This is a genomic window from Pseudomonas umsongensis (genome assembly GCF_002236105.1).
Lineage (GTDB): Bacteria > Pseudomonadota > Gammaproteobacteria > Pseudomonadales > Pseudomonadaceae > Aquipseudomonas > Aquipseudomonas umsongensis.
Window position 1 is genome coordinate 1 of the sequence record NZ_NIWU01000004.1, and the last position, 115,343, is coordinate 115,343.

The 115,343-nt window shown below is 59.6% G+C and carries 96 protein-coding genes and 1 pseudogene (1 of these 97 running past the window's edge); 52 read left to right on the forward strand and 45 right to left on the reverse strand.

All coding sequences use genetic code 11. The features are described 5' to 3' along the window. The 6 genes from PSUM_RS19855 to PSUM_RS19880 all read right to left on the reverse strand — a co-directional run. Positions 1-484 (reverse strand): phospholipase D-like domain-containing protein (locus tag PSUM_RS19855; protein WP_346252976.1); only part of this gene is annotated, 484 nt, incomplete at its 3' end. Positions 485-507: 23 nt separating this feature from the next. Next, positions 508-1,788: an SEL1-like repeat protein gene (locus tag PSUM_RS19860; RefSeq protein WP_020801386.1), complete on the reverse strand. Its 1,281-nt coding sequence runs from the start codon at positions 1,786-1,788 to the stop codon at positions 508-510. Continuing rightward, positions 1,788-3,617 carry a phospholipase D-like domain-containing protein gene (locus PSUM_RS19865; protein ID WP_083350082.1) on the reverse strand — a complete coding sequence of 610 codons (1,830 nt, stop codon included), beginning with the start codon at positions 3,615-3,617 and terminating at the stop codon, positions 1,788-1,790. Before PSUM_RS19865 ends, PSUM_RS19860 begins: the two co-directional genes overlap by 1 nt. Continuing rightward, on the reverse strand, positions 3,614-6,331 hold the full coding sequence (locus PSUM_RS19870) for a type VI secretion system Vgr family protein (RefSeq protein ID WP_042955365.1): 2,718 nt from the start codon (positions 6,329-6,331) through the stop codon (positions 3,614-3,616). The genes PSUM_RS19865 and PSUM_RS19870 overlap by 4 nt, the downstream gene beginning before the upstream one ends. A gap of 429 nt (positions 6,332-6,760) precedes the next feature. Further along, positions 6,761-7,534 (reverse strand): response regulator transcription factor, encoded by a 774-nt coding sequence (locus tag PSUM_RS19875; RefSeq protein ID WP_020797535.1) that lies wholly within the window; start codon positions 7,532-7,534, stop codon positions 6,761-6,763. Between the two features lie 91 nt (positions 7,535-7,625). Beyond that, positions 7,626-8,099, reverse strand: coding sequence for an A24 family peptidase (locus PSUM_RS19880; RefSeq protein ID WP_020797536.1), 474 nt, complete (start codon positions 8,097-8,099; stop codon positions 7,626-7,628). Positions 8,100-8,173: 74 nt separating this feature from the next. Between PSUM_RS19880 and PSUM_RS19885 the strand changes: the two genes are divergently transcribed. Together PSUM_RS19885 and PSUM_RS19890 are read left to right on the forward strand one after the other, a co-directional pair. Next, the gene (locus PSUM_RS19885) at positions 8,174-8,614 is read left to right on the forward strand and encodes a TadE/TadG family type IV pilus assembly protein (RefSeq protein WP_020797537.1); all 441 of its coding nucleotides are present in this window, start codon (positions 8,174-8,176) and stop codon (positions 8,612-8,614) included. Further along, entirely contained in the window at positions 8,611-11,373 is a 2,763-nt protein-coding gene (locus PSUM_RS19890) for a PAS domain-containing sensor histidine kinase (protein WP_083350081.1), read from the forward strand. The genes PSUM_RS19885 and PSUM_RS19890 overlap by 4 nt, the downstream gene beginning before the upstream one ends. On the opposite strand, the gene PSUM_RS19895 is transcribed toward PSUM_RS19890, so the two are convergent. The 5 genes from PSUM_RS19895 to PSUM_RS19915 form a co-directional block, all read right to left on the reverse strand. Continuing rightward, on the reverse strand, positions 11,343-13,310 hold the full coding sequence (locus tag PSUM_RS19895; protein ID WP_020797540.1) for a pilus assembly protein TadG-related protein: 1,968 nt from the start codon (positions 13,308-13,310) through the stop codon (positions 11,343-11,345). The genes PSUM_RS19890 and PSUM_RS19895 overlap by 31 nt on opposite strands. Before the next feature lie 123 nt (positions 13,311-13,433). Beyond that, on the reverse strand, positions 13,434-13,994 hold the full coding sequence (locus PSUM_RS19900; protein ID WP_020797541.1) for a DUF4136 domain-containing protein: 561 nt from the start codon (positions 13,992-13,994) through the stop codon (positions 13,434-13,436). 55 nt (positions 13,995-14,049) lie between these two features. Continuing rightward, positions 14,050-14,667, reverse strand: coding sequence for a DUF4136 domain-containing protein (locus PSUM_RS19905; protein WP_020797542.1), 618 nt, complete (start codon positions 14,665-14,667; stop codon positions 14,050-14,052). Positions 14,668-14,679: 12 nt separating this feature from the next. Then, entirely contained in the window at positions 14,680-15,429 is a 750-nt protein-coding gene (locus PSUM_RS19910; protein ID WP_020797543.1) for a methyltransferase domain-containing protein, read from the reverse strand. Further along, complete coding sequence (locus PSUM_RS19915) at positions 15,429-15,731, reverse strand: MazG-like family protein (RefSeq protein ID WP_020797544.1); 303 nt, start codon at positions 15,729-15,731, stop codon at positions 15,429-15,431. Before PSUM_RS19915 ends, PSUM_RS19910 begins: the two co-directional genes overlap by 1 nt. Positions 15,732-15,905: 174 nt before the next feature. Here PSUM_RS19915 and PSUM_RS19920 point away from each other — a divergent pair, with 174 nt between their 5' ends. Together PSUM_RS19920 and PSUM_RS19925 are read left to right on the forward strand one after the other, a co-directional pair. Continuing rightward, positions 15,906-16,199 (forward strand): hypothetical protein, encoded by a 294-nt coding sequence (locus tag PSUM_RS19920; protein WP_033044798.1) that lies wholly within the window; start codon positions 15,906-15,908, stop codon positions 16,197-16,199. Between the two features lie 159 nt (positions 16,200-16,358). After that, positions 16,359-17,705 (forward strand): MATE family efflux transporter, encoded by a 1,347-nt coding sequence (locus PSUM_RS19925; protein ID WP_020797546.1) that lies wholly within the window; start codon positions 16,359-16,361, stop codon positions 17,703-17,705. Positions 17,706-17,729: 24 nt separating this feature from the next. On the opposite strand, the gene PSUM_RS19930 is transcribed toward PSUM_RS19925, so the two are convergent. The 6 genes from PSUM_RS19930 to PSUM_RS19955 all read right to left on the reverse strand — a co-directional run bounded on the left by PSUM_RS19930 (position 17,730) and on the right by PSUM_RS19955 (position 24,512). Continuing rightward, complete coding sequence (locus PSUM_RS19930) at positions 17,730-18,527, reverse strand: DUF4123 domain-containing protein (protein ID WP_083350080.1); 798 nt, start codon at positions 18,525-18,527, stop codon at positions 17,730-17,732. After that, positions 18,524-19,852 carry a type VI secretion system Vgr family protein gene (locus tag PSUM_RS19935; RefSeq protein WP_083350079.1) on the reverse strand — a complete coding sequence of 443 codons (1,329 nt, stop codon included), beginning with the start codon at positions 19,850-19,852 and terminating at the stop codon, positions 18,524-18,526. Before PSUM_RS19935 ends, PSUM_RS19930 begins: the two co-directional genes overlap by 4 nt. Before the next feature lie 231 nt (positions 19,853-20,083). Then, positions 20,084-21,997 carry an arginine decarboxylase gene (gene speA, locus PSUM_RS19940; protein ID WP_020797549.1) on the reverse strand — a complete coding sequence of 638 codons (1,914 nt, stop codon included), beginning with the start codon at positions 21,995-21,997 and terminating at the stop codon, positions 20,084-20,086. Between the two features lie 219 nt (positions 21,998-22,216). Further along, a complete protein-coding gene (locus PSUM_RS19945) occupies positions 22,217-22,588 on the reverse strand; it encodes a translation initiation factor Sui1 (RefSeq protein ID WP_007914613.1) in 372 nt (123 codons plus the stop codon). Positions 22,589-22,871: 283 nt separating this feature from the next. Continuing rightward, positions 22,872-23,441, reverse strand: a complete 570-nt coding sequence (locus PSUM_RS19950; protein ID WP_020797550.1) for an NUDIX hydrolase — start codon at positions 23,439-23,441, stop codon at positions 22,872-22,874. 3 nt (positions 23,442-23,444) lie between these two features. Continuing rightward, complete coding sequence (locus tag PSUM_RS19955) at positions 23,445-24,512, reverse strand: DUF2333 family protein (protein WP_020797552.1); 1,068 nt, start codon at positions 24,510-24,512, stop codon at positions 23,445-23,447. 411 nt (positions 24,513-24,923) lie between these two features. Here PSUM_RS19955 and PSUM_RS19960 point away from each other — a divergent pair, with 411 nt between their 5' ends. From PSUM_RS19960 to PSUM_RS20030, 14 genes and pseudogenes are all read left to right on the forward strand, one after another. Further along, entirely contained in the window at positions 24,924-26,594 is a 1,671-nt protein-coding gene (locus tag PSUM_RS19960) for a response regulator (RefSeq protein ID WP_083350078.1), read from the forward strand. 1,491 nt (positions 26,595-28,085) lie between these two features. Further along, positions 28,086-28,592, forward strand: a pseudogene (locus PSUM_RS32655) (methyl-accepting chemotaxis protein); the annotation flags it as partial. A 98-nt stretch (positions 28,593-28,690) separates the two neighbouring features. Continuing rightward, entirely contained in the window at positions 28,691-30,433 is a 1,743-nt protein-coding gene (locus PSUM_RS19970) for a protein-disulfide reductase DsbD (protein ID WP_083350077.1), read from the forward strand. Between the two features lie 132 nt (positions 30,434-30,565). Then, positions 30,566-31,018 carry a type II 3-dehydroquinate dehydratase gene (aroQ, locus tag PSUM_RS19975; protein ID WP_020797556.1) on the forward strand — a complete coding sequence of 151 codons (453 nt, stop codon included), beginning with the start codon at positions 30,566-30,568 and terminating at the stop codon, positions 31,016-31,018. A gap of 48 nt (positions 31,019-31,066) precedes the next feature. Further along, positions 31,067-31,531, forward strand: coding sequence for an acetyl-CoA carboxylase biotin carboxyl carrier protein (gene accB / locus PSUM_RS19980; protein WP_007971363.1), 465 nt, complete (start codon positions 31,067-31,069; stop codon positions 31,529-31,531). A 17-nt stretch (positions 31,532-31,548) separates the two neighbouring features. Further along, positions 31,549-32,907: an acetyl-CoA carboxylase biotin carboxylase subunit gene (accC, locus tag PSUM_RS19985; protein WP_020797557.1), complete on the forward strand. Its 1,359-nt coding sequence runs from the start codon at positions 31,549-31,551 to the stop codon at positions 32,905-32,907. Between the two features lie 286 nt (positions 32,908-33,193). Beyond that, positions 33,194-34,072, forward strand: coding sequence for a 50S ribosomal protein L11 methyltransferase (gene prmA / locus PSUM_RS19995; protein WP_020797558.1), 879 nt, complete (start codon positions 33,194-33,196; stop codon positions 34,070-34,072). 30 nt (positions 34,073-34,102) lie between these two features. Beyond that, positions 34,103-35,335 (forward strand): DUF3426 domain-containing protein, encoded by a 1,233-nt coding sequence (locus tag PSUM_RS20000; RefSeq protein WP_020797559.1) that lies wholly within the window; start codon positions 34,103-34,105, stop codon positions 35,333-35,335. 185 nt (positions 35,336-35,520) lie between these two features. Then, complete coding sequence (dusB, locus tag PSUM_RS20005) at positions 35,521-36,531, forward strand: tRNA dihydrouridine synthase DusB (RefSeq protein ID WP_020797560.1); 1,011 nt, start codon at positions 35,521-35,523, stop codon at positions 36,529-36,531. Further along, positions 36,528-36,848: a DNA-binding transcriptional regulator Fis gene (gene fis, locus PSUM_RS20010; protein WP_015093301.1), complete on the forward strand. Its 321-nt coding sequence runs from the start codon at positions 36,528-36,530 to the stop codon at positions 36,846-36,848. The genes dusB and fis overlap by 4 nt, the downstream gene beginning before the upstream one ends. Before the next feature lie 81 nt (positions 36,849-36,929). Then, positions 36,930-38,537 (forward strand): bifunctional phosphoribosylaminoimidazolecarboxamide formyltransferase/IMP cyclohydrolase, encoded by a 1,608-nt coding sequence (purH, locus tag PSUM_RS20015; protein WP_083350076.1) that lies wholly within the window; start codon positions 36,930-36,932, stop codon positions 38,535-38,537. A gap of 189 nt (positions 38,538-38,726) precedes the next feature. Further along, the gene (purD, locus tag PSUM_RS20020; protein WP_020797562.1) at positions 38,727-40,019 is read left to right on the forward strand and encodes a phosphoribosylamine--glycine ligase; all 1,293 of its coding nucleotides are present in this window, start codon (positions 38,727-38,729) and stop codon (positions 40,017-40,019) included. A gap of 99 nt (positions 40,020-40,118) precedes the next feature. Further along, positions 40,119-42,896: a hybrid sensor histidine kinase/response regulator gene (locus PSUM_RS20025; protein ID WP_083350075.1), complete on the forward strand. Its 2,778-nt coding sequence runs from the start codon at positions 40,119-40,121 to the stop codon at positions 42,894-42,896. A gap of 64 nt (positions 42,897-42,960) precedes the next feature. Continuing rightward, the gene (locus PSUM_RS20030; RefSeq protein WP_008058841.1) at positions 42,961-43,557 is read left to right on the forward strand and encodes a MarC family protein; all 597 of its coding nucleotides are present in this window, start codon (positions 42,961-42,963) and stop codon (positions 43,555-43,557) included. 26 nt (positions 43,558-43,583) lie between these two features. On the opposite strand, the gene PSUM_RS20035 is transcribed toward PSUM_RS20030, so the two are convergent. The 6 genes from PSUM_RS20035 to cobG form a co-directional block, all read right to left on the reverse strand. Beyond that, positions 43,584-44,261: a hypothetical protein gene (locus PSUM_RS20035; RefSeq protein ID WP_020797564.1), complete on the reverse strand. Its 678-nt coding sequence runs from the start codon at positions 44,259-44,261 to the stop codon at positions 43,584-43,586. A gap of 59 nt (positions 44,262-44,320) precedes the next feature. Beyond that, a complete protein-coding gene (locus tag PSUM_RS20040) occupies positions 44,321-45,148 on the reverse strand; it encodes a hypothetical protein (RefSeq protein ID WP_020797565.1) in 828 nt (275 codons plus the stop codon). A gap of 184 nt (positions 45,149-45,332) precedes the next feature. Continuing rightward, entirely contained in the window at positions 45,333-47,042 is a 1,710-nt protein-coding gene (cobJ, locus tag PSUM_RS20045; protein ID WP_020797566.1) for a precorrin-3B C(17)-methyltransferase, read from the reverse strand. Further along, entirely contained in the window at positions 47,042-47,773 is a 732-nt protein-coding gene (locus PSUM_RS20050) for a precorrin-2 C(20)-methyltransferase (RefSeq protein ID WP_033043996.1), read from the reverse strand. The genes cobJ and PSUM_RS20050 overlap by 1 nt, the downstream gene beginning before the upstream one ends. Next, positions 47,773-48,399, reverse strand: coding sequence for a precorrin-8X methylmutase (locus tag PSUM_RS20055; RefSeq protein WP_020797568.1), 627 nt, complete (start codon positions 48,397-48,399; stop codon positions 47,773-47,775). Before PSUM_RS20055 ends, PSUM_RS20050 begins: the two co-directional genes overlap by 1 nt. Continuing rightward, the gene (cobG, locus tag PSUM_RS20060) at positions 48,392-49,747 is read right to left on the reverse strand and encodes a precorrin-3B synthase (protein WP_052024685.1); all 1,356 of its coding nucleotides are present in this window, start codon (positions 49,745-49,747) and stop codon (positions 48,392-48,394) included. The genes PSUM_RS20055 and cobG overlap by 8 nt, the downstream gene beginning before the upstream one ends. A 255-nt stretch (positions 49,748-50,002) precedes the next feature. On the opposite strand from cobG, the gene PSUM_RS20065 reads away from it, so the two are divergent. The 9 genes from PSUM_RS20065 (at position 50,003) to PSUM_RS20105 (ending at position 59,304) form a co-directional block, all read left to right on the forward strand. Next, positions 50,003-50,653: a hypothetical protein gene (locus tag PSUM_RS20065; RefSeq protein WP_020797571.1), complete on the forward strand. Its 651-nt coding sequence runs from the start codon at positions 50,003-50,005 to the stop codon at positions 50,651-50,653. Between the two features lie 174 nt (positions 50,654-50,827). Next, complete coding sequence (locus tag PSUM_RS20070; RefSeq protein ID WP_020797572.1) at positions 50,828-52,039, forward strand: bifunctional cobalt-precorrin-7 (C(5))-methyltransferase/cobalt-precorrin-6B (C(15))-methyltransferase; 1,212 nt, start codon at positions 50,828-50,830, stop codon at positions 52,037-52,039. Then, positions 52,032-53,129 carry a cobalt-precorrin-5B (C(1))-methyltransferase gene (locus PSUM_RS20075; protein WP_020797573.1) on the forward strand — a complete coding sequence of 366 codons (1,098 nt, stop codon included), beginning with the start codon at positions 52,032-52,034 and terminating at the stop codon, positions 53,127-53,129. Before PSUM_RS20070 ends, PSUM_RS20075 begins: the two co-directional genes overlap by 8 nt. Next, positions 53,126-53,854, forward strand: a complete 729-nt coding sequence (locus tag PSUM_RS20080) for a cobalt-precorrin-6A reductase (protein WP_020797574.1) — start codon at positions 53,126-53,128, stop codon at positions 53,852-53,854. The genes PSUM_RS20075 and PSUM_RS20080 overlap by 4 nt, the downstream gene beginning before the upstream one ends. Positions 53,855-54,203: 349 nt before the next feature. After that, positions 54,204-54,602 (forward strand): DUF2946 domain-containing protein, encoded by a 399-nt coding sequence (locus PSUM_RS20085; protein WP_020797575.1) that lies wholly within the window; start codon positions 54,204-54,206, stop codon positions 54,600-54,602. Positions 54,603-54,649: 47 nt separating this feature from the next. Next, complete coding sequence (locus PSUM_RS20090) at positions 54,650-55,129, forward strand: copper chaperone PCu(A)C (protein WP_020797576.1); 480 nt, start codon at positions 54,650-54,652, stop codon at positions 55,127-55,129. Positions 55,130-55,150: 21 nt separating this feature from the next. Further along, positions 55,151-55,633, forward strand: a complete 483-nt coding sequence (locus PSUM_RS20095) for a DUF2946 domain-containing protein (RefSeq protein WP_083350074.1) — start codon at positions 55,151-55,153, stop codon at positions 55,631-55,633. A gap of 73 nt (positions 55,634-55,706) precedes the next feature. Further along, positions 55,707-57,824: a TonB-dependent copper receptor gene (locus PSUM_RS20100; protein WP_020797578.1), complete on the forward strand. Its 2,118-nt coding sequence runs from the start codon at positions 55,707-55,709 to the stop codon at positions 57,822-57,824. A gap of 100 nt (positions 57,825-57,924) precedes the next feature. Continuing rightward, positions 57,925-59,304: a PepSY-associated TM helix domain-containing protein gene (locus tag PSUM_RS20105; RefSeq protein WP_020797579.1), complete on the forward strand. Its 1,380-nt coding sequence runs from the start codon at positions 57,925-57,927 to the stop codon at positions 59,302-59,304. Between the two features lie 86 nt (positions 59,305-59,390). Here PSUM_RS20105 and PSUM_RS20110 read toward each other — a convergent pair whose 3' ends face one another. Then, complete coding sequence (locus tag PSUM_RS20110) at positions 59,391-62,693, reverse strand: hypothetical protein (protein WP_083350073.1); 3,303 nt, start codon at positions 62,691-62,693, stop codon at positions 59,391-59,393. Positions 62,694-62,978: 285 nt separating this feature from the next. Here PSUM_RS20110 and urtA point away from each other — a divergent pair, with 285 nt between their 5' ends. The 11 genes from urtA (at position 62,979) to ureC (ending at position 73,176) form a co-directional block, all read left to right on the forward strand. After that, positions 62,979-64,244, forward strand: coding sequence for an urea ABC transporter substrate-binding protein (gene urtA, locus PSUM_RS20115; protein WP_020797581.1), 1,266 nt, complete (start codon positions 62,979-62,981; stop codon positions 64,242-64,244). A 162-nt stretch (positions 64,245-64,406) separates the two neighbouring features. Next, positions 64,407-65,909 (forward strand): urea ABC transporter permease subunit UrtB, encoded by a 1,503-nt coding sequence (gene urtB, locus PSUM_RS20120; protein WP_020797582.1) that lies wholly within the window; start codon positions 64,407-64,409, stop codon positions 65,907-65,909. Continuing rightward, positions 65,909-66,988, forward strand: a complete 1,080-nt coding sequence (gene urtC, locus PSUM_RS20125; protein ID WP_020797583.1) for an urea ABC transporter permease subunit UrtC — start codon at positions 65,909-65,911, stop codon at positions 66,986-66,988. Before urtB ends, urtC begins: the two co-directional genes overlap by 1 nt. Beyond that, on the forward strand, positions 66,985-67,857 hold the full coding sequence (gene urtD, locus PSUM_RS20130; RefSeq protein WP_020797584.1) for an urea ABC transporter ATP-binding protein UrtD: 873 nt from the start codon (positions 66,985-66,987) through the stop codon (positions 67,855-67,857). Before urtC ends, urtD begins: the two co-directional genes overlap by 4 nt. 156 nt (positions 67,858-68,013) lie before the next feature. After that, complete coding sequence (gene urtE, locus PSUM_RS20135; RefSeq protein WP_020797585.1) at positions 68,014-68,712, forward strand: urea ABC transporter ATP-binding subunit UrtE; 699 nt, start codon at positions 68,014-68,016, stop codon at positions 68,710-68,712. A 30-nt stretch (positions 68,713-68,742) separates the two neighbouring features. After that, on the forward strand, positions 68,743-69,582 hold the full coding sequence (locus PSUM_RS20140) for an urease accessory protein UreD (RefSeq protein WP_020797586.1): 840 nt from the start codon (positions 68,743-68,745) through the stop codon (positions 69,580-69,582). A gap of 68 nt (positions 69,583-69,650) precedes the next feature. After that, positions 69,651-69,953 carry an urease subunit gamma gene (gene ureA, locus PSUM_RS20145; protein ID WP_007937143.1) on the forward strand — a complete coding sequence of 101 codons (303 nt, stop codon included), beginning with the start codon at positions 69,651-69,653 and terminating at the stop codon, positions 69,951-69,953. Between the two features lie 9 nt (positions 69,954-69,962). Further along, the gene (locus tag PSUM_RS20150) at positions 69,963-70,496 is read left to right on the forward strand and encodes a GNAT family N-acetyltransferase (protein WP_033041287.1); all 534 of its coding nucleotides are present in this window, start codon (positions 69,963-69,965) and stop codon (positions 70,494-70,496) included. A gap of 6 nt (positions 70,497-70,502) precedes the next feature. After that, a complete protein-coding gene (locus PSUM_RS20155; RefSeq protein ID WP_033041284.1) occupies positions 70,503-71,036 on the forward strand; it encodes a GNAT family N-acetyltransferase in 534 nt (177 codons plus the stop codon). Further along, positions 71,036-71,344 carry an urease subunit beta gene (locus PSUM_RS20160; protein ID WP_083350072.1) on the forward strand — a complete coding sequence of 103 codons (309 nt, stop codon included), beginning with the start codon at positions 71,036-71,038 and terminating at the stop codon, positions 71,342-71,344. Before PSUM_RS20155 ends, PSUM_RS20160 begins: the two co-directional genes overlap by 1 nt. A 131-nt stretch (positions 71,345-71,475) precedes the next feature. Then, positions 71,476-73,176 carry an urease subunit alpha gene (gene ureC, locus PSUM_RS20165; protein ID WP_083350071.1) on the forward strand — a complete coding sequence of 567 codons (1,701 nt, stop codon included), beginning with the start codon at positions 71,476-71,478 and terminating at the stop codon, positions 73,174-73,176. 47 nt (positions 73,177-73,223) lie between these two features. Here the strand turns inward: ureC and PSUM_RS20170 are convergent, their stop codons facing one another. Then, positions 73,224-76,943 (reverse strand): NEL-type E3 ubiquitin ligase domain-containing protein, encoded by a 3,720-nt coding sequence (locus PSUM_RS20170; RefSeq protein WP_331717097.1) that lies wholly within the window; start codon positions 76,941-76,943, stop codon positions 73,224-73,226. A 240-nt stretch (positions 76,944-77,183) separates the two neighbouring features. After that, positions 77,184-78,500, reverse strand: a complete 1,317-nt coding sequence (locus PSUM_RS32485; RefSeq protein WP_331717096.1) for a dermonecrotic toxin domain-containing protein — start codon at positions 78,498-78,500, stop codon at positions 77,184-77,186. 240 nt (positions 78,501-78,740) lie between these two features. Between PSUM_RS32485 and PSUM_RS20175 the strand changes: the two genes are divergently transcribed. After that, a complete protein-coding gene (locus tag PSUM_RS20175; protein WP_033040326.1) occupies positions 78,741-79,871 on the forward strand; it encodes a sensor histidine kinase in 1,131 nt (376 codons plus the stop codon). A 67-nt stretch (positions 79,872-79,938) separates the two neighbouring features. Here PSUM_RS20175 and PSUM_RS20180 read toward each other — a convergent pair whose 3' ends face one another. Together PSUM_RS20180 and PSUM_RS20185 are read right to left on the reverse strand one after the other, a co-directional pair. Beyond that, complete coding sequence (locus tag PSUM_RS20180; protein ID WP_020797593.1) at positions 79,939-80,244, reverse strand: chaperone modulator CbpM; 306 nt, start codon at positions 80,242-80,244, stop codon at positions 79,939-79,941. A gap of 23 nt (positions 80,245-80,267) precedes the next feature. After that, a complete protein-coding gene (locus PSUM_RS20185) occupies positions 80,268-81,212 on the reverse strand; it encodes a DnaJ C-terminal domain-containing protein (protein WP_033040324.1) in 945 nt (314 codons plus the stop codon). Positions 81,213-81,508: 296 nt separating this feature from the next. On the opposite strand from PSUM_RS20185, the gene PSUM_RS20190 reads away from it, so the two are divergent. Further along, positions 81,509-82,783, forward strand: coding sequence for an Hsp70 family protein (locus PSUM_RS20190; protein ID WP_020797595.1), 1,275 nt, complete (start codon positions 81,509-81,511; stop codon positions 82,781-82,783). Positions 82,784-82,906: 123 nt separating this feature from the next. Here the strand turns inward: PSUM_RS20190 and PSUM_RS20195 are convergent, their stop codons facing one another. The 4 genes from PSUM_RS20195 to PSUM_RS20210 form a co-directional block, all read right to left on the reverse strand. Beyond that, the gene (locus PSUM_RS20195; RefSeq protein ID WP_083350070.1) at positions 82,907-83,920 is read right to left on the reverse strand and encodes an AI-2E family transporter; all 1,014 of its coding nucleotides are present in this window, start codon (positions 83,918-83,920) and stop codon (positions 82,907-82,909) included. Between the two features lie 188 nt (positions 83,921-84,108). Then, positions 84,109-84,417 (reverse strand): PsiF family protein, encoded by a 309-nt coding sequence (locus PSUM_RS20200; RefSeq protein WP_020797597.1) that lies wholly within the window; start codon positions 84,415-84,417, stop codon positions 84,109-84,111. An 85-nt stretch (positions 84,418-84,502) separates the two neighbouring features. After that, the gene (locus PSUM_RS20205; RefSeq protein ID WP_083350069.1) at positions 84,503-88,930 is read right to left on the reverse strand and encodes a dermonecrotic toxin domain-containing protein; all 4,428 of its coding nucleotides are present in this window, start codon (positions 88,928-88,930) and stop codon (positions 84,503-84,505) included. Between the two features lie 204 nt (positions 88,931-89,134). Next, positions 89,135-89,917 (reverse strand): AraC family transcriptional regulator, encoded by a 783-nt coding sequence (locus PSUM_RS20210; RefSeq protein ID WP_020797599.1) that lies wholly within the window; start codon positions 89,915-89,917, stop codon positions 89,135-89,137. Between the two features lie 95 nt (positions 89,918-90,012). On the opposite strand from PSUM_RS20210, the gene PSUM_RS20215 reads away from it, so the two are divergent. Further along, positions 90,013-90,900 carry a DMT family transporter gene (locus tag PSUM_RS20215; RefSeq protein ID WP_020797600.1) on the forward strand — a complete coding sequence of 296 codons (888 nt, stop codon included), beginning with the start codon at positions 90,013-90,015 and terminating at the stop codon, positions 90,898-90,900. Between the two features lie 84 nt (positions 90,901-90,984). On the opposite strand, the gene PSUM_RS20220 is transcribed toward PSUM_RS20215, so the two are convergent. The 3 genes from PSUM_RS20220 to PSUM_RS20230 form a co-directional block, all read right to left on the reverse strand. Beyond that, entirely contained in the window at positions 90,985-91,875 is an 891-nt protein-coding gene (locus tag PSUM_RS20220; RefSeq protein ID WP_020797601.1) for an esterase/lipase family protein, read from the reverse strand. Between the two features lie 107 nt (positions 91,876-91,982). Continuing rightward, positions 91,983-92,288 carry a DMT family transporter gene (locus PSUM_RS20225; protein WP_020797602.1) on the reverse strand — a complete coding sequence of 102 codons (306 nt, stop codon included), beginning with the start codon at positions 92,286-92,288 and terminating at the stop codon, positions 91,983-91,985. Then, a complete protein-coding gene (locus PSUM_RS20230; RefSeq protein WP_020797603.1) occupies positions 92,289-92,927 on the reverse strand; it encodes an FMN-dependent NADH-azoreductase in 639 nt (212 codons plus the stop codon). 120 nt (positions 92,928-93,047) lie between these two features. Between PSUM_RS20230 and PSUM_RS20235 the strand changes: the two genes are divergently transcribed. The 3 genes from PSUM_RS20235 to PSUM_RS20245 all read left to right on the forward strand — a co-directional run bounded on the left by PSUM_RS20235 (position 93,048) and on the right by PSUM_RS20245 (position 95,755). After that, positions 93,048-93,959: a LysR substrate-binding domain-containing protein gene (locus tag PSUM_RS20235; protein WP_083350068.1), complete on the forward strand. Its 912-nt coding sequence runs from the start codon at positions 93,048-93,050 to the stop codon at positions 93,957-93,959. A 235-nt stretch (positions 93,960-94,194) separates the two neighbouring features. Beyond that, the gene (locus PSUM_RS20240; RefSeq protein ID WP_083350067.1) at positions 94,195-94,965 is read left to right on the forward strand and encodes a hypothetical protein; all 771 of its coding nucleotides are present in this window, start codon (positions 94,195-94,197) and stop codon (positions 94,963-94,965) included. A 76-nt stretch (positions 94,966-95,041) separates the two neighbouring features. Next, positions 95,042-95,755, forward strand: a complete 714-nt coding sequence (locus tag PSUM_RS20245; RefSeq protein WP_083350066.1) for a hypothetical protein — start codon at positions 95,042-95,044, stop codon at positions 95,753-95,755. A 27-nt stretch (positions 95,756-95,782) separates the two neighbouring features. On the opposite strand, the gene PSUM_RS20250 is transcribed toward PSUM_RS20245, so the two are convergent. Beyond that, positions 95,783-97,852: an AsmA family protein gene (locus PSUM_RS20250; protein WP_083350065.1), complete on the reverse strand. Its 2,070-nt coding sequence runs from the start codon at positions 97,850-97,852 to the stop codon at positions 95,783-95,785. Between the two features lie 377 nt (positions 97,853-98,229). Between PSUM_RS20250 and PSUM_RS20255 the strand changes: the two genes are divergently transcribed. The 7 genes from PSUM_RS20255 (at position 98,230) to PSUM_RS20285 (ending at position 103,400) form a co-directional block, all read left to right on the forward strand. Continuing rightward, positions 98,230-98,646: a hypothetical protein gene (locus tag PSUM_RS20255; RefSeq protein ID WP_020797608.1), complete on the forward strand. Its 417-nt coding sequence runs from the start codon at positions 98,230-98,232 to the stop codon at positions 98,644-98,646. Between the two features lie 172 nt (positions 98,647-98,818). Next, positions 98,819-99,451 (forward strand): TetR family transcriptional regulator, encoded by a 633-nt coding sequence (locus PSUM_RS20260; protein WP_020797609.1) that lies wholly within the window; start codon positions 98,819-98,821, stop codon positions 99,449-99,451. A gap of 229 nt (positions 99,452-99,680) precedes the next feature. Continuing rightward, complete coding sequence (gene ureE, locus PSUM_RS20265; RefSeq protein ID WP_020797610.1) at positions 99,681-100,181, forward strand: urease accessory protein UreE; 501 nt, start codon at positions 99,681-99,683, stop codon at positions 100,179-100,181. After that, positions 100,178-100,852, forward strand: a complete 675-nt coding sequence (locus PSUM_RS20270) for an urease accessory protein UreF (RefSeq protein ID WP_083350064.1) — start codon at positions 100,178-100,180, stop codon at positions 100,850-100,852. Before ureE ends, PSUM_RS20270 begins: the two co-directional genes overlap by 4 nt. A gap of 24 nt (positions 100,853-100,876) precedes the next feature. Continuing rightward, positions 100,877-101,491 carry an urease accessory protein UreG gene (gene ureG, locus PSUM_RS20275; protein ID WP_008058937.1) on the forward strand — a complete coding sequence of 205 codons (615 nt, stop codon included), beginning with the start codon at positions 100,877-100,879 and terminating at the stop codon, positions 101,489-101,491. Between the two features lie 29 nt (positions 101,492-101,520). Beyond that, complete coding sequence (locus PSUM_RS20280) at positions 101,521-102,093, forward strand: HupE/UreJ family protein (RefSeq protein WP_020797612.1); 573 nt, start codon at positions 101,521-101,523, stop codon at positions 102,091-102,093. 173 nt (positions 102,094-102,266) lie between these two features. Further along, positions 102,267-103,400: an AGE family epimerase/isomerase gene (locus PSUM_RS20285; RefSeq protein WP_033042199.1), complete on the forward strand. Its 1,134-nt coding sequence runs from the start codon at positions 102,267-102,269 to the stop codon at positions 103,398-103,400. 74 nt (positions 103,401-103,474) lie between these two features. Here PSUM_RS20285 and PSUM_RS20290 read toward each other — a convergent pair whose 3' ends face one another. From PSUM_RS20290 to amaB, 9 genes are all read right to left on the reverse strand, one after another. Continuing rightward, a complete protein-coding gene (locus PSUM_RS20290; RefSeq protein WP_020797614.1) occupies positions 103,475-104,380 on the reverse strand; it encodes a cation diffusion facilitator family transporter in 906 nt (301 codons plus the stop codon). 198 nt (positions 104,381-104,578) lie between these two features. Next, the gene (locus PSUM_RS20295) at positions 104,579-105,340 is read right to left on the reverse strand and encodes an SDR family oxidoreductase (RefSeq protein ID WP_083350063.1); all 762 of its coding nucleotides are present in this window, start codon (positions 105,338-105,340) and stop codon (positions 104,579-104,581) included. 837 nt (positions 105,341-106,177) lie between these two features. Then, the gene (locus PSUM_RS20305) at positions 106,178-106,894 is read right to left on the reverse strand and encodes an ABC transporter ATP-binding protein (protein ID WP_020797616.1); all 717 of its coding nucleotides are present in this window, start codon (positions 106,892-106,894) and stop codon (positions 106,178-106,180) included. Continuing rightward, complete coding sequence (locus PSUM_RS20310; RefSeq protein WP_020797617.1) at positions 106,891-107,763, reverse strand: ABC transporter ATP-binding protein; 873 nt, start codon at positions 107,761-107,763, stop codon at positions 106,891-106,893. The genes PSUM_RS20305 and PSUM_RS20310 overlap by 4 nt, the downstream gene beginning before the upstream one ends. Next, complete coding sequence (livM, locus tag PSUM_RS20315) at positions 107,760-109,043, reverse strand: high-affinity branched-chain amino acid ABC transporter permease LivM (RefSeq protein WP_083350062.1); 1,284 nt, start codon at positions 109,041-109,043, stop codon at positions 107,760-107,762. Before livM ends, PSUM_RS20310 begins: the two co-directional genes overlap by 4 nt. Before the next feature lie 3 nt (positions 109,044-109,046). Next, entirely contained in the window at positions 109,047-109,961 is a 915-nt protein-coding gene (locus PSUM_RS20320; protein ID WP_008058951.1) for an ABC transporter permease subunit, read from the reverse strand. Between the two features lie 238 nt (positions 109,962-110,199). Beyond that, positions 110,200-111,333 (reverse strand): branched-chain amino acid ABC transporter substrate-binding protein, encoded by a 1,134-nt coding sequence (locus PSUM_RS20325; protein WP_020797619.1) that lies wholly within the window; start codon positions 111,331-111,333, stop codon positions 110,200-110,202. 362 nt (positions 111,334-111,695) lie between these two features. Then, positions 111,696-112,979 (reverse strand): L-pipecolate oxidase, encoded by a 1,284-nt coding sequence (amaA, locus tag PSUM_RS20330; RefSeq protein ID WP_020797620.1) that lies wholly within the window; start codon positions 112,977-112,979, stop codon positions 111,696-111,698. Positions 112,980-113,134: 155 nt separating this feature from the next. Then, positions 113,135-114,625, reverse strand: coding sequence for an L-piperidine-6-carboxylate dehydrogenase (gene amaB, locus PSUM_RS20335; RefSeq protein ID WP_020797621.1), 1,491 nt, complete (start codon positions 114,623-114,625; stop codon positions 113,135-113,137). A 175-nt stretch (positions 114,626-114,800) separates the two neighbouring features. Between amaB and PSUM_RS20340 the strand changes: the two genes are divergently transcribed. Beyond that, positions 114,801-115,343, forward strand: partial view of a LysR family transcriptional regulator gene (locus PSUM_RS20340; RefSeq protein ID WP_020797622.1) — the 5' portion only. Its footprint extends 345 nt past the window's final position; 543 of the gene's 888 nt are visible here — the first part of the coding sequence; the start codon lies at positions 114,801-114,803; its stop codon lies beyond the right edge, outside the window.

The window sequence follows — 115,343 nt, forward strand, 5'->3', positions numbered from 1 at the left end:
ACTCATGGGCAATGTTCAGTTCACTGTCGACCTGCATGCTGCGGGTGTTGATATTGGCCGAGCCCTGGGTGGTGAACACATCGTCGATGATCATCAACTTGGAGTGGACGTACACCGGCATCCACCGCTGGCCCGCGGGCGAGTCGGGGGCGACCAGCGAGCACAGGTGCACCTTCAGGCCGGGACGTTCCTCCTGTTGAACCGTGCTGTCCTTGATCGCCCGGGTTTGCCGTTCAAGCTCGGCCTCCCACCTGGCCAGTTCCTGCTGCCCGACGCGGTCGTGAGGTTCGAAGGTCGGCCGGGGCGGTGCGTTTTGTTTCACCGCTTCGATGCGCTGTATGCGCTGGATGTTAACCGCGCCAGACCCAACGCTGTCTTCGCTGGCATTGGTGATCACGAACAAGTGCAAGGGTCCATGTATGCCCGGTTTCACCTTGGCCTTCGGTAACTCGCCGATGCACGGCGCGTCGCCAGCCAATGGCATAAATTTACGAAATTGATTTTTTATCAGAGCAGGCGCCATTCAACCGCTTGCTCAGATCGCGTGATCTTGTCGGAGAAGGGCCAGGTGCGCAGGTGGTAACGCTCGACCAGTTGCATCGGCAAGATCTCGCCCTGCTTGAAGTACCGGGTTTCGCTCCCGTCCTTTACTGAATGGAGGCGAGGAAGCCAGCCAATCTTCCAGTACCCACTCACCGGGCAGACTTGCCCGCTATAGCAGTACGGCGCAGATAAGTGAGCCTGGCTGAATGCAGGGGATCCCGGAAGACCACGGCCGGTGGCCGGGTCCAGGAGTTTGGCCTTGGACAGTTGGTTGATCAGAGCAGTGCTGGGCTTTTCTGGCGGGACATTGGCCAGGCGTTCTTCGAGCCATTGCAGCTTGCCGTCCCAGGCGGGCAACTTGGCGGGAGGCAAGGGGAGGATTTCGTTGATTTCGGGGACGTTTGGTTTGGCGTAGGAGTAGTTGCCCAGCACTTTGCTAATTTTTTCGTAGCGTTCGGACCGCTCTACATCTTCCTGTTGGGCGAGATAATCAAGTTCATCAGTAGGTGGGGGGTTACGAAAGATTTTTCCTAATTTATAAGCAGAAGTGCTGTCACCCGCAGCGACTCCAAGTTGAAAGGCTTCAAGCGCTTCGTGGTATTGTTTTTTGTTCTTGAGATTTATTCCCAGTTCAATCGCCGCTTCGCCATGGCCTTGCTCAGCAGCACAGCGGCGCATTTGCCGTGCAATGTCCGGAGCCATATCGCTCGACGCCAATTTGTCTCCCACATAGTATTGTGCCTGGGCGTTGCCGTGATCAGCAGCCTTACGGTAGTAGCGTAGGGCCATTTCCGGATCCTGCTTCAGCCCCGCCGAACCTTGTTGCAGGAAGATCCCGACGAAGTAATAACCCGTAGCCACTCCTTCGCTGATCAATCGTTCGCTCAAACGCAAATGCTCGTCGCCCCGAAGCTGGAAATGGCCGCGCATGGCACCGTTCTGCAGGTTGATATTGGCCTTGTAATGACCGTTTTCGGCGGCAATGCGGTACAGCCTTTCGATCTCCAAATCGACGCTTTTGTCTTCTTTGAGCTGATTGTTTTTTTGCAGCCAACGCGCGTACTGGAACAGCACGTCGGCCTCGGTTGACGGCGAGGGAAATTGCTCGTGCACACAGGTAAACGCCAGATCGGCTTTGATCTCGTTTAGTGATTTCACCTGAGGGTCCTTCTTCATATAGGTAAAAGTGCTGCGGCTGTCGCATGCCGTCAGCAGCAGAATTGACAACAGGACAATGCGGCGCATCAGTCGATGTCCTTGAGGGTGGCTTTGTCGTAATAAAATTCGACCAGGGACGCGTACGGTGTCCCCATCACCTTTTCCTTTTGGCGATCTTTGTTTTCCTTGATGATGTGTTGCCAAGCCTTGAACGCCGCCCCCGGATCATCCTGCGCCCCCATCCCCCCCGTATGCATCTCCCACAGCCTTCGCCTCAACCCCCGCGTCACACTCGCCCACTCATGGGCAATGTTCAGTTCACTGTCGACCTGCATGCTGCGGGTGTTGATATTGGCCGAGCCCTGGGTGGTGAACACATCGTCGATGATCATCAACTTGGAGTGGACGTACACCGGCATCCACCGTTGGCCCGCGGGCGAGTCGGGGGCGACCAGCGAACACAGGTGCACCTTCAGGCCGGGACGTTCCTCCTGTTGAACCGTGCTGTCCTTGATCGCCCGGGCTTGCCATTCAAGCTCAGCCTCCCACCTGGCCAGTTCCTGCTGCCCGACGCGGTCGTGAGGTTCGAAGGTCGGCCGGGGCGGTGCGTTTTGTTTCACCGCTTCGATGCGCTGTAACTTGGTGACTCCGGGAATGAGCTCACCCCGGCCGAGGCTCTGGAGCATGCGCTGGGTGTTAACCGCGCCAGACCCAACGCTGTCTTCGCTGGCATTGGTGATCACGAACAAGTGCAACGGACCGTGTATGCCGGGGTCGCGCCCGGCTTTGGTCTGGCCCGCTGCCACAGCCTTGATCAGCTCGGCCAGAGGGGGCCAGCGAAAGTACTGGTTTTCGATGTAGATGAACTGGGTCGCGTTGTTGACGGCTTGCAGGTAGAGCTGCTCGATGTCGCGCTTGCCCTCCTGGGCCTGGGTGCGGAGGATCTGCGCGATTTGTCGGGTGGCGTCCAGGATACATTGCAGTTGCGGTCCGACCTGCATGGACTGCCGTGAGGCAATCAGGTCCTCGCCGGTTTCCTTGCGCCAGGCCTTGGCGAAATTGTTGTGCAGGGCTTCCAGGATCGGCCCACTGACGCGGCTGGAAATGTCCTGACGCGGGGTCATGCCGCGCGGGCCTTGATGGGGGAGTGGTTTGCGCTCCTCGGAACGGTTCAGCGCCGAATGGGCATTGGTGTCCCAGTACTCATCGAGCATGTTGTGGCCCATGACGAAACCGACGGCACAATCCGGCAGTTCGAAGTCGACCAGCACGGTTTTTTGATGATGCGTGGGGGTCGCTTTCAGGAAGAAGCGCGTAGCCCCACTGACCTGCGGATCGAGACTCGCGCGTCGCACTTGATGGGCGATTTCCGCTCGTTCGTTAACATCGAAACCACGACTGACAAACACTGGCCGCTTGAGTCCACCACGTTCCACCGCCTGGTCACCCTGGACCGCAAATTCGGCAAACCATTGGCGGTCATAGTCGTATTGCGCCTGGGTGGAGCTCTGCAAGGCCCGGTCGTTGACGGGGAACGTGCCTTTGCCGGGCAAGTTGGCTTCACCCGACAGGCCGGCAGCATTGAAAGGCGCCTCCCAACCCAGTATCCGCACCTTGACGTCCGCTTGCGCCTTGGCCTTGAGTAGCTCACCGATGCTCGGCGCCTTGGGATCTCGATCTCGATCGCGAATGAAATACATCGACGGCTGGAAGCCCCAGCAGATGATGTCGACCGTTTTCGTGGCGTTGAAAATAGCCTCGTAAACCGCCTTGAAGGTGTCTTCACCATTGATCAACGGTTCATAGGTCGCCATGGCGGGCGGATATTCGGTGTCCTGTACATACCAGGGCGGGGTGCAGGTCACCTCTTGGCTGTGCTGGAATGCAACCGGTGAGACGAACTCATAGCGGCTCATGACGTCTTCCCTGTCTGATCGTTGATTGCATGTAGCGCCGCGTCGTACAGCGCGCGATGATCGGTGTGCGAGCTGGGTTGGCTCATCTCTGAATCGGCCTGCGCGGTGTGGTTGTGCAAGCCGCGATTGGCCATATGGGCCTGATCGGCATTGCGGTATTCGCCAGGCACTGGGATGTGATGGGTCACGCCGTTGGCCATGACTAACCGGTAGCTGCGGGTCACGACCTGATGATCGATCGACAGTTGCCCGGTCTTGTCCAGCACGCCTCGCTGGAGCACGGCACCGTCGGCGTAGAGGGTATAGGGCATGCCCGCCCAGCCCTCGCGGATGGCATTGGGGGCTTGTCCTACATTGAATCTCAGCCTTTGTCTGGACAGGCTTTGCGGGTAATCCGGATGCACGGCGGTCATGCTGGCCGGGCCGCTGTACTCGACGTACACCGCCTTGACGTTGTGATCGCCCAATGTTCCCGATTCGATGCCGTTCGCATCGAGGGTGTAGTAGCTGCCTCCTCCGTTCAGGGTGATTTTCTTTTTCGCGGTGATATGGACTTCGTCTTCGGTGCTGGTGATGTTCAGGCCATGCCGCGCTATCAGTTCCAGGGTGTCGTTCTGTGCCTGAATTTTTACGGCGCCCTGATTGGCGATCAGCTTGATCCCCAGCTTGCGCACGAACAGGCTCAAACCCTGACCCACACCCATGAACAGGCGCTTGACCACACTGAAGTTGGCGTCGCCGCCAGCGTTGAGCATCATGTTCTCCTGCGCCGCCAGTTGCAGGTGCTGGCCGCTGGTGAGGGCAATGCCTTGGGGCGCGCTGAGCAGGATCACCTGCGCCTTGAGCGCGTCGATCTGTTCACGCAATAGCGACATTTGGGCCTGCACATCGGCGGGATCGGCGTTCGCCGCTTGGGCATCTTGCGAGAGTTTTTGCAGTTGTTCGCCGGCTTGTTGCAAGCGTTCCACTGCCGGGCTCATGTCGAGGACCGAGCCTTGCGCCTTGGGCTGTCCGTCGGCGCTGATGAACAACCCTTTGCCTCCACGAATACTCCCCCAATCATCCGTCCTTAGCTCAAACCCTTCCCCGCGTTTTTTCTTCGTGGCATCTACCAAATGCCCCAGGTTCAGCTGGCTCTTGCCGCCATACTCGGTGCTGAGCTTGACGTGCTCCTCCCCGCGCAGGTCTTCCATGCGCAGCTTGTTGTTCGCCGGTGTACGCAGCACGTTGCGGGTGTGGTCGCGCCTGCGCAGGGTCACGTGGTCCGGGTGTTCGCTGTCGTGCAGGGCGTGGGCGATGTAGGGACGGTCGGGGTCGCCCTGTTCGAAGGCGATGGCCACTTCGGTGCCGCAGATCAGCGGCAGGTGCAGGCCGTGGGTGTCGCCGGCGTAAGCGCGCGCCTGGCGCAGCCACATGCTTTCTTCGCCGAGCTTCCACGGGTCGCGGTCGAACAGGAAGTTGACCTTGTAGCGACCTCGCAGATCGATTTCTGCGTATTTGTCGTGGGCTTCGCCGCTGGTGACCCGGGCCGGGACGGTGCCGGCGATTTGTGGTTTGGGCAGCAGTGGCGGGCGAAAGCACAGGGTTTCCGAATAGGGCATGGCTTCAAAGCGGCACTCGAAGCTGGCATCGCGGGCGGCACGGGTACGCACGGCGATGATCGCGCACCGCGGGGTAAAGGCCTGCGGTGCTCCGCCGCCAGTGATGGTCAGCACCTGGCCCGGTGCGAGGGTGGCGCTGCTGCTGATGCCGCTCAGGCGGGTCTGGTCGTTGAGGTAGCGCTCGTGGCGCAGACGTGCGTAGAAGTAGCCGCTTTCGGTTGCCAGGTCTTCGTGCAGATCGTAGGCGCCGCCGAGTACGCGGTAGGGCTCGGCGTAGTGGTAGGCCTCGCCGTAGGTGATTTTCGCCCCGCGGGTCTGGTCGACGTCGGCGTCGAGGTGGGCCCTGGCGTCCAGGGGGTGATAGGCGCGGACGTTGACGTGTTTTTCCACCACCTGGTGATGGGTTTGCAGGTCCCACACGCGGTCCGCATCGCTGCTGAGCCCGGCGGGCGGGAAGCGCGGCAGTTCGACGTCGAACTGGTAGCCGCGCTGCCCGTCGCAGAACTCCACGACGTCGATGTGCAGGCGTTGGTCGCTGGTGACGCGGTACCAGATGCCCACTTCGGCCAGCAGGCGGCTGATGAAGGCCAGGTCGCTTTCGCCGTACTGCATCACCTGTTCGCGCCGGGGGTATTCACGCACCAGGCGGAACAGGAAGTCCTGGCCTCGGAGGTCGTGACGGCTGCGCAGGATACTTTCGACGATTTCCGGTACTGACTTATCCTGGTAGATGCGGTATTGCCGGCCGCGTTCAAGCAAGGCCAAACGCGGTTGCAGGGTGAGTTCGTAGCGGGCTTCGTCACGGGAGGCGGACAGGCGCTTGAGGCCGGTGATCACGCCGTGCAGCGTGCGCAACGGTTTGACCTCGGGCACTTTCCAGGGCATCGGCGCGACGTTCAATGGCGCGGCGTGCAAGCTGAAAGAGGCGTCCTTGCGCAGCAGCTGTTCAGCTTCGAGATCGAGCTCGGCGCTGGTGAACTCTATCTCGTAGGTGAAGGGTTGGCTGAGGCGTTCTTCGCCGCGAAAGGCAAGGACATCGAGGCGGGTCTCGAGGTTGCGGACCCAGAGTTTATGGCGGCTGTGGTTGAAGAAAATGCGCGGTTGGGTGCTCATGGTCAGTCCTTCCTGGTCTGCGGGGGGAGCGGTCAGGAAGGGTTTGGCGTTCACCCGGGTCCTGTGGGGTGAAAGCTTTGGCGAATTGGAAGGAAGCTGGAAATAGGACGATTCTAAGAATGGTGTAGGCCGTTTCTCTATTTGAACAAGGCACTAACCGTGTCGGATAACCCTGTAGGAGCGAGCATGCTCCGGGCGGTGTTCCGACGATGGTCGATAACGATGACGCGGGAAACCAGACGCCCCGCGGTGCCCTCAGGTTTTTCGCGGGCAAGCCCGCTCCCACAGGGGATCCAGTACATCCGCTAGAATCGGATTGGCTGGCAGGCCGTCTTCGCGAGCAGGCTCGCTCCCACAGGTGGACCCAGTACGTCCGCCAGATGCAGGTCGGCTGGCGGGCTGGATATGTACACCAGCCTAAAGCGCAGATCAGCTCGTCGACGCCCGATGCCGCAGCCCTGAATGATTCGGCGTCATCGCCAACGCCAATTGCGTGCGGTTATGCATATGCGTCAACCGCAGCACCTGCGACACGTACAACTTCACCGTGTTCTCGGTAATGCCCAACTCGCAGGCAATCTGATAATTGGTTTTCCCCTTGCCCACCAACCGCGCCACCTCCAGTTGGCGCGGCGACAGCTGATTGAAGATGGCCGGGATCTCGGTTCGCTCGGTATCGCTGGCATCCCCTCCCGAGGCATTCGGTGTACGCCGAACCCGGTCCAGGTCCTGGTACAGATCATCAAGCGACTCGGACAGGTATTGCAGCTTCTGGTTCAGATGCCCCAACTGCAGCGTCTTATGCCGCTCCTGCAGTGCCACTTCCTGGCGCTGTACGCCTTCGAGCAATTCACCCAGGTCAATCGGCTTCTGGTAGTAATCGGCAACGCCGGCGCGCAATGCCTTGATCACATCCTGCTTGTCCGCCTGCCCGGTGAGCATGATGGCTTCGAAGGCCCGGTGTTTACCACTCAGGCGTTGCAGTTCCTGGACCATTTGAATGCCGTCCAGGCCAGGCATGTGCAAATCGCAGAGGACCAGGCCAATGTCCATGTCTTGTTGGAAACGTTCGATCGCCTGATGGCCGGATTCGCAGGGAACGCAGCGGTAGCCGTTGCTCTCAAGAAATTCGCAAAGTTCTGTGACGATCAAGGACTGATCGTCGACCACGAGGACTTTTATTGCCGAAGTACGCTTGTTCACGTGCAACTCCCTGCAAGGCCAAGGACTGACCGTCCTATTACTGAAACCCCTGTATGAAAGTAGTCGCTCTTTCGCCGCTGTACAAAACGGATCACATGCCGAGCCAGGCGAATGTCAGCACCAGCCCCACCAACAAGAAAGGGGCAAAGGGCTGTTTCCTTGACAGACCGGGCTCCAGATAACACAGGCGACTTCTAAGCCCTTGACTGATATGAAGCCAGACTCTTGGCGCCAGCAGTATCCAACACACACTGGCCAGGCCGGCACCGATAAACACGCCCAGCACGTGCCGACCATCGGTCGCCAGCCCCAGGGCGGTCATGAGCTTGACGTCCCCACCACCGAGGCGACGCATCGCATAGCCGGGCAAGGTGAAGGCCATGGCCAGCAACGCAGCCCAGCCACCCTGCGTGGCTGGGGCGCCGATCCAGGTGGTTCCGCTCCATAGCAGATACGCCAGCGCCAGCGCCCCCACGCCCAGGGTCAGGCGGTTGGCGATGTGCCGTTGCTGGGCATCTTGCGCTGCGCATAGCGTCAGCCAGATCAGTAGGACAAAGCTCTGCATCCGGTAAAAAACGTCCGTTATGGCGGAATGATTCTATGCTGACATTACCTCGTGATGTCAGGGTAGTCGCACTCATGAAAAGCAACCTCCCACGTAAGCAAAAAGGTGCCGTAGCGATTGAATTTGCCTTGGTGTTCGTGATCTTTTTTGCCGTGTTCTACGCGATTGTCACGTATAGCCTGCCGCTGTTGCTGATGCAGTCGTTCAACCAGTCGACCGCCGAAGCCGTGCGCCGTAGCGTGGCCCTGGACCCGAACACGCCCGGCTATGAGGCTGCGCTGAAAAACGTCGTCAAGCTGGAACTGACCCGGCAGTTGGCCTGGATTCCCGCCGGGCTGAATTTCGATGTCGCCACCGACACGACCACTACTTATACGGGCGGCGTGTTGAAGGTGGCCATCCACTATCCCTCGCAAAAGTTAAACGCGGTGATTCCGTTTCTGAACCTGCCGGGGATTGGCCCCATACCGAATTTGCCGGCGACGCTCACCGCCAGTTCGAGCCTGCAATTTTGAGTGCCGGGGATAAACTCTTCGGGCGCCTGCTCAATCGCCACCCGCCGGCACACCAGGAAATCGTGGAGCCCCCAAGCGTACTCAGTGTCGGCCTACAGATACAGCTCGACGCCCAGGGTCGGGTGTTGCACCTGAGCGGCCCACTGCGGCATCTGCTGGCCCAGCAGGCCCCGGCGGCACAGCTTGCACATCTGCTGGATTTTCTCTTGCCCCATTGCAGCCTCGCCATCGAGGGCCCTCCCGCCGATTGGCGGGGTCAGCTTCTGGACCTGGACTTCTACAGCCTCAGCGGCTCGCCCCTGCACCTGCGTGGCTGGGTCCAGCCAATGGCCGACACTTGGTTGCTGCAGTTGCTGGACATCGGCGACTTGCTGCTTGAACGCCGACAAGCGCGCCTGCGCGAGCAGTGCCAGTTGCTCGCGGCGCAAATCGGTGAACAGTTGCGCCTGTGCAGCCTGATGCGCTTGCCCGACGTGCTGGTGGACCAACTGCAATCGCTGGCCCAACGCTTTCACATCCCCTGTATCGCCCTGGCGCTGCTCGATGAGCAGGAGGGCTGGCAGATTCACCAGCACTATGCCGGCTTTGACACGCCCAGCCTGTGGCACAACGGCCAGCGCCTGGGCACCGGCCTCGACAGTCTGGACGGCTCCACGCCGCATCACCTGAACCTGGCCGAGCACCCGCGCCTGCAAGGCACCTTTGGCAACACCGAGGGTTTCGCCGTGCCCTATCACGACGCTCAAGGCGTGGTGGCCTGGTTGCTCTGTGGCTGTTACACGGCCCATCAACAGGCCCCGGACGTCAGCGAGCGCGACTGGCTGCAGTTTGCCGCCGCCCTCGCCGGCCCCTTGCTTGCGCGCTTGCGCGAACATCGCCATCACCTGCAGCTGGAGCGCCTGGAGTCGTTGCAGGCGCTGCTCGGCACCGGCTGGTGGGAAATGTTCAACGACAGCGAGGTGCAATTGGCCCCCTCCCTGGCCCGTGCCCTGCACCTTGAACAGGAACGTTTGCCACTGCAGGACTGGCTCGTCCAAGTGCACCCCGCCGATCGCGAACAATTGCACAGCCGCCTGCAGGACTTGCGACTCGAAGGCGCGCCCCTGCTGTTGTGCGTGCGCCTGCACCGTGACGACGGCGACACTCCACCGACCTGGTATCGCTTGCAAGGCCAGGCCTTGGGCGTCGGCAACCAACGGCGCCTGGTAGGATTCATGCTCGACATCAGCGACATCAAGAACCAGGAGCAACTCGCCGCTGCCGCGCATGCCCGGCTGGACAATCTGATCGCCAGTTCACCTGCGGTGATTTATGTGCAGCGCTATGTCGAAGGTGCGCTGCAACCGACCTTTTTCAGCGACAGCCTGCAACCCTTGCTGGGCTGGACGCTCGCTGACTGTACCGGAGCGGCGTTGGTCGATCGCGTTCACCCCGAGGATCGCGAGCGTTATTTCGAACGCACCCGCCTGCTGTTGCGCGAAGGCTCGGTACGTGCACGTTATCGGCTGCGCGACAGTCGCGGCAATTACCACTGGCTGCTCGACGAAGCCAGGTTGCTGCGCGATGACCTGGGTTTGCCGGTGGAAGCCGTCGGCCTGTGGCTGGACGTCACCGATGCGACGCTGGCGGCCGAACACGTCAAGCAGAGCGAGGAGCGTTATCGGATGTTGGTGGAGGACTCACCGGCCATGATCTGCCGTTACCGTCCGGACCTGACCCTGTCCTTCGGCAACCGGCCGCTGGCGACCTACCTGGAATGTTCGCCCGAGGGTTTGCCGGGGGTTAACCTGGGCAGCTGGATGTCGGCGCAGCAGCGCGAGTCCTTCCTCCAGCGCCTGAGTCAATTGAGCCCGGAATTTCCGGTGAGCACGGCGGAAATCAATCTGCAATTACCCGGCCGGGAACACGCCTGGTGGGTCTGGTCGGATCGCGGAGTGTTCGACGAGCAAGGCCGCTTGCTGGAGGTGCAGGCCGTGGGTCGCGACAACACCGAAGTCCGGCGCGCCCAGCAACAGCTGACCCAAAGCGCGAAAATGGCCACATTGGGCGAGATGGCCACCGGCCTGGCCCATGAAATCAACCAGCCGCTGAACGTGATGCGCATGGCGATCATTAATGTGCTCAAGCGCTTGGGCAATGGCGATCTACAGATCGATTACCTGACCGACAAGCTCAACCGCATCGACGCTCAGGTCCAGCGTGCGGCGCGAGTGGTGGATCACATGCGCGTGTTCGGCCGCCGCTCGGATATCGAACAGCAGCCGTTCAACCCGGCCCAGGCTATCGACGGCACCTTGTCGCTACTGGCCGAGGGGATGCGCGGCAAAGGGGTGGAACTGCGGGTCAGCGAGTGCGCTTTTGCGGTCCAGGTACGCGGGTATGTCGATCAGCTGGAACAAGTGTTGATCAACTTGATGGTCAACGCCCGGGATGCACTGCTCGGCAAGCGTGAGGCCGACGGTCAATTCAAGCCGTGGATAGCGGTGTATACCGAACGCGATGAACATGCGGTGCGGCTGTGGGTTGAAGACAACGGGGGCGGCATCGATCCGCGCCTGCTGGAGCGGATTTTCGAGCCTTTCTTCACCACCAAGCCAGTGGGCGTCGGCACTGGGCTGGGGTTGTCTGTGAGCTACGGCATCGTGCAGAACATGGGGGGAACACTCAGCGTCAGAAACTCGGCCGAGGGCGCGCGATTTTGCATCGAGCTGCCGATCGTGCACGATGCTCAGATCACCAGCGATGCGCGGCCGGCGTGACAGCTGAGGTTGGCGCCGACTTCGACCTTGTTCAAGTCGATGCCCAGGCTCGCCAGTAGCGTGTTGATCAGGGTATCCAGCAGCGGGCTGAGTACGGTGTTGATCGCATTGACCAGCGCGGTGGTGACGTCGTTCAAGAGGCTGCCCAGGCCACCGATGATGCTGCCCGACAGCCCATACATGTTCACGCCGAGGTCGCTGACGGTGGTGCTCAGGCTGTTGACGATGTTGTTGGTGGTGTAGGCGTAGAAAAACGGTGGCTGGTTGATTTCCGGCAGGTTGGCGGCAGCTGGTGCGGAATACACGTGGGGTATGTTGGCGTTCTGCGCTACCGCGGTATTGACGTGGATGCCGATGCCACCGCTCGGCCGAGGGTTGTAGCAGACCGCCGGTAAAAACAGCAGCCGGTTGCAGGTTTGCACGCCGACATAAATGACTTGTAGCGGGTTGACGATATTGGTCGGCGGGACCGTGGCGGAACCAAACACATCCTCCGGGGTGATCTGTCCGATTTTCAGCCCGATCAGCTTGGTCGTGGTGCTGGTGGTCAGGCTTTTATTCGTCGAGCTCATGCAGCTGTAAGCCGTGACATAACTCCAGGCACCGCCCGCTTCCAGAGCAACATCGAGCCGTATCGGCGGAGGCAGAAGCTTGACTTCCGTCGTGTCACACGGTGCACCCAAGCCGCACGTCAGCAACTTGTGCAGTTGCAGGCCCAGCAAGTCTTTCAGAAAGTCGGTCAGCGACGTAGCAAGGTCAAGTACGGCATTGACCAATGGCGTGATGGCGTCCAGTACCGGCAGGTCAATGGACAACAACGTCTTGACCTGGGCGGTTCGAACATAAATGCGGTCAGGCCCCAAGGGCGCCTGGGCCGCCTTTTTCGGATTGCCCACGGCCGACAATTGCGGTGGCTGCATCACCTGCACCCGCGCAGTGATCTGCGCCAGGCCCGCGAGGTTGATCGGCAGGGTCGCCACCAGGCCGTTCTGCTTGTTGGCCAACTGCACGACGCCTTCAATCAGGTCGAAAGCCTTGAGGTTCACTGCCAGGGCCGAGATGTCACTGCCACTTTCGACGTGCAGCAAGTCGCCCAGCACCACGCTGGTCGCACCGGCAGCCAATTTCAGCGCCTTCAGGCTGACGATCGTGGCACTCGCTGCCAGAGTGCCATTGGGGTCCAGGACATTGATGGCGGCCTGGATCAACTGGCTGACGGTGATGCTGTTGGACAGCACCTGGTCGTAGCCTACGGCGGTCAGGCCGAGGTCGACTTTCAGGCGATTGAGGTAGCTGAGCAGGCTGATGTTGCTGTTGACCAAGCCATTCCAGCCTGCGGCATTGATCGTCACGTTGCCTCCCAGCAAGCCACCGAACAGCAAACTGGTAATGGCTGCCTTGCTGGTATCGAATGTCAGCACAGTGCTGCGGATGGTCAGCGCTGCCAGCGGCGGCGGGAGTGCAGCGACCGCTGTGGCCTTCAGGTTCAGGGTCGAGCCAGCAGGGGCACCGCCAAACAGAGCACCAATGCCGCCCGCAAAACTTTGCGGCACGACGTGGCTGGCGATGACCTGGATCGCTTCACTTTTGCCAGGGTCGACGGAAAATATCCGCAGGCTGTTGGCATCCAGGGTCAGCGCACCGCAGCTAACCGCCAGTGCACGCCCGTCGCTGGGCACAGTGAAGCCATTGCGCTGGGCACTGGCGGTGGCATAGCTGGTCGCGGTTGCACCCGTGGAACAATCCCCACCCCGCGTGGCGGCTTCAAGCGCGGCCATGTCGGCGATGCGCTGCAGGTTGCGCTTTTCCAGGTAGAGCCGGCCGCTGTCGATCACCAGCAACATGAACGCCAAGGCCAGCGCCAAGGTAACGGCCGCCATCAAGCCAATGGCCCCTGTTTGTCGGGCAGGGCCGCGAAACTGCATGCGGGGCGACATCGCGCACTCCTTTGCCGGCGCACGGCCGAACGTAACCTCCGTGGGTGTAAGGCAGTGTAGACAAGGGATGGCGTGACTGCTGGCAACTCGCCACCGCCTGTAGGGGGTGTTAATTGGGTGTTTTCACCGGCGGGGTGGGTAGTTGGCCAGAATCCTCGTGACCGTTTCGTGTATCGCATTACTGCGGTCTGTCGGATTCGGCGTGCGGCTGAGCATCTGTTCGTCACTGCCGCGCCAGACCAGCTTGCCGTCCTTGCCGTCGAGCAGGTCGATCTGGATCGTCGCGACCTTGTAGGACACCAGGCGGGTTTCGTTGTACATCGGAGCGCCATAGTAGCCGTACCAAGGGTAACCCCAACCGCCGCCGTAGTTGGTCGTCACCTGTTGCTGGCGATCCTCGACTATCAGGTAAGCCTGCACATTCACATCCCCCCTGGCGCCGGCGCCCGCCTGACGCAGGCCACGTTGCTCGAGCTGATCGGCCACCGAATCGCGCACACGCTGTTCGGTCAGGTCGCTCTTGATCCTGGGGTCATCGGGACGGTATTGCAGCGCCGGTTCTTTCCAGCTCCAGCTGTGATACGCGGCAAAATCGCGGCTGGCATCGAAGTCATGATTGACCTGGTTGGCGGCGCAGGCACTGAGCAGCACGGCCACTGCCAGTAAAGCGAGACGGCGGAACATGGCGATTCTCCGGTAGAAGACATGAACCTGCGAAATGCTTCTGGACTACAGGAAGCTAACTAGGAGGATACGCCGACATTGCCTTTTCTACAGCCTCCCGTATGGCATCGACACGCTCGCCCTCGCTGCCCCGGTTGCTGGTTTCAGCGCTCGAACTCCAAACCGGTTCACCGTTTTGCGCGTCGTACAGGTCAACGTGAACCACCACGACCTGTTCCTCATAAGTGCGCACAATCGGCATGCTGCCGTACATGCCGTAACCCGGGCCATAACCATAGCGGTTATAGCCGCCGTAACCGCCGTAGTAGCCGTAATCGTCCTGGACCTGACGCAAGCGTGTTTCCAAACGCAGGTCTGCGCTGACGAACAGATCCGCCGGCCGGTTGTCACGCAGGGGCCGCAGGCCGCGTTGATCCAGCGCACTGCTGACGGCATCGGCGACCTGCGCCGAGTCCGCCCACGCGGTGCCCGGCGGCATTTGCCCGTTGAGCCAGGCCCAGCTGCGATAACGCCCGTAGTCTCGCGGTGGCGCCGGGTAGGCGCTGCGATCAAAGGTACTGGCCGCCTGAGGTGGCGCTGGCGGCAAAGGCCTGGAACTTGCCACGTACGGATTGCTGCCCTGGCAGGCCGCCAGGCCCAGACAGATCAACAGCAACCCTGCACGACTTTTCATTTCGAACTCCGATCAGACCGGCCGACAGATCCAGTGCAAGTAACGCCCTAGCCCGGCAAAGGCTGGATGGCGCCGATGGGCCAGCTCCATTTCGAGCAGGTCCGACAGCTCGGCGCGGGCCTGGAACTCCACCGGCATGTAATCGTGAAAAACCCGAACGCCACTCTGGCTTTCGACCTGCCACAGCCCCTCAAGTTGCGCTGCCAACTCTCGTGGGTCCAGGGGCTGTTGCGGAGTCAGGCTCTGCTTCTCGCCGGCCATGTCATTCTTGCGCATCTTGCGGAAATGGCCCTTGAGCAAGTTGCGATAGATCAGTGCGTCGCGGTTGTAGAAGGCCAGGGATAGCCAACCATCGGCCTTGGTCAACTGGTGCAGTACCGGCAGGATGGCGTGCGGTTCGGCCAGCCATTCAAGCACGGCATGACACAACACCAGGTCGTAGCGTTCGGTGAGCTGACCGGGCAGTTCCTGCCAGGGCGCCTGGATAAAGGTCGCATTCTGTTCCGCATCGGCAAAGCGCTGGCGGGCGCCCTCGAGCATCGGTTCGGCGGGCTCGGCCAGGGTCACCTGATGACCACGCTGGGCCAGCCACAACGACATGTGGCCGAGACCCGCGCCAATATCCAGGACCCGCAGTGGCCGATCCGGCAGGGCTTCGGCCAGATCGGCCTGCAGCACCGCCAGGCGAATCGCGCCTTTGGCGCCGCCGTAGATTTTTTCGGCGAAACGCGTCGCCAGTTGATCGAAATGACGGTCGCTCATCAGCCGAACCTCCGCTCGCTGTCCGCCAGCTTGCTGCGTACAACGTCATTCATGTCCAGCCCCAGTTCGCTGCACAGCAACAACAGGTAGAGCACGATATCGCCGATTTCCTGCCCGGCATGGGCCAGCTTGTCAGCCGGCAGCTGCCGTGACTGGTCTTCGCTCAGCCACTGGAAAATCTCCACCAGCTCGGACATTTCGACACTCGCGGCCATGGCCAGGTTTTTCGGGCTGTGAAATTGCCGCCAGTCATTGCGATCACGGATAGCGTGCAGGCGTTCGGTCAGTTCAACAAGGTTCATCGGGCTCTCCTGAAGACGTATAGCTTCGGGGGGATGACGGGGGAAGGCAAGTGCCTGGCAGCATTGTCGGTCTTTGCACCATAATCATTCGATGGCGTGATTCGTGGCGCCTGTGAAAATTCGCGGCAAGTCGAACCGTCGCTCCGCAGCTCCTACAGACAGGACGTTCATTTCATGCAGGTAGAAGGTTTTTTCGAATGGCTTGGCCAGGTCCTCGGCTCAATCATCCGCTTCATCGTTGATGGCCTCAGCGGTCTGTTCCAACTGGTGAGTCGCGCGAGCAGCCATTTTGTCGAAGGCTTGTCCGAGGCACTGGGCATGGACACGTCGATCATCAGTATCATCACCCTGGTCGTCGGGTTGGTGTTGTTATGGTCGGCCATTCGCGCGTTCATGAACGCCGCGTTTATCATGGGGATCATCTGGTTGATGCTGGGGTTGTGGTTGCTCAGCTGGATCATGCACTGACCCCACCCCCCCTGTGGGAGCGAGCCTGCTCGCGAAGATGGCGCGACATTCGACATTGATGTAGTTCAAAGACCGCCTTCGCGAGCAGGCTCGCCCCTGCAATGGATCGCGGCAGATTCCAAATGTGTCGCTACAATGCCTGCTCCCCAAGGAGCCTGCATGTCCAACCTGATCGCCGACTGGCGCGACCGCCCAACCCATCGTCGGGTCTGGGCGCTGGCTGCGCCGATGATTCTCTCGAACATTTCCGTACCGCTGGTGGCGCTGGTCGACAGCACCGTCATTGGCCATCTGCCTCACGCCCATCAACTCGGGGCCGTGGCGGTCGGGGCCAGCCTCTATACCTTCCTCGCCTGGGCGATGGGTTTTCTGCGCATGGGCTCCACCGGGTTTGCCGCCCAGGCCGCAGGGCGCGGGGATGGCGCGGCGCTGCGGCAGATTCTGTTGCAGGGCCTGCTGCTGGCCATGGGGCTGGCGGTGGTGCTGGGTGCCTTGGGCGTGCCGTTGAGCGGGGTTGCGTTGCACTTCATGCAACCGTCGGCGGAACTGGACCAGATGACCCGCGAGTTTTTCCACACTCGCTTGTTCGGCCTGCCGGCGGCACTGGCCAGCTATGCGCTGGTCGGCTGGTTTCTCGGCACGCAGAACGCCCGCGCGCCACTGGCGATCCTGTTGAGCACCAATCTGGTCAACATTGCCCTTAACCTGTGGTTTGTCCTTGGCCTGGAATGGGGGGTGGTGGGCGCGGCCCGGGCTTCGGTGATCGCCGAATGGACCGGCGCGCTGATCGGCCTGATGATGACGCGCCAGGCCCTGCGCGCTTATCCCGGCCATATCGTCTGGGCCACCCTGGCACTCTGGCAGAGTTGGCGACCGCTGTTGGCGGTCAACCGAGACATTTTCATCCGCAGCCTGGCGCTACAGTCGGTGTTTTTCCTGATCACCGTGCAAGGCGCCCGGCTGGGCGATGCGACCGTTGCCGCCAACGCCCTGCTGCTCAACGGCTTGCTGCTGACCGCCCACGCACTCGACGGACTGGCACATGCCGTGGAAGCCCTGTGCGGACACGCCATCGGCGCGCGCGACCGCAATGCCCTGCGCCGCTCCCTGGTGGTGGCCTGCGGTTGGTCCTTGTTGGCGAGCCTGGGCTTTGCCGGCTTGTTCCTGTTTGCCGGACACCTGTTCATCCAGATGCAAACCGACATAACCAGCGTGCGCGACACTGCTTTCCTGTACCTGCCCTATCTTGCAGTGCTACCGCTGATCGCCGTCTGGAGCTACCTGCTCGATGGGTTATTCATCGGCGCCACCCGTGCCAGGGAAATGCGCAACGGCATGCTGCTGACAGTGGTACTGCTGCTGCCGTTCGCCTGGGCGCTGCAGGGTTATGGCAATCATGGCTTGTGGATAACCTTTCTGCTGTTCATGTTGCTGCGCAGCCTGACGCTCGGCTTGATTGCCTGGCGCCTGCGCCAGAACGATGGCTGGTTCGCCCGCGCTCACTGAGCCAGTGGCATCTACAGCATCGGCTCAGGTTGAGCCGTCCTGCCATAGCTTGCGGACACTATCGAGGCGCTCCTGTTGGGTACCGCCCGATAATGGCTGCACCAGCCAGGCGTCGGGATATTGCAGGCGCAGCCATATCCAGCCGTCGAGCACCGGGCGCTCGCTGAAACCCAATGCCAGCCCCTCTTCCAGATGGTCCCACAGACGTGTGAAATCCGCGCCCGTGGATCGATTCCAGCGCCAGGCATGGTGTTCCAGCAGGCACGTCTGCAGTTTTTCCCGCTGCCGTGGGCTCAGATCCTCATCGACCTCCAGAGGGCGCACATCAAGCCCCGGGTTGAGCAACTGCTGCCAGCCCTGACAGCCGAGCGCGCGGTCTGCCCAGGTTCCGCCGAACCAGCGCAATTGACTGATAGGCCCTAACCAGCGACTGAGTTCCTCGGCATCGCAGGCATCAAAAAAATAACTGGCGGTGTTCGGGTTGAAGTAACTCAACAAGGCGCGGTGATGCAGGTTGAACGAGACGCTGAGCATGCGCCGCAGATGCGCCAGCAATGTCGACGCCGTCGCCTCGCTGAACATCAGCAACCCAGGCCAGCGCTGCCCATCGACGCGGTACAGATCGGCCAGGGCCGGGCAGCTCTGCAGATCGATGAGTACCGGCCCCTGCTCCTGCAGTGCCTGCCACTCGGTGTCTTCGAACAACCAGAACCTACCGGCCTGAGCAAACGTTTCCTGCAGGGTCACGCCCACCTGCGGTGCGCCCGGCATGTCCAGTAACAACCATTGCGGGTTCGCAACGGTTGCCTGTACCGCGCTCATGCCGCACCGCTCTGGCCAAGGCGCGGCGCCGTGCGACAGATGCAGAGCGTCTGGGCGCAATGATTGAAACTGCCACCACCGGGCAACAGGCACAGCAACATCAGGGGCTCGCCCGAACACAACCACTGTTGCACTCCGTCGAGCGGGCAATCTTCGAGAACAGATGTGGCAGGATCCTGCACCTCGTTTACGTCGACACTGGCGGGGCCGTGCAGAAACCCGGTGATCAACGGTCGATCCGGATCACCTTCGGTGAAGCTCACCACCACCTCCGTGCCTTCAGCCAACCGTGGGCTGGCCGCAACGTTCAGTGGCGCAGCCAATGGCAGCCAGCAGTGGCTGGATGCCGCGCCCTCCCCCTGGTAAACCCAGTCAAACTGCACCGCCACAGGCCTGGATGGATCAGGTTGCGGCTCATCGACATCGACCACCCATGCCCGTTGCAGGCTGTGCATCCTGGGCTTCAGCGCCACCTGTGGCGTTTCAAGGGGCAACACCCACTGCTCCGCCCGCAGCGTATTGCTATAGGTCTGGCTCGCCGCCTGTTCGCCTTGATGCTCGATATGGGTCACCAACCATGGTTGATTCCATTCGGGAACCGGGTGCCCGGACAGCGGCATGAGCTGGCCGCTGCGCAGCGTCGTCAGGTCAGAACCACACTCCACGCGCTGCGCCGCGCCATCGGTACAGCGCATGACCTCGAAACGACGAACTGCCGGTTGCCCGCCCATCGCACGGAAGACCGCCGCCTCAGCGACCTGAAAATTCCCTGGCCCCTCGCCGATCACCACGCAATGTCCATCCGCCCGGTGTTCGAAGTGATAGTGCAACCGCTCATGGGCGCAAAGGCGCTGAAGAAACTGCAGGTCCGATTCCCGGTACTGCGTGCAGAAATCACGGGGTGGGTAATCGCCAGCCAATTCGAGGCGTCGATCCTGATCGACAATGCCGTGCTCCCTGAGCACCTGATCAAGTATCTGCGGCACTGAGCGACCGCTGAAAATGCGCTGGCTGTAGCGCCGGGCCAGACAGGCGAGTTTCGGCCCCAGCCGAACCTGACAGAGCCTGACCCCCAAACCATGTTCACGCTGGACCAGTTCGTGCAGCTGCCCATGGATGACGTTTCCCTCCGGCCCGAATAGCAAGGAGGCCGAACGGTACAGCAAGCCGGCGAGATCGAGCGTCGGGTCTTCGATCAGCAGGTCCACGTCGAACACGAAAGGCTCGCTGATGGATTCTCTACCGGCAAAGGACAGAACCTCGAAGGCATTGGACAGACCTGCTACGTCCAGACGAAATGACGATTCGTTGGCTGGATCGACCATGGGCATTTCTCTACAGGAGGGACAGCCGGGGATTCTCGCCGAGAGAGATGGCCGAGTAGAGAGGCGAAGTACAACTTAGGAAAAGACCTACGCGAAAAGAGGACGAAATCCCTTGGATGGCCGACACGCGATCTTTTTCGCAGGAAAAAAGAGAAATGCCCCACCGGGTTATCTGAAATTTCCTAAGCAAAAGGTAAATTTTCAGACAACCCGGTGAGCGCAGTACTTACCTCAGGAAGACAGGTAAGAGGAACGGGTCAGGCCCAGACGCAAGGCATCGAGGAACTGGGTGCGCTCGCTGGCACTGATGCGGGCACTGGCGCACTTGTCGCGGTAGTGGGTCATCAGTTCTTCTGGCGACAAGTGCACGTAGCGCAGCATGTCTTCGATGGTGTCGTGGGTCTCGATACCGGCGTGGTACACGCTGCCGTCAGCGTTCTGGTAGATGTTCACCGAGTCGGTGTCACCGAACAGGTTGTGCATGTCGCCGAGGATTTCCTGGTAGGCGCCAACCAGGAACACACCCAACAGGTAGTCCTCGCCTTCGTTCAGGGCATGCACCGGCAAGCTGGTTTCGATGCTCTGCTCGTCGACGTATTGGTTGATCTTGCCGTCGGAGTCGCAGGTCAGGTCCTGCAGTACGGCGCGACGCAGTGGCTCTTCGTCCAGGCGATGCAGCGGGATGATCGGCAGTACCTGGTCGATGGCCCAGGTGTCCGGCAGGCTCTGGAACACCGAGAAGTTGCAGATGTACTTGTCGGCCAGCTTGTCGTTGAGCTCGTCGAGCACCTGACGGTGGGAACGCTGACGCGCCTTCAACGAGTTGTGCAGGCGACGGCACACGGCGAAGTAGCACTGCTCGGCCAGGGCTTTTTCGGCCAGGGTCAGCTTGCCGTCGGCGTACTGGGCGGCGACATCGCTCATGTAGTGCGTGGCGCGCCAGTAGGTTTCGGTGACCATCTCGATGTCGGTCGGGCCCAGCAGGTCCACCAGCCACTGCACGGTTTCCGGCAGTGCTTCCTTGTTCTCGATCTGTGGCACGTCGTCGTTGTGCTTCTCGACGTCCGTCACCTGGATCACCAGCATGGCATGGTGGGCAGTCAGGGAACGGCCGCTTTCGGAGAAAATGTTCGGGTGCGGCAGGCTCTGCGCATCGCAGAATTCCTTGAGCATGCCGACCACGACACCGGCGTAATCGTCCATGTCGTAGTTGATCGAGCTGGCGTTACGCGAGTGCGTACCGTCGTAGTCCACGCCCAGGCCACCACCCACGTCGATGTGATCCACCGGCAGGCCGAGGTTACGCAATTCGCCGTAGTAACGAATCGCTTCCTTGAAACCATGTTGGTAGTCGGCCAGGTTGGCGATCTGCGAGCCCATGTGGAAATGCAGCAGGCGGATGCCCTGGTCCAGGCCCGCGGCGCGGAAACGCTCGACCACCGACAGCAATTGCGCCGCCGACAGGCCGAACTTGGATTTCTCGCCACCGGTGTCTGCCCACTTGGACGAGGCCAGGGACGACAGGCGCACGCGCAGGCCAACCTGTGGCTTGACCTTGAGCGAGGCGGCTTCTTCGATCACCAGGCCGACTTCGGATTCTTTCTCGATCACGATGAACACGTTGTGGCCGAGCTTCTGGCCCATCAGCGCCAGACGGATGAACTCGCGGTCCTTGTAGCCGTTGCAAACGATGGTGCCACCCTTCGGCGCCAGCGCCAGCACTGCCAACAGCTCAGGCTTGGAGCCGGCTTCCAGGCCGATGGAGACGTTCTGGGTGGCGATGATGTTCTCGATCACCGCTTCCTGCTGGTTGACCTTGATAGGGTACAGCGCGGTGTACTTGCTCTGGTATTCCAGGCGCTCGATGTTGGCGTCGAACGCACCGGTGAGCTGACGCACGCGGTCTTGCAGGATGTCCGGGAACCGAACCAGCAATGGCAAGGACAAGCCGCTCTTGCGCAACTGGTCGACTTGCTCGAACAGATCGATTGGTGAACTGCTCGGACCGTTGGGACGAACTTCGACGCGACCGGCGTCATTGATCGCGAAATACCCGGCCCCCCAATGGCGAATCCCGTAAACACTGCGGCTGTCCGCAACTGTCCATTGGCTGCCATCGTCTTTGCGTGTGCGTCTTACGGACATTGAAGTCCCCTATAAAGAAGTCATAGTGCGTCGCCTGGTGTCAGGCCGGCGCAGTCTAAAGAATGAAAATGACGGTTCGTCAACGAAGGGATAGACCTCGCCGACCGCAGTGAGTTTAGAAACCGGTCATGAACAGGCTCTGTGAAAACCATGGTGACGACGCCAGGCCTGCAGTCAGGCAGGTCTGGATCAAGCCGCGGGTGGTTTTCACAGAGGCTGCTAGCCGCCGGACTTCTTTGCCTTGAATCCGTGCTTGATCAGCTCTGCCAAGAGTAGCTCGACATGATCGCCCTGGATTTCAATGATCCCGTCTTTCAACGCTCCACCGGTACCACAGCGTTTTTTCAACGTGGTCGCCAGTTCCTTGAGTGCGTCTTCGGCCAAGGGCACGCCGGTGATGGTGGTCACCGTCTTGCCGCCACGGCCCTTGCTTTCGCGGCGCACGCGAGCAATGCCGTCGCCGGCCGGGATAACGGTCTGTTTGCAGATGCAGGCGTCTACCGGTTTACTGCATTCCGGGCAATGACGACCTGCGTCGGTGGAAAATACCAAGCCACCAAGGGCGGCGAAGGATGCGGCTTTTTTGGCCACCGGCAATCCTCTTGGGAGGACAAAGACTGGTCGCGGCAACCTGGGCAGGTGCCATCGACCGCGAAGCCCCACTCAGGCAGGGGCAGCGCTACTGAAACGGTAAGCTTCCTTGTAGGAGCTGACGAGTGCAACGAGGCTGCGATCTTTTGATGTTGAATTAAAAGCAACGTCAAAAGATCGCAGCCTGCGGCAGCTCCTACAAACAGCAATACCGGTTCAGTTTGAAAAGGTCGCGCAGTGTAACGGCAAAAACGCCGATTGCTAAGAGCCAATCGGCGCCAATTTATGCCTCTTTTGCGACGTCTTCGCCACGGGCACGGAGATAGCGTTTCAACGCCGCCAAAGAGTCCGGGCAGTAAGGCTTTTGCTCGATATCCCGTAGCACCTGCTCGATGGGCATGAAGCACGCTTCCAGCACCTCTTCCGGCTGCAGGATCAGCGGGCCGTCCCACACTGCCGAAAATGCCGAACACCAGAGGCGATTGCCAGTGTCCTCGAAGAAAAAATGGTCATGAACGGTCAACTCCACCCCGCTCACCCCCAGCTCCTCTTCCAGTTCCCGGGCGGCCGACTCGGCATAGGTTTCACTGGCGAGCACCATGCCGCCCGCCGCCACGTCCCAATAACCGGGATAGATCGCCTTGCTCAGGGTGCGCCGGTGCACGCAAAGCTCTCCGGCGGAGTTGAACAACATGATGTAGGTACCGCGCCCGATAAGCCCGCGCTCGCGCAAGTCGGACCGGACCAGGGCGCCGAGCAGATTGTCCTGCTCGTCGACCCAGGCGATCTCTTCGGCATCCGAGGCCGCTCGATGGGCGGCCTCGCGCAGGTTATCGATGGAGCTATCGGCCATGGCTCAGCCCTGATTCAGCAATTGACGCAAATCGATGACCGCCGCGTTAGCCCGCGAGATGTAGTTGGCCATCACCAGCGAGTGGTTGGCCAGCACGCCGAAACCGCTGCCATTGAGGATCATCGGGCTCCAGACCGCTTCCTGCGACGCTTCCAGTTCACGAATGATCTGGCGCACGCTGACCGTGGCGTTCTTCTTGGCCAGCACATCGGCGAAGTCCACTTCAATGGCACGCAGCAAATGCGACAAAGCCCAGGCCTGGCCGCGGGCTTCGTAGAACACGTTGTCGATCTGCAGCCACGGGGTTTCGACGATCTCTTCATCAACCTGCGGCACCTGCCCAGGGGCCACCACTTCGGTCTTCAGCGCAGTGTTGAGCTTGACCCGGCCAACACTGGCCGACAGGCGTTGCGACAGCGAACCCAGGCGGGTACCGACATCACCCAGCCAGTTGTTCAGGTTATCGGCACGGGCATAGAACAGTGCGCTCTTCTGGTTCGGATCGGACAGGCGAGTCTGATAGCGAGTCAGGGAGTTGATGCCTTCCTGGAACTCAGACTCACTGGATGGCAGCACCCAGCTTTTATTGTCGAAGTTGAAGCGCGGCTCGGCCTTGGCCAAGTCGGCGTCTTCGGTGGACTGCGATTGCGAACGGGCAAAGTCTTTGCGCAGCGCCCGGCTCAGATCGCGCACCTGCACCAGCACGCCGTATTCCCAGCTTGGCATGTTGTCCATCCACAGGCCTGGCGGCAGGCGGTCGTTGGAAATATAGCCGCCTGGTTTGTTCAGCAGGGTCCCGGCGACACTCTTGAGGGTTTCCACCGTGGTGTAGCCGACCACCATCTGCTTGCCGTCTCTTTCAGCGGCCAACTGCGCATTCTGCTGCACCGGAAACAGGGCAGGTTCCGCGCTCCAGTACCAACCCAGAGCAATCGTCACCAGCAGGTAGATGCCAATCAACGTGGCCAGCGCCCGGCTGAACACCAGGCCGCCCAAATAACTGCGGGTGGCCGACTTCGGTTCAGCGGCACGTTCAGGCGCGCTACCGGCGCGGTTCTTCCAGTCCAGCATGGCGATATCCTTTCAATTACTTGAGTTCATCGATTCGACCACAACCATACAACAACGTGCCTTTTCACGGCACCCGCCGTTGGCTTTACAGCGAAATTTATCTCACTACGACTAAGGGAATCCCCTAGCTCGCCAAGACTGGAAATTTGTCCGGCTTCCAGCAACGAACTATCGATCATTGCAGCCCTGCGTGCTGGCCCCCAAGGACCTCAGGATCGGACTCGAGGCTCGCCAGCCCCCGCATTGCAGGGACCTTCGCAAGAACCGGCAGGCAATTGACGACTGATTGGTCGGAAACTGAATGGGTGGGTGTCACAGATTATTAACGTACAACACTCATGTAATGGAAAAGAGATGCTAGCATAGAGCCACCAGTCGTCCTCAGCGTACCCCCTAACCAGTAGTCAGGATATGACCGAGCCAGAAGACCCCAGCCGCGAGCGCCTCAAGCATCACTTTGCCCAGCGGGTAATTCATCAAGCACGTCAGATTCTTGAGATATGGCAACGCCTGCAACGCAATGAATGGTCGACCCAGGAGCTGGCGGAACTGAGCGAGGCCAACCTGCGACTGTTACGCTTCGCTGAACGCTTCGAACAACCGGAGCATTCGCAACTGGCGCGTCACATCGGCTTGTCGCTGGAGGCTGTCGACGCCAATCGCGGTCGCCTCAGCAGCAGCCTGATCAGCGACCTCAATCGACTGATGCAACGCCTGTCGCGCACCGGCCTGCGCCATGGTGATCAGCTGGACCAAACGTTCCTGCCGCCCTTGCGCAAACCCGTCTATGTAATGCTGCAGGATCATGACCGTGCCGAGCGACTGGCCAAGCAGCTGGAGTTTTTCGGGCTCAGTGCCCAGTCCCTGGAGAGCGTGCCGGCATTCCGCTCATCAATGGTCGAGCGCCTACCAGCCGCCATCGTCATGGACGTTGACTTCAGCGGCCCTGGCGTCGGCCTGAAATTGGCGGCCGAAGCCCAGGAAGGTCTCGACCAGCGTTTGCCGCTGCTGTTTTTCAGCCTGCATGAAACCGACACCCCGACCCGCCTCGCCGCTGTGCGCGCCGGCGGCCAGGAGTTCCTCACCGGCACCCTTGAAGCGTCGAGCCTGCTGGAAAAAATTGAAGTACTGACCTGCGTCGCCCAGTACGAGCCCTATAAAGTGCTGATCATCGACGACTCGCGCGCCCAAGCCTTGCACACTGAGCGCCTGCTCAACAGCGCCGGGATCATCACCCGGACACTGATCGAGCCGATCCAGGCCATGGCCGAACTGGCGGACTTTCAACCGGACCTGATCATCCTCGACATGTACATGCCGGCCTGCACCGGTACGGAACTGGCCAAGGTGATCCGCCATAACGACCGCTATGTCAGCGTACCGATCATTTACCTGTCGGCCGAGGACGACCTGGACAAGCAACTCGATGCCATGAGCGAGGGCGGCGACGACTTCCTGACCAAACCCATCAAGCCCCGGCACCTGATCACCACCGTGCGTAACCGGGCGGCACGGGCACGCAACCTCAAGGCGCGGATGGTGCGCGACAGCCTCACCGGCCTGTACAACCACACGCACATCCTGCAATTGCTCGAAGACTGCAGCTTTCGCGCTCGCCGCGAGGGCAAGCCGCTGAGCTTTGCGATGCTCGACATCGACCACTTCAAACGCGTCAACGACAGCCACGGCCATCCCATGGGCGATCGGGTGATCAAGAGCCTCGCGCTGTTCCTCAAACAGCGCTTGCGCAAGACCGACTTCATTGGCCGTTACGGTGGCGAAGAGTTCGCCATTGTCATGCCCGATACCGACCTTGAAGCTGCCGTCAAAGTGCTCGATGACATCCGCAAGCGTTTTGCCGAGATTCATTATCCCGCGCAACCACAGGACCTTTGGTGCACGTTCAGCGCCGGCGTGGTGGACCTCGGCGAACACTCCGACAGCCTGTTGATGGCCAGCCAGGCGGACGAGGCGCTGTACCGTGCCAAAGGCGCGGGGCGCAACCGGGTGCAGGCCTCCCGGACATCAAAGCAAAGTGCCACCTTTTCATCGGAACAGACCGAGACAGTCATAACCCTGTAACAGAAACGCAATAACTTCAGGCACTTACCATTCTGCCGTTGGTAGTCCTTGATGCGCCTGAAACTGCTAACCAATCTCAATACCCTTCTTTTAGTTGCCGTCTGCGTAGCGCTTGGCGCCACACTCTGGTGGTCGCAAAAAGCCCTCGAACGCCCCTATCTATTAATGGAGCGCTACCTGGGCTTGTCCCAGCAATTCCAGAGTGACGTGGCGCGCAACATCGAGGATTACCTCGCCAGTGGCGATGCGCTGCGCTTGAGCAGCGCCAGCCAGGCCATCGACAAACTGCACAAGGAACTCGGCGAATTTCCACCGGCCCTGGCTGAAACCTTGCAGCCGAGCCTGACGAACCTGGATGAATTCAGCAAAACCGATCTGCTGGCCGCCGGCAAGCTCGCCGCTGACCCACAGGCCCTGCTCCTGCAAGCCGAACGCGAGTTGGGGGCCAGCCTTGATCAACTCAGCCAGTACGCCAGTGGCAACGCGAGCTACCTGACTCCGCTGCTCAGCGCCTCCCAGCACTTGGGCAAACTGTCACTGGCCCGGGACAAATTGGTCAGCAGCGGCCGCAGCGAACTGGCCGCCGATGTCGAGCGCGAAATCACCAACATCCGCGCACAGGCCGAACAGCTGGATGCCCTGCCGTTATTGGGCGTGGCGGCCAGCAGTGAATCGAACACCGATGATTTCGCCGCGATGATGGGCTTGGAGAACACCGAGAAAGCCGCCGCCGAAGACGCCGGCGTGGGGATCAAGCGTGAGCTCAACAGCCTGCTCGGCCGCTACCCTGCGGAACTTTCGCGCACCCGCGAGCAAATCCACAAACGCGCCGAACTCAGTGCCGCGACGCACCTGAAAATCGCCGCCGTGCAACAAGCCATCGCCGGGCTGGAGCCGGTGGTACGCGCCCAACACGGGGAGATCCAGAGTGAGGTGCGATTGATACAAGGGGTAATGATCGGCTTGATCCTGTTGATCGCCCTGCTGATCGACACCCTGCAACGACGCCTGGCCCGGACCCTGACCAACCTCGCACCAGCCTTGTCGACCTGGGCGGAAGGCGACTTCAGCCGGGACATCCAACTGGGTAACACCAATCGCGAACTGCATGACATCGAAGCCTCGCTCAACCGCTTGCGCGCCTACCTGGTGGACCTGGTGGGGACCATTCGTCGCAACGCCGAACAGGTCGCCGGCAGCAGTCGAACCCTGGCGGAACTGAGCAATGACCTGCACAGCGGCGCCGAACACCAGGCCGGCGACACGGCAATGATTCGAGACTCCCTTGGCGAACTGGAGGCGACCATCCAGCAAGTCGCCGGCGACGCCAGCCAGGCCGCCGAGGCCAGTCGCCATGCTGGCCAGGCGGTCGAACATGGCCAGAAAGTCATTGGCCTGAGTCTTACCGGCCTGCATGCCCTGGTAGGAGAAGTGCAAGGCAATGCGCAGATGATCGAGCACCTGGCTGAAGAGTCCGCGACCATCGGTGGCGTGCTGACGGTGATCCGCTCGATTGCCGACCAGACGAATCTGCTGGCGTTGAACGCCGCCATCGAAGCGGCCCGGGCCGGTGAGATGGGCCGTGGCTTTGCTGTAGTGGCCGAAGAAGTGCGCTCGCTGGCACAACGCACCGCTGGGGCCACGGCCGAAATCCAGAGCCTGATCGCCGGCCTGCAAACCGCGGCGCGCCAATCGGTCGAAGGCATGCGCGCGCAGGTCGAGCATGCCGAAGCCACCGCCAACCAGGCGCAGGCGGCGGACGGTGCGCTGGATAGAATCGTCGGGGCAATCCAGACCATTTCCGATACCGCGGTACGCATCGCCGATGTCACTGCCCAGCAGAGCGGTGCCGTCAGTGAAATCCGCGATCACAGCGAGCGTATTCACCAGTTGGGTGGGGACAATTTGCTGCGTATCGGCCAGGGGCGTGAGCAGGGGGAGAATTTGATGGTGTTGGGTGGGCGCTTGCACACTGCCGTTCAGGCCTTCCGCGTCTGACTGCCCCCTCCTGATCGTTCCCATGCTCTGCGTGGGAACGATCACCTTGTCTCGCGCACTCGGCTATCATCCCCCCAATTCCGATACGCGAGATCGTCATGCGCCGTTTGCTTTACCTGCTGCTTTTAGTACTCGCCCTGCCTGCCACCGCCGGCGGTTTGCTGGAGAGTCGCCCCAGTTCGACCCTGGGCTCGATCAATAACAGTGCCGATTTCTTGCCGGTGCGCGAAGCCTTTCAGTTGAGCCTGGTAGAAAGCACGCCGCAATCGATCAAACTGCGCTTCGTCGCCACCGAGGGTTATTACCTTTACCGGCATCGTTACCAGTTCCGCGCCGACCCGGCCGATGTCACCCTCGGCCCGGCGCAATTGCCCAAGGGCGAACAAAAGCACGATGAGTACTTCGGCGATGTCGAGGTTTACCGTGGCGTACTCGATGTAGAACTGCCGCGCACCGATCAACGCGCCTTCACGTTGATCGTGACCTACCAGGGCTGCGCCGACAAAGGCCTGTGCTATCCACCGGAAACCGAGCGCCTGGGCATCGACGGCAACGGCCCGACGACAACCCACGCCTGGAACTGGCGCGAGCTGGCGCTATTTTTCCTGGCGGGCCTGGGACTGACTTTTACCCCGTGCGTGCTGCCAATGCTGCCAATCCTTTCCGGCGTGGTGTTGCGTGGCCAAGTCGGCGGCTGGCGTGGTTTCAACCTGTCGTTGGCCTATGTGCTGCCGATGGCCGCCTGTTTTGCATTGTTGGGCGCGCTCATGGGCTTGTTCGGCGCCCAACTGAATCTGCAGGCACGCTTGCAATCGGCCTGGGTGCTGGTGCCGTTCGCAATGTTTTTTGCGCTGTTTGCCCTGGCGATGTTTGGCGTTTTCGAACTCAAGTTGCCGCACGCCATCAGCAGTCGACTGGACCGTATTGCCGGCCGCACCGAAGGCGGTTCGCTGTGGGGCGCCGCGGTATTGGGCGTGGTTTCCAGCCTGTTGGTTTCGCCCTGTGTCTCCGCGCCGTTGGCCGGTGCGCTGCTGTATATCAGCGCCAGCGGCGATGCGCTGGGCGGCGGCCTGAAACTGTTCATGCTCGGCCTGGGCATGGGCGCACCGCTTTTGCTGGTGGCCACCGGTGGTGCCACCTGGTTGCCGAAAAGCGGACCGTGGCTGATCTACGTGAAAAACGCGATTGGCGTGTTGTTGCTGGGCCTGGCGATTGCCCTGCTCAGCCGAGTGCTGCCGGGGCAAATCACCTTGCTGCTGATCGGCCTGCTGGCCGCTGGCGTCGGGTTGTTCCTCGGGGCACTGGAGTTCGTCTACAAACCGCCGCGAAAACGCCTGGGCCAATTGCTCGGAATGTTCCTGCTGTTTTATGCGCTGGCCTGTTGGTACGGCGGTTTTAGCGGCCAGATCGATCCGTTCAACCCAATCGGCCAGTCATCCGTGGTGGTTGGCGAGGTGTCTACGCAAAAAAATAGCGCCTGGCAAACCGTCACCACCGCGACAGACCTCGACCGGGTGCTCGCCGAAGCCCGGGCGTCCGGCACGCCGGTACTGCTCGACTGGTACGCCGACTGGTGCATCAGCTGCAAAGTCATCGAACACCAGGTGCTTGACGATGCGATCGTCATCGAACGCCTGAAGGGTTATCGGCTGATCCGCTTTGACATCACGGCCAGCAACGCCGAACAACGCGCCCTCCTCGACCGCTACCAACTGTTCGGCCCTCCAGCCTTGATGTTTTTCGGCAAGGACGGTGTCGAACGTGTCGATGTGCGGGTTATCGGCGAGATCACTGCCAGGGATTTCGCCGATCGTGTCGCCAAGGCGAATGACCGGATTTAATCAGGCAGTCATATATCTCGCGCAAACATCGGTCATCGTGCTGCCTATTGCAGAGAACTGGACAGTCACAAAGGCTTTGCGGCATAGTCGCCGGGTTCTGACAAATGCACACGGATAACCAAGGAACAGCCGATGGCGACGCTACTTGTATTGCACGGACCCAACCTGAACCTGCTCGGCACCCGCGAACCGGGCACCTATGGCGCTACCACGCTGGCGCAGATCAACCAGGACCTGGAGCGCCGCGCCCGCGAAGCCGGCCATCATTTGCTGCACCTGCAAAGCAATGCCGAGTACGAATTGATCGACCGCATCCATGCCGCCCGCAGCGAAGGCGTGGACTTCATTCTGATCAATCCAGCAGCTTTTACGCATACAAGTGTCGCATTACGTGACGCGCTGCTGGCGGTGAGCATCCCATTCATCGAAGTGCATTTGTCTAACGTGCACAAACGCGAACCTTTCCGCCATCACTCTTACTTCTCCGACGTAGCGGTGGGAGTGATCTGCGGCCTTGGCGCCAGCGGTTACCGACTGGCCCTGGAGGCCGCCCTAGAGCAGCTTGAAAGACCGGCAACAGCTTGAACAACAAGCGTTAAGCGCCCCTGACCGACCCTTGGGAGTTGATGATTCATGGATATCCGTAAAGTTAAGAAACTGATCGAATTGCTGGAAGAGTCCGGCATCGACGAGCTCGAGATCAAGGAAGGCGAAGAGTCCGTACGCATCAGCCGTCATAGCAAGACCCCGGCCCAGCAGTACTACGCGCCGGCTCCTATGCCTGCTCCGGCTGCCGCGCCTGTCGCTGCCGCCGCTCCGGCTGCTGCTGCCGCACCTGCGGCTGCCGCCGCGCCAGCACTGAACGGCACTGTTGCCCGTTCGCCGATGGTCGGTACGTTCTACCGCAAGTCTTCGCCAACCTCGCCGTCCTTCGTGGAAGTCGGCCAGACCGTGAAGAAAGGCGACACCCTGTGCATCGTTGAAGCCATGAAGATGATGAACCACATCGAAGCTGAAACCAGCGGTGTGATCGAATCCATCCTCGTCGAAGACGGCCAGCCGGTTGAGTACGACCAACCGCTGTTCACCATCGTTTGAACCGCGGAGCGCCTTTGATGACTGCGAAGTTGGAAAAAGTTCTGATCGCCAACCGCGGTGAGATTGCACTGCGGATTCTGCGCGCCTGCAAAGAGATGGGCATCAAGACCGTCGCCGTTTATTCCAAGGCGGACAAGGAACTGATGCACCTGGGCCTGGCAGACGAATCCGTCTGCATCGGTCCGGCATCGGCGGCCCACTCTTACCTGCACATCCCGGCCATCATCGCCGCGGCCGAAGTGACTGGCGCCACCGCCATTCACCCGGGCTACGGTTTCCTTGCAGAAAACGCTGATTTTGCTGAGCAGGTCGAGAACTCCGGCTTCGCCTTCATCGGCCCGAAAGCTGAAACCATCCGCCTGATGGGCGACAAGGTTTCGGCCAAGCACGCGATGATCGCCGCCGGCGTTCCAACCGTTCCGGGCTCCGACGGCCCGCTGCCGGAAGACGAAGAAACCGCCCTGCGCATTGGTCGCGAAGTCGGTTATCCGGTGATCATCAAGGCCGCCGGCGGCGGCGGTGGTCGCGGCATGCGCGTGGTACACAAGGAAGAAGACCTGATTTCCTCGGCGAAACTGACCCGCTCCGAAGCGGGCGCAGCGTTCGGCAACCCGATGGTCTACCTGGAAAAGTTCCTGACTAACCCCCGTCACGTGGAAGTTCAGGTTCTGTCCGACGGCCAGGGCCAGGCTATCCATCTGGGCGACCGCGACTGCTCGCTGCAACGCCGTCACCAGAAGGTGCTTGAAGAGGCGCCGGCACCGGGCATCGACGAACAGGCTCGCCAGGAAGTTCTCGCCCGCTGCGTCAAGGCGTGCATCGACATCGGTTACCGTGGTGCAGGCACTTTCGAGTTCCTGTACGAGAACGGCCGCTTCTACTTCATCGAGATGAACACTCGTGTCCAGGTAGAGCACCCGGTTTCGGAAATGGTCACTGGCATCGACATCGTCAAGGAGATGCTCAGCATCGCCGCCGGCAACAAGCTGTCGTTCACCCAGGATGACGTGGTCATCCGCGGTCACGCGCTGGAATGCCGGATCAACGCCGAAGACCCGAAGACCTTCATGCCAAGCCCTGGCACGGTCAAGCATTTCCACGCACCAGGCGGCAATGGCGTTCGCGTCGATTCGCACCTGTACAGTGGTTATGCCGTTCCGCCGAACTACGATTCGTTGATCGGCAAGCTGATCACCTACGGCGCAACCCGTGACGAAGCCATGGCGCGCATGCGCAATGCGCTGGACGAGATCGTGGTCGACGGGATCAAGACCAACATCCCGCTGCACCGCGACCTGACCCGCGATGCTGGTTTCTGCGAAGGGGGCGTGAACATTCACTACCTCGAGCACAAGCTGGCTGGCGAGAAGCACTAAGCTTCGACCCGATCAACAAAGCCGCCTTCGGGCGGCTTTGTTGTTTCTGGACATTTCATCCGAACCACAACACATTCCCTGTTGGAGCGAGCCTGCTCGCGAAGAGGCCAGCACATTCAACATCAATGCTGACTGGCATGCCGTCTTCGCGAGCAGGCTCGCTCCCACAGGGCATGCATTGATGCTTGGGACCAAGCCACTCCCACAAAACCTCCGCGCTCGCGTAAACTTGCGCGCTTCTCGCAGACCGCTAGGCTGCAATCAATATTTTTCAAAGGTGCCCGCCATGCCTTGGCTGCAAGTCCGTCTCGCCATCAGCCCAGAACAAGCCGAAACCTACGAAGACGCGTTCCTTGAAGTGGGCGCCGTGTCGGTGACTTTCATGGACGCCGAAGACCAGCCGATCTTCGAGCCCGAACTCAACACCACGCCGCTGTGGTCCCACACTCACCTGCTGGCGCTGTTCGAAGGCGGCACCGAGCCAGGCCCGGTCCTGGCCCACCTTGAGTTGCTGACTGGCAGCCCGCTGCCCGAGCATCACAGCGAAGTCATCGAAGATCAGGACTGGGAGCGCAGCTGGATGGATAACTTCCAGCCCATGCGTTTCGGTCAGCGCCTGTGGATCGTGCCGAGCTGGCACGCAGCTCCCGAGCCAGACGCCGTGAACCTGTTGCTGGATCCGGGCCTGGCCTTCGGCACCGGCACTCACCCGACCACCGCCTTGTGCCTGGAATGGCTCGACGGTCAGGACCTCAAAGACTGCAACGTGCTGGACTTCGGCTGCGGTTCGGGGATTCTGGCGATTGCCGCGCTGCTGCTGGGCGCCAAGCAGGCCGTGGGCACCGATATCGACGTGCAGGCGCTGGAAGCCTCTCGTGACAACGCCGGGCGCAACGGCATCGCAGACGAGCTGTTCCCGCTGTACCTGCCTGAAGATCTGCCGCAGGTTCAGGCCGATGTGCTGGTGGCCAATATTCTGGCCGGACCGCTGGTTTCGCTGGCGCCGCAGTTGTCGGGCCTGGTCCGGCAGGGCGGTCGCCTGGCGCTTTCGGGCATTCTTGCCGAGCAAGGCGATGAAGTGGCCGCAGCCTATGCCAAGGATTTCGATCTGGACCCGATCGCCAATCGCGATGGCTGGGTGCGCATCACTGGCCGTCGGCGCTAGAATGGACGCCTGCATCTACCGGATCGCCGCATGACCGACAGCTTCGTCACCCAGTGCCCGCATTGCCAAACCAGCTTCCGCGTCAACCATGCCCAGTTGAGCGTGGCGCGCGGGGTTGTTCGTTGTGGCTCATGCTTGCAGGTGTTCAACGCCGCCAAGCAACTGCTGGAGCAGGCCGGCAAGGAAGCACCCGCGCCGACGCCAGCCCCATTGGAAACCGTCGAACCGCCGCCGCAGCGCGCCATCAGCCAGAAACAATGGAGCGCTGCCGAGCTGGATCTGGACAGTCTCGACCTGGACGAAGAACTCGCCCGGCTTGAACAGCGGGAAATCCAGCCGACCACCGAGTTCGGCCGACACCGCGAAGACACGCTCAGCGCTCGCCGCGATAGCGCCGAGCACGACGAAGCCCCATGGCCCGACAGCCTGTTCAGCGAATCGGCTGCCGATCGCGCCCAAGCGGCCGACACGCTTGACGCGCTTGACGTGCTTGATACACCGCAGCCACCGAACGAACCGTCGCGTACTGAACCGTCGCTATCACTGGAACCGGTGGATCTGGACGACGAACCGCAGCCCCCGCAGCTGCGCCTGAACGATCCGCTCGTCGCCCCGGTACATCACGAACGCATGACGGCGACCGCAGAGATCGATGACGACCTGCCTTCGATCGAGCCGCCGCGCAAGCGTCGCGAACGCAGCGAACCAGGGGTTCGTGCCGAAGTACTGCAGGACCTGACCGACGATCCGCTGCAACTGGATTGGCAGAAACGTCGCTCACCATGGGGTCGTCGACTGTTTTGGCTGTTGTTGATCCTGCTGGGGGCCGGCGCACTCGCAGGCCAATACGTCGCCTACCATTTCGACGAACTGGCGCGCCAGGACCAGTACCGCCCCTGGTTCCAGCAACTGTGCCCGCAAATCGGCTGCACGGTGCCCTCCAAGGTCGACATCGCGAAAATCAAGAGCAGCAACCTGGTGGTCCGCAGCCATCCTGAGTTCAGCGGCGCCCTGGTGGTCGATGCGATCATCTATAACCGCGCACCATTCTCGCAGCCTTTCCCGCTGCTGGAGCTACGCTTTGCCGATCTCAACGGCCACCTGATTGCCAGCCGCCGCTTCAAACCCGGCGAATACCTCAATGGCGATCTTGAAGGCAAGGTGGAAATGCCTCCGCAAACGCCAATCCACATCGCCCTCGACATCCTCGATCCTGGTGCCAAGGCGGTAAATTACAGCCTGAGTTTCCACTCGCCCGAGTGAAACGCTTCACTGACCGACAATTGACGACGACTTCCTGTCTTTGCCCGCCCGGACCAAACCGCTGGCAATAACAGAATAACTGTTCAGATTTTGTTCAATTCAGCCTTTATCCAGTCATCGAGAGCGGGTATCATGCCAACCCTTTTTCGAACTCTCATGATCCGGCCCCACACCAGGGAAGTCCTATGTCGGCGGTACGCATCGGTCCATATACATTACACAACGGCTTGATTCTCGCCCCGATGGCGGGCGTCACCGACCAACCCTTTCGCCAGCTGTGCAAGCGATTGGGCGCGGGGCTGGTCGTCTCGGAGATGGTCACCAGCGACATGAGTCTGTGGAACACCCGCAAGTCGCGCATGCGCATGATCCATGCAGGTGATCCCGAGCCACGCTCGGTGCAGATCGCCGGTGGTGACGCACAGATGCTGGCGGATGCCGCCCGGGCGAACGTCGAGCTGGGCGCACAGATTATTGATATCAACATGGGTTGTCCGGCCAAGAAAGTCTGCAACAAGGCAGCAGGCTCGGCACTGTTGAAAGATGAAGCATTGGTAACCGAGATCCTGCAGGCCGTGGTGGCCGCGGTCGATGTGCCGGTTACCCTGAAGATCCGGACCGGTTGGGACCGGGACAACAAGAACGGCCTGACGGTGGCGAAGATCGCTGAACAGGCAGGCATTACGGCCCTGGCGGTGCATGGACGCACCCGTGCCGACCTGTATACCGGTGAAGCCGAGTACGACACCATTGCCGCGATCAAGCAGGCGGTGTCGATGCCGGTCTTCGCCAATGGCGATATCGATTCGCCAGAAAAGGCCCGGTACGTGCTCGACGCGACGGGCGCCGATGGCCTGTTGGTAGGCCGGGCTGCCCAGGGGCGGCCATGGATTTTTCGCGAGATCGACCATTTCCTGCGTACCGGCGAGAAGCTCCCGGCGCTGGACCTGATCGAGGTGGAACGCATCCTGCTAGAGCATCTGGCTGCGCTGCACGCCTTCTATGGAGACGTGATGGGCGTACGCATTGCTCGAAAGCATGTGGGCTGGTATCTCGCAACCTTGCCGGGCGCCAGGGAGTTTCGCGCCCACTTCAATCGTTTGGATGGTACGGAAGCACAATGCGCCAACGTTCGGGAGTTCTTTGCCGGGCGTTACAAGAGCCTGACAGGGGACGGAGAGTGGGTGGCCGCATGACGATGATGACCGAGACTTTAGTGAGTGGAACAACGCCCGTGAGCGACAACGTGAATTTGAAACAGCACCTCAATACACCAAGCGAAGAAGGCCAGACCCTTCGCGGGAGTGTCGAGAAGGCGCTGCACAATTATTTCGCCCACCTTGAGGGCGCTGCCGTCACGGATGTGTACAACCTGGTGCTCTCCGAAGTCGAGGCTCCCCTGCTCGAGTGCGTGATGAACTACGTCAAGGGCAACCAGACCAAGGCCAGCGAAATGCTCGGACTGAACCGGGGCACGCTGCGCAAGAAACTCAAGCAGTACGATTTGCTGTAAGCATTCAATCAAACCAGAAAGGCGCCCGCGTAAGACCGGTCGCCTTTTTTGCTGACTCCTTTGCTTTTGATGGAAATTGAGATGACCGACCAGACTACCCGCCTGCCGATCCGCCGCGCCTTGATCAGTGTTTCCGACAAGACCGGGATCCTCGAATTTGCCAAGGAGCTTGAAGCCCTGGGTGTCGAGATCCTTTCCACCGGCGGGACGTTCAAGCTGCTGCAGGACAACGGCGTTGCCGCAGTGGAAGTCGCGGATTACACCGGCTTCGCCGAAATGATGGACGGCCGGGTGAAAACCCTGCACCCGAAAATCCACGGCGGGATCCTCGGTCGTCGCGGTATCGACGACGCCATCATGAACGAGCACGGCATCAAGCCGATCGACCTGGTAGCGGTCAACCTGTACCCATTCGAAGCAACGATCTCCAAACCAGGTTGCGACCTGCCGACTGCCATCGAGAACATCGACATCGGCGGCCCGACCATGGTTCGTTCGGCAGCCAAGAACCACAAGGACGTGGCCATCGTGGTCAACGCCAGCGATTACACCAGCGTCCTGGAAAACCTCAAGGCCGGCGGCCTGACCTACGCCCAGCGTTTCGACCTGATGCTCAAGGCCTTCGAACATACCGCCGCCTACGACGGCATGATCGCCAACTACATGGGCACCGTGAACCAGGCTGCTGAGACCCTCAGCACGGAAGGTCGCAGCGAATTCCCGCGCACCTTCAACAGCCAGTTCATCAAGGCCCAGGAAATGCGCTACGGCGAGAACCCGCACCAGAGCGCGGCGTTCTACGTTGAAGCCAAGCCTGCCGAAGTCGGCATCGCCACCGCGACCCAGCTGCAAGGCAAAGAGCTGTCCTACAACAACGTGGCCGATACCGATGCCGCGCTGGAGTGCGTGAAGAGCTTCGTCAAGCCAGCCTGCGTGATCGTCAAGCACGCCAACCCGTGCGGCGTGGCCGTCAGCCCGGACGCCGAAGGCGGCATCCGCAAGGCTTACGACCTGGCCTACGCTACTGACACCGAATCGGCATTCGGCGGCATCATTGCCTTCAACCGCGAACTGGACGCCGAGACCGCCAAGGCCATCGTCGAGCGTCAGTTCGTCGAAGTGATCATTGCCCCGAGCGTCAGCGAAGAAGCCCGCGCCATCGTCGCCGCCAAGGCCAACGTGCGCCTGCTGGCCTGTGGCGAGTGGTCGGCCGATCGCGCTGCTGCCTGGGACTACAAGCGCGTCAACGGTGGCCTGCTGGTGCAGAGCCGCGACATCGGCATGATCAGCGCCGATGACCTGAAGGTCGTGACCAAGCGTGCGCCGACCGAACAGGAAATCCATGACCTGATCTTTGCCTGGAAAGTTGCCAAGTACGTCAAGTCCAACGCCATCGTCTACGCCAAGAACCGTCAGACCATCGGTGTCGGCGCTGGCCAGATGAGCCGTGTGAACTCTGCGCGCATTGCTGCGATCAAGGCTGAACATGCTGGCTTGCAGGTAGCTGGCTCGGTAATGGCTTCCGATGCATTTTTCCCGTTCCGCGACGGCCTGGACAATGCGGCCAAGGTCGGTATCACGGCGGTGATCCAGCCAGGTGGCTCGATGCGTGATGCTGAAGTGATTGCTGCGGCGGATGAAGCCGGCATCGCCATGGTGTTCACCGGCATGCGCCACTTCCGTCACTAATCAGACAACGGCCGCACTGAAACCGGCATCTGCTGCGTTGGAGGCTATCTTGATGATGCTCATTGCCAAAAGGCAACTCCGCTCATCAAGGTAGCCTCCGCCTTGCATCTACCGGTTTCATTGCGACCTCCTACAGCGTAAAGCGCTTTAGGTTCTAAAACAGAATTAGCGTCATCCGAGGTTTTTGAAATGAATGTTTTGATCATTGGCAGCGGTGGCCGTGAACACGCCCTAGCCTGGAAAGTCGCTCAGGATCCTCGAGTGCAGAAGGTGTTCGTGGCACCGGGCAACGCCGGTACTGCCATCGAAGCCAAATGCGAGAACGTCGCCATTGACGTACTGGCCCTTGAGCAACTGGCGGACTTTGCCGAGAAAAACGTTTCCCTGACCATCGTTGGCCCGGAAGTACCGCTGGTCGCAGGTGTTGTGGATCTGTTCCGCAGCCGCGGCCTGGACTGCTTCGGTCCGACCGCAGGCGCTGCTCAGCTTGAAGGTTCGAAAGCCTTCACAAAGGACTTCCTGGCTCGTCACAAGATCCCGACCGCCGACTACCAGAACTTCACCGAGATCGAGCCAGCCCTGGCTTATCTGCGTGAAAAAGGTGCGCCGATCGTGATCAAGGCCGATGGCCTGGCTGCCGGCAAAGGCGTGATCGTCGCCATGACCCTGGCCGAAGCCGAAGACGCCGTGCGTGACATGCTGGCAGGCAATGCCTTCGGCGACGCCGGTTCGCGCGTGGTGATCGAAGAGTTCCTCGACGGCGAGGAAGCCAGCTTCATCGTCATGGTCGACGGCAAGAACGTCCTGCCGATGGCCACCAGCCAGGACCACAAGCGCGTCGGCGACGGCGACACTGGTCCGAACACGGGCGGCATGGGTGCCTACTCCCCTGCCCCGGTTGTCACCAGCGAAGTACACAAGCGCGTCATGGACCTGGTGATCTGGCCGACCGTGCGCGGCATGGCCGAGGAAGGCAATGTCTACACCGGTTTCCTGTATGCGGGCTTGATGATCGACAAGGCCGGCAACCCGAAGGTCATCGAATTCAACTGCCGTTTCGGTGACCCGGAGACCCAACCCGTCATGCTGCGCTTGCAGTCGAGCCTGGTATTGCTGGTCGAAGCAGCCTTGGCGCAGGCGCTGGACAAGGTCGAAGCGCAATGGGATCCACGTCCGAGCGTCGGCATCGTCCTGGCCGCTGGCGGCTATCCTGGTGACTACGCCAAGGGTGTGGCCATCAATGGCCTGGATGCGGCGGCGGCACTGGACGGCAAAGTCTTTCACGCCGGTACCGCGCTCAAGGACGGTCAAGTCGTGACCGCTGGTGGCCGGGTGCTTTGCGCCACGGCCATGGGCGCCAGCGTCGATGAGGCGCAACAACAGGCTTACAAACTGGCGGCCAAAATCGATTGGGAAGGCTGTTTTTATCGCAAGGACATTGGCTACCGCGCCATTGCCCGCGAGCGCGGCGAACAGGAATAAGGCAACAATTGCGACAGGCAGGGGCTTACCCCCCTTGCCTGGCTATTCCGGCGCCGCGCATAGTTATATTCTGGCATTAACCTACGAAGGGATTTCGCCGTGCGCTGGCTCAGGATTGCCATAAGTCTAACCGTCACGTTGCTGACCTTGCTCTGCATGCTCCCGGCCCAAGCCGCGCAAGGCAGTGGTTGGGCGGTATTGCTCGACGAACAGGGTGACCTGCAGCTGAGCGACATCCGCTCCGCCCGCTACACCAACCAATTCAGCCCCATCGAACTCGACCACCTTATGGCGGCCGAGCCCGACGGTGCGCTGTGGCTGCGTTTCCGGCTCGCACCGGGCAAGCATGAACAATTGCTGCGGGTGTTCGCGCCCGATCTGTTGCACTTCAACATGTATGTGCTGGACGGCGACAAGCTGATTGACCAGTCACATACAGGCAACGAACAACCCCTGGCGGACCGTCCCTTGCCCAGCAGCGACTTCATGCTGCCGCTGCCGCAAAGCGACAAGCCCCTGGACGTCTACCTGCGACTGGTTTCCGAACACCAGTTGCGACCCTACATCACCTTGCAATCGGCGGTCATTACCGCAGCCAACCAGAACCAGACGCTGATCTATGGATTGCTACTGGGCTGCATCGGCATGCTGATCCTGCACAACCTCCTCCGCTATGCCTATACGCGTTCGACCAGCAGTGTCTGGTTGGCGGTTTGCGAAGCCTTGTTGGGGCTCAGCCTGGTGCTGTTGCTGAACCTGGCGGGACCCTGGATCACGGACTGGCAGGCCGTGCAGACGCCCGGCGCCTACCTCGCCTTGCTGCTGACGGCCCCCAGCGGCCTGATATTCGCTTATCGCTTCTTCAAGCCCCTCGGACCGCATCCGCTGAACAAGCTGATCGTGGGCGACATCCTGTTCATCATGATCTGCAGCCTGCTGCTGCTGTTCGTCAACACGCTGCCACTGAACATCATCACCTACGCCCTGGTCGCCCTGGCGGGCCTGACCATGCTGTTTGTCAGCACCTATCACTGGCAAAAAGGCTATCGCCCGGCGCGACTGTTCGTGGCGGCCATGGTGGTGTTCAACCTGGGCACCCTGATCATCCTGCCCGCCTTGCTGGGGCTGACCCTGATCGAACCCCATGACCTGATCACCACCCTGCTGGTGTTCATCTGCATCAGTGGCCTGTTGATGAGCATCGCCCTGAGCGAACGCCAGCGCAGCATCACCGAAGCGCGTTTCAGCATCAGTCGTGACCTGGCGGCCAGCAACGCCGAGATCAATGCCAAGGCCGAGTTCCTGGCGAAAATCAGCCACGAGATCCGCACCCCGATGAATGGTGTGCTGGGCATGACCGAGTTGCTGCTGGGCACGCCACTGTCGGTCAAGCAGCGCGACTATGTGCAGACCATCCATAGCGCAGGCAACGAACTGCTGACGTTGATCAACGAAATTCTCGACATTTCCAAACTCGAGTCCGGTCAGATCGAACTGGACGATGTGCAGTTCGACCTCAACGCACTGATCGAAGACTGCCTGAGCATCTTCCGCGCCAAGGCCGAGCAGCAGAACGTCGAACTGATCAGCTTCATTCAGCCACAAGTACCGCGCGTCATCAGCGGTGATCCGACGCGCCTGCGCCAGACATTGCTGAGCCTGCTGGAAAACGCGCTGAAGAAAACCGACGAAGGCGAGATCCTGATCGTCGTCGCCCTCGACGAACGCAGCAGCCATCCACGCTTGCGCATCGCCGTGCAGGACAGCGGCGAACCGATGGACGTCGAAGAGCGCGACGCGCTGATGCAGGCTGAACTGCACAGCAAGCATTTCCTCTCTACCAACCACCTGGGCGGTAATCTGGGGCTGGTGATCGCCCGTCAGTTGATCCGCTTGATGCAAGGTGAATTCGGCATCAAGAGTGGTAACAGCCAGGGGAGTACCTTGTGGCTGACCTTGCCCCTGGACCCGGACCGACTGGAGCATCCAACCTGCGACCTCGATGGCCCCCTGCAGGGTGCACGGGTGTTGGTGGTGGATGACAACGACACCTGCCGCAAAGTGCTGGTGCAGCAATGCAGCGCCTGGGGCCTGAACGTGAGCGCGGCACCGTCGGGCAAGGAGGCATTGGCGCTGTTGCGCACCAAGGCGCACCTGCGTGACTACTTCGATGTGGTCCTGCTGGATCAGAACATGCCTGGCATGACCGGCATGCAACTGGCCGCCAAGATCAAGGAAGACCCGAGCCTGAACCATGACATCCTGCTGATCATGCTGACCGGCATCAGCAATGCGCCGAGCAAGATCATCGCGCGCAATTCGGGGATCAAACGCATCCTTGCCAAACCGGTGGCCGGCTATACGCTCAAGACGACCCTGGCCGATGAACTGACCCAGCGCAACAAAGGGCTGGCGGTGCCGCAACACCTGCCATCCGGTCCGCCTCTGCCGATCAAGGTACCCAGCGATTTCCGCATTCTGGTCGCTGAAGACAACAGCATTTCGACCAAGGTCATCCGCGGCATGCTGGGCAAGCTCAATCTGCAACCGGACACCGCCAGCAACGGCGAAGAAGCCTTGGTGGCCATGAAGGCGCATCGCTACGACCTGGTCCTGATGGATTGCGAAATGCCGATCCTCGACGGTTTTTCGGCGACCCAGCAACTGCGCGCCTGGGAAGTAGGCAATCAAAGATCCCGCACCCCGGTAGTAGCGTTGACCGCGCACATCCTCGCTGAGCATAAGGAGCGTGCACGCCAGGCTGGCATGGATGGGCATATGGCCAAACCAGTTGAGCTCTCGCAGTTGCGCGAATTGATCGAACACTGGGTTGCCCAGCGCGATCAGCAGAACCGCGCGACGACGCCTACGTCCTGAGCCGACAGACTCCACGGCGCCTGTTAGACTCCCCTCGACTTCCTCCCACCAGTGAGCCTGCCCCATGCTCCACGTGTTGTTCAGCGTTTACCTGAAGATGTTGGTGCTCTATAGCCCATTCTTCGTGTTGTCCTGCTTCATCAGCCTGACCCGCGGTTATTCGCGCAAGGAACAACGCCGACTGGCGTGGAAGGTGGCCATCGCCACGCTGGTCTCCAGCGTCCTGCTGTATCTGTTCGGACGCGTGATTTTCAGCGTATTCGGCATCACCGTGGATGCCTTCCGGATCGGCGCCGGCAGCGTGCTGTTCATCTCGGCGCTGGGGATGGCGCAAGGCAAGTCGGCGGTGCAGACCGATAATGTGCAGCAGGACGTGACCATCGTCCCCTTGACCATTCCGCTGACCGTCGGCCCCGGCACCATTGGCGCCCTGCTGGTGATGGGCGTTAGTCAGCCGCACTGGGACGATAAGCTCACGGCTATCGTCAGTATTGCCCTGGCCAGCTTCACCGTCGGCGTGGTGCTGTACCTGTCCAACCGTATCGAACGCATTCTAGGCGACCAGGGCTTGCAGATCGTCAGCCGGCTGATGGGCTTGTTCGTGTGTGCGTTGGCGGCGCAGATCATCTTTACCGGGGTGAAGGGGTATTTGGTGCCCTGATTGCACAAGGCACCTGCCAGGACCTGCTAAATCGTCAGGCTCGCGATCTCGAGATGTTCCGACTGCCGCCGTGCACCTAACCACTGCACGGTATCCGCCCTGTACTCGCCATAGATGCCTGCATTGAAACGAGCGGTGTAAAAATAGGCATTCACCGCGCCATGCAGATCACTGAAAGCAAACTCACGCCCCGTGAATAGCCTGCCGACTGATCCGCGGGTATCAAAAAAAACCGAAGCGCTATTCAAGGACCCACGTTCATTGACCACACCAATGCACGCCCTGATGCGCTTCATCCCCTTCACATTCAGCGCTGCCTGTTGGCGGAAGATCTGCTCCAGGTTCATTTTGTCCGGCAACGCGGCGACCTTATCCAGCACTGCCAGTAAAACAGTCGCCTGCTCACTATCCAGATTGTTTTCAAAGACCGTCGCAAACGCCTCTCTCAACGAGAACGTCTTTTCGGCCATGGATGTAAACGTACCGGTCGTCACATTTTGCCGATCGTAGACCCAGCCACACTCATACAAGATACTTTTGTAAGCCTCGAACCAATCCAGGCCGTTCGGCTCGTCAGGAAATTCTTCATCGGCAGCAAGCTGAGTAAAAAGCAAAGCATCAATCACATCTTGTTTTGTGGCGAACGACAATTCTTTTGATAAAGCCAGCATGCAACATCCATTGATGTAAATCGAATAGTCCATATGTCTATATCCATCGTGCAAACCAGAGGCAAACGCCTCTGGCCAAGGCTGGCTATCTTTTACTTCCTGTGCCGCGCAAATCGTTTGCTGCGCATCTCTTTGCGCCGCAAGCCAAGGACAGACTCAATATCATCTTTTACTTCAGCATAGGCAAAAGGATTAAAGGTGAGATAATTCGAACCCTGGTAAATATCAACATTAGTGACTTTGAGATCAAAGAAAAGGACCTCACCACCGAACGTATTGCTTTCATGATTAATAGACGAAAAAGAAACAATAATGAGACCATTATTCGCTTGCTCACACGGCAATATGGCCAGCTTCACACCTTTTGCTGTCACTACATCGTAATTGAATAACTTGACTGTATCAGGTTCCTTTTCCAAAGCCGTCAAGGTGGAGTCTGCCACGGCACTCAACACCGTTGCACCGGGAATGGCGGCTACTGCCGCAGCAATCCCTGCCTGGACAATGGACGTGACGACATTTTTCATCGTCCCCGAGCCAGACTGCTTTTTGTATTCCAGGCTCGCATGGATGGGAACAGAACATCCCATGTCCAACATGCAATTGATAAATGCTCGATGCCAGGCCGCAGGGTTCGGATCATTTTTAGTTTCGTGATCAGCTTCCAGCTTCGAAAAACTGATGAGGTTTTCGATAATCATCATGTTCTCGAGCGAAATACCATCGCCGTAACCGATGAGAGAATTACCTAAAACCAAAGCATCCAGTTCCTTGGTAGGACTCGACGCCGCCAAATCAGCGGAACCCACCAGACCTCTTGCACGGGGAGCGTTAACCAACAGTGCCTTGGCCCTGGCAATACGCGCCTTTCCCAAATCCGTGCAACCCTTGAGAGCGCTTGTATCTTCAAAACTTTCCATATTCAACATTCCTTTAAGTTCGTCTACAGCCCTCCTGGGCGTATTAACGAATCTAACCCACCCCCTCACCGAGCAACAAACCCAATTAAATGACCATATATGTAAAGCCGGCACCACCCCGCGAACAGACGGATTATTCGAGCGAAACGACCCGAATAATCCGACCTATATGACCGCGACTTGTCTAGTTGATATCGACCAACTTGTCACCGTAGCTACGTGGCGTGTACACCCACAACGATCCCTGAGGCCGAGCAAATACGCGAGTCGTGGATGAGCCAATCAACACCATGGTTCGCATGTCGACTTGATCCGGCGTCAATTGACCGAGTGTCGTGACCCGCAACGTCTGCCCCGGGCGCCCTACATCGCGTCCCAACACGACGGGTGTGTCAGCAGCACGATGCAGCGCGACGATTTCCAGTGCACGCCCCAACTGCCAAGGCCGGGAACGTGAGATCGGGTTATAGAAAGCCATCGCCAGGTCGGCTTGCGCCGCAAGGTCCAGGCGCTTCTCGATGATGTCCCAAGGCTTGAGGTTGTCCGAAAGCGACAGTACGCAGAAATCATGCCCCAACGGGGCGCCTGCCTGGGCAGCCGTTGCCAGCGATGCCGAAACGCCCGGAAGGATTTCCAGATCAACGTTGTGCCACGCTGGATCGCGGGACTCATGCAGAGCCTCGAGTACCGCTGCGGCCATGGCAAAGACACCGGGGTCCCCGGAAGATACGACCACTACGCAGCGACCCTGCGCCGCAAGCTCAAAGGCGTGGCGGGCACGCTGCATTTCTTCACGGTTGTCGGTGCAGTGCAGGACCTGATCCGCACGGAACGGTCCCGCCATGCGCACATAGGTTTCATAACCGAGAACGTCATTGGCGCGGGCCAGTTCCGCCTTGACCGCAGGCACCATCAGATCGGCGGCGCCGGGGCCGAGACCGATCACCGCCAGGCGACCGCGAGGACGGCCAATCGACGAGGGGTCCAAAGGCTGCTTGGCAACTGCGATGGCAACGGCCTCATCGCCAAACACGGAAACAGGCTGTTCGATGGCGTTACGCATCAGGTTACTGGCCGCGCCAACATCATCGACAAAACGTAGCGGCACACCCAACTCAAGCGCCGCTTCACGCAGTGTTGGACTCGACATTTCACTATCGGCAGCCAGCAGGCAGGCCAACGACTGCACGGCGATTTTTGCCTGATGCAAAGCCTCGCGAACTGTACCGGGAACATCAACCACGCCAGCACCGACCGCGACCAACACGTTGCGTGGATAAATCAGCAGCTCATTGGCAGCCGGCGTACGCTCGGCATGACCGACGTGAACGGCCAGCCGCGCTTGCGGGTTTTCCGGTAACTGCGCCTGCACTAACCAAGGCGCGGCCCCTTCGATTCGCACCGACTCACCGGCGAGCAAATCGGAAACGAAGCGTTTGCCCAGCTCAAGATCACCCAAGGCATAACCGCTGGGTGGATTCAGCAGGCAGGTACCAAAACGCAATTCGCCACTGGTGGTGATCGCCGCTGAAACGTCCAGTGCCGCAGCAACCTCCCGCGCCAACACGTTCACGCCAGCCAAACCACCGAGCAGCGGCACCACGGCGCTCCCGTCTTCGGCGACGGCGAGCACGGGTGGCTCGGCCCCCTTCTCCATTAGCAACGGCGCCAGGGTGCGAATGACGATACCGGCTGCGCACAGGGCGATGATCGGCGTGTCTTGTTGATAAAGCTCACGCAATGTCGCACCGAACTCGCGGTAAGTGCGATCGGCACCGACGACGCGTTCGTCCAGGCCGTGGATCAAGGCGCCGGGGTACAGCCGTTGAATGCTGCGCGCGGTGGCGAGGCTGCCATTGCCGAGAATGACAATGGCCGGAGCTGGACGAGTCATCAGCCTTGCCACCTTTCACCGGGAACGATGATCAGCGAGAAGTACGGCGACGACATAGGCTCGACCTGATCCAGCGGCACGATCTTCTGGTTGGCCATGGTCGCACGCTCCACATACAGCGCTCGCTCGGCCAATCCGAGTTCTTCCAGCACCTGACGGACTTTCGGGAAGTTACGGCCCAGTTTCATGATCACTGCCGCATCGGCGTCAGCCAGGCGACGCTTGAGATCCTCGTGAGGCAGCACGCCGGACAGCACCGACAGGCTCTGGTTGCGATACACCAACGGCGCGCCCAGTACCGAAGCACCGCCGAGCATGGAGCAGACACCCGGCACCACTTCGGCCTCATACCGTTGCGCCAGCCGATCGTGCAGGTACATGTAGGAGCCGTAGAAAAACGGATCGCCCTCGCAGATCACTGCCACGTCACGACCCGCATCGAGATGCGCGGCCAGCTCTTCACCGGCCGCATCGTAGAAATCGCTGATCACTTGCTCGTAGGACAGTGGTGCCGGCAACGCTTCGGTGGTCACCGGGTACACCAGTGGCAACAAGGTTTGGGCGTCCTGCAAATGCGCTTCGATGATGCCGAAAGCGTTGCCCTTCTTACCCTTGGCGACGAAGTACGCCACTACCGGCGATTCGCGCAGCAGGCGCAGCGCCTTGACCGTAATCAGTTCCGGGTCACCCGGCCCCACGCCAAGGCCGATCAAACGTCCAGGTTGCTGCATCATTCGATCTCCGTGGCGAGGGCGTTGACGGCGGCGGCGGCCATGGCGCTACCGCCCAGCCGACCTTGCATGATAACGAACGGCACGCCACGACTGTCGGCGGCCAGTGCTGCCTTGGATTCGGCGGCGCCAACGAAGCCCACGGGGAAACCAAGGATCAACGCCGGTTTGGGCGCACCGGCGTCGAGCATTTCAAGCAGGTAAAACAGCGCTGTCGGCGCGTTACCGATCACCACGACACTGCCTTCCAGATGAGGACGCCACAGTTCCAGTGCCGCGGCGGAACGGGTGTTGCCCAGTTCACGCGCCAGCTGTGGAACGCTTTCATCTCGCAGGGTGCAGATGACCGGGTTGTTCGCTGGCAAACGCGCACGGGTTATGCCCTCGGACACCATCCGCGCATCACACAGAATCGGCGCGCCGGCGGCCAGCGCATCGCGCCCGGCCTTGCCCGCGCCCGTGGAAAACTGCAGGCCATCGATAGCATCGACCATGCCGCAAGCATGTATCACACGGACTGCGAGTTTTTCCAGATCGGCCGGAATGCGTTCGAGGTTGGCCTCGGCCCGGATGATCGCGAAGGAATTGCGATAGATCTCCTGACCGTCGCGGATGTAATCAAGCATCAAGGGGGCTCCGTGAGCGGGCATCGAGCAAGGCCGCGACCGCTTCAATAGTAAGATTGCGAGCGTGCAGCGCGCCGAAACCCGGCTGCGCGGCATCGCGAAAATAGAGGTCGTAGTGACCAGGGCGCGTCGCCAACAATGTGACGGGCGCCGTGTGCGCGCACGCGCAGGAGCGCGAACAGCCAGACAAGTGAACCTGCGCCTGTGCGGATTGATCACGCAGCCGTTCGGCCAGTTGCCGCGCGTCGTCCTTGGTATCCGCCAAGCCTTTGCCGCAACCGGCCGATCCGGTGCAGGCCACCAGATGGGCCAGGGTCTGATCGGCGTCGACCAGATAACCCAATGCCTGCAATTGTTGACGCAGGGCTGGTGAATCTTCATGGCGAATATTTGGCAGCAACAGGCTTTGCCAAGGGGTCAGGCGCAGGCTGGCATCTCCAAACGCCTCGGCCAGATGAGCCGCCCCCTTGAGCATCGTCGGGTCCAGTCGCCCCAGCGCAGGCACCGCGCCGACATAGACAAGGCCTTCCTGACGCTGCGGATGACTGCCGATGTGCAAACGCGCAGTTGCAGTCGAGCGCTGCCATGGCTCCATGGCAAACAAGGGCACGCGCCCGGCCAGCCGTTGCAACAGTGAATCCAGCGAATGCTCAGTCAGCAGATGTCGCATCCGCGTCTGATCCGGCCGTGCAAGTTCGAGAAACAACTCCAACACCGCCATCACCAACGCATGTCCGTCACGCAGCAATACCGCTGCCAACGGCGCATCGGTGGGGCACCCCGCCAGACCGAAGGCCAGCACAGGCTCGCCATTTCGATCAGCCGCACTCAGCCAGAGGTCATGGGGATGCTCGAGCATTGCCAAGGCTTCACCACCATCCAGTTGCACGGCGAACTTGGCCGATAACTCATGGAAGCGCGCATGGGTTTGCAAGCTGTCGAGAATGTCTCGGGCCAAGGGCCTGCTGTCGATCAGCATGTGCCGGTCAATGCCGGCGCTTGGGCTGAGCATCAGATTGCGCACATCATCGCCAGCGACGTTGACCGGCCCCAACCCGACAGCCAGCAGCCTCTCGATCAACGCGGTGGACTGCTGGCCAATTCCGCGAATTTGCAGATTGGCGCGGTTGGTCGCCTCTATCACGCCACCGGCATAGCGTTCGGCGGCATCAGCCACCGCCACGGCCTGATCTGCACGAATAGCCCCGCCGGCAAGTTTGATCCGACAAATACCGCCATCCAGCGCCTGCACGACACGCAACAAACCGGGACAGGCCGATGGGCGCAAGGGACTGGATGTCTGAGGTGAATTCACGGGGATGACCGGCAACGGGACGAAGGGGCGCATTATGCCTGCTTTGTCCGGCGGGATGAAAAAGCTCAAGTGGATTGACGACGAAGCGCGCTCGCCCAAAGGTCAACGGTCGCTCGCCTGAAGTCTGAAACGCCCACCGGCACTTGCGTTTCAAAGACAACTGCGCAGTGTATTTAACAGCCAGTAGCAGTTCTTCAAGCCAACGTTATTTTAGCCGCAGGCAGGCTGCTGTACTTTCTCCACCAGGAAGACCACTTCCTCCACTAAAATTTTATTCAAGGACTGAATATGAACAGTAGGAACTTCTCCGGCGTATTGACCGGTCCCACTCTGCTTTCAAGCATTGAGGACATATCACTTGCGGATCATGACGACCTGACCCACTGCACACAGATCGCCACCCAATCCGCCGACACGGCCTGCAGTCGCTTTGTCGATTCGACAAAGTGGCTGAATGAATATATGACGACGCTGAGTTTCCTGGGGTGGTCTGTCTTCCAGGATGCAATCTTTACCCGCACCCGTCACGATGTCTTGAGAAACGTTGCGGATTTCCTGGTCGAGAGCGCCGGGAAGATGCCCGACAGCCGACAAGGTAACGCGATGATCGACACGCTCGACGCCCTGAAACCCGACAAACCCGCGTTGCTCTCTCTGGACCAGGAGAGTCTCCGGGGTCGACACTTTCAGGTTATTCCCGTCCGCTATGACGCCAAGGGCTGTCTGGAAATAGCGGTTTTCAATCTTGAATTGGTAGCGTCTACCAATGAAAGTAACTTCCTGTACGTCGAATCGGAAAAGCGCTCCGCCACGATCATCCAGCAACGAGCCTATCTCAAACTGGATAAAAGAATACTTGGAACAAAAAGAACGCTTATTGATAAAAAGCGTCGCGAGATCAAAATGAAGAGATTCGATCTGCTAAAAAACAACCCTTAAGCGAAGCAGATTAAATCCCCATCATTTTGCAGGGCAGCCATCGCCCTTGAACGCGATTTCATCGACGACGACGGGCGAATGCAATCGACACCGCGTTATGATGCCCCACCGCGCCGGTCGAGATGGACCTGGCCGCGGAGATGATTGGGCTTTGGTCGATAGAAGAGGAATGGCATGCCCCCTTGGCTGACAGTGGTAGGCATCGGTGAAGACGGCTTCAAGGGCTTGGGCAAGAACGCTCGGCACGCCCTGCTGGGCGCTTCGCGGATCATTGGCGGCCAGCGGCAACTGGATTTGCTGCCGGTGTGTATTCGTGGTGAACGGCAAGTGTGGCCCAGCCCGTTTTCGCTGGCGCCGGTGCTGGAGCGGTACGGTGAGCCCGTTTGCGTGCTGGCCAGCGGTGACCCCATGTTCTTTGGTGTTGGCGCCAGCCTCGCTCGGCAACTACCCAGCAGTGAAATGCTGGTCTTGCCCGCGCCATCTTCTTGCTCACTTGCCGCCGCGCGGATGGGCTGGCCGTTGCAGGATGTGGTGACGCTGTCGGTGGTCGCTCGCCCCATCGCGGCGCTTAATGCTCAGTTGTCCAGTGGCGTTCGTCTGCTGGTGCTGAGCAATGACGGCCAAAGTCCCGCCGCGATCGCGGCATTGTTGCGCGAACGCGGGTTCGGGCCGAGCCGCCTGAGCGTGCTGGAACATTTGGGTGGTGAGGCCGAGCGACGCATCGACGGTGCGGCCAACGACTGGGCCGACCCGGTTGTCGCCGACCTGAACCTGATCGCCATAGAATGCATCGCCCAAGCAAACGCGCCGCGTCTGTCGCGACTGGCCGGCTTGCCGGACTCCGCCTTCAGGCACGACGGCCAACTGACCAAACGCGATGTGCGCGCCATCACACTCGCTCGACTGGCACCGGTTCCCGGTGAGCTGTTATGGGATGTCGGTGCCGGCAGCGGCTCCATTGGCATTGAATGGATGCGCGCTCATCCCGGTTGCCGGGCGCTGGCCATCGAGGCCGACGAAGGTCGGCAGCTGTTGATCGAGCACAACCGCGACGCACTCGGTGTGCCCGGCCTGCAATTGATTCGCGGCAGTGCACCGCAGGCGCTGGTGGGACTCGAGCGTCCGGACGCGGTGTTCATCGGCGGCGGCGTCACCCGCGAAGGCGTCCTCGACGCTTGCTGGGCAGCGCTCAAGCCTGGCGGCCGCCTGATTGCCAATGCGGTCACGCTGCAAAGTGAAATGACCCTGATGGCCTGGCGCGAACAGCACGGGGGCGAGGTGACGCGTATTCATATCGCCCAGGCGCAGCCCCTGGGAGACTTCGACACCTGGCGCCAGGCGTTGCCGATTACCTTGCTGGACGTGGTCAAACCCTTCGATGCGTGACGAAACCGCCGAACAACCCGCACCACTGCGCAGCGGCCTGACCACGGGCAGCTGCGCGACCGCGACCAGCCTGGCAGCGGCTCGCCTGCTGCTCGGTGGCACTTCGTCGGATGCCGTGCACATCGTGCTGCCAAAGGGTAGGCAGGTGCAGATGCGCCTGGAGTTCTGCCGCCTGATCGACGGTGGCGCCGAGGCAGGAACGATCAAGGATGCCGGAGACGATCCCGACGTAACCCACGGTGCGTTGCTCTACTCTCAGGTGTGCCTGCGCAGCGAACCGGGTATCGGTTTCAATGCCGGGCGTGGTGTTGGTACGGTCACCCGCCCGGGGCTGGTGCTGGGCGTTGGCGAGCCGGCGATCAATCCCGTACCACGCAAGATGATCAGCGATCACCTGACGCTGCTTGCCAACGAATTCGGCTACCGCGGCGGTTTCGAGGTCACGGTGAATGTCGAGAATGGTGAGGCCCTGGCGCTGAAAACCATGAACCCGCGCCTGGGCATTCTCGGCGGCCTGTCGATCCTCGGCACCAGCGGTATTGTCCGGCCGTTTTCCTGCGCGGCCTATATCGCCTCGATCCACCAGGGCATCGACGTGGCCAAGACCAACGGCTACCTGCACATCGCCGCGTGCACCGGCAACGCCAGCGAAGACACCATGCGCCGGGTCTACAACCTGCCGGAAATCGCCCTGATCGAAATGGGCGATTTCGTCGGTGCCGTGCTCAAGCACCTGCGCAAGGTTCCGGTCGAAAAACTCAGCCTGTGCGGCGGCTTCGGCAAGATCAGCAAACTGGCGGCCGGGCACATGGACCTGCACAGTCGGCATTCGAGCATCGATCTGCCGCAACTGGCCGAATGGGCCGCCGCGGTCGGCGCCGATACGGCGCTGCAGCAAGGCATCCGTGAAGCCAATACCAGTCAACAGGCCCTGGCGATGGCCAGCGCCGCCGGCATCGCCCTCGGCGATGCCGTGTGCCAACACGCCCTGGACTTTGCCCGCAGCGTGGTGCCGGCGCAGGTTCAGGTCGAAGTGTTTGCCATCGATCGCCAGGGCGGAATTGTTGGCCATGCAGGAGCTTTTCAATGAAGCGCATTCTGTTGCTGGGCGGCGTGACCGAGGCGCTGGCCATTGCCCGAACCCTCGGCCCGCAACACATCTATAGCCTGGCGGGTGTCGGTCGAGTGCCGACGGACCTGACCTGCCAGGTTCGGGTCGGCGGCTATGGCGGTGCCGAAGGGCTGGCGCAATTCATACGCGATGAAGGGATTGATCTGCTGCTCGACGCTACCCATCCCTACGCCGCCCGGATCAGTCAAAACGCCGCGACAGCGGCTCGGTTGAGCGGCATCGCCTGCTGGGCGCTGCGACGTCCGGCGTGGCAACCGCAGGCCGGCGATGACTGGCGCGAAGTCAGTGATTGGGCCGAGTTGATCGACGCGCTGAAACCCTTCCGTCGACCGCTGTTCACCCTGGGTCGCGAGCCCTTGCAACACCTGGACGAAATCCCGCCGGAGCAATTCTGGACCTTGCGCGCGCTGGACGTTTACCCCGGCAACGAACGTTGCGAAGTGATCGGTGCACGCGGACCGTTCCTGATCGACGAGGAACGCGCCTTGTTCGAACGTCGGCAGATCGACGTGCTGATCAGCAAGAACAGCGGCAGCACCGCCACTGAGCCGAAGCTGGAGGTGGCGCGCGAGCGGGGGGTACCGGTGCTGGTGTTGAAGCGGCCGGTGTTGCCGGTGGTAGAGCGCGAGTTTGAGTCGGTGGCCGAGGTGTTGCGAGCAATGACAGAACAGGTTTTTATCTGAGAATTGTGAACGCCTTAGTACGTCTTCGCGGGCAAGCCCGCTCCCACAGGTTTTCTGTCTGGAATTGATTATGTGTCCGATGCCGATAACTGTGGGAGCGGGCTTGCCCGCGATGGCGTCATTGATAGCGATGCAAAAGTTAAAGTCTACAAATCCACCAGCATTTACTTACACCCATTTAAAAGACGACTGACAAGTTTAAGTGACACTGGCATTTCGCTATTCGCAGCTATCATGATGGATATGAGAACTTCGTGCTGCGACACCACACCGCACGCGGTGTTTTTACTTATCGGCCCTGATCAGGCTAAATAGCCGCGCCTGATCGTCCACCCACCGGATTTGTCCCATGTCCCGACAACGGCTCGCAATTGCCTGGATCGCCTGCTTCGCAGTGCTGTTCAACATGCTCGCCATGCCGATGTCCGGAGCGATGGCGCAGACGGCGAAGGCGCCAGCCGAACAAGTGTTTTGGGGCAGTTTCTGCTCGTCCAGCGGCACCCGGATGGTGGCGATCTCCTTGGGAGATATCGAGCAAAAAGCCCCACAAAGCGACGATCATTCCAACATGCAACATTGCTGGTGCTGCAGCGGCTCCGCGCCATTGGTGGCGTTGCCCGGACATGAGCCACGGTTGTATTACACGCAGTTCGAAGCGAATCGAAGCCTGCCTCCCGCCGCATTCAATACCCCGACACCCCGCCAGCAATGGCCCAGCCTCAATCCCCGTGCCTCGCCTCTGGTGTGATGACATCTCGCAATTGATCTGCGTTTTGAATCACCTGGAGAACTGCCATGTTGAACAGACTTATCGTTCTGGCCGCGTTGCTGCTGCCTGCCTGCTTTGCCAATGCCCACGAATACACGCTCGGCGATCTGCAGATCGCTCATCCCTGGTCGCAGGAATTGCCGCCCAATGCGCCGACCGTCGCGGCCTATTTCGTGATCCACAACGCAGGCAAGACCGCCGACCGCCTGCTCAGTGTCGACTCGCCGATCTCGGGTGAAGCGCAATTACATGAGCATGTGATGCAAAACGACCTGATGAAAATGCAGCCGGTACCGAGCGTGGAAATCCCTGCGGGTGGCGATGTCACCTTTGCACCGATGGCCTACCACGTCATGTTGCTGGGGCTGAAAGACCGAAGCCTGCTTAGCGATGGCAAGCGCTTCCCGCTGACCCTGCACTTCGAGAAGTCCGGTGACGTGACGGTCGAAGTAGCGGTGCAGAAGCAGGCGCCCGAGGCCACGCAAAAGCACGCTCACGCTCAATAATCCGCTGAGCTGAGGCCGCCCATGCGCCCGCCAGGCACCAGGTCATCCGCCCACCGTCGTCAGCCCTTGAGACTGACGCGCGGCAGCTGGATCAGCCTGTTCGCCATGTTGATGATCTTTATCGGTCCACTGATTTCTCAGTCGATGCCGATGGATCAGCGTACCTCCATGCCCCTGGACATGAGCATGAACATGTCGATGGACATGAGCATGAACATGTCGATGGACATGAGCATGAACATGTCGGCGATGGATCACGCCGATCACGCCGCTCAACCGACGGCCGAGCATTGCCCGCCAGCGTCCGGGCACCACGCAATCTGGGAAAAATGCGGCTATTGCAGCCTGCTGTTCAATTGCCCGGCGCTCACCGGTGGCGTTGCATTCACAGCGTTCGATACCCCGCCCGCCAACACGTACACCCCGCCATCTCCTCGCCAGGGCCATGCCCGGCAAGCCTTCTTCCCCGGCGCCCGCACCCGCGCTCCGCCCGTCATCGCGTAAACAACCCACCTCTGGTTTCACACGGTCCTCCAGGAGCGACCGTGTCGTTTACGACTGTTCGATGGAAATTGTCATGTCCAGGTTTGCTGCTGTCCCCTGCTTGAGCACTGCCCAAGCCACCCTTGCCCTGAACGAATCCAGCCTTCGCTTCAGGCACGCCACCGCCCTCCTGTGCGGTGCCTTGCTCGCGCCTTCCGCGCTGGCCGATGAACACGCAGGTCATAGTGAAGAATTGACCCCGACGGTTATCACCGCGATTGCCCCGAACTCGCCACTGACCATCGTCACCAACCCCAGGGAGCCGCGCCAACCCGTGCCGGCCAGCGACGGGTCGGACTATCTGAAAACCATTCCGGGCTTCGCCCAGGTGCGCAATGGCGGTACCAACGGCGACCCGGTGTTGCGCGGCATGTTTGGCTCACGCCTGAACATCCTCACCAACGGCGGCATGATGCTCGGCGCGTGCCCCGGCCGAATGGACGCTCCGACCTCTTACATTTCCCCGCAAACCTACGACACACTGACCGTCATCAAAGGTCCGCAGACCGTGCTTTGGGGACCGGGGGCTTCGGCCGGCACCATCCTCTTCGACCGCGAGCCGGAAAGCTTCGGCGAACTCGGCACGCGGGTGAACGCCAGTGTGCTGGCCGGCTCCAATGGCCGTTTTGACAAGCTGGTGGACGCAGCCGCCGGCGGGCCACTGGGTTATGTGCGGGTGATCGGTAACACCGCCCAGGCCGACGACTACAAGGATGGCAACAACGACACCGTGGCATCGCGTTATGACAAGTGGAACGGCGACGTTGCGCTCGGCTGGACACCGGACGCCGATACCCTGCTGGAGTTGACCGCCGGCAAGGGTGACGGCGAGGCACGTTACGCAGGACGCGGCATGGACGGTTCGCAGTTCAAGCGCGAGAGCCTCGGCCTGCGCTTCGAGAAGTCCAACATCAGCGACGTGCTGGAACAGCTCGAGGCGCAGGTCTACTACAACTATGCCGACCACGTGATGGACAACTACACCCTGCGCACACCATCCGGCACCGGGATGATGGCCGGCCCCATGGCCTCCAATGTGGACCGGCGCACCCTCGGCGCGCGAGTCAAGGCCACCTGGCGTTGGGCCGATGTGCAGTTGGTCAGTGGCATTGATGCGCAGACCAACGAGCACCGCCAACGCAGCGCCATGGGCATCGACACCTACAAGGACCAGCCGTACACCAAGGACGCCGACTTTCACAATTACGGAGTGTTCAGCGAACTGACCTGGTACGCCGCCGAGCGTGACCGGCTCATCACCGGCGCCCGCCTGGACCGCGCTTCGGCCAAGGATTACCGGCAAACCATCGGCTCGGGGATGATGACTCGCCCCAACCCAACCGCCGACGACACGCGTGCCGATACGCTGCCCAGTGGCTTCATGCGCTACGAACACGACCTGGCCGACAGCCCGACCACACTGTATGCGGGCCTGGGCCACACCCAGCGCTTCCCGGACTACTGGGAACTGTTTTCGCCCAATTCCGGCCCCGCCGGATCGGTGAATGCCTTCGATTCGATCAAGCCCGAGAAAACCACCCAGCTCGACTTCGGCCTGCAATACAAAGCTGAAGATCTCGAAGCCTGGGCCTCGGCCTACATCGGCCAGGTGCGCGACTACATCCTGTTCAACTACACGCCAGCCATGATGGGCATGACCTCTCAAGCACAGAACATCGATGCGCGAATCATGGGTGGCGAACTGGGTGCCGCCTACCCACTCAACGAGCACTGGAAAGCCGACGCCACCCTGGCCTACGCCTGGGGCAAGAACAGCAGCGATGGCAGCGCCTTGCCACAAATGCCGCCGCTGGACGCCCGCTTCGGCTTGACCTACAGCGAAGACAACTGGAGCACCGGCGCACTGTGGAGAGTGGTTGCCGCGCAAAACCGTATCGACCAGAACAAAGGCAACGTGGTCGGCAAGGACTTCGACAAGACCCCGGGTTTTGCCGTGTTCTCGCTCAACGGTGCCTATCGGATCAACCAGCATTGGAAGGTCAGCAGCGGCGTCGACAACCTGTTCGGCAAGGCCTACGCCGAACATTTGAACCTGGCCGGCAACGCCGGTTTCGGTTACCCGGCCAATGATCCGCAAGCCATCAAGGAACCGGGGCGCACGCTCTGGACCAGGATTGATATGAGTTTCTAACAACAAAAGTCAAAAGATCGCAGGCTCCTGCAGGAGCTGTCGAGTGAAACGAGGCTGCGATCTTTTACAGACAATTGATTCGCCAAGCGGAGCACAACCGATGAAACAGCCCAAAGTGAATTTCTACAACCTGGCCTGGCGCTGGCACTTCTATGCCGGATTGTTCGTTGCGCCATTCATGGTGATGCTGGCCCTGACCGGCACCATTTACCTGTTCAAACCGCAACTCGACTCACTGATGTACAGCAGCCTGCTCAACGTCCCTGCCGGACACCACACGGTGCCGGCCGATGACCTGCTCAACCGGGTCAAGGCCGCCTATCCACAAGGCACGATCAAACAATACCTGCCGCCGGTAACCCCCCAGCGCAGTGCCCAGTTTGTCGTGCTCAACGGTGGTAACGAGCTGAATGTGTTCGTCGACCCGTATCACGGTGACATTCTCGGCGAGCAAGATGCCAAGAAGAACCTGCAGGCGGTCGCGCGAGCGATTCACGGCGAACTGATGATCGGCACCGTGGGTGACCGACTGGTGGAACTGGCCGCTGGTTGGGGGGTGGTGCTGGTGGTTTCCGGGGTGTTTCTGTGGTGGCCCCGTGGTCAGGCCGCAGGCATTCTCTGGCCTCGCCTGAACAGTCGAGGCCGGGTGTTGTGGCGTGACCTGCATGCCGTCACCGGCTTCTGGGGCGCCTCGTTGTTGCTGGTGATGCTGCTCAGCGGCATGACCTGGACCGGCTTCTGGGGCCAGCAATACGCCGCCGTGTGGAATGTCTTTCCGGCGGCGATGTGGGACAACGTGCCAAAGTCCGACGTCGAAGCGCGCAGCCTCAACAGCGCCACCCGCCAGACTGTGCCGTGGGCCATGGAAAATACGCCGATGCCGATGTCCGGCGATCATGCCGAACACATGGCCCACGGCGCAGCGCCAACCGGTCCCGCCGCGCCGACCATCAGCCTGCAGGATGTGCAGAACATCGCCGTGCAACGCAAGGTCGAGCCCGGCTACAGCATCACCTTCCCGACCACGGCCACTGGCGTATTCACCATCGCTGTGTTCGCCGATGACCCACGCAATGACGCCACCCTTCACATCGATCAGTACACTGGCGACGTCCTCGCCGACGTACGCTACGAGCAATACGGCGTCGTCGCCCGCGCCACGGAAATCGGCGTGATGCTGCACGAAGGCAAGATGTTCGGCACGCTCAACCAGATCATTATCCTGCTGATCTGCCTGATGATCTTGCTCAGCGCGGTCAGCGGCGTGGTGATCTGGTGGAAACGCCGTCCGCAAGGCAAGTTCGGTGTCCCACCGCTGCGCCACGACCTGCCGAAATGGAAAACCGCGATGGTGATCATGTTCGCCCTGGCGGTGGCGTTCCCGTTGGTGGGGATCTCGCTGGTGGTGGTATGGCTGCTCGATCGGCTGCTGTTGTCGCGCCTGACCCGGCAAACTGAAACCGCCTCACCGTCATCCTGAGTCAGGCGAGATGCGCGGGGGCCCCGCGCATCTCACTGGCAATTGCGAATTTCCTTGCCAGCCGCACCACGACTGTAGACTCGAGATTACAGCTCATCCCGAGTCGGCTTATCGGAAACGTCGGGCACCTGTTGACGAGCGACTCTCCAGTCCTGTCCCAGTCTGCCCGCCTGATTCCAGTCAGCTGCCGTCTTGAGCACCCTCAGCCCACCAACAACCGCCAACTTCAGAACAAAATCTTCGGATGACGTAAAATGTCCGGTGAGTAAAAACCGGCCTTCTTCCGAGGAGTGGGTGGGGTCGTATTTGAGTAGCGCACCATGACGCGTCGAGTAGTAGAACGCGTCAATATCAAACCCTTTGGCTTTCATGGCATGGGTGTGTTCATAGACCGACGCGGCCGATGCATAGTCCACCTCCAGCGGGGCGGTGGGGATGGCGGGCGACAAGGACATCTCGTGGCCCGCCATCAGCGTGTAACCCTCAGGAAACTGCGGCGCTTTATTCCTGGGCGAAGTCGACGGGTCGTTCGCGGTGCGGAAGATACGGTGCAGCGCACCATAGGAGGAAGGTGTGTCCACAACGGGCTCCACGCCGACGTACGAACGGGTTGCGGTTTTGCCGAGCACGGCGCTGGTCAGCGCCGCGGGCTGCCCACCGACACCCGCCGCCCGATGCTGTGCATGACGAGCCGCATCGTCGGGATGGTGAAACACGGGTCCCAAAGGCAGGACGGGATTGAGTGCCCACCGTTCAGCGTCGGAAACAGCAGGCATCCGTGGAACCCAGTCGGCACCCACCACTCCCGGGCAAGACCAGTAGGGGCTTGTCACCAGGACCTCCAGTCGTCCGGCCACCGCCATGCGCCGAATGTAACCGGTCAGGCTGAACTTGCCCTGCTCGATGTCGCGCCAGTCCTCCTGCGCCTGTGCAGATGACGCGAACGGATTGTCCTTGAATTCGACCTGCCCAAACTTATCCAGTGTCATAGCCGAATCGAAGGCGCTCATCTTGAACTGTAACAAGGCACCGTCGGCGCAGGAGAAGTAAATCGACCGGTAGCCCTGGGCTGAGTTCGCAACAACACGTGCCTGACTCACATCGATTGGTGAAAAGAAGTGCCGATAATCATCGTCCGACAGATTCTGAGGCGCTTGCGCACCACACATGTACAAGCCGCTGGTGACGAAGCGGTAAGGTAACGCACCCGGAAAGACACGTTGGTAGTCGAACGTTGCGTTTCGTGCCTCAATGGGCAAGGTTGCCATGAAAGAACCGTCGCGGGCATTCCTGAGCAAGAATCCAAAACTCAGTGCGGCACGACTGCCGGCCCGCTCATGGGCACAGCGCGCGGCATCCTGCTCGCGAATATGCAACGGGCTGTAAGCGGGTTCCGACACCGCATTCCTGCGATTGCTCGGGCGGATAGCCGTTGCAAATGGCGTAAATTCTATGACCGCACGCGCATAGCCCCACAAGCGACTCCCCACGACCACTTGCAGATAACCGGACTTGGCCAGTTTTTTTACCCAGTCCGTCGGTGACAACCGGCCCAGATGGATCTGCTCCTTGATCCAGGCTCCATCCAGGTCGCTAGCCGGTTTACCCGAGGCACTCAATATCGCGCCCAGGTCGGCGCGGATTCGCTCCCACGCTCCGACTCGAAAACGGATGGTCGATCCGTCAGGTGCAAACAAGTACTCGTCGAGTGTTTGTTCCTTACGAGTAAATGCCGTGTAAACCACATCGACAGACAGCATGTTGAGATAAAGCTCTCTATCAGCGCTCGCCAATACCACAGGCAGCGCCCGCAGCACCCGTGAGCGATACCGCGCAACAATACTGCAGCCTGCCGGAAACTGGCCGGCAGTGACCGCTTCATCGGGAAACACCCACTTGATATCAAAGTCTTCCTGAGGAATGTCGATCGGATCGGTGGCTACGAAAAAACCGTCGGCGCGCTTGAGGATCAGGCCGCCAAACGCCCCTGTCTTGCCTTGCGGAACTTGCGAGCGAGCATGCAGCGCAGCGTCATCGGCCGAAAAGAAAACCGGACTCAAGGCTCGACGTTCCACGAACAGAGCTGGCGCCCAGAGGGCGTCGATCAGACCTTTCCTGTCCCAGCACTGACTGGTGCGCATCACCTGCAAGGTACCGCTGTTAGCGGCTACCCTGACAAAACCGGTCGACGTGAGCTTGCCATTGGCCAGGTGGGTTTGAATGTCTTCCAGGCCCAGGTTCGGGGCGTCGTTTTCGAACAGCTTGGAGCCCTTGCGTTGGACATACTTCAGCAGTGCCCCGTCCTGGGTAGAAATATAGAGAGGAATGGGCACAAACCCCTCCATCACCGGACGTCTTTTTGAGTTGTAAACAACAATAAAAAGATCTCGTGGCACGATGAAGTGCTGGGCCAACCAGCGCCTGGATTCGTCTCGCGCATGCTTGACGCGCTGACGCGAGTAAAAATAGGAATGCGGTATAAATGACTCGGGGTAGATAGTCCCCAGGGTTCTGGATTCGCTGAACAAACTGCGCAACGAATAAAGCTTGTCTCGCACACCACCAACCGGGACCAGTTCGGAGGCGACGTATTCCTCCTTGCCCTGTTGCTTGAGGATGAACCCGAACCAGGTCTGTTCCTCGTCGTGGTGCCCCGTGTCCCTGGAATAGCGATCAAGTGCCGCCTCATCGGCTGACGGGAACACCGCCCCAAAAGACACCCGCTCCGGCACGGTTCGCTCCCAGGGGCCCGGAATGCGCTCCCCGGTGATTTTTCCCCGTGGTCGCCAGCTGCCGTTGCTGATGAGGACCTGCAGATTGCCGACAGCTGCCAACTCCAAAACCAGTTGTTCCGGTTTGACCGCCCCCGAGGCGAGAGCCTTGGCAAAAGCCTCCGGTTTTTCGTCCGTTCCGAGCATCTGCAGCAGCTTCAACTCGTGCGGGCTATCGGGCGTGAAACTGATCAAACTGTCTTCGGCTCCCGAAAGATAAACCGGATAACTGGCGCTCAGGATGTTGTGCAACTCATGGACGCTGAATATCAGCAAGCTCGTCGCTGCATCTTCGACAGACCATTTCAGCTGCGCAACCTTGCCTGCGTCGAGCGTCGAAAGCGCAGGGTGAGAATAGAAACGACTGTGCAAGACGTGATTGTCGGGGATCACCTGGTGATGGGAAACGATACTGACCTGATGCTCGGCCGGTTCGGTTATGACAAATCGTAGATCGCTTCGCTGAAGGATATAGCCGAGATACCCGCTGTCGCGGCGGTGACCGACTCGCTCATGGGCATAACGGGCGGCATCGTCCGCCGACAGGAACTCCCTGGCCAGTACATGCAGCGCAGATCCCGCACCTCCCGAGTAGTGCTGTTGTGATTGTTCATCCATGAAGTGGTGCTCCTTTGATTCACTGATAGAGCCCCACTCTTGCACCGGAAAACAGTGCCCGGGCGGTACATAGTTACTACCAGCAACGTTCGGCACCAGTTGGGCGCATCGCCATGCCCCACCTGCACTGTTGTGCTCGCTCACGGTGCAGGCGGCGCATTCGCCGAACGGTTTTCCCCTTCAGGTAAAGCACTTCGGGCGTTAGGCACAGCCCTTGCTAAAGACCCTTCAGTAGTCCGCATCTGCCAACCAAGAAAAATATCCAACGTTCATGGAGATCGCACAATGAAGCGTCGCAGTTTGATCAAGGCTTTCACACTCACGGCAAGCATTGCCGCGATGGGCATGACCTGGACTGTCCAGGCCGCCGAGACCATCAAGGTCGGTATCCTGCATTCGTTGTCCGGCACCATGGCGATCTCGGAAACATCGCTCAAGGACATGGCACTGATGACCATCGACGAGATCAACGCCAAGGGCGGCGTGAACGGCAAGATGCTTGAAGCGGTGGTGGTGGACCCGGCGTCGAACTGGCCTCTGTTCGCGGAAAAGGGCCGACAGCTGCTGACCCAGGACAAGGTCGCCGTGGTATTCGGTTGCTGGACCTCGGTGTCGCGCAAATCGGTGTTGCCGGTGTTCGAAGAGCTCAATGGCCTGCTGTTCTATCCGGTGCAATACGAAGGTGAAGAGATGTCGCCGAACGTGTTCTACACCGGTGCCGCGCCAAACCAGCAGGCGATCCCGGCCGTCGAATACCTGATGAGCGAGGAAGGTGGCAGTGCCAAGCGCTACTTCCTGCTCGGTACCGACTACGTCTACCCGCGGACCACCAACAAGATCCTGCGTTCGTTCCTGCACTCCAAAGGCGTGGCCGACAAGGACATCGAAGAGGTCTACACGCCGTTCGGTCACAGCGACTACCAGACCATCGTCGCTAACATCAAGAAATTCTCGGCTGGTGGCAAGACAGCGGTCATCTCGACGGTCAATGGCGATTCCAACGTGCCGTTCTACAAGGAACTGGCGAACCAGGGACTGAAAGCCACTGACGTGCCGGTCGTGGCCTTCTCGGTGGGCGAAGAAGAACTGCGCGGCATCGACACCAAGCCACTGGTGGGCAACCTCGCAGCATGGAATTACTTTGAGTCGGTGGAGAACCCGGCGAACAAGAAATTCGTCGCCGACTGGAAAGCCTATGCGAAGAAACACAACCTGCCAGGCGCCGATAAAGCCGTGACCAACGACCCGATGGAAGCCACCTACGTCGGCATCCACATGTGGGCGCAGGCCGCCGAAAAAGCCAAGTCCACCGACGTCGACAAGGTTCGCGAAGCGCTGGCCGGCCAGACCTTTGCCGCGCCGTCCGGCTACACCCTGACCATGGACAAGACCAACCACCACCTGCACAAGCCGGTGATGATCGGCGAGATCCAGGCCGACGGTCAGTTCAACGTGGTATGGCAGACAGAAGGGCCGATCCGCGCCCAGCCGTGGAGCCCGTTCATCCCGGGCAACGACAAGAAGCCGGAGTATGCGGTGAAGAGCAACTGAGCCAATGGATGCCGGGCCTGACCGTACAGCTCAGGCCCGACACAGTTCCCTGTGGGAGCGAGCCTGCTCGCGAAGAGGCCCTGACAGTCGACATTGATGGTGAATGTCAGACCGCTTTCGCGAGCAGGCTCGCTCCCACATTGACCGAGTAAGGCTAACGATATGCCCACTGCCCTTTACCGCTTCATCCTCGCCATCGCACTTCTGTTGCCGATGGCCACTTTCGCGGGCGATGCCGAAGACTTCGTCGTCGCCAACCCCATGCAACAGGCAAAACTGCTGGAAGCCTGGGCCGCGCAGCCCGATCCGGTGCGTATCGAGTTGATCCACGCCCTGCAACAAGGGGTGTTGACCATCGATGGTCAACCGAAAACATTGCGTCTGAATAACCGCCTGCGGGGTCTGATCGACACCGCCCTTGCCAGCCATCAATTGCTCGCCGCCGATGCCAAAACTCGTCTGGTTGCCGCACAGCAATTGCAGAAAAGCGCCAAACCCGCGCAGCTGAAATTCCTCGACCAGCAACTCGTTGGCGAAAAAGATGAAGGCGTTCACGCCGCACTTAGCCTGGCGCTGGCCAACCTGCAACTGGTGGACACCGACCCGACGGTGCGCCTCGCGGCCGTAAGACTGCTCGGCGAAACCGGCGACCCATTGGCCCGCACCCGCCTCGAAGGATTGCTTGAGTCCGGCGTCGAAACCGATGCCAACGTGCGCACCGCTGCTGAAACCAGCCTCGCCCAGGTCAAGCGCAAACTGCTGATTGGCGAACTGCTGGGCCAGGCGTTCAGCGGCATGTCCCTGGGCTCGATCCTGTTGCTCGCCGCGCTCGGCCTGGCGATCACCTTCGGCCTGCTGGGTGTGATCAATATGGCCCACGGCGAAATGCTGATGCTTGGCGCCTACTCGACCTACGTCGTGCAGTTGATGTTCCAACGTTACGCACCGCAGGCCATCGAGTTCTATCCGCTGATCGCGCTGCCGGTGGCGTTCTTCGTCACCGCCGCCATCGGCATGGCGCTGGAGCGCACGGTCATTCGCCACCTCTACGGCCGCCCGCTGGAAACCCTGCTCGCCACCTGGGGCATCAGCCTGATGCTGATCCAGTTGGTGCGCCTGGTGTTCGGCGCGCAAAACGTCGAGGTGGCCAACCCGGCGTGGTTATCCGGCGGGATTCAAGTGCTGCCCAATCTTGTGCTGCCGTACAACCGAATCGTGATCATCGCGTTCGCGTTGTTTGTGGTGGTACTCACCTGGCTGCTGCTGAACAAGACGCGCCTGGGTTTGAACGTGCGTGCGGTCACCCAGAATCGCAACATGGCGGCCTGCTGCGGTGTGCCCACCGGGCGCGTGGACATGCTCGCCTTCGGCCTCGGCTCGGGCATTGCCGGACTCGGCGGCGTGGCGCTGAGCCAGATCGGAAACGTCGGGCCGGACCTCGGCCAGAGCTACATCATCGACTCGTTCCTGGTGGTGGTGCTCGGCGGTGTCGGGCAACTGGCAGGCAGCGTGTTGGCCGCGTTTGGCCTGGGGATCGCCAACAAGATTCTTGAACCGCAAATCGGTGCCGTGCTCGGCAAGATCCTCATCCTCGCGCTGATCATTCTGTTCATCCAGAAACGTCCGCAAGGCCTCTTCGCACTGAAAGGACGGGTGATCGACTGATGAACCAGCCCCTGATGCTTACCGCCAGCCAAAAGGCCGGTCCCAAAGTCACGATTGCCGTCGGTGCGGTAATCCTTGTTTTACTGTTGGCGTTGCCATTGCTGTCGTTGTTGTCGCCGGACAGCGTCTTCCATGTCTCGGCCTACACACTGACGTTGGTTGGCAAGATTCTTTGCTACGCCATCGTCGCCCTCGCACTCGATCTGGTCTGGGGTTATGCCGGCCTGTTGTCCCTCGGCCATGGCCTGTTCTTCGCCCTTGGCGGTTACGCCATGGGCATGTACCTGATGCGCCAGGCCTCGGGCGATGGCTTGCCGGCCTTCATGACGTTCCTGTCGTGGTCCGAATTGCCCTGGTACTGGACCGGCACCGAAAGCTTCCTCTGGGCCATGTGCCTGGTGGTGCTGGCCCCGGGATTGCTGGCGTTGGTGTTCGGTTTCTTCGCCTTTCGCTCGCGAATCAAGGGCGTGTATTTCTCGATCATGACCCAGGCCCTGACCTTCGCCGGCATGCTCCTGTTTTTCCGCAACGAAACCGGTTTTGGCGGCAACAACGGCTTCACCAACTTCCGCACCATTCTTGGCTTTGGCATCACGGAACCTGGCACCCGTGCGGTGCTGTTTTTCGCCACGGTGCTGTTGCTGGTGGCGAGCCTGTACATCGGTTGGCGCCTGGCGCAGAGCAAGTTTGGCCGAGTGCTGACCGCACTGCGCGACGCGGAAAATCGCTTGATGTTCTGCGGCTACGACCCGCGCGGGTTCAAGTTGTTCGTGTGGGTGTTGAGCGCGGTGTTGTGCGGCCTCGCCGGTGCGTTGTACGTGCCGCAGGTGGGCATCATCAACCCGAGTGAAATGTCGCCGACCAACTCGATCGAAGCGGCGGTCTGGGTAGCCCTCGGCGGTCGCGGCACCTTGATCGGCCCCTTGCTGGGCGCGGGCGTGGTCAATGGCATGAAGAGCTGGTTCACCGTGGCCTTCCCGGAATACTGGCTGTTTTTCCTTGGCGCGCTGTTCATCATCGTCACCCTGTACCTGCCCAAGGGCGTGATCGGTTTGCTGAAGAAAAGAGGTGAACAATGAGAGTCACTGCAAGCGCTGAATTCATGCTCGAACCGGCATTTTTTCCGCCTCTGGAACCGAATAGGGACGCTGGCAGCAGCCGTGATGCCATCGGCATCGGCCAGCGTGCCGGCAAAGGCCTGAACACCCGCCACGGCACGATCCTGACCCTGGAAGACATCAGCGTCAGTTTCGATGGCTTCAAGGCGTTGAACGATTTGAACCTGTACATCGGGGTCGGCGAGTTGCGCTGCATCATCGGCCCCAATGGCGCGGGCAAGACCACGCTCATGGATGTGATCACCGGCAAGACCCGCCCCACCCACGGCAAGGCCTGGTTCGGCGAAACCCTGGACCTGACGCAAATGAGCGAAGTACAGATTGCCCAGGCCGGCATCGGCCGCAAATTCCAGAAACCGACCGTGTTCGAAGCCTTGAGTGTGTTCGAGAACCTGGAGCTGGCGCAGAAAACCGATAAATCGGTGTGGGCCAGTCTGCGGGCGCGCTTGAGCGGTGAGCAGAAAGACCGTATCGCCGAGGTGCTCGACACCATTCGCCTGACCGCATCGGTCAATCGCCCCGCCGGTTTGCTGTCCCACGGCCAGAAGCAGTTCCTGGAAATCGGCATGTTGTTGATGCAAGACCCGCAATTGCTGCTGCTCGACGAGCCGGTGGCCGGCATGACCGACGCCGAAACCGAATTCACCGCCGAATTGTTCAAGACCCTGGCCGGCAAGCATTCGCTGATGGTGGTGGAACACGACATGGGCTTCGTCGGCTCGATCGCCGACCACGTCACCGTGTTGCACCAGGGCAGCGTGCTGGCCGAAGGGTCGCTGGAACAGGTGCAGGAAAACGAACGGGTGATCGACGTGTATCTCGGTCGCTAGGCTTGATCGTTCCCACGCTCCGCGTGGGAATGCCGCCCGGGACGCTCCGCGTCCCACTGACAATGCAGGGCTCAACTCCTGCGCTAGGGTGACGCGAAGCGTCACGGTATGCATTCCCACGCAGAGCGTGGGAACGATCACCGGGAGAATTCGAACATGCTGCAAGTCGACAAGCTGCACCAGTACTACGGCGGTAGCCACATCCTGCGCGGCCTGACGTTTGACGTGAAGGTCGGTGAAGTCACCTGCCTGCTCGGCCGTAACGGCGTGGGCAAGACTACCCTGCTCAAATGCCTGATGGGGTTGTTGCCGGCCAAGGAAGGCGCGGTCAATTGGGAGTGTAAGCCGATCACCACGTTCAAGCCGCACCAGCGGGTGCATGCCGGCATCGCCTACGTACCGCAGGGACGGGAAATCTTCGGCCGCCTTACCGTGGAGGAAAATCTGCTGATGGGTCTGTCGCGCTTCCCCGGTTCCGAAGCCAGGGAAGTACCGGCATTCATCTACGAGTTGTTTCCGGTGCTGTTGCAGATGAAGCACCGGCGTGGTGGTGATTTGTCCGGTGGTCAACAACAGCAGCTTGCAATCGGCAGAGCCCTGGCCAGCCGACCTCGCCTGCTGATCCTCGACGAACCCACCGAAGGCATCCAGCCGTCGGTGATCAAGGAGATCGGTGCCGTGATCAAGAAACTCGCGGCTCGCGGCGACATGGCGATTTTGCTGGTAGAGCAGTTCTACGATTTCGCGGCCGAATTGGCCGATCACTACCTGGTGATGTCCCGTGGCGAGATCGTGCAGCAGGGCCGTGGAGAAAACATGGAAGCCGAGGGTGTACGCGGCCTGGTTACGATCTAATCTGTGGCGTCTCGACGATAATCAGAAAATATGAATTTACCTCTTCCTGCTGCCCTGTTTACCCCGAGCTGGCATGCCGAGCTGGAACTGGGTTACGCCCGATTCGGCGATAGCACGCGCCCGGTCCAGCGACGACACAAAGGCCCGCTGCGGGTGCAGAAGCACCTGTATGCAGAAGGGCCCGGGGTGTGCCAGCACATCATCGTGCATCCGCCGGGCGGGATTGCCGGCGGTGACCGGCTGGACATCAGTGCCAGCGTCGGCCACGCGGCGTGGGCACAGATCACCAGTCCCGGCGCCGCCAAGTGGTATCGCGCAGCAGCGCCGGCGTATCAGAAACTCGACCTGAAAGTGGCCCAAGGGGCGACACTGGAGTGGCTGCCGCAAGAGACGATCATCTTCAGCGATGCCCGCGCCGAGCTCAGCACATCCATTGATCTGCAAGGCGATGCCCGGCTGTTCTACTGGGACGTGGTGGCGCTGGGTCGCCCGGCCAGTGGTGAGCGCTTCGATCTCGGTCATTTCCAGGCACAACTGGATATCCGCCGCGACGGCGAGTTGCTCTGGCATGAACGCCAGCGCATCGTTGGCGGTGACGGGTTGCTCGATTCGCCGATCGGGTTGGATGGACAGCCGGTGTTTGCCACCTTGCTGGTGACCGGGGAGGTCGACAGTGAGTTACTGGAACGATGCCGTTCGCTGAGCAATGACGTACGCGGAGATTTGACCCAGTTGCCGGGGCTTCTGGTTGCCCGTTGCCTGGCAAGCGAAGCACTGCTGGCACGAGGCTGGCTGATTGATCTGTGGCGATTATTGCGCCCTGCATTGCTTGAGCGAGAAGCCATCCCACCCAGAATATGGAGCACCTGAACACCGCTCCTACAGGTTATGTATTCACATGATCCGAACTTTTTATCTGCCCAGATGGATTCCCAACCATGGACCTGACCCCACGTGAAAAAGACAAGCTGCTGATCTTCACCGCCGGCCTCGTCGCCGAGCGGCGTTTGGCCCGCGGCGTGAAACTCAACTACCCGGAAGCCATGGCCTACATCTCCGCCGCGTTGCTCGAAGGCGCCCGCGACGGCCAGACCGTGGCCGAGCTGATGCACTACGGCACCACCCTGCTCAGCCGCGAACAAGTGATGGAAGGCATCCCGGAAATGATCCCGGAGATCCAGGTCGAAGCGACCTTTCCCGACGGCACCAAACTGGTCACCGTCCATCAACCGATCGCTTGAGGCTTCACCATGACCTACACCATTCGCGATGCCGTGCATGCCGACCTGCCGGCCATCCGTGACATCTACAACGATGCGGTGCTCAACACCACGGCGATCTGGAACGAACAGGCGGTCGACCTCGGCAACCGCCAGGCCTGGTTCAGCGCCCGGCAATCCCAGGGGTATCCGATCCTGGTGATCGTCGACAGCGAGAACAACGTGTTGGGCTACGCTTCGTTTGGTGACTGGCGACCGTTCGATGGTTTCCGACATACCGTCGAGCATTCGGTCTACGTGCGTAGCGACCAGCGCGGCAACGGCCTTGGGCCGCAACTGATGGATGCCCTGGTCGAGCGCGCCAGGGCCTGCGGCAAACACGTGATGGTCGCGGCCATCGAAAGCGGCAACGCCGCCTCGATTCGCCTGCATGAGCGCATCGGATTCGTGACCACCGGGCAGATGCCTCAGGTGGGCACCAAGTTCGGTCGCTGGCTGGACCTGACCTTCATGCAACTGACCCTCAATCCTGGCGCGCAGCCTCCGGCCGCCAACAAGGAGTGATACCCGATGAACCCCGCTCAACTGCGACGCGTCAACGTTGAAAGCTTTGCGCACTATCGCCAGGGATTGATTGACCTGCTGCTCGACGCTGTCGGATATGGCGCCAGCGTCGGCTTCATGGCCGACCTCGATACTACGCAGGCCCGCGCGTATTTCGATGAAGTTCAGGAGAACCTGAACAAGGGCAACGTGTTGTTGTGGGTAGTGGTCAAGGACGAACAAGTGCAGGCCAGCGTACAGTTGACCCTATGCCAGAAGGCCAATGGCCTGAACCGCGCCGAGGTGCAGAAATTGCTGGTGCGCGAGCATGCGCGTCGTCGAGGCCTGGGCCAGCAATTGATGACGGCTGTGGAACAGGCTGCCCTGCAACACAAACGCGGCATGCTCTACCTCGATACCGAGGCTGGTTCCCCGGCTGAAGACTTCTACAAGGCATTGGGCTACACCCGCGCCGGTGAAATCCCCGACTACGCCTGCGACCCGAGCGGCTGCTACAAACCCACCGCCCTCTACTACAAGATTCTCCAGGGAGCCCATTGATGATTCCCGGTCAATATCAGATCCAGCCCGGCGATATCGAACTCAACGTTGGCCGCCGCACAATCAGTTTGAAGGTGGCCAACAGCGGCGACCGGCCGATCCAGGTCGGTTCGCACTACCATTTTTTCGAAACCAACGATGCCCTGACCTTCGACCGCGCCGCCAGTCGCGGCATGCGCCTGAACATCCCCGCCGGCACCGCCGTGCGTTTCGAACCGGGGCAGAGCCGCGAGGTCGAGCTTGTCGACCTGGCCGGGCACCGCCGGGTGTTCGGCTTTGCCGGACGGATCATGGGGAACCTCGACTGACTGCTCGTTCCCACGGTCCCCGTGGGAATGCATCCCGTGACGCTCCGCGTCACATAACGGCGGACGCAGCGCGTCCATGGCGGCATTCCCACGCAGAGCGTGGGAACGATGAATTTGTGCAAGGAACTGTGATGAAAATTTCCCGTCAAGCCTACGCCGACATGTACGGCCCCACTGTCGGCGACAAGGTTCGCCTGGCCGACACCGAGCTGTGGATCGAAGTGGAAAAGGACTTCACCAGCTATGGCGAAGAAGTGAAATTCGGCGGCGGCAAGGTTATCCGTGACGGCCAGGGCCAGAGCCAATTATTGGCCGCCGAAGTGGTCGACACCCTGATCACCAATGCGCTGATCATCGACCACTGGGGCATCGTCAAGGCCGATGTCGGCCTCAAGGACGGTCGCATTGCAGCCATCGGCAAGGCCGGCAACCCGGACGTGCAACCCAACGTGACTATCGCCATCGGTGCCAGCACCGAAGTCATTGCCGGTGAAGGCATGATCCTTACCGCTGGCGGCATCGACACCCACATCCACTTCATCTGCCCGCAGCAGATAGAAGAAGCGCTGATGAGCGGTGTCACCACCATGATCGGCGGCGGCACCGGGCCGGCCACCGGCACCAATGCCACGACCTGCACTTCCGGGCCATGGCACCTGGCGCGCATGCTCCAGGCCGCCGACGCCTTCCCGATGAACATCGGCTTGACCGGCAAGGGCAACGCCAGCCTGCCCGAGCCGTTGATCGAACAGGTCAAGGCCGGCGCCATTGGCCTCAAGCTCCACGAAGACTGGGGCACCACCCCGGCGAGCATCGACAACTGCCTCACCGTCGCCGACCAGTACGACGTACAAGTGGCCATTCATACCGACACCCTCAACGAATCGGGCTTCGTCGAAACCACCCTGGCCGCCTTTAAGGGCCGCACCATCCACACCTACCACACCGAGGGCGCGGGTGGCGGTCATGCCCCGGACATCATCAAGGCCTGCGGCTCCGCCAACGTGTTGCCGAGTTCGACCAACCCGACCCGACCGTTCACCCGAAACACCATCGACGAACACCTCGACATGTTGATGGTCTGCCACCACCTGGACCCGAGCATTGCCGAAGACGTAGCCTTCGCCGAAAGCCGAATCCGCCGCGAAACCATCGCTGCCGAGGACATCCTTCACGATCTCGGCGCATTCTCGATGATCAGCTCCGACAGCCAGGCCATGGGCCGCGTCGGCGAGGTGATCACGCGCACCTGGCAAACCGCCGACAAGATGAAAAAGCAGCGCGGCCCGCTGCCCCAGGACGGCGAAGCCAACGACAACTTCCGCGCCAAACGCTACATCGCCAAGTACACCATCAACCCCGCAATCACCCATGGCATCAGCCATGAAGTGGGCTCGATCGAAGTGGGCAAGTGGGCCGACCTGGTGCTTTGGCGACCCGCGTTCTTCGGGGTCAAACCAACGTTGATCCTCAAGGGTGGCGCCATCGCGGCCAGCCTGATGGGCGATGCCAACGCGTCAATACCAACGCCACAACCGGTGCATTACCGCCCGATGTTCGCCAGCTACGGAGGTTCGCTGCATGCCACCAGCCTGACGTTTATCAGCCAGGCGGCCCATGAAGCCGGTCTTCCTGAAGCCCTGGGCTTGAAGAAAAAAATCGCTGTAGTCAAAGGTTGCCGCGAGGTGCAGAAAACCGACCTGATCCACAACGACTATCTGCCCGACATCGAGGTCGACCCGCAGACGTATCAGGTCAAGGCTGACGGTGTCTTGCTTTGGTGTGAACCGGCGGATGTGCTGCCGATGGCCCAGCGTTATTTTCTCTTCTGACCGGCACGCCGGCACGAAGATCGTCAGTCTTCGTGCCGGGCTGACAATCAGGGCTGCACGGTGAAGGGGATTTCCACCCGCTGCAGTTTTGCCCGGTCCATGGCCTGCTGGGTCAATGTCTTGAGCAATGTCTGTTTGCGGGCATTGAGCAGATTCATCTCGGTTTCATACGCTTGGGCGGTCATGACGCGACCGGGGGCGAACTCGCTTTCGGGTTTGCCAAGCTCCGCGGCGAGCACCCTGATCTCTTCCTTCAACTGCGCCTTTTCTTCCACGGAAAGTGACTCGGTCGCCCGTCTGTCCAGCGCCATGTAAAACTCTGTCGTCGCATCGAGCCTACGCCTGATCGCCTTGAACTCACCACGATGGGAGCCCTGAATGTAAGACTCCCAGAAAGGCTGCTCGCTGATCGAATCGCGTAGCAGATCGCCCTCTTCCAACGCCAGCACACGTTTATAGGCCTCGTCGATCATCTGCGTGGTAACGCCCGAATCCGCCCTGAACTGTAAGTCTCGCGATTGCCACGGCAAATCCAGCTTCTTGGCGAGGTCCGTCATATACGCCAGGTGAGTCTCGACTTCATCGATAGTCCCCGTGACATCCCCTTGCGCATTGATCCGTCTTAACTCCTCACCATTCTCCAGTCGCCGGGCAATTTTTTTATGGGCGATCCGACTCAACTCATCCAGACGGGATTTACCCTTGGCCAGCGACACCAGTTCGGCTTCGACCAGGCTCGGGTTAGCCAATTCGTAGGCTTCGTGAATCAGTACTTCAAGGCCCATGGCATTGAATAGCGATGCCCCGGCATCGACACAGTTGACCGGTTCACGTGCCAATTTGAAAATCTCGTTGCGCAGTTCGCTGTTCTGTTCCATGGCCTCCAGCATTCGCCAGACTTTGGCAGTCAAATCCACCCTGAAGGCGCGGTCATTTATAAAGTGGCTGGATTGGGTGAGCAGTCTTAGGTTATCGAAAAACGGCATTGAACCGATCTCGTCTTCCACCTCATTCCATATGGGTTGTAACTCAACCCATTGCGCTCGCCTCAAGCCTTCCTCCCATTGAAGGGAGTCGCGCACGCCACGGGGCGGGTAAGGCCGATCCGGGTCCAGACCCACGGAGTGAATGTATTCCCTGAGCTGATTCAGGTTTGCTTGCGATATCCACTGCGGCTCACGGTTAAGTATCGTTCTGGCCAGCAACTCCGCTTCCATGGAACCGGGTAACACCTGAGGCACAAGGGTGATGACATTGTCCTGCAGGCTCAGATAGAAGTGCCGTAAACGGAGTATTGAAAACAGGCCAGCGGGCCAGGTATTGATCCCGGTGTTCGCCAGAATCAATGTGTGCAACATGCGCATGCGGCCGATGTTTGGCACCTGGCCCAGAGGATTGCGTCGCAGATCCACGGATTCGAGCAGGATGAGGTTGCTCAACTCGTCTGCGGTCTCCACAGTCAATTCGATCTGATTGTTGCCCAGGTACAGCTCGGTCAGAGTGCGCATCCGGCCGATCGCGGTTGGCAGCCGGGTCAGCGCATTGTTGTTCATGTTCAGGGCTCGCAGCCTCGGGAAATGCTCGAGAAACGCAGCATTGGCATCAGTCATTTCGGTATCAGGCAACTTCAGCTCGGTGACATGCTCGAAATTGGCTTCAAGCTTGGGCATTGTTTCCAAGTGCCGCCCCATGGGGATGTTGCTGAGGTCAAGGACCCAACCTCGCGGGTTTCCATGGACATCGAGGTCGCGGGGACCGCTGCGTTGCCAGCAGTTTCTGACGGCCCTGTACACACTATTACGCGACTGCCATTGTGCAACGCCTTCCGCACTCAGGCTGAACGAGTCGAGTGGCGAATCCAGCCAGCGCCGAAAGCTGCGGTTGAGTTGGTTGAACTCGGCTTCGAGGGCCACCACCCGTTCCTCGGGCGTGCTCCCGCTGTCGCTGTGTTCGAGAAATGTTTGAATATCGCCTTCGCCCCAGCCGGGGCGAAGCGACTGGATGCGCTCCTGCGCGGTCAGTTGCCCGGTGACCCGACGAAACTGTTGGGAAAAACCTTCCATGCCGCCCCGCAGCTTCATGGTTGCGGGATCGAACTTCGGTTTGCGCAAAGGATTGTCCGCCAGGATCGCCCTGAACCTGTCGTGGCTCAGCGGGAATCGCTGAACGGATTGCCTGAGCGTTCGCCATTGATTGATCTGGTAGCCCAGCGCATCGCGCTCTGCATCGGGCAAGGCATGCAGGACAGCGGCAAAAAGATTATCGGGGCCATGGAGCTCATGGTCGTCTTCATCGCGCGCCTCATACAAGCCGTCCTCGTTCTTGACCAGCACCTTGCGGATGGCGGCGTCAGCCGCTCCGATGCTGTCCTCCAGCGTGCCTGCCAGGGCATCGTTGCGCACTTCGATGCGCACGTCTTCTGACCAGCCTGGAAGCGATTCAAGCGATTGCAGAAGCAGTCTCTCAGTATCCGGGCTGTGCAGCTCATCGAGAAAAAGCCCCTCATAAGCGCGGTTCAGCCGCACCTCCAGCAACGCCGCCCGGGCCTGCTGCTTGAGACGCAAAGGTACGCGCTTGCGTTCGGCCATTACCGACAGCTCTTCTGGCGTGGCGCCCGCCAGCAGCTCCCTGGCGACGCTGGTCGGCAGCTCCTGGAACGCGTCCTGTAGCAAGGCCACGTTAGCCTCCGCTTCAACTTCTGCATTTTTATAGAATGACTTGAAGAGGCGCTTTTTCTGCTGCTCTGCAAGGATGGCCAGGCGCTCCTGCAAAGCGTCGATTCGCACCTGTCTGTCACTGCCGATACTGCGGCCGAGCATCTGCTGGATTTCCTGTTCGTCGAAGCTGTCCACCACGCGCTCGGATAACTTGCCGGCTTTCAGTTCAGCAAAGGTCACCTTCACCCGGTTTGCAGCCAAGGCGCTCTGATTGCCGTGCACGATGGAGTCGCCCCATAACTGCGGCCCGCGGAAAAGCTCGATGGCCTTGGACTCGGGCCATCGCCGCAACTCCGTCATCAAGGGAGGCAAGTGATCCGCCCACTCCTGCGCCACCTGATTGAGCCGAATCTGATCCACCAGTTTGCCCACATCGGCATAAGCCTTGAAGCGCCTGAAGGTGTCGGCCAGTAACGCTGGTGGCGGCTGTGTATCCACTTGCAGCTTACGCAGCACATCTTCCTTGACGCCGCTGGCGATTCGGATTTGCTCCAGTGTTTCATCGGAGAACGCATCGGCCCGAGGGCCCAGGCGCCGCATCAGGCGGGCCTTGTCCCACTCGATGGGACGGTCGAGCTCGGTGTGCCAGGCACCCGCACCGTTATGCTCCATCCTTGGCTCATAGGCCGTCGTCCGGGCCGGATGCTTGAGTCGTGGCTGGCCGGTCTGCGGATTTTCCTTTACCTCAAAATGCTTGCCTCCCAACGGCAGGATGTCCTGGTCATTATGTCGATGGAGGCCTCGTTCGTTGGCTTTCGAATCCATGGACAACGTCACTTTGTGGTCATAGGGTGCCAGATCAGGATTCCACAGACGGGTTGTGCCATCGGGCAGCTCGATCTGTTTCAGCTGGTCGAGAAAAGGAGACGCCTTGACCGCCACCGGCTTGCCGCCTGGTAGCACGTGACCGGCCCCCATCAGCGCCAGTTGGGCGAAATTGATCAGTACCCCGGTCAAATGAGACGAGGCCTCTTCCTTGTCGCCTTTGGTCCAGTCTTCGATGCCCTCCAGGGTCTCAAGCATCATTTGGCCAACCATCACCGCCAGCACGGCTTCCCCTAACCCCGGAACCAACATGGCGCCGAAGTTGAAAACGTTCCAGCCAATGTCCAGGTAACTGGTCAGGCGTTTCCAGCGCGCAGCAGCGTCTTCATCGCCAGTGGGCACGGCGATCTGTCGCGCATCGGCAATCGCCTTGTCGCTGCGCCAGAGACAGGATCGCTGCCAGAAATCGCCCTCGATCACGTTGGTGATCGGTTCGGCATCAGGATTCTCGACAGCGGTCTCGCGCTACCACGGGCCCATGTCCAGAGGCCCACGCGGTGTCCACTTGAACGTGGTAAAGCGCTCGTTGATGCGTGCAAAGAAGCGCCCCTTGTCCTTGTGAGGCACGAACCGGCTGAAGAATTGTTGGTAGTGCGCAGAGCGCAACTGGCTCGTCAGCTCCTTCATGAAGTCGGTGAACGATGCGTATTGCTTGAGGGGGTGATCCGGATCGTCGGGGATGTAGGCGATCAGGGTCCCGTCCAGCCGACTTTGTTCATGGATATCGTTGCGGCGAACCATTTCCTCGACCACACCCGTCGGGCCATTGGCAAAAAAGGCCTGAAGAATCTTGAACAGATCAAATTCCTGCCCCGGCAAAACCGCGAGGTGGCGGGACCACTCCACCAGGTGTTGCAGCTGTTCGGGCAGCAGTTGGTCAATTGCTTCTTTTATTGCCAAGGGGTCGCTCATCGCACTAAACAGCACGATGCCTGTCAACCGCGTGCCTAACAGTGAGAGTCGGTGTGCCTTTAAAGGACGGTTTCTATACAGGATGTTTTCCTGGCCATCGCGCACTTCTCCCAACTTGCCGTAGGCATAGGAATCCAGGTCGCTTTTTAACAACGCAATGAGCATGGTCTCACTGAAGGTAGCCCTCTCATGGGCCATGAAACCCCGCTCAAGTCTTGAGCGCGCAGTAACGTCAGCGGGTTCCAGAAGAGACTTTATGTGTAGCTGATACTGTTTGCCGATATCGAGCTTGCGACATAACGCGGCAAATTTTTCGACCGTTAATTCATGACGCTGCAGCTCTCCTTCAGCGTCCTTGACAAAAACACCTGATCCGTCGCGAAACGCACCGGCCACCGCTTCGGATTCCTCGAAGTTATGCAGCGCGGCTTCCAGCAGTGATGAATGCCGGATCCGACTGGCCTGGGTATCGATGCCAAACCCCAATGTGGCGGGAACGTACAGCCGCAATGAGGTCGTGGCGACGTCCAGCTCGAAGTTGAATTCATCCTTGATGGCCTGGACAAGTAGCGGTTTCGCAAAAGCGTTGATGTCCGTTTGCACGTTATCGACCCTGTCAGAGACAGTATCTTGTAAACGACAGCGCTCCTTGATGAGTTCTTGTAAATATTGACGATCAATGGGTCGAGCCTGAATATACCAATCCGGAAAATTAGGCTTTAACTCAGTTATCGATTCCAGCCTCGAAACGGGAGCGCTTTTAATCAGGCCTGGAATATTTTCCGCGAAATAAACCGAATGATTGCTATCGATTGAACCCTCAACTTTCGTAAAAGAATTCGATATGGCTTCTACCGGTACCACAGTCATTTTGCATTTCCCTATGCGATGAACAGAATACTCAGCTTATCCAACCCCCCTAATAACAAAAGCTTAAAAAACTGCTGGGAACTGCCCGAAAACCCGGAATCAACATTGAACTTGAGAACCGTAAAATATACTTAAGTACCACCCCCGGCCCTCAGGAGGTGATCCGAATTCCCAGCGGTAGTTTTTACCCCGGCCCTAAAAAGGCTAAGATCGTCAAATTATCCAGGCAGGAATCCGGTCATGCACCTCCCCGAATTCATCAGGCAACACGCAGACCGTATCGTCGATGAATGGGAGGAGTTCGCCAGAACCATCACCCCAGCCGCCGAAAACATGGATCGAACGGCCTTGCGCGACCATGCCAAGGAGATCCTGCTGGCAGCGGCTCGGGACATGAGCAAACCTCAGACCGCCAGCGAACAACTCGCCAAGGCCAAGGGCGAGGGCCCGGAGAAAACCCCAAGCCTGGACGAAGCGGGCGCCAGTCATGGTGAATTACGCCATACGGTGGGTTTCGATCTGGTGCAGATGACCAGCGAGTTCCGCCACTTGCGTGCCTGCGTGATTCGTCTCTGGGTCGACAGCCTGGAGTCGCCGGACCTGGCCTACTTCCAGGACATGATCCGCTTCAATGAAGCCATCGATGAAGCGCTCGCAGAATCCACCGCGGCCTATGCCGAGCAGATGAGTCGCTCAAGAGATATTTTCCTGGCGATACTCGGCCACGACCTGCGCGCACCGCTGCAAGCGATGAGCATGTCGACTGAATTGCTGATGCGTAAAACAACGCTGGAAGGCGATGCGTTGGCCTGCGCGAACAACATCAAGCGCAGCGCTCGACACATGGCGGTGATGGTTAGCGACTTGCTGGAACTGGTGCGCTGTCGCCTGGGTAAGAGCCTGCCGATCGAACCGAAACCCATGGACCTTGCCGATGCCGCACACGCGGCGATTGCCGAAGCCTGCGCCGGCAACCCGGAGTGCGATCCGACGGTCAGGGTAGAGGGAGATACGCGAGGCGTCTGGGATGCCGGACGGCTGGGTCAGTTACTGCAAAACCTGATCGGCAACGCTTTGCAGCATGGCCTCAACAAACGCGATGTGACAGTTACTCTCCACGGAGAACCCGACACGGTTCGCCTGACGGTCCATAACTACGGAACGCCGATTTCCGCGAATGCTATCGGCACGATCTTCGATCCACTGGTGCGCAGCGCAGATGAAGAACTGGGCCAGCCATCGACCAGCCTTGGCTTGGGGTTGTTTATCGTCAAGGAAGTGGTGGATGCCCATGCAGGGACGATCGATGTGAGCTCTAACGAAACCGATGGCACGCTGTTTACCGTAGTGTTGCCACGCAATTCCCTGTAGCTGCCGCAGGCTGCGATCTTTTGATCTTCGTGGATCAAGATCAAAAGATCGCAGCCAGCGGCATCTCCTATTCCACCAACAACCGCCCCAACCGCTGCTTGAGCATCCGGTTCTCGGCCCGCAGCTGTTGGACCTCTTCCAGCAGGTCCAGCGCAAGGGCGACACCTTCCCATTCCAGCTCCAGATCGCGCCGCAGCTTGGCGGCGCGCTTGGCCAGGGTCAGTTCGTAATCGGTGAAGCGCCAGTCCTTGGGCTGCCCTCCCTGAGGTTCGAGGATGCCGTGTTCGACGATTTCGATCACGTAGACGTCCGACAGGTCGGTCGCCTCACAGAATTCTGCCAAGTCCAGTTGAACGGTCAGGGGGCTGCTCATGATGGGCTACTCCGTCGCTGGGTTCAGAAATTTTCTCGTGGGTTGAAGGCGGCTTTTTTTGCCAGTTCCTGCCACAGCGCCTTGACTTCATCGTCTGCGGCCTTGGGCATTACGGCCTTGAACTGGATGAACAGATAACCGCGTTCACCCGCCTTGTTCATCAGGCCATGGCCCTTGGCACGCATGCGTTGGCCGTTCTGGCTGCCGGCAGGGACCTTGAGGTTGATCTTGCCGGTCAGGGTTGGCACGGCGACTTCGGTGCCCAATGCCAGTTCCCACGGTGCCAGCGGCAGCGTGATGATCAGGTTCTCGCCTTCGACGTCGAATTTCGGGTGTGGCGCAAAACGAATGATCAGGTACAGGTCGCCATTGGCGCCGCCGCCAACACCAGGAGCACCCTGGCCCTTCAGGCGAATGCGCTCGCCATCGGCCACGCCCGCCGGGATCTTCACGTTCAGGCTTTTGCTGGTGTTGCTCACATGCTGGCCAGCCGCGTTGTACTGCGGCACCTGAAAGGTGACCTTCTTCGACTCGGTCGACAGGGTTTCTTCCAGAAAAACTCCCAGTTCCATTTCCACGTCTTGCCCTCGACGTCCGGTGCTGCGACGCGAATGTTCGCCGCCGCCGAAACCGGGGCCGCGATTACCGAAGATCGAACTGAAGAAGTCCGAGAAATCGCCAGTGTCCTGGCCACCGCCAAAGCCGCCACGGCTCTGCCAGCCCGGTGGTCCCTGGAATGGTTGGCCATGCTGGCCATAACGGCGCAATTCGTCGTATTCGGCGCGTTTGTCAGCACTTTTCAGCGCTTCATAGGCTTCAGAGGCGTCCTTGAACTTGGCCTCGGCGTCCTTTTCCTTGCTGACGTCAGGGTGGTATTTGCGCGCCAGCTTGCGATAGGCGGCCTTGATCGCCTTGTCGTCTGCCGTCGGCTCCACACCGAGAATCTTGTAATAGTCTTTGAAGTCCATCGCGGGAATCACCATCCGTTATCGAAATCGCGCCACCTGCCACAGCATGCGCCTGTTTGCAGCATAGACGTTGACCGATCTCAAGGTTGTGACCGGGCAGCGCGTAAGAAGTTTATCGGCAGCAGGCGGTGCGACTTTCGAGCGCTACGCGGCTACCGGCTTGATGCAGGGTAGTTTGGGGGTCACGGGCCATCTTTCAAGACATTGTTTCCAGGAATTAGCAGATAGTCGGCCTTCGAATCTGTCGCGCACTGACATACACTGCGCGGCCGTTTTTTAACCGGAACCGCAAAGACATGAACAACGCATCTCCAGCCCGTGCCGTGGGCATCGACTTTGGCACGTCCAACTCCACCGTCGGTTGGCTGCGCCCCGGCATGGAAACGCTGATTGCGCTGGAGGATGACAAGATCACCTTGCCCTCAGTGGTCTTCTTCAACATCGAAGAGCGTCGCCCGGTGTACGGCCGGTTGGCGCTGCACGAGTACCTGGAAGGTTACGAAGGCCGGTTGATGCGCTCGCTCAAGAGCCTGCTGGGCTCCAAGCTGATCAAGCACGACACCAGTGTCCTTGGCACGGCGATGCCGTTCAAGGACCTGCTGGGCCTGTTCATCGGTCAGCTCAAGAGCCGTGCCGAAGCCGCCGCCGGTCGGGAATTCGAAGAAGTGGTGCTGGGCCGTCCGGTGTTTTTTGTCGATGATGACCCGATGGCCGACAAAGAGGCCGAAGACACCCTGGTGGATGTGGCGCGCAAGATCGGCTTTAAGGAAGTCTCGTTCCAGTTTGAACCGATTGCCGCCGCGTTCGACTACGAGTCGACCATCGAAAAGGAAGAGCTGGTACTGATCGTCGACATCGGCGGTGGTACCTCCGACTTCTCGCTGGTGCGCCTGTCACCGCAGCGTCGGGGTGTGGATAACCGCCAGGATGACATTCTCGCCACGGGCGGCGTGCACATCGGCGGGACCGACTTCGACAAGCAGTTGAGCTTGCAGGGCCTGATGCCGCTGTTCGGCTATGGCAGCCGGATGAAGAGCGGCGCCTACATGCCGACCAGCCATCACATGAACCTGGCGACCTGGCACACCATCAACTCGGTGTATTCGCAGAAGTCGCAACTGGCCCTGGGCAGCATGCGCTACGACATCGAGGACACCGGTGGTATCGACCGCCTGTTCAAGCTGATCGAACAGCGCGCCGGGCACTGGCTGGCCATGGAGGTTGAAGAAACCAAGATCCAATTGACCCACGCCGACCACCGCCACGTGCCGCTGGACCGTATCGAAGCCGGCTTGAGCGTGGAGCTGAGCCGTGCACTGTTCGAATCGGCCATCGATAACCTGCTGGAGCGCGTGCGCAATAGCGTCACCCAGTTGCTGACCCAGGCCGACGTGCGGGTCGATCAGGTGGACACGGTGTTCTTCACAGGGGGTTCGAGTGGTATTCCAGCCCTGCGCAACAGCGTTTCGGCGATGTTGCCGAATGCGCGGCATGTGGAAGGGAATATCTTTGGCAGCATCGGCAGTGGTCTGGCGATTGAAGCGGCGAAGCGTTACGGGTCGATGGACTGATCCGAAAACCTGTGGCGAGGGGATTCATCCCCGTTGGGGCGCATAGCGCCCCCAAAAACCAGAAAAGCGGCGACTGCTACGCAGCCGAACGGGGATGAATCCCCTCGCCACAATTTGATCTGCTCAAACCATCCCCACCTGCTTCAACTCACTCTTCAGGTACGCGTAATAAATCGGCCCTGCCACCACCCCCGGCAGGCCGAACGCGGCTTCGAACACCAGCATTGCCAGGAGCAACTCCCACGACTTGGCACTGATCTGCCCGCCAACGATCCGCGCGTTGAGAAAATACTCAAGCTTGTGGATGACAATCAGATAGCCCAGCGCGGCCATCGCCACCCAGATCGACAGCGACAGGCCGACAATGGTGATCAGGGTGTTCGACATCAGGTTGCCGATTACTGGCAATAGGCCGAGCAAGAAGGTCAGTACGATCAGGGTCTTGGTCAGGGGCAGCTTGATACCGAACATCGGCAACACCACTGCCAGGAATATTCCGGTAAAGAACGTGTTGAGCAGGGAAATCTTGATCTGGGCGAACACGATATTGCGAAACGCCTGGACCAGTAAGTGCAGGCGGTCAAACAGGGCCGCGGCCAGCGGTTTACGCTTGGTCAGGTCCGGAATTCGCTGCAAGGCGATGATCGCGCCCAGCACCATGCCGATCAGCAGCGTCACGAACATGTGCGCCGCGTCCTTGCCTACCAGCTGCAAGTCACTGAGGTGTTTACTGATCCACTCGCCGATTGCCACGCGAAACTCGGCGGCACTGGCCGGCAGGTAAGCATCGATGAAAGGTGGCAACTGACCGCGAGCGCGGTCGACCACGCCCATGAACTTGTCGAGGGATGCACCGGGGTTTTCCGCTTCGTGCAGCAGAAAGCTGATGGCACCGGCAAAGATCAGCGCCAACGCACTGACTATCGAAGTCCCCAACAATGCCACCGCCAGCCAGCGCGCACGTCGCCCTTCGATCAGCCGCTGCAATTGCGGGGTGAGCATGTTGACCAGTTCGAACACCAGCAACCCGGCCAGCAGGCTGGGCAGCAACCGTAGCGGAATCACCAACAGCAGTCCGCCGAAAATGATGACCCAGCTGATGACCAGCAAAACTTGACGCTGAGAAAACGTTGGCATACAGCCTCAAAACGAACGGCGTAAAAGGATTGGCAGTCTGCCAGCGATCCGGTGCCAGCACTAGGGATTGTGCATACCCGTATGGCCCGCGTAGATGCAACCTTAGGGCTGGTTTGCCGGCGATGGTGTCCTGCCTGCCGGACCACGCTGTACGTTTCGCCGGCGAGCCTGGCTCGTACAGGGCGTTTCTATTTTTTCTTCAGGCAATCACTCATGAACGCCTTGCGTTCATCCCCCTTGAGGGCCTTGGTCGCGGCATCGGCATTGCAGGTTTTCATTTTCTCCTGCTGAGGCGTCAAGGCCTTGCCGGCATCATCGGCCGCGGGAGTCGCCTTAAGGCAGTTGCTCATGAAGGCTTTGCGCTCATCGCCCTTGAGGCTCTTGGCGGTAGCGTCGGCATTACAGGTGGTCATCTTGTTCTGTTGGTCAGTGGCGGCGAAGCCTTGGGAACACAGCAGCAAACCGATCATCAAAAAAGGGACACGCAACATCTTCATGGCGTTCGCTCCTTGTTGCCGCGCCGAGCGGCGCGGCCTCAAGGGCAGTGTAGACAAGAGCTGTTACACCTTCATCCGCCAGTGCTCAATCAGCGTCCGCCTGCTCAGGCAGAAGACCTTCAAATGCGTTCAAGTAGCGGCTATACGCATCAACCCGATTTTCAATAACCGACGCGGGCAATCGCTCGAACGTAACCGGAGTACCGCCTTCCACACGGTAAGTTAGACCCAACTCCGTCACTGACGTCCACTGGGCATACGCTCCTGACTGGTAGAGCTTGTTGATTTTTATCTGCCTGAACGTGTTCGGCTCGGAAACAGCGGGTAATGGCGTCGGGCCTGGCGGGACGTTATTGATAAACGCGTATTCGGCGACGGCCGGACCTGGCGCCAGTGTTTGCACCGGCGGCATTTCAAACTCGAAGCTGCCCTTGCTGGCCAGATGCGCCGCAGGGAATTCCGGCCAGGAATCGGCGACGACCAGTCCTTCGGGATTACTCAAATCATCGCCTATTACCACATATTGATGGTCAAGCTCGGTGGCCTTGACAATGTGAATGCTCGACGTCCGGGGCTGGCTGGCGAGTATCGAAAAGGTCACTTTGGAGTTTTCCGAGCAGTTGCCGCCCTTGATTTCAATGGCTTTACGCGCCGCTTCAGCGATAGTCAGCTTCGCGGTAAAACCGCCTTCCTCCAGGTTCATCTCCCTGAGCCCCTTGATCTTGGCAATCGCCGAACCGCCCTTCTCCCACATGCTCGGCAATTGATTGCCGGAGAGAGGAATGAGCTCCTTGACGCGGCAGATTGCCTGTTGCGCCAATTTCAAGTCGTCCATGGTTCGCGATGAAACCTGGATAGGCTCATCGGACGCCACCAGGTTTTTCGAAAGCTGATCGCCATAGCGTCGCAAATCAGCCAGTTCCGGGGTTAGCGTTACAGCGTCTTGCTGAACCGAACGCAACAGTGCCTGATAGTCATTGGCCCGTCCGGTGCGTTCCAGATTTCTCGCATTCATGGCCAGGTTGCGCCTGGTTTCTGGCAACGGGATCAGGCCATCCCTGGTGAACATCTGCTCGATCAATGGCGTGAACTGCTCGTCTGTCATGAGCTTCTCAAGATCCGGCAAGGCTTCGATGCTCTGCACGACGCGGGCATTGGCTTGTGCGTCCCCGGCTGCATTGGCCTCGAATAATGCCTGCCAAAGTGATTGAAAGTACTCATCAGGAAAGGTGTCGTTCATCAACTTCACACCACGCAAGTAGTCATACCTTTCGTACCCCGAAACGGAAGGGTGAAATGCTCCCACAACGAGGTCCGGATAGAGATCCGCGATCCCCTGCAATGTGGCGGCCTCGCCTTCGCCAGTCGGAGCGCCGCCACGCAGGCGCATGACCCGGGGATCGAAAGTGAAGGGGTCAAGAGCGGGGAGTTCTGAAAGTACTTTGCCTAGTCGATACGGCTTCAACGCCCGGTTGCTAATCGCCTCTTTCAGTTGCCACCCTTTTCCGATGCCAATGTTCAGTGCGTTGCGCTCGGCATTCGGTAGTGCTTGCAGAATCGACAGATAAAAGTCGGAAGCAGAATTCAAGGTGTTGCCTTCAGCGTCATAAGCTTGAAAGCTCTGGTCTTCGCGTTCAACGAGGGTACGTCGAATCGTGGCGTCTTCCTTGCCGATGCTGTCGAGCAACGCTCCCCCAAAATCGAACTGGCAAACGTCGATTCGCACATCAGGATTCCAGCCGGGCAGGTTTTTCAGTGAGTGCAAGACCAGCCTGCGGGTATCGGGGTTGTCGACCGAATCCAGATACAACCCTTCATAGGCGCGGGCGTTGCGCACATCCCGAAGTGCCCATTGCGCGAGGCTTTTTAGCCTGTCGGACAGCTTGCCTTGCGCGATGTCCTGCAACTCCGAGCGAGTGGCAATCGCCAGCAACTCTTGCGCAACGGTGCCCGGCAGACCTGGCACTCGGTCCTGGATATTTCGAACCGAGGCATTCTTGGCGCTTCGGGCATTTTCAAGCTGACGGTATCGTGTGTCGAATAAGGATGTTTGCCTGTTTTTCGCCCGTTTCGCCAGTACGAGCCTCAGCTGTCGAGCATTCGCGTCGATGGTGGTTTCCGATGCGCCTGACGCCTGACCCATCAGCAATTTTGTATCAGCCTGATCAAGATGGGATAACAGCGTTTTGAGCAAATTGCCTTCGATCAAACGATCTTTTCGTATCCGCAGGGGTGCAGCATCGGCACGACCTATAACCCTTAGTACCTCGCCATCAGTCCCCGTCAGTTCGATTGCCCGACCGGGCCACACGCCGTCCAGCAGCTCAAACTGAAAGGCAAGGTCGGCTCGCAGATAGTCCTGCGGGTGATCACTGCCAATTTGTTGGATAAATGTCTGGATATCACGGTCGATCTGGAAACGCGTCACGGTATCGCTCAACAAGGGTAAAGCGCGTTCCTTGTCGACATACATTCGGCGGATTGTATTGACGTCACTGCGACTGACCGTGCGAATGTCATTGTGTGCGTCCCCTAACACTTGCATTGACTGGCCGAGTCGGGCCATCAAGGTATCGTCATCCCACAAGCGAGGCTGCTCACCCTCAACGATGAAGGCACATTCTCCATTGCTCTCGACCACGGGTTGATAGGCGTCCGGCCGAGTTGGATGCTGGACTCGATGCTTGCCGGTTTTCGCGTCTTTTTTGAGTTCGAAGTAGCGCTTACCAAGATTGAGAATGGGCTTGCCTTCGTGCCGATGCAGCCCGTATAGATCGGGCTTTGAATCGGCAGCCAGCGCCAGATTGCGCTGATAGGGACCAAGGTCCTGCCCCCACAGCCGCTTGTCCCCGTTGGCCAAAGTGACCGGTTTAGCCCCCTCGATGAACGGCGAGAGCTTGGGCAGTACCACCCCTGAAACAAGCTGCATACCGGCGCCGAACGTACCCAGCTGAATCAAACTTTCAACGAAGCCGATCAGGTGCTCGGCACCTTCCAGATAAATCCCCTCCGCCAGATCGACGACGCCTTCGATCACTTCGCTCGCCAGTTGATAAACCATGTAGGCCATCATGACTTCGCCCAGAAATGGGACAAATGGAGTTACCACCAGCAACGCGGCATTGAAGATGTCAGCCAACATCTTTGTCAGGTTATCGAACCAGGCCCCCCGCTCCTTGCGATCGGCGTCGGCAGTGGAAATCACCATCTCCCGTGCGTCGTTGAGGATTTTGTTTTGCTGCATCTGGTAGAGATACACCCACAGGTTGCCATTAAAGCGGGTTTCGGTATCTTCCTGAAATTTCAGCGTGCCAAAATGAAGGCGCGGGTTTTCCACGGGAGTTTCACGCCAGACAGGCCGATCCACGCCCCATTCTTTTTCATGCTGCTTGATCTCGACCAGGCGACTGTTGAGCTCGGCAAAGAAATGCCCGCGTTGCTGATGGGCGACGAAGCGGCTGAAGAACTGCTGGTAACTGCATCGGGAGGGAAGGCCTTCAGGCGTAGACGTGGGGCCAGCGTCGCGCAACTGGCGGGTCAGTTCGAGCGCGAACTCTTCGGTCGAAGCATATTCTTTCAAGGGATGCTCAGGGTCGTGAGGCACATAGGCAATGAGTCGCCTCTCGGCAACCGGGGCATCCAGGTCACCGGCGATCAGCACGATGCCGTACATTCGGGTGTCCAGTATTGTCAGGTGATAGTAACGAACCGGGAGGCCTTGCAGCTTCATGCCTTGAAGCCCTTCAAGCATGCCCATCACCACCCGATAGCCGTTGGCCGAAATATCTTTGCGCATCAAGGCCAGGTCTGTGGCGGCGCTCAGTGCGCTCTTCTGGCTTTTGGTGATTTTGTGCTGCAACACTCCCTGCGCCAGCCCATCGCTGGGGCGCAAATAATTTTCAAGATGTTTTTGGTATTGCGCGCCAATATCCAGTTCCCGACACAGGGTCTTGAACTGCTCAATAGACATCCGGTTTCTGATGTCGAGTATTTCGAAACGACCCAGTTCATCAGGCTTTGAAATAAACTGCGAGTCAGGAAGAAGCACTTCATGCCGGGCAAAGTTATGTAAAGCCGCATCCAGCATTGAGACTGTTCGAGAGCCGGCCCCACGCACAATGCTATTGGCCCACAGGGGCACACTTGCCGGAGCGAACAACTTCAGATAAGTACCTCTGACATCGACATCAATTCCATATTGCCTTTTCAAGGCCTGAATCAGCAAAGGTTCGGCAAAGTCGTAAACATCCTGTAATTCAGCCAGCATTCTGTCGACATCATTTTGCGCGTTCCAACTTGTCGTCATCGACTTTTTCAAACTTGCGTGTAATACCGCAGGGGCCTCCTTGATCCACTGAGGAATACCGGAAAGCCCCATCTTCAGCGCACCAACTCTTTTCAAGGGGGCGCCGGCCAGCCATTTTGGCAGAGCCCTCTTTATAAATTCATGATGAATACTTTTTTCTTGTTTGATGGGTTCTGCCGGTCCGCGAACCAGAACTGAATGCTCCATGCCTGATCACTCCAATGCCCCTGTAAATTCAAGCTGGAGAATACCGCGATGCCTAAAAGCTTCGGTGAGCGCATTTCAGACAAAACGTGTAGAACACCCCACAACAACGTCAATGCCAATTAAAAGCTAACAAATACTTGAACATGCAAACACACCTGAAAAACTTGCAAACATAATCTGCAAGTAGAACCATACCTCAGACAATCAAAACCCTCGGTGTCTGCGATAATGTTCCGGCGTACAACCTGCCTGGCGCTGAAACATCGCGATAAATGCCGAACCGGTGCTGTAACCCATGTCGAATGCGATTTCCTGAATGCTGCGGTGGCTGTCCAGCGCTTCGATCGACGCCAGAAATCGCAACCGCTGGCGCCACTCGCCAAAACTCATGCCCAACTCCCGGATAAATTGCCGCGCCAGGGTGCGTTCGCTGACATGTATGGTCGTGGCCCAATGCGCTAACGGCCGGTTGTCCCCCGGTCCCGCCTGCAAGGCTTCCAGAATTCCGAGCAAGCCAGGGCTGCTGGCGTAGGGTAAGTAGCGCTCGTGCACCGGCGCCTGTCGCAGTTGATCCACCAACACCTGGGCCAGACGTTGGTCCGCTTCGTGCTCAGGGATCTTCACATCGCGGGCGGCAAAGTCCTTGAGGATCGCTTTGAGAATATCGCTGATCGCCAGGGTGCAGGCTTGCGCAGGCAGGTCACGACACACCGACGCAGCCAGGCAGACCGCACGGTAGTTGATCGGCTGATGGCTGTAGAAGCTGTGCTCGGTCTGCGGGGGCACCCATACCGCGTATTGCGGCGGTGACATGAAGCGACTGCCGCCGATTTCCATGTGCAGCACGCCATGGGCCGAATACTCCAGCGTGCCCCACGGATGGCGGTGAGCCGAGGCATAGCGATGAGCATCAAAGTCGGCGTAGCGGAAATACACCGGGGCAGGCAGCTCACTGAACTCCAGTAGATCGATGGGTTTACGGGTCATGCTGTCCGTCATGAAGGGCGGGTTGTCTGGATCGAAGTATAGGCCTGTATCCAGACAATGGATAATTACCCCTCATTAACGTTCTGGTTTTTCCCATGCAATACGCTTACCCCCTGCTGGCCATTTTCATTTGGGCTGGCAATACCGTGATCACCAAAATGTCGGCCGGGGCGATCTATCCCGCCGAGATCGGTTTTTACCGCTGGCTCCTCGCCGGATTATTGTTCACACCCTTCATGCTCAAACCGGCTATTGCCCACTGGCCGTCGATTCGCCCGAACCTGGGCAAGATCTTTGTCCTCGGCGTGCTCGGCATGGCTGTGTACCAAAGCCTGGCGTACTTCGCCGCGAGCCTGACCTCCGCGACCAACATGGGCATCATCCTGTCATTGATGCCTCTGATGTCGCTGGCCATGGCGATCATCAGCCTTGGCCAGCGCCTGACCATCGGCGCACTGGCGGGTGCGGTGTTGTCGTTTGCCGGCGTGCTGGTGGTCGTCTCGTCCGGCAGCCTGGGTGTGCTGCTGGAACATGGGGTGAACCTGGGGGACGCGATGATGCTGATCGCCACCCTGGCCTACGCGATCTACAGCACGTTGCTGAAAAAATGGCAGCTGCGCTTGCCGCCATTGGTGTTGCTGTATTTGCAGGTACTGGTCGCTGTGGTGGTGTTGTTTCCGCTGTTTCTCGCCTCACCGAAAATCGGCCCGACCCTGCACAATATTCCACTGGTGCTTTACGCCTGCTTGCTGGCCTCGATGGTCGCACCGCTGGCGTGGATGCAAGCCGTGGTGCGTTTGGGCCCGAGCCGGACCACGCTGTTCTTCAATTTGTTGCCGTTGATTACCGCGCTGATTGCGGCAGTGGTGCTGCATGAACAGTTGGCGACGTACCACTTGGTGGGCGGGATATTGACGTTGGGCGGGGTGATTCTTTCCGAGCGCTGGACCACCGTATTAGGCCGCAAGGTCCGTGTTGCCTGAGGAAAAAAGATCGCAGCCTGCGGCAGCTCCTACACTTGGAATGCATTCCCTGTAGGAGCTGCCGCAGGCTGCGATCTTTTGATCTTAAAGGCCAGCAGCTTTTAGCCGAGCCGCATGTTCGACAAACAACCGGATCGGCTCCGCCCCCTTCCCCACCAGTCCCAACGACTGGTTGACGATGTCGAAATGGTCCAGCGGGTACTCGTCGCCAATCACGGTCCCGAGGTGCGAGCTGTAACGCCCGACCATCCCGTCGCAATGCCCGGCCTCGCGTACGAAGGTTCTGGCAAACAACCGGCAACTGCGGTTGGTGCCATCGAACAGGTTAAGCCCGCGATTGGTCTTGCCCGGCTGCAAAGTGCCGGACCAGGAGTAGTAACGCACACCGTTCACCTCTTCCGGTCCGTGGCCGCCCCAGGTATCTGGCAGCCCCTGTGGAAAACGTTGATTGAACCGTGCCACGCCTGCAGTTGTGAGCGAATGATGGGACGCAAGGATATCCACCGGCAACTTCGGTCCACGATAGCCGGTTTCCAGCAGGCTCATCAGCGTCGCAACGCACCGTACCAGAAAGATCACCAGACGCCCCCCGACGCTGTCATGGGGATAGTGTTTGTGCAGATAGTCGGCCAATTCCGAACCATGATTAGGCCCCGCCACCGAGGTCACCGAAGCCACCAGATCCGGGCGTTTGGCTGCCGCGTAGCGCGCGGTCAACGAGCCCTGGCTGTGACCTAGCAGATTTACCTTTTCAGTTCCGGTCTCACGCAGAATCTCTTCAATGCGCGCCAACAGTTGCTCGCCGCGCACTTCGCTGGAGTTGAGGGGCGAGACCTGCACCGCAAACACCACCGCACCACCACGACGTAACGCCTTGGCGATCCCGTACCAATACGGATAGAGCACCAAACGGATAAACCCGAGCATTCCCGGGACCAGCACCAGCGGGTAACGCGTGGCCGAATCTTGCGACATGGGCGAACATCCTTGTGATCGGTGAGGTGACGCCTGGCGACTGCAAGACTTCCGCCAAGCTTCGCCAGCGAACATGACAAACCGACGACCAGTCTAGGTCATCCGCCCTACTTCAGCCCCACCACACCGGCCACGATCAGCCCGACCGACAGTAGCTTGACCATGGTCAGGCTTTCACCGAGCAAGATAAAGCCGAGAAACACCGTGCCCAGCGAACCGATGGCGGTCCAGATCGGGTAGGCGATGCTCACCGGCAATTCGCGCATGGCCAGGGTCAGGAAATAAATCCCGCCCACTGCCGCCACGATGGTCATCAGCGATGGCCAAAGCCGGGTAAAGCCCTCGGCGTACTTCATGCCCATGGCGAAAGTGACTTCGAACCCGGCGGCGATCAGCAAAAACAACCAGGCCACTTAGAACTCCCTGGCCAGGGCCAGCAAGCGCTGCTCTGCTTCGGCGGCAGAGACTTCGAACGTGCGCGCCTCGGACTCCTCGCCTTCGGCAGCGATCACGGTGACATCGGTGATGCCGATGAAACCCAACGCCGTGCGTAGAAGCGTATCTGCATGGTTCATCGCCTCCAGCTCGCCGCCCGGGCCGAAGCCAAATCCGCCGCGACTGGTCACGATCAAGGCCTTTTTGCCCTGCACCAGTGGTTCGTACTGCGCGATTCCGTTATCCAGGGAGTGATTGAAGGTCAGCCCCAACCGCACGATCTGGTCGATCCAGGCTTTCAGGCCGCTGGGCACGCTGAAATTGTGCATGGGCGTGGAAATCACCAACACATCGTGCCCGAGCAACTCGTCGACCAGCGTATCGCTAAACGCCAGATCCGCTTGCATCGACAAGGGACGTGCGTCGGGTTCGGGGTAGAACGCGGCGGCCACGAATGCCTCGTTGACAGGTGGAATCAACGCTCGCCCGACCTCGCGGCGGGTCAGTTTCGATTGCGGGTGACGGGCCTGCCAGGCCGACAGAAAGACTTCCGCCAAACGCCGGGAGTGCGAACGCTCACCTCGTGGGCTGGCATGAATCGCAAGAACTGTACTCATCTGACTCTCCTTGGGACTAAACTCAAACTGCTCGTGGTTTGCAGCTTGGCGCTCACAGCCGCCCTGCTTCAACTGAACAAAAATCAGTCTGGATGAATCTATTTCATCCATGGAGTTTCCATGTTTGCTTCGTTGCCACTGACCGCCCTGCGCGCTTTCGAGTCTGCCTCTCGACTGCTGAGTTTCAAGGCTGCCGCCGAAGAATTGTCGGTGACTCCGACCGCGGTATCCCATCAGATCCGCTCGCTGGAAACCTGGCTCGGTGTGCAGTTGTTCGAACGCCTACCGCGCCAGGTACGCCTGACCGAAGGCGGCGAGCGCTTGTTTCACAGCCTGCACGGCGCGTTCCTGGAAGTGGCGCAAAGCGTCGACACCCTGCGCCCGCATCGCAGCGGCACGAACCTGACCCTCTCCACCACCGCCGCCTTTGCGGCCTTGTGGCTGGTGCCTCGCCTGGGCCGTTTCTATGCCCGGCACCCGAACATCAGCCTGCGCCTGGACACCCATTGCGAGGTCATCGACTTGCATCAGGACGCCAGTGTCGACCTGGTAGTGCGCTACAGCCTCGATGACTATCCGAACCTGTACGGCCTTTGCCTGTTCGACGAGTCGTTCGGTGTTTACGGCTCGCCCGGGCAAGTGGCATTGGCTGCCCGCCAAACGCCAACGCTGATCAGCGTGCACTGGCACAACTCCAAGCTCTACGCCCATGGCTGGCAAGCCTGGTGTGCGCAGTCTGGCGAAGCCTGGCTGGAGGGGCAGCCAACCGTGCGCGAATACGATGAAGAGCACTACGCCCTGCAAGCGGCCATTGCCGGCCAGGGCCTGGTGCTGGCGAGCAATATCCTGGTGTCAGAAAGCGTCGCCAATGGATTGCTGGTGGCCTATCGGGGTGAAATCCAGGTCGATGGCGCCGGCTACAGCGCATTGTGCGTACCAGGACGAGAGCGACATCCGCCGGTTCGGGCTTTTTTTGCGTGGTTGCGGGAAGAGGCAACAGTATCCGGATTTGCCTTCTCGCAAGTAACGTGAGACGGCGCTGCAATATTCCAACGACTTGATATTCTGCAGCTTCCTTAGCAAACAACTCCATACAAACAATTAACCCACACCTACTGATAATTCTCAGAACGCACCACGCCGCCCTCTTTCGAAATCGACCAACAACCAGAAGTTACAATCACTCGATAGACTTCAGCGAGAACAAAGTTATTATAAGAACCACAACCCATCGGTTGTCCAAATAACCAAAAGTAAAGGAATACTTATGCACATTGAAGAGCGACTCCAATTCATCGACTCACTGGCACCCCTGCCAGTTATGACAACTCGATCCTTCGCCAACGTTCCTGAGCAGTACAACGCCCAACCTCACGATATAAACAAACCAACCGCCAGTGTCATGCCTGATACAATCGACGCTTTTTTACCAGGCGTGTCAGAGCAGATGATCGACGACGTCAACCTCTGCAAATTAGTCATGCAGAATGCTGCTGACAAACTATTCCCCAAAGAAGAACAGCTTTTCGAGTGGTACAAGTGTTATGTGGATGGCCTGAGCAAGCTGGGCTGGGTCATTCAAAACAAAAACATGCAGGAGGTCCGCATCACTAAAATCGGCCTCACGATGGACCAGGTTGCCCTGGAGATTGTTGCAGGCTTGATTGGTCCTAATCCAGCAGGGATCTTGGCAAACGTCGCAAAAAAAGCGATAGAAGAGGTAAAGAAAAGCCCCAAGGCAATTGAGATATTTGATAAAAACAAAAAACTCGGAGGACAGGCAAAATTCGACATTGCGCCGGTTTGGATGGACAACATCGGGCAGGCGAACATGATCCTTAACTGCATTTCCCTGGATGCACGGGAAAGCACCCATGGCATCCTGTTCTGGAAGACCACCAGGCAATCCACCACCATAAAATCAGGTGCCGTGCGCACTTACCTGAACAATAAGACTTTCTCGGGCCTCAGAGAGACCCTGTATAAAAAGTACCTCAAGGATGCAGAAAAATTCATTATTGACCTGCCTGACTTTTAATAATCAATGACATTTAAATCGGCAAGAAATTGCCGATTTAAATAATTGTTCGCACGCCACCCAAACGGAACAAAACATGAACAAAGACAACTATGACGCCTACCTGAGCAACGGCAGCCTTATATTATTTTGCGGCAAACACACCGACTGCTTCAAAAACGATGTATTACACTCCACCTTGTACGCCAATCTCACAGCGACAATCACTAGCAACGACCATGAACTGTGGTGGCAGACTTACACTCGAAACCTAAACAGAATGGAATACCCTCTAAACAGCCGGGAGGTCCGCCAACTTGAATTCAATAATAGCCACCTTCTAAATATCGTCATTGAGAGTACGGGAAGCGCCCTCCCGGAGAAGGAACAGCAAGCACTATCCAGCGTCTTTTCATATCTGAGAAAACAACCGGAAGACTCATCAGCCATCAAGGCAATTATCACTAGACTTCAGGCTAATGCTTACAATGGAGCTGAAGGCATTGCTGGCGCCAGGACCGAAAACCAATCGATCTCAACAGCAACGGTGCTAACGATCGTGCGCAACGATAAAGCCCTGCTGACCCTGCAAATCTCCTTCAAGACCAAGGGAGGGATCACACCGGGGATCCTGAATGAACCTGTGCTCACGACAATAAAGGATGGAAAAAACAATATTCGCCTGTTACGCAGCTCACTGAACGAACTTAAATACGACCTGATCAGAGAGACCGTTATTACTAAACTGGGCAAAAAACCGCAAACAGACTTGCTTCACCTCACCCCCTCTGCCCTCCCAGAATTGCAATGATTCAGGCGAGCCTGAAGTTGCCTTGGCTCAGTTCTTTACTGTTTTAGGCGCCTTACCCGACTTCATCTGCTCGAGCAACGGCGCGCACTGATTCGGTTCTCCGCCGCTCGGCGCCACCAAGGCCAATAATCCCGCCGCCGGTGCGGCGATCACACCCAGTGCAACCATTCCAGCCCCTCGCAACATCAAGGGTACGGCTTTCACCCCGGCGTCGGGCTTGATGAATTTGCCCCGCACATACAGCGGCGAACGCAACGAGATCAGCCGCCAGCCCTTGGATTCCGGCGTGATGGTCAGGTCCAACTGCTCTGTGGCCATGTTTGCCGTGCCATCAATGTAGATAATCGCGTTCTCGGTATCGAAGACGAACAGCTGCGTAGTGGCCAGGCCAGCCTTTATGTCGAAGTCGGCGGCGGCGCAGTTGATCTTCACTTCCTTGTCGCCAAAGATCTTGCCGACCACATAGTTGCCAACATTCAGACCCGCCAGTTCCATCAGCTCGCGACTGATAGCGCCATCGTTGATCAGCATTTTCAACTTGCCGTTAGCGCTGCCCAGCAACTTGGCCACTGAATTGCCGCGCCCGGTAATATCCGCATCGCCGTTGAGCTCACCGAAGCTGGTTTTCATCGGCTCGAACGTCGGGAACAACTGCTTGAGCTTGAAGCCTCGAGCGGTCAGTTTTGCCCGGCCTTCCAGCGGTTCGGTGTGACCATTCAGGCGAATCTGTGCATCCAGCTTGCCACCGGCCACGCCAAATCGCAGCGGCTCAAGACTGAGCACGCCATCGGTGAGCACCAAGTGCGTGTAGAGATCGTTGAACGGTAACTTTTCGCTATGGACGATGCGCTTTCCAGTGAATTCGACATCCGCATCCATGTCGCGCCAGCGATCGGTCTTGAACTCCTCGACCGGCAGCACCTTGTCCGCCGGTTGCTTGCTCTCGCCGCCGCGGGCTTTCTGCTTGGCATTGGAATCGGCGCCGATCAAAGGGGCCAGGTCGGCGAACAACAATTGATCGGATAACAGCGAGCCGCTGAGTTTAGGACGGGGCTGGCCAGCGACATAAGCCAGGCTGCCATGGATGTCGCTCGAGCCGATCGTGCCGTTGAACGCTTCATAACGAAATACTGCACCGCCCGGCTCATGCAGCTTGGCAATCAGATGGCCGTCGGTGGCATACGGCGGCGTATCCGGCAGGGTCACACCGGTCAGGGGATAAAGATTGCCCAGGCTGGTGCCGGCCAGTTTCAGGCGTAAATCCAGGGCGCCCAGATTCATCGGATCGGTCAACGTGCCCGCCAACTCTACGCTGGTATCGCCGATCTTCGCTTGCGCCTGAAGCGGAAACGGCCGGGCCGCGTCCTGCAGCGCCAGCAGCCCACCGATTTTGCCCTGCCCCGTGAGTTTCTGAGCGTGGTACTGGCCTTTGACCTTTAGCGCAAACGCGTAATCCTGCGGCGCACTGCCCTGCCCGGAGGCCGTTTTCGCCGCTTTGTCGACAACGATTTCGCTGAAGGGGATCGGCTTGCCCAGCGGGTCGATCAGCAGGTCCAGTTGAGTCTTCAGGTTCTGGTCGTCAAGAGTGACATGTCCTTTGTCGAAGCCGATCGCCCCAATATCCACTACCCAGGACGAGGGCTCGGCGTTCGGGTCTTTCGGATCGAACTTGAACGTCCAGTTGGCACGACCGTCGGCCAGGCGCTGCAACGCGGCATTGGGTTCGGTGAGGTCGATGCGCGGGATCACCACACGCTGCGCCAACAAGGCCAGGGGTGAAATGCGCAATTCGACGCGCTTGAGGCTGGCCATCTGCGGCGCCTTCGACCAGTCCGGGTTGCCCAGGCTCAGATCCTCGGCCACCACATGCGGCCAGGGCACCCAGGCACGCCAGCCGCCCTCGTCGCGCTCGCGCTGCCAAACCACCGCCAGATTGCCGTTGATCGCGAATGGACGGTGCAGTTCTTCGGATACTTTGGCGTTCAGGGACGGTTTGATCCGGTTCCAGTCGAAGAACACGATGACCAGCACCAGCACGGCCAGCAGGACAACAAGGCTGGTCACGGCCCAGGCGAGAATTTTACGAGTGCGCGTCATTGCACAGGGCTCCTGATACGACTGAGCATCACGATCGCGATGCTCAGGAGAAACGCAGGGCCAGAACCGGCCCGTCATGGAATCTACGACTGGCAAATGGCCCGCAGGTTTAATTGAAAATCCGATTTTGCCGCCGTTGACGATTGAGCATGGCGCCCCTCCTCCCGGACAGCGTTACCGGGGCCGCACTTTTGCGTGGCGCGGTTGAGTCGAAAATACCCACCCCGGTGCGCCGCAAAGGCCCGGTTTAGAAGGGCTGTAGAGAACAATCAATTCCGTTGATTATTAACATTGCGTTTATGAACTTTTATATCGACTTATCAAGAGTAGCATTACCTTCGTACCCAATTTATCGCACTCCTACGGAGCACCCCATCATGAAACGCCAACTTCTGCTTAGCCTTACACTTTCAATGCTGGCCAGCACCGCTTTTGCGCTGCCGGCCGCTGACCAGGCCACTCCGCAAGTGAAAGACACTCACTCGGTGTTCAGCCAAACCGTTGCCGCTGATGGCTCCGACCGTACCCCAGGTCAAACCGTCGCTGCTGATGGCTCCGACCGCACTCCGGGTCAAACCATCGCCGCTGATGGCTCCGACCGCACCCCAGGGCAAACCGTCGCCGAAGGTGGTAACGATCGCCTGAGAGAAAAAGGCCTGATCGCTGAAGACGGCTACGACCAGACTCCACAAGGCCAAACGGTTGCCGCTGACGGTTCCGACCGCACTCCAGGTCAAACCATTGCTGAAGGCGGTGGTGACCGTGTTATCGAACGCAACAGCGCTATGAGCTAAGCCCATGGCGGCCTTGAAAAAAAGCCCAATCAACAGATTGGGCTTTTGATTTTCTGGTCATTGCCTTTTGTAGAATTCGCACCGCCCCGCCTGATCCCGCCTATGTCGTTCGACGCCGGCAAAGCCGATTTGCTAGAGTGCGCCGCAGTCCTATTCAGAAAACGTCATTGCGATGCTGCCCCGCGCCGAACAGAAACAACAAACCCGCAACGCCTTGATGGACGCGGCCCGCCATTTGATGGAGGGCGGCCGAGGATTTGGCAGCCTGAGCCTGCGGGAAGTCGCGAAAACCGCCGGAATCGTCCCCACCGGCTTTTATCGGCATTTCGCCGACATGGATGAACTCGGCCTGGTGTTGGTGAGCGAGGTCGGCCAGACCTTCCGTGAAACCATTCGCCTGGTGCGGCACAACGAGTTTGTCATGGGCGGCATTATCGACGCGTCCGTGCGGATATTTCTCGATGTGGTGTCGGCCAACCGTTCGCAATTCCTGTTTCTCGCCAGAGAACAGTACGGCGGTTCGTTGCCGGTACGCCTGGCCATTGGTCGCTTGCGCGAGAACATCAGTTCGGACCTGGCTGCCGACCTGTCCTTGATGCCGAAACTGCAACACCTGGACATGGCCGGCTTGAGCGTCATGGCCGATCTGATCGTCAAGAGCGTGTTCGCCACATTGCCGGACATCATCGACCCGCCAGCCGATGCGCTGCCTGAACACTTGACGCCGCAAGCAAAGATCACCCAGCAGCTGCGGTTCATCTTTATCGGCCTCAAGCATTGGCAGGGGCTTGGAAGTACCGAGTAACGCTTAAGAAGATCGCAGGCTTGGGCAGCGCCTACACTGCGCCGCGCCACTGTGCCATCTCTGTTCGCCACAAATTGGTGCAGTTTGAATAATCTGCGCACCAATTTCAGTCAAGATCCTGAGCACCTCGAAACTTTTCCTACGCTGCCTACAGGTATTTCCTACACGCCCCCAGATTGGCAAGCCCCTTGCTCTAGCCTGAGCATTGTCCATTGCTGGAAGCTTTCCGATGCTGGTGATTCATCGCAGAATCGACCCTCAACCCGACTGGGCCGCCGAATTGCACCTGACCTTCGAGGCCAGGAGCAAAAGCCGCTTGCGCTGTTTCAGTGCCGAAGGTGAGGACGTCGGTTTGTTTTTGGAGCGCGGTCAACCACCCTTGTATGACGGCGAATGTCTGCAAGCCGAAGACGGCCGCGTGGTACGCGTCTGTGCCCGTCCCGAACAATTGCTGCACGTCACCTGCACCAATGCCTACGAATTGACGCGTGCCGCCTATCACCTGGGTAATCGCCATGTCGCCCTGCAAGTGGGCGACGGCTGGTTGCGCTTGCTCGACGACTACGTGCTCAAGGCCATGCTCGAACAACTTGGCGCGCAAGCCGAACCCATCGAAGCGGCCTTTCAACCTGAACACGGCGCCTACGGCGGCGGCCATCACCATTCCCGCCACGGCGACGAAGACTTCAACTATCCGCCAAAACTGCATCAGTTCGGCGTGCGCCCATGAACCCTGCATGGGCCCTGCTGCGCCTGGCCAGTCCGCAATTGCCGATTGGCGGCTACAGCTATTCCCAAGGCCTGGAAATGGCGGTGGACAACGGCCAAGTGCACAATCCCGACAGCGCGCGGCGCTGGATCAGCGATCAGTTGCTGCTCAATCTCGCCCGCTTCGAGGCGCCGCTACTGCTCGCCCATTGCGTGGCCGCGGTCGAGGAGAATTGGAGCGAACTGCTGCAGCGCTGCGAAGAACACCGTGCCAGCCGGGAAACCCGCGAACTGCATCAGGAGAGCCGGCAAATGGGCTACTCCTTGCAGCAGTTACTCAACGGCCTGCCTGAACTCGATGCACCGGCCCGCGCCTTCCTTGAACAACGACCAGAACCACACCTGGCCCTGGGCTGGGCGCTGGCCGCTCGCGCCTGGCGGATCAGCCCGCAGGATGCACTGGCCGCGTGGCTCTGGAGCTGGCTGGAAAACCAACTGGCGGTATTGATGAAAACCTTGCCACTGGGCCAACAGGCTGCGCAGCGCTTGACCAGTGAACTGCTGCCGCTGCTGCAACAGGCCCAGCAGGATTCTACCCGAATCAACCCCGAACACTTTGGCAGTGCCGCGTTTGGCCTGTCCCTGGCGTGCATGGCCCACGAGCGCCAGTACAGCCGTCTGTTCCGTTCCTAAGGACCCCTTATTCTGGAGAATCACATGAACACACAACCCTTGCGCGTCGGCATCGGCGGCCCGGTCGGCTCCGGTAAAACCGCCCTGACCCTGGCCCTGTGCCTGGCCCTGCGCGAACGCTACAACCTGGCAGTGGTGACCAACGACATCTATACCCGCGAAGACGCTGATTTCCTGGTGCGCAACGAAGCGCTGGCGCCGGAACGCATCATCGGCGTGGAGACCGGCGGCTGCCCGCACACGGCGATCCGCGAAGACGCCTCGATCAATCTTGAAGCCGTGGATCAATTAAACCGCCGTTTTCCGGGCCTGGACCTGATCCTGGTGGAATCCGGTGGCGACAATCTCTCGGCCACCTTCAGCCCGGAACTGTCCGACCTGACCATCTACGTGATTGACGTGTCCGCTGGCGACAAGTTGCCGCGCAAAGGCGGACCGGGGATCTGCAAATCCGATCTGCTGGTGATCAACAAAATTGACCTGGCGCCCCTGGTGGGAGCGTCGCTGACGCTGATGGACAGCGATACCACGCGTATGCGCAACGGCAAGCCGTTCGTGTTCAGCAACCAGAAAACCGGCCAGGGACTGGACGCGATCATCGCCTTCATCGAACGCCAGGGCCTGCTGACGGCAGCCTGATCAAGACTTATCAACAAGGAAGCTTCTCGATGACACTCAAACGCATTCTGGGCGCAATGACCCTGCTGTTGACACCGACCATTGCGTTGGCCCACCCAGGGCACGGGGACAATGGCTTGGTCGCGGGCATCAGCCACCCGCTCGGTGGACTCGATCATCTGCTGGCAATGCTCGCGGTCGGCCTGTGGGCGGCTCAGCACAAAGGTGCGGCGCGTTGGGCGCTGCCGTGCACCTTCATTGTCACCCTGCTGATCGGCGGTCTGCTGGGTTTTGCAGGGCTGGAACTGCCGGCGCTGGAAGGTGGCATTGCCGCGTCTGTGTTGGCGCTGGGCCTGGCGGTGGCCTTGGCGGTGCGTCCACCGTTGAGCCTGGCAATGGCCGCAACGGCGTTGTTTGCGCTGTTCCATGGCGTGGCGCATGGCCTGGAGTTGCCGGACATGACGAGCCCTTGGGGATATGCCACGGGATTTGTCGCGGCGACCGCGGTGTTGCATGCGGCAGGTTATGCGTTGGTACGGGTGTTGCCGCAAGCTGCTGCGCCTTTAGTGAGACTGGCGGGGGCGGCTTCGGCGGCGACTGGCGTGTGGTTGTTGGCGAGCTAAATCTCTATTGCCCGTGATGGCGTCTTCGCGAGCAGGCTCGCTCCCACATTTGCCCTGTGTACACAGTTTCATTGTGGGAGCGAGCCTGCTCGCGAAAGCGGCCTGAGAGACAACACAGCTCTAAGGCCTGCTAACATGTCGCGCAATCAACCCTGCCGTGACGACGCCAGCCAATGCCGCCTGTTTCCCGCTCCGCCTCCCAGCCTGAACTGACCGCCCTGTTTGCCTCGGTGCAACAGCACTTCCAGGACGTGATCGTGCCGCTTTGGCAAGGTCCCGGCTGGAATGCCGAGTTGGCGCTGCCCTATGAGGCGCTGGACGCCGAACACCACCCGTTGCCTCCCCAACGCTACCGGGCCATGGCCTGCGCGCGGCAGCTGTATCTATTTGCCAGCCTGATCGGCCAGGTGCCAGGCGCTCAAGAGCGCGCGGCAGCGCTGTTCCGTTCCTTGCAGCGGCACTTCCACGATGCCGAGCATGGCGGCTGGTTCTACAGCATCGACCCGCAGGGCGCGCCACTGGATCAGCGTAAAGATCTCTACACCCACGCATTCATTCTGTTCGCCTGCGCCCACTACTGGGACAAAGTCCGCGAGCCGCTGGTGGAATCGGTGCTCAACGCGGCCCTGGAAGTGATCGCGCAACGTTTCTCCAGCGGCGACGGCCTCTACGAAGCGAGCCTCGATCGTGACTGGTCATCGTTGAACAGCGGACCGCTGCAAAATCCGTTGATGCACCTGGCTGAAGCCTTCCTTGCCACGCTGTCGGTGCGTGAAGACCTCGCTGTGCAACAGGCGCTCGTGGACTTATGCACAGGGATGCAGCGGCGGTTTATCGAGCCGCAACACGGCGTGTTGATGGAAAAACCGCTGGAGGCTGTGGATAACTGGTTCGAACCCGGGCATCAGTTCGAGTGGTATTTCCTGCTCGAGTCGTCCGACCTGCTGCGTGGTTCTCCACTACATGCTTCGCTGGAGCGCGCTTTTGCCTTCACCGAACAACTGGGCGTCGACCCACACACCGGTGCCGTGCGGGCCATGCTGGACCTGGGTCCGGATGGCGGCTCACGGGACGCGACTCAACGGATCTGGGCCCAGGCCGAATACCTGCGCGCCTTGACCCTGCGACCAGGCAGTGAGGCTTCGGTGCTGCGTCAATTGCAGGCGTTGCAGCAGCGCTCGCTGCACGCGGGCGGCTGGTATGAATGCCGCGACGAACACGGTGAAGTGAGCCGGCGGGACATGCCATCGACTACCCCTTATCACTTGGCGACCTGTTATCGCGGGTTGGCTGAGTATCTTGGTTGACTGAACGGTCGCTTTCGCCGGCAAGTCGGATCGACGCATCGCTCGCGCCTACATTGCGAGGAATCCACCGGATTTCACGCAATCCACTTGCGATCCCCGGTAAAACTGATGGTCAGCCACCTCGCCGCATCAGGTTTGCCGAGCTTCGCGGAGATCTCCTCTCGTAGCGCATCCAGTTGCACCACGCTGCGCAGCGGATAATTTGTCGGCAACACGATGTGAATCTCGATAAAACACGCCCGACCGTGCTTCTGCACGTAGGAAATATAGTCGTCGAAACCATGCTCGATCTTCGCCTCTTCCATCACCTGGCGCACCTTGTCGTCCAGTTGATCCGGGGCGATTCCCAGCACATCGCGTAACGCCGGGCCGATGATCTTGAACGCCGGAGGGAGCATGCCCAGGGCCAGCAGAATCAGAATCATCGGGTCGACATACAACGCCCATTTTTCGTAGCCCTGGGTCTTTAGCAACAGCGCAATAAGAAAGCTCACCAACAGGCCGGCCGAGAGCATCGCGTCCACCAGCCAACTGATGTTGTCGAACTGGATCAGCGATGACTTGAGCGTGCGATTTCGATGGCGAACGTAGAAAAAGTAAATGAGCTCGACGACGGTGAATACCGCCGCGTAGAAGATCACCAAGCCAAGCTCGACATCGCGTCCACCACTGATGATGCCGAACACTCCGTTGAGAAAGGCATAAATGGCCACCAGCAACAGGAAACTGCCTTCGATCACCAGCACCATGGGTTCCAGGTGCCAGGAGCCGAACTGGAAGCGTTGATTGCTTTCCTTGGCGATCAGCCTGGCGGTGATCAGCATCAGGACCTTGATGAAGGTTGCAACCAGCGAAAAGAATCCATCGAACAGGATGGATTGGGCACCCGAGGCAAACCCGGTGATGATCCCGGCGAATGTCACCACCAGCATCAGGAAGGTCGATTGCTTGAGCAGCGCCTGCTCGCCTCGATTGCTCACAAGGTCTCCTCGAAAACCTTGAACCGCAGGGCGCGGCGAGGTTGTTGGATGAGGAGTCTAGCTGATGTCTTGTATTGCCAGTTCCGGCCCTTTCGCGGGCAAGCCCGCTCCCACAGTGGATCAAGGTGCACACAAGTTTTGTGGACGACACAAAATCCTGTGGGAGCGGGCTTGCCCGCGAAAAGCCGTGACTCGGTCTTAAGACTTACGCTCAATCGCAAACCCGGCCCAGGTCTGGCTCACCGGCATCAGCTCGACGCTGTTGATGTTGATGTGCGCCGGGGCATTGAGGACCCAGAAAATGGTCTCGGCAATGTCTTGCGGCTGGATCGGGTCGGCACCCGCATAGGTGGCGTTGTAACGCTCCTGGTCACCGGCAAAGCGCACCAGAGAGAACTCGCTTTCGCACAGGCCCGGTTCGATGTTGCTGACCCGCACGCCGGTGCCCTGGAGGTCACAGCGCAGGTTCAGGGAGAACTGTTTGACGAACGCCTTGCTCGCGCCATACACATGGCTGCCCGGGTAGGGGTAGTTGCCGGCAATGGAGCCGAGGTTGACGATACCGGCGCCGCGACCATGAGCGATCAGGCGTGGCAGCAGCAGGCGGGTGCTGTACATCAGGCCTTTGACGTTGGTATCGACCATGGTGTCCCAATCGTCCAGGTCGCATTTGGGCGCCGGATCGACCCCCAAGGCCAGGCCAGCATTGTTGATAAGTCCACGCAGCTTGGCGAAGGATGGCGGCAGGTTCGCAATGGCTTCTTCCATGGCCTTGCGGTCACGCACATCAAGCACCAGCCCGTGCACCTCGGTCTGCTTCGACAGTTCGGCGCACAGGGCGTTAAGGCGCTCTTCACGACGCCCTGTCAGCACCAGTTTCCAGCCGGCCTCGGCAAAACGACGGGCACAGGCTTCACCGAAACCGGAAGTCGCGCCGGTAATAAACAGGGTGTTGGACATGGTGTTCTCCTTGCTACGGCTGATCGGCAGCCATTGGAATAGAAAATCAGCAGGCAGCATGCCCGGCCTTGCGCACAGCGGCAACCGGCGCGCTATCTGTACAAAAAACGAACAAAACTTGCAACGCCTTGCCGGCCGTGGCTTGCAGCCATATGCACGCACCTTATCCACAGCCCCATCCACACATTCCGGGGGCAAGTGGAAAAGCTGAAAGCCGCTATCCACAAGGCTTTGCGGGCCGATTTGAAACTTTTTTGCTTGACCCCAATCGGCCTGCTGTGTAGCCCAGGGTCATTTTCCCGACCGCGCGGTCAATCCAGCGATGGCGCCAAGCCAGTAACTACGGCCCTCAGCCAAGTCTTTCCAGAGTTTAACCACAGACTTATCCACAGGCTTGTTCACTGCATTCAGGCGCTCTTTTCACCCTAAGAAAAAGGTTGACAACGCTGCCTTGAAGACAAGAAAAAGCGCCTGATCAAAAAACAACCATCGCGCTGCAAGCCACGGATTCAAAGGCGCTCAGCCAGCTACTCCCACGTTATTCACAGCCAGTTCCACAGCAAACGGGGACAAGTCAAAACCATGATAAAACAACAATTTGCAGCGGCTTTATGTCGCGCTTTCAGAGGTCGACAATTTTGTTTTCCACAATTTCACTTTACCTCACACCACCGCTCTTGTAGGAGCTGCCGCAGGCTGCGATCTTTTGATCTTGATTCTTAAAAAACAAGATCAAAAGGTCGCAGCCTCGTTTCACTCGACAGCTCCTACCAGCTTTTACAGGGGCGAAAAAAAACGCCCTGATCTCGTCAGGGCGTTTTCATTGGACGCTAAGGTTTAGTGCCCGCCAAGATAAGCGTTGCGCACATCTTCGTTGACCAACAACTCCTTCCCTGTACCGCTCATGCGAATCTCGCCGTTGACCATCACATAGGCTCGGTCCGACAGGCGCAGCGCGTGGTTGGCGTTCTGCTCGACCAGGAAAATGGTCATGCCGGTCTTGGCCAGCTCCCGCAGCGTCGCGAAGATCTGCTTGACCACAATGGGCGCCAACCCAAGGCTCGGCTCATCGAGCAACAGCAATTTCGGCCGGCTCATCAGGGCTCGTGCGATGGCCAGCATCTGCTGCTCGCCACCCGACATGGTCATCGCCCGCTGGGTGCGTCGCTCCTCAAGGCGCGGGAACAGCTTGAACATGCGTTGCATGTCTTCCTTGGCGTACTTGTCGCCGATGGGGATGGTGCCCATCAACAGGTTTTCCTCGACGGTCATGTCGGGGAACACCCGCCGTCCTTCCGGCGACTGGGCAATGCCGTTGGAGGCGATGTAGTGCGACGACTTGTGGGTGATGTCCACGCCCTGGTAAAGGATCTGTCCGTCCGCCGCGCGTGGCTGACCGAAGATCGACATCAGCAGGGTCGACTTGCCGGCGCCGTTGGAGCCAATCAGGCTGACGGTCTCCCCTTCGTTTATGTGCAGCGAGACATTCTTCAGGGCCTGGATGGGCCCGTAGAACACGTCCAGGTCCTTGAGTTCGAGGATGGGTTTGCTCATACCACCTCCTCTTCATCGGCACCCAGGTAGGCGGCAATCACTTTCGGGTCGTTGCGAATCGCATCGGGACCGCCCTCGGCGATCACGACGCCGTGGTCCAGCACCACAATGTGGTCGGAAATACTCATTACCATGCCCATGTCGTGTTCGATCAGCACTACGGTCAGATCATGCTCGTCGCGCAGCAGCCGGATCATCGCGCTCAGCGCTTCGGTTTCCTGAGGGTTGAGGCCGGCGGCCGGTTCGTCGAGGCAGATGATCTGCGGACGGGTGCACATGGCCCGGGCGATTTCCAGACGACGTTGCTGGCCGTAGGACAGCTCACCGGCCAGGCGGTTGGCGCAGTCCACCAGGTCCACCACTTCCAGCCAATAGAAGGCGTGGTCCAGCGCATCGCTTTCGGCCTTGCGGTAGCCCTTGGTGTTGAGGATGCCCGCCAGCAGATTGCGGTTGACCCACATGTGCTGGGCCACCAGCAGGTTTTCCAGCACCGACATTTCCTTGAACAGGCGAATGTTCTGGAACGTCCGCGCCAGCCCGGCGCGGTTCACCAGGTGGGTGCCGCCGAACATCTTGTAGCGCAGGCGACTGATAAAGCTTTTTGGCGAGACGAAATCGGTAGGCTTGAACGGTTCGCCGAGCATTTTGATGACGTTGGTTCGCTGCCCCCGCACGTTCAGTTCGATCTTGCCACCGGAGGCCTTGTAGAACCCGGTCAGGCAGTTGAACACTGTGGTCTTGCCGGCGCCGTTCGGGCCGATCAGGGCGAAGATCGAGTTGCGCTTGACCTTCAGGCTGACATCATTCAACGCCTTGATGCCGCCGAAGTGCATCATCAGCTTCTCTACGGAGAGTACGACTTCGCTCATGGCGCTACTCCTTTACGCGGGGTCACACCGGTACGGCTGATTCGAATCAGGCCGCGCGGTCGCCATATCATCATCAACACCATCAGGATGCCGAACAGCAAAACGCGGTATTCGGCGAAGCCACGCAGCAGTTCCGGAGCAACGGTCAATACGAAGGCCGCAATCACCACGCCGATGGTCGAGCCCATGCCGCCGAGCACCACGATGGCGAGGATCAGGGCCGATTCGAAGAAGGTGAACGAGGTCGGGTTGACGAAACCCTGGTAGGTGGCGAAGAACACGCCAGCCAGGCCGGCCGTCGATGCGCCGATGGTGAATGCCGAGAGCTTGACCAGAACGTGGTTCAGGCCCATGGAACGGCAGGCGATTTCATCCTCGCGCAGCGCTTCCCAGGCACGGCCGACGGGCATGCGGGTCAGGCGATGCTTGATGTACAACACAGCCAATACCACCAGGAACAGTACCGCGTAGATGAAGTAGTACTTCACGTCCGGGTTGTAGGCGATGCCGAAGAACTCATGGAACGGCACGCCCCCGTCCTTCGCACGCTTGCCGAATTCCAGGCCGAAGAAGGTCGGCAGTGGTGCCGGCATACCGTTCGGACCACCGGTCAGGGACAGCCAGTTGTTGAGGATCAGGCGAATGATTTCACCGAAGCCCAGGGTCACGATCGCCAGATAGTCGCCGTGCAGGCGCAGCACCGGGAAACCGAGGATGCAACCGGCCAGCCCAGCGGTGATCGCCGCCAGCGGCAGCACCGTCCAGAAGCCCAGCCCCAGGTACTGATAACCGAGCGCAAGGCCATAGGCGCCGATGGCGTAGAACGCCACGTAACCCAGGTCGAGCAAGCCGGCCAGGCCCACTACGATGTTCAGCCCAAGCCCCAACAGCACATAGATCAGCCCGAGAATGACCACGCCCAGCAGGTAGGAGTTGGAGAAAAACGGGAACACCACGGCGATGACGATCACCAACGGGATGATCCAGCGCAACCGCGATTTGTAATCCGGCGCCAGCACATGCACCCCGGAACCCGTGCTTTCAAAACCTTCGAGGATGCTCAAGCCCTTGGGGGTTTGCAGGAACATGCTCAAGGCAAAGCGACCGGCCATGACAATGGCGACAATCCACGCCACGCGAGTGGTTTCCAGGTTGAAGCCGTAGCCATCGAGAACGACACCGACAATCGGCCCGAACACGATCAGGGCAATGAGGCCGGCAAGAATCGCGTCAACCAGACTTTTCTTGATATCAATGGTTTTTTTAGTGGTTGAGGACATCGCTTACACCTTCGACACAAGAGGACGGCCGAGCAGGCCTTGGGGCCGAAAGACCAGAACGAGAACCAGCAGCGAGAAGCTGAAAACGTCTTTGTAGTCCGAGTTCACCAGGCCAGAGAACAGCGACTCGGAAATCCCGAGGATGATCCCGCCCAGCATGGCGCCTGGCAGTGAGCCGATCCCGCCTAGCACCGCGGCGGTGAACGCCTTGATGCCGATGATGAAGCCAGCATAGAAGTCGAACGTGCCGTAATTCATGGTGATCAGCACGCCGGCCAGGGCCGCCATCGCTGCACCGATGATGAACACATAGGAAATCACCCGGTCGGTGTTGATCCCCAGGATCGAAGCCATCTTGCGGTCTTGCTGGGTTGCACGGCACATGCGGCCGAGCTTGGTGTACTTGATGACGTAGGTCAGCAGGGCCATCCCGACAAACGCTGCGACCAGGATGAACACCTTGGTGTAGGTCAACTGCACGAAACCTGTGCCGACTTCCACGCGCCACGCTCCGCTGAGCAAGGTTGGAACACCTTGTTGCTTGGCGCCCTGGGCGATCTGCGCATAGTTTTGCAGAATCAGCGAGATACCAATGGCGCTGATCAGCGGTGCCAGTCGGGTGGAGTTACGCAGGGGTTTGTAGGCGACGCGCTCGATGACCCAGCCATACACCGCCGTGACGACGATGGTGAAGATCAGGGTGCCGAGCATCAGCAGAGGGAAGGATTCAATACCGAAGTATGCCAGCAGAGCCAGACTGATTGCCGCGAGGTAAGCGGAAATCATGTAAACCTCGCCGTGGGCGAAGTTGATCATGCCGATGATGCCATAGACCATTGTGTAGCCGATGGCGATCAGGCCATAGACCGACCCGAGGGTCAGGCCGTTGACCAGTTGCTGCAGGAAAATACCATCCATAACGCAATCTCACGCAATGAGAACCTGTCCACCTGCCGGTGCGGTTCTTCTAAGGAAAATACAGATATACGTCGGAGCAATGTCAGCCACGATCAGCCCGGCCCACACCGTCCCCTGTGGGAGCTGGCTTGCCAGCGATAGCGGTAGAACATTCGACAAAATTGTCTCCTGCAAGTCCGCCATCGCGGGCGAGCCCGCTCCCACAAGGATCTGTGGGTTCAGGTGATTGAGTCAGCCCTTACTTCTGTTTTTCCAGCTGGTGGTATTTGCCATCCTTGTCCCACTGGTAAACCACGTAGTCGGAGACTTTCAGGTCGCCCTTGCTGTCCCAGGTCTTCTCGCCCATGACGGTCTTGACCGGATTTTTCTTCAGCCACGCAGCCGCTTCTTCGCCCTTGTTGGATTTGGCGCCGTTGAAGGCAGCCGCCAGGGTCTGCACCGAAGCGTAGGCGTACAGGGTGTAGCCTTCAGGCTCGGTACCGGCCTTGCGGAAGGCGTCTACCACGGTCTTGCTGTCTGGCAGCAGGCGTGGGTCGGCACCGAAGGTCATCAGCACGCCATCCACGAATTGCGGACCGCCTGCGGTGGTCACCAGTTCGTCGGTCACGATGCCGTCGTCGGACATGAACTTGACGTCTTTCAGGCCTTGTTCACGCAACTGGCGAACCAGAGGACCGGCTTCCGGGTGCAGGCCACCGAAGTAGACGACGTCAGCGCCGGCACCACGGATCTTGGTCACGATGGTGCTGAAGTCTTTCTCGCCACGGGTCAGGCCTTCATACAGCACTGGCGTTACGCCGCGCTTGACCAACTGGGCCTTGGTGGCGTCAGCCAGGCCTTGGCCGTAGGTGTCCTTGTCGTGCAGAACCACGACCTTCTTGCCCTTGAGCACGTCGACGATGTAGTCGCCGGCCACGATGCCTTGCTGGTCGTCACGACCGCACATGCGGAACATGGCGCTCAGGCCGCGTTCGGTCACCTGTGGGTTGGTGGAGCCTGGAGTGATGGCGATGATGCCCGCTTCGTCGTAGATCTCGGAAGCCGGGATGGTCGAGGAGGAGCAGAAGTGGCCAACCACGCCGGCGACTTTCTGGTTGGTCAGGTCCTTGGCGACCGTCACAGCCTGTTTAGGTTCGCAGGCGTCATCGCCCTTGACCAGTACGATTTTTTCCCCGTTCACGCCGCCCGCTGCGTTGACCGCATCGGCTGCTGCCTGTGCACCCTTCATGTACTGCTCGCCAAATGCCGCATTGGCGCCCGTCATTGGACCCGCTACGCCGATCTTGATGTCAGCCTGAGCAAACGCAGAAACACCCAAAGCAGCTGCCACTGCGAGGGCCAGAAAGCCTTTCTTGTAAAACGTCTGGGACATGAGGTGGTGCTCCATGGTTTTTTTAATTGGCACTGCGACTTCACTGATTGCTCAGAGCAAGGGCCGTGCCATCGGTTTTTTATTCTTAAAAAAGTCGCTGCTTTATTCTTATTTCGACTATCTCGGGCCCATTTTCATTGGGCGTGCAACCGTCTAAACCGCGGAAGGTAAAACCATTATTTTTTTGAGGCGCAACCCGCCCGCGCCATCATTGCAACCGCGGCACTAAACGACGTGCAACCAGCCTGTAACAACGTGCGTCACCGAAGTGCACACTGCTGGTGCGGGACTGCTACAACCCGCACCACTACAGGCTAGCTGCTGATCAAAAAAGCGCCGCTTTCAACAGCAAAAATCAACATTCAGATCACGATCCGCAGGCACTGGCCTGCGTGATACAGCGAAAAACCGGCCTCGTATAAACAACTACGCAATCCCACCCCTGCCAGTGGCTGCATTGGAGCGAAGGGAATGGGTAGCGCTTGAGGATTTCCGTTACACAAATAATCGGCGAATGCCTTGCCAACCACCGTCCCGGTGGTCACGCCCCGACCGTTGTAGCCGGTCACTGCCACTATTCCGGGTGCCGGTTCGAACAGGCGCATCAAGTGATCCGGGGTGAAGGCGATGCGCCCCGTCCAGGTGCACTCCCACTCCACCGGCTTGAGGTAAGGAAAGTAATGTTGCTGCACGCGATCGGCCCAGGCCTTGAGAAACCAGGCCGGTTTCTGATTGCCATTGCCGAGACTGCCAAGCAGCAGGCGCCCGTCCTTGTCCCGGCGAATACTGCTGAGCACCTGGCGGGTGTCCCAGGAACCCTGGCCACCGGGCAAGATTTGCCGGGCCGCGTCTTCGGTCAGCGGGACCGAGGCCACCTGATAGTAATAACCGGGGAAGAAATTGCGTCGCAACTCGGTCCAGTCACCTTCGGTGTAGGCATTGGAAGCGATCACCACTTGCTCGGCCAGGACCGACCCCTGCGCAGTTTGCACCGACCAGCGTTGCCCCTGCCGTTCGAGGCGGGTCACCGGGGAATGATCGAACAACTGACCGCCCAGGCCCATTGCCGCCTTGGCCAAGCCGGTGGTGTAAGCCATCGGGTTGAGCGTGCCAGCACGACGATCGAGCAATGCCGCGGCGATTTTCTTGGTGCCTGTCGCTTGCTCACACGCTTTACCGGTCAGCAATTCGACGGGGGCGCCACGGCGCTTCCATTGTTCTTCACGACTGCGCAAGTCAGCTTCGCCACGGGCGTTGTGCCCCATGTGCAATGTGCCTTCGCGGCGCAACTGGCAATCGATGTTGTACTTGTCCACAAGGCTGAACACCAATGAAGGTGCTGCGCCGAGCATTCGGTTGAGCTGACTGCCGACGGCCTCGCCAAACCCGGCTTCGATCTCGTCCGGGGGAATCCACATGCCGGCATTGACCAGCCCGACGTTGCGCCCCGAACCGCCGTGGCCTGCGCGGTGTGCTTCGAGCACGCACACCGTTTTGCCCTGCTCCAACAAATGCACCGCCGCCGACAGCCCGGTAAAACCTGCGCCAATGACGCAGACATCGACTTTCACCTCACCCTTGAGCGCCGAGTTGTCGGGCCTTTGCGGCGTCAGTTTTTCCCACAGACACTCTTCGCGTAACGGCATTGCCAGACTCCAACGGAAACCTAACCAACACACACAAATCAGTGTGGGAGCGAGCCTGCTCGCGAAAGCGGTTTATCAGTCACCGTTGATGTCGACTGACAGATTGCATTCGCGAGCAGGCTCGCTCCCACAGGGATCACTGCCTCACTGAAATATCAGTCAAAGGTAATGCCCTGCGCCAACGGCAACTCCAGCGAATAGTTCACGGTGTTGGTCTGACGACGCATGTACCCGCGCCATGCATCAGAACCGGACTCACGACCACCGCCCGTTTCTTTCTCACCACCAAACGCACCGCCGATTTCCGCGCCGCTCGGGCCGATGTTGACGTTGGCGATGCCACAGTCACTGCCCACCGCCGACATGAACTGCTCGGCTTCACGCACGTCGGTGGTGAAGATGCACGAGGACAGGCCTTGCGGTACAGCGTTGTTCAAACGCAGGGCTTCGTTGAAATCGTTGTAGCCGACCACGTAGAGGATCGGTGCGAACGTTTCATGGCAGACCACATCGCTCTGCTCCGGCATTTCGACGATGGCCGGCGAAACGTAGTAGGCATTCGGGAATTTGTCTTCAAGCTGACGCTTGCCGCCGAACACCCGACCGCCTTCGCTCAGCGCCTGCTCCAGTGCGTCCTGCATGTTGTCGAAGCTTTGCTTGTCGATCAGCGGACCGATCAGGTTACCTTCCAGCGGGTGGCCGATACGCACTTTGGAGTAGGCGGCCTTGAGGCGGGTGACAATTTCTTCCTTCACCGACTCATGGGCGATCAGGCGGCGCAGCGTGGTGCAGCGCTGACCGGCGGTGCCGACGGCGCTGAACAGGATCGCGCGAACGGCCATGTCCAGATCGGCGCTTGGGCCAAGGATCATCGCGTTGTTGCCGCCCAGTTCGAGAATGCTGCGGGCAAAACGCGCAGCGATTTTTGGCGCCACTTCACGGCCCATGCGGGTGCTGCCGGTAGCGCTGACCAGCGCGACACGCGGGTCATCGACCAAGGCTTCACCGGCATCGCGACCGCCAATGACCACCTGGCTCAAGTGCGGTGGCGCATCGCTGAAATTCTTCAGCACGCGGTCGAACAGTGCCTGGCAGGCCAATGCGGTCAGTGGGGTTTTTTCCGACGGCTTCCAGATCACCGGGTTGCCGCAAACCAGCGCCAACGTGGCGTTCCAGGCCCAGACCGCCACCGGGAAGTTAAAGGCGCTGATCACGCCGACGATGCCCAGCGGGTGCCAGGTTTCGCGCATGTGGTGGCCAGGACGCTCGGAGGCGATGGTCAAGCCGTACAGTTGGCGGGACAGGCCGACGGCGAAATCGCAGATGTCGATCATTTCCTGAACTTCACCCAGGCCTTCCTGGGTGATCTTGCCCGCTTCCCAGGACACCAACTCGCCGAGATCGGCCTTGTATTCACGCAGGATGTCACCCAGTTGCCGCACCAGCTCACCACGACGCGGCGCCGGCACCTTGCGCCACAATTCGAATGCATGATCTGCACGACTGATGTGCTGCTCGACTTCAGCGGCACCTTCCCAGTTGACGGCGGCAATCGTGCTGCCATCGATTGGCGAATGCACCGGCACTTTGCCGTTCTGGTACAGGGCCGGGTTCACACCAAGACGATCAAGCAATGCGGCAACCATGGGTCACTCCTCAAGCAAAAAACGGAACGTGTGCAGCCGCCGAATCACGACTGATCAGACCTGTAGTTTTAGCGCTCCCGAGGTTACTCAACAAACGACCATTAAGAGAGATATCATTCCGTTTATTCATGCTGTGCATTGTTGGCAATAAAGAGACAAGTACAAAGGACCGCCCATGCTGAACAAACGCTATTTGCCCTCGATCGCTGCACTGCAGTGTTTCGAAGCCGTGACCCGCCACCTGAGCTTTACCCGGGCCGCGGAAGAGCTAAACCTGACCCAGAGCGCCGTCAGTAAACAGGTGGCGCAACTTGAAGAGCTGTTGCAGCACCTGCTGTTTCGCCGGGTTCGCCGACGCCTGCAAATGACGCCAGCGGGCGATCTGTACCTGGTGGAGGTACGAAAAATCCTCACCCAGGTCGAGATGTCGACCCATTACTTGCGTTCCTACGGTGGTGAAACCGAAGTCTTGCGCGTCTCGACACCCTCGACCTTCGGCGCTCGCTGGCTGGTGCCACGCCTCAAGGGCTGGCGTCTGCGCCATCCTTCGATCCATTTGGACCTGTGCAATGAGCAGGAAGCCGACGACCTGCTACAGGGGCGCAGCGACCTGGCGTTCTACTTCGGCCAGGGTTCTCGCCCTGGTACCGAATGCCTGAAGTTGTTCAGCGAAGAGCTGGTGCCGGTCTGTGCGCCAGGCAGCCTGCCCGACACGCCA

Coding starts and splice junctions, on each gene's coding strand:
- PSUM_RS19860 (WP_020801386.1), bottom strand. CDS start 1,788: ATGCGCCGCATTGTCCTGTTGTCAATTCTGCTGCTGACGGCATGCGAC.
- PSUM_RS19865 (WP_083350082.1), bottom strand. CDS start 3,617: ATGAGCCGCTATGAGTTCGTCTCACCGGTTGCATTCCAGCACAGCCAA.
- PSUM_RS19870 (WP_042955365.1), bottom strand. CDS start 6,331: ATGAGCACCCAACCGCGCATTTTCTTCAACCACAGCCGCCATAAACTC.
- PSUM_RS19880 (WP_020797536.1), bottom strand. CDS start 8,099: ATGCAGAGCTTTGTCCTACTGATCTGGCTGACGCTATGCGCAGCGCAA.
- PSUM_RS19885 (WP_020797537.1), top strand. CDS start 8,174: ATGAAAAGCAACCTCCCACGTAAGCAAAAAGGTGCCGTAGCGATTGAA.
- PSUM_RS19895 (WP_020797540.1), bottom strand. CDS start 13,310: ATGTCGCCCCGCATGCAGTTTCGCGGCCCTGCCCGACAAACAGGGGCC.
- PSUM_RS19900 (WP_020797541.1), bottom strand. CDS start 13,994: ATGTTCCGCCGTCTCGCTTTACTGGCAGTGGCCGTGCTGCTCAGTGCC.
- PSUM_RS19905 (WP_020797542.1), bottom strand. CDS start 14,667: ATGAAAAGTCGTGCAGGGTTGCTGTTGATCTGTCTGGGCCTGGCGGCC.
- PSUM_RS19910 (WP_020797543.1), bottom strand. CDS start 15,429: ATGAGCGACCGTCATTTCGATCAACTGGCGACGCGTTTCGCCGAAAAA.
- PSUM_RS19915 (WP_020797544.1), bottom strand. CDS start 15,731: ATGAACCTTGTTGAACTGACCGAACGCCTGCACGCTATCCGTGATCGC.
- PSUM_RS19920 (WP_033044798.1), top strand. CDS start 15,906: ATGCAGGTAGAAGGTTTTTTCGAATGGCTTGGCCAGGTCCTCGGCTCA.
- PSUM_RS19925 (WP_020797546.1), top strand. CDS start 16,359: ATGTCCAACCTGATCGCCGACTGGCGCGACCGCCCAACCCATCGTCGG.
- PSUM_RS19930 (WP_083350080.1), bottom strand. CDS start 18,527: ATGAGCGCGGTACAGGCAACCGTTGCGAACCCGCAATGGTTGTTACTG.
- PSUM_RS19935 (WP_083350079.1), bottom strand. CDS start 19,852: ATGGTCGATCCAGCCAACGAATCGTCATTTCGTCTGGACGTAGCAGGT.
- speA (WP_020797549.1), bottom strand. CDS start 21,997: ATGTCCGTAAGACGCACACGCAAAGACGATGGCAGCCAATGGACAGTT.
- PSUM_RS19950 (WP_020797550.1), bottom strand. CDS start 23,441: ATGGCCGATAGCTCCATCGATAACCTGCGCGAGGCCGCCCATCGAGCG.
- PSUM_RS19955 (WP_020797552.1), bottom strand. CDS start 24,512: ATGCTGGACTGGAAGAACCGCGCCGGTAGCGCGCCTGAACGTGCCGCT.
- PSUM_RS19960 (WP_083350078.1), top strand. CDS start 24,924: ATGACCGAGCCAGAAGACCCCAGCCGCGAGCGCCTCAAGCATCACTTT.
- PSUM_RS19970 (WP_083350077.1), top strand. CDS start 28,691: ATGCGCCGTTTGCTTTACCTGCTGCTTTTAGTACTCGCCCTGCCTGCC.
- aroQ (WP_020797556.1), top strand. CDS start 30,566: ATGGCGACGCTACTTGTATTGCACGGACCCAACCTGAACCTGCTCGGC.
- accB (WP_007971363.1), top strand. CDS start 31,067: ATGGATATCCGTAAAGTTAAGAAACTGATCGAATTGCTGGAAGAGTCC.
- accC (WP_020797557.1), top strand. CDS start 31,549: ATGACTGCGAAGTTGGAAAAAGTTCTGATCGCCAACCGCGGTGAGATT.
- prmA (WP_020797558.1), top strand. CDS start 33,194: ATGCCTTGGCTGCAAGTCCGTCTCGCCATCAGCCCAGAACAAGCCGAA.
- PSUM_RS20000 (WP_020797559.1), top strand. CDS start 34,103: ATGACCGACAGCTTCGTCACCCAGTGCCCGCATTGCCAAACCAGCTTC.
- dusB (WP_020797560.1), top strand. CDS start 35,521: ATGTCGGCGGTACGCATCGGTCCATATACATTACACAACGGCTTGATT.
- fis (WP_015093301.1), top strand. CDS start 36,528: ATGACGATGATGACCGAGACTTTAGTGAGTGGAACAACGCCCGTGAGC.
- purH (WP_083350076.1), top strand. CDS start 36,930: ATGACCGACCAGACTACCCGCCTGCCGATCCGCCGCGCCTTGATCAGT.
- purD (WP_020797562.1), top strand. CDS start 38,727: ATGAATGTTTTGATCATTGGCAGCGGTGGCCGTGAACACGCCCTAGCC.
- PSUM_RS20030 (WP_008058841.1), top strand. CDS start 42,961: ATGCTCCACGTGTTGTTCAGCGTTTACCTGAAGATGTTGGTGCTCTAT.
- PSUM_RS20035 (WP_020797564.1), bottom strand. CDS start 44,261: ATGGACTATTCGATTTACATCAATGGATGTTGCATGCTGGCTTTATCA.
- PSUM_RS20040 (WP_020797565.1), bottom strand. CDS start 45,148: ATGGAAAGTTTTGAAGATACAAGCGCTCTCAAGGGTTGCACGGATTTG.
- cobJ (WP_020797566.1), bottom strand. CDS start 47,042: ATGACTCGTCCAGCTCCGGCCATTGTCATTCTCGGCAATGGCAGCCTC.
- PSUM_RS20050 (WP_033043996.1), bottom strand. CDS start 47,773: ATGCAGCAACCTGGACGTTTGATCGGCCTTGGCGTGGGGCCGGGTGAC.
- PSUM_RS20055 (WP_020797568.1), bottom strand. CDS start 48,399: ATGCTTGATTACATCCGCGACGGTCAGGAGATCTATCGCAATTCCTTC.
- cobG (WP_052024685.1), bottom strand. CDS start 49,747: ATGCGCCCCTTCGTCCCGTTGCCGGTCATCCCCGTGAATTCACCTCAG.
- PSUM_RS20065 (WP_020797571.1), top strand. CDS start 50,003: ATGAACAGTAGGAACTTCTCCGGCGTATTGACCGGTCCCACTCTGCTT.
- PSUM_RS20070 (WP_020797572.1), top strand. CDS start 50,828: ATGCCCCCTTGGCTGACAGTGGTAGGCATCGGTGAAGACGGCTTCAAG.
- PSUM_RS20075 (WP_020797573.1), top strand. CDS start 52,032: ATGCGTGACGAAACCGCCGAACAACCCGCACCACTGCGCAGCGGCCTG.
- PSUM_RS20080 (WP_020797574.1), top strand. CDS start 53,126: ATGAAGCGCATTCTGTTGCTGGGCGGCGTGACCGAGGCGCTGGCCATT.
- PSUM_RS20085 (WP_020797575.1), top strand. CDS start 54,204: ATGTCCCGACAACGGCTCGCAATTGCCTGGATCGCCTGCTTCGCAGTG.
- PSUM_RS20090 (WP_020797576.1), top strand. CDS start 54,650: ATGTTGAACAGACTTATCGTTCTGGCCGCGTTGCTGCTGCCTGCCTGC.
- PSUM_RS20095 (WP_083350074.1), top strand. CDS start 55,151: ATGCGCCCGCCAGGCACCAGGTCATCCGCCCACCGTCGTCAGCCCTTG.
- PSUM_RS20100 (WP_020797578.1), top strand. CDS start 55,707: ATGTCCAGGTTTGCTGCTGTCCCCTGCTTGAGCACTGCCCAAGCCACC.
- PSUM_RS20105 (WP_020797579.1), top strand. CDS start 57,925: ATGAAACAGCCCAAAGTGAATTTCTACAACCTGGCCTGGCGCTGGCAC.
- PSUM_RS20110 (WP_083350073.1), bottom strand. CDS start 62,693: ATGGATGAACAATCACAACAGCACTACTCGGGAGGTGCGGGATCTGCG.
- urtA (WP_020797581.1), top strand. CDS start 62,979: ATGAAGCGTCGCAGTTTGATCAAGGCTTTCACACTCACGGCAAGCATT.
- urtB (WP_020797582.1), top strand. CDS start 64,407: ATGCCCACTGCCCTTTACCGCTTCATCCTCGCCATCGCACTTCTGTTG.
- urtC (WP_020797583.1), top strand. CDS start 65,909: ATGAACCAGCCCCTGATGCTTACCGCCAGCCAAAAGGCCGGTCCCAAA.
- urtD (WP_020797584.1), top strand. CDS start 66,985: ATGAGAGTCACTGCAAGCGCTGAATTCATGCTCGAACCGGCATTTTTT.
- urtE (WP_020797585.1), top strand. CDS start 68,014: ATGCTGCAAGTCGACAAGCTGCACCAGTACTACGGCGGTAGCCACATC.
- PSUM_RS20140 (WP_020797586.1), top strand. CDS start 68,743: ATGAATTTACCTCTTCCTGCTGCCCTGTTTACCCCGAGCTGGCATGCC.
- ureA (WP_007937143.1), top strand. CDS start 69,651: ATGGACCTGACCCCACGTGAAAAAGACAAGCTGCTGATCTTCACCGCC.
- PSUM_RS20150 (WP_033041287.1), top strand. CDS start 69,963: ATGACCTACACCATTCGCGATGCCGTGCATGCCGACCTGCCGGCCATC.
- PSUM_RS20155 (WP_033041284.1), top strand. CDS start 70,503: ATGAACCCCGCTCAACTGCGACGCGTCAACGTTGAAAGCTTTGCGCAC.
- PSUM_RS20160 (WP_083350072.1), top strand. CDS start 71,036: ATGATTCCCGGTCAATATCAGATCCAGCCCGGCGATATCGAACTCAAC.
- ureC (WP_083350071.1), top strand. CDS start 71,476: ATGAAAATTTCCCGTCAAGCCTACGCCGACATGTACGGCCCCACTGTC.
- PSUM_RS32485 (WP_331717096.1), bottom strand. CDS start 78,500: ATGACTGTGGTACCGGTAGAAGCCATATCGAATTCTTTTACGAAAGTT.
- PSUM_RS20175 (WP_033040326.1), top strand. CDS start 78,741: ATGCACCTCCCCGAATTCATCAGGCAACACGCAGACCGTATCGTCGAT.
- PSUM_RS20180 (WP_020797593.1), bottom strand. CDS start 80,244: ATGAGCAGCCCCCTGACCGTTCAACTGGACTTGGCAGAATTCTGTGAG.
- PSUM_RS20185 (WP_033040324.1), bottom strand. CDS start 81,212: ATGGACTTCAAAGACTATTACAAGATTCTCGGTGTGGAGCCGACGGCA.
- PSUM_RS20190 (WP_020797595.1), top strand. CDS start 81,509: ATGAACAACGCATCTCCAGCCCGTGCCGTGGGCATCGACTTTGGCACG.
- PSUM_RS20195 (WP_083350070.1), bottom strand. CDS start 83,920: ATGCCAACGTTTTCTCAGCGTCAAGTTTTGCTGGTCATCAGCTGGGTC.
- PSUM_RS20200 (WP_020797597.1), bottom strand. CDS start 84,417: ATGAAGATGTTGCGTGTCCCTTTTTTGATGATCGGTTTGCTGCTGTGT.
- PSUM_RS20205 (WP_083350069.1), bottom strand. CDS start 88,930: ATGGAGCATTCAGTTCTGGTTCGCGGACCGGCAGAACCCATCAAACAA.
- PSUM_RS20210 (WP_020797599.1), bottom strand. CDS start 89,917: ATGACCCGTAAACCCATCGATCTACTGGAGTTCAGTGAGCTGCCTGCC.
- PSUM_RS20215 (WP_020797600.1), top strand. CDS start 90,013: ATGCAATACGCTTACCCCCTGCTGGCCATTTTCATTTGGGCTGGCAAT.
- PSUM_RS20220 (WP_020797601.1), bottom strand. CDS start 91,875: ATGTCGCAAGATTCGGCCACGCGTTACCCGCTGGTGCTGGTCCCGGGA.
- PSUM_RS20230 (WP_020797603.1), bottom strand. CDS start 92,927: ATGAGTACAGTTCTTGCGATTCATGCCAGCCCACGAGGTGAGCGTTCG.
- PSUM_RS20235 (WP_083350068.1), top strand. CDS start 93,048: ATGTTTGCTTCGTTGCCACTGACCGCCCTGCGCGCTTTCGAGTCTGCC.
- PSUM_RS20240 (WP_083350067.1), top strand. CDS start 94,195: ATGCACATTGAAGAGCGACTCCAATTCATCGACTCACTGGCACCCCTG.
- PSUM_RS20245 (WP_083350066.1), top strand. CDS start 95,042: ATGAACAAAGACAACTATGACGCCTACCTGAGCAACGGCAGCCTTATA.
- PSUM_RS20250 (WP_083350065.1), bottom strand. CDS start 97,852: ATGACGCGCACTCGTAAAATTCTCGCCTGGGCCGTGACCAGCCTTGTT.
- PSUM_RS20255 (WP_020797608.1), top strand. CDS start 98,230: ATGAAACGCCAACTTCTGCTTAGCCTTACACTTTCAATGCTGGCCAGC.
- PSUM_RS20260 (WP_020797609.1), top strand. CDS start 98,819: ATGCTGCCCCGCGCCGAACAGAAACAACAAACCCGCAACGCCTTGATG.
- ureE (WP_020797610.1), top strand. CDS start 99,681: ATGCTGGTGATTCATCGCAGAATCGACCCTCAACCCGACTGGGCCGCC.
- PSUM_RS20270 (WP_083350064.1), top strand. CDS start 100,178: ATGAACCCTGCATGGGCCCTGCTGCGCCTGGCCAGTCCGCAATTGCCG.
- ureG (WP_008058937.1), top strand. CDS start 100,877: ATGAACACACAACCCTTGCGCGTCGGCATCGGCGGCCCGGTCGGCTCC.
- PSUM_RS20280 (WP_020797612.1), top strand. CDS start 101,521: ATGACACTCAAACGCATTCTGGGCGCAATGACCCTGCTGTTGACACCG.
- PSUM_RS20285 (WP_033042199.1), top strand. CDS start 102,267: ATGCCGCCTGTTTCCCGCTCCGCCTCCCAGCCTGAACTGACCGCCCTG.
- PSUM_RS20295 (WP_083350063.1), bottom strand. CDS start 105,340: ATGTCCAACACCCTGTTTATTACCGGCGCGACTTCCGGTTTCGGTGAA.
- PSUM_RS20305 (WP_020797616.1), bottom strand. CDS start 106,894: ATGAGCAAACCCATCCTCGAACTCAAGGACCTGGACGTGTTCTACGGG.
- PSUM_RS20310 (WP_020797617.1), bottom strand. CDS start 107,763: ATGAGCGAAGTCGTACTCTCCGTAGAGAAGCTGATGATGCACTTCGGC.
- livM (WP_083350062.1), bottom strand. CDS start 109,043: ATGTCCTCAACCACTAAAAAAACCATTGATATCAAGAAAAGTCTGGTT.
- PSUM_RS20320 (WP_008058951.1), bottom strand. CDS start 109,961: ATGGATGGTATTTTCCTGCAGCAACTGGTCAACGGCCTGACCCTCGGG.
- PSUM_RS20325 (WP_020797619.1), bottom strand. CDS start 111,333: ATGTCCCAGACGTTTTACAAGAAAGGCTTTCTGGCCCTCGCAGTGGCA.
- amaA (WP_020797620.1), bottom strand. CDS start 112,979: ATGCCGTTACGCGAAGAGTGTCTGTGGGAAAAACTGACGCCGCAAAGG.
- amaB (WP_020797621.1), bottom strand. CDS start 114,625: ATGGTTGCCGCATTGCTTGATCGTCTTGGTGTGAACCCGGCCCTGTAC.